103 protein-coding genes and 1 tRNA gene are annotated in these 115,343 nt (G+C 38.9%); 64 read left to right on the top strand and 40 right to left on the bottom strand.

Going from position 1 to position 115,343, the window contains the following annotated elements:
• Positions 1-232: 232 nt before the first annotated feature.
• Complete coding sequence (locus MCQ_RS03915) at positions 233-1,006, top strand: Bax inhibitor-1/YccA family protein (protein ID WP_006923664.1); 774 nt, start codon at positions 233-235, stop codon at positions 1,004-1,006.
• 135 nt (positions 1,007-1,141) lie between these two features.
• Positions 1,142-2,020: an endonuclease/exonuclease/phosphatase family protein gene (locus tag MCQ_RS03910; protein ID WP_006923663.1), complete on the top strand. Its 879-nt coding sequence runs from the start codon at positions 1,142-1,144 to the stop codon at positions 2,018-2,020.
• Here the strand turns inward: MCQ_RS03910 and polA are convergent.
• The 6 genes from polA to MCQ_RS03880 all read right to left on the bottom strand — a co-directional run bounded on the left by polA (position 2,017) and on the right by MCQ_RS03880 (position 8,865).
• Positions 2,017-4,923: a DNA polymerase I gene (gene polA, locus MCQ_RS03905; protein WP_006923662.1), complete on the bottom strand. Its 2,907-nt coding sequence runs from the start codon at positions 4,921-4,923 to the stop codon at positions 2,017-2,019. The genes MCQ_RS03910 and polA overlap by 4 nt on opposite strands.
• Positions 4,924-5,261: 338 nt before the next feature.
• The gene (gene dnaQ, locus MCQ_RS03900) at positions 5,262-5,969 is read right to left on the bottom strand and encodes a DNA polymerase III subunit epsilon (protein ID WP_006923661.1); all 708 of its coding nucleotides are present in this window, start codon (positions 5,967-5,969) and stop codon (positions 5,262-5,264) included.
• A gap of 4 nt (positions 5,970-5,973) precedes the next feature.
• On the bottom strand, positions 5,974-6,561 hold the full coding sequence (gene coaE / locus MCQ_RS03895; RefSeq protein ID WP_035007878.1) for a dephospho-CoA kinase: 588 nt from the start codon (positions 6,559-6,561) through the stop codon (positions 5,974-5,976).
• An 8-nt stretch (positions 6,562-6,569) separates the two neighbouring features.
• Positions 6,570-7,439: a shikimate dehydrogenase gene (locus MCQ_RS03890; protein WP_006923659.1), complete on the bottom strand. Its 870-nt coding sequence runs from the start codon at positions 7,437-7,439 to the stop codon at positions 6,570-6,572.
• A complete protein-coding gene (locus MCQ_RS03885) occupies positions 7,432-8,028 on the bottom strand; it encodes a Maf family nucleotide pyrophosphatase (RefSeq protein WP_006923658.1) in 597 nt (198 codons plus the stop codon). Before MCQ_RS03885 ends, MCQ_RS03890 begins: the two co-directional genes overlap by 8 nt.
• Positions 8,029-8,040: 12 nt before the next feature.
• Positions 8,041-8,865, bottom strand: a complete 825-nt coding sequence (locus MCQ_RS03880) for a pyruvate, water dikinase regulatory protein (protein ID WP_006923657.1) — start codon at positions 8,863-8,865, stop codon at positions 8,041-8,043.
• Between the two features lie 633 nt (positions 8,866-9,498).
• Between MCQ_RS03880 and rho the strand changes: the two genes are divergently transcribed.
• The 6 genes from rho to MCQ_RS03850 all read left to right on the top strand — a co-directional run bounded on the left by rho (position 9,499) and on the right by MCQ_RS03850 (position 16,464).
• Positions 9,499-10,764, top strand: a complete 1,266-nt coding sequence (gene rho, locus MCQ_RS03875) for a transcription termination factor Rho (protein ID WP_006923656.1) — start codon at positions 9,499-9,501, stop codon at positions 10,762-10,764.
• Positions 10,765-10,796: 32 nt separating this feature from the next.
• Positions 10,797-12,104, top strand: a complete 1,308-nt coding sequence (gene mnmE, locus MCQ_RS03870; RefSeq protein ID WP_006923655.1) for a tRNA uridine-5-carboxymethylaminomethyl(34) synthesis GTPase MnmE — start codon at positions 10,797-10,799, stop codon at positions 12,102-12,104.
• A gap of 105 nt (positions 12,105-12,209) precedes the next feature.
• Entirely contained in the window at positions 12,210-14,078 is a 1,869-nt protein-coding gene (mnmG, locus tag MCQ_RS03865; RefSeq protein WP_006923654.1) for a tRNA uridine-5-carboxymethylaminomethyl(34) synthesis enzyme MnmG, read from the top strand.
• Complete coding sequence (rsmG, locus tag MCQ_RS03860; RefSeq protein ID WP_006923653.1) at positions 14,078-14,725, top strand: 16S rRNA (guanine(527)-N(7))-methyltransferase RsmG; 648 nt, start codon at positions 14,078-14,080, stop codon at positions 14,723-14,725. The genes mnmG and rsmG overlap by 1 nt, the downstream gene beginning before the upstream one ends.
• Positions 14,726-14,731: 6 nt before the next feature.
• On the top strand, positions 14,732-15,529 hold the full coding sequence (locus MCQ_RS03855; RefSeq protein ID WP_006923652.1) for a ParA family protein: 798 nt from the start codon (positions 14,732-14,734) through the stop codon (positions 15,527-15,529).
• A gap of 29 nt (positions 15,530-15,558) precedes the next feature.
• A complete protein-coding gene (locus tag MCQ_RS03850; RefSeq protein WP_006923651.1) occupies positions 15,559-16,464 on the top strand; it encodes a ParB/RepB/Spo0J family partition protein in 906 nt (301 codons plus the stop codon).
• On the opposite strand, the gene MCQ_RS03845 is transcribed toward MCQ_RS03850, so the two are convergent.
• The 7 genes from MCQ_RS03845 to dapF all read right to left on the bottom strand — a co-directional run bounded on the left by MCQ_RS03845 (position 16,465) and on the right by dapF (position 22,404).
• The gene (locus MCQ_RS03845; protein ID WP_006923650.1) at positions 16,465-16,938 is read right to left on the bottom strand and encodes a hypothetical protein; all 474 of its coding nucleotides are present in this window, start codon (positions 16,936-16,938) and stop codon (positions 16,465-16,467) included.
• A gap of 86 nt (positions 16,939-17,024) precedes the next feature.
• On the bottom strand, positions 17,025-17,507 hold the full coding sequence (locus MCQ_RS03840; protein WP_006923649.1) for a hypothetical protein: 483 nt from the start codon (positions 17,505-17,507) through the stop codon (positions 17,025-17,027).
• Between the two features lie 2 nt (positions 17,508-17,509).
• Positions 17,510-18,271 (bottom strand): hydroxyacylglutathione hydrolase, encoded by a 762-nt coding sequence (gene gloB / locus MCQ_RS03835; RefSeq protein WP_006923648.1) that lies wholly within the window; start codon positions 18,269-18,271, stop codon positions 17,510-17,512.
• A gap of 66 nt (positions 18,272-18,337) precedes the next feature.
• Entirely contained in the window at positions 18,338-19,027 is a 690-nt protein-coding gene (locus MCQ_RS03830) for a septation protein A (RefSeq protein ID WP_006923647.1), read from the bottom strand.
• Positions 19,024-20,256, bottom strand: coding sequence for a signal recognition particle-docking protein FtsY (gene ftsY / locus MCQ_RS03825; RefSeq protein ID WP_006923646.1), 1,233 nt, complete (start codon positions 20,254-20,256; stop codon positions 19,024-19,026). The genes MCQ_RS03830 and ftsY overlap by 4 nt, the downstream gene beginning before the upstream one ends.
• 13 nt (positions 20,257-20,269) lie before the next feature.
• Positions 20,270-21,553 carry a tRNA (N(6)-L-threonylcarbamoyladenosine(37)-C(2))-methylthiotransferase MtaB gene (gene mtaB, locus MCQ_RS03820; RefSeq protein ID WP_006923645.1) on the bottom strand — a complete coding sequence of 428 codons (1,284 nt, stop codon included), beginning with the start codon at positions 21,551-21,553 and terminating at the stop codon, positions 20,270-20,272.
• Positions 21,553-22,404, bottom strand: coding sequence for a diaminopimelate epimerase (dapF, locus tag MCQ_RS03815; RefSeq protein WP_006923644.1), 852 nt, complete (start codon positions 22,402-22,404; stop codon positions 21,553-21,555). Before dapF ends, mtaB begins: the two co-directional genes overlap by 1 nt.
• 234 nt (positions 22,405-22,638) lie before the next feature.
• On the opposite strand from dapF, the gene MCQ_RS03810 reads away from it, so the two are divergent.
• The 8 genes from MCQ_RS03810 to lpdA all read left to right on the top strand — a co-directional run bounded on the left by MCQ_RS03810 (position 22,639) and on the right by lpdA (position 33,745).
• A complete protein-coding gene (locus MCQ_RS03810; protein WP_006923643.1) occupies positions 22,639-23,172 on the top strand; it encodes an AprI/Inh family metalloprotease inhibitor in 534 nt (177 codons plus the stop codon).
• A gap of 99 nt (positions 23,173-23,271) precedes the next feature.
• Positions 23,272-24,456: a cell division protein ZapE gene (gene zapE, locus MCQ_RS03805; protein WP_006923642.1), complete on the top strand. Its 1,185-nt coding sequence runs from the start codon at positions 23,272-23,274 to the stop codon at positions 24,454-24,456.
• 273 nt (positions 24,457-24,729) lie between these two features.
• Positions 24,730-25,692: a malate dehydrogenase gene (gene mdh, locus MCQ_RS03800; RefSeq protein WP_006923641.1), complete on the top strand. Its 963-nt coding sequence runs from the start codon at positions 24,730-24,732 to the stop codon at positions 25,690-25,692.
• Between the two features lie 100 nt (positions 25,693-25,792).
• Positions 25,793-26,989: an ADP-forming succinate--CoA ligase subunit beta gene (gene sucC / locus MCQ_RS03795; protein WP_006923640.1), complete on the top strand. Its 1,197-nt coding sequence runs from the start codon at positions 25,793-25,795 to the stop codon at positions 26,987-26,989.
• Positions 26,990-26,992: 3 nt separating this feature from the next.
• Positions 26,993-27,895 (top strand): succinate--CoA ligase subunit alpha, encoded by a 903-nt coding sequence (gene sucD, locus MCQ_RS03790; protein WP_006923639.1) that lies wholly within the window; start codon positions 26,993-26,995, stop codon positions 27,893-27,895.
• Positions 27,896-28,066: 171 nt separating this feature from the next.
• Positions 28,067-31,066: a 2-oxoglutarate dehydrogenase E1 component gene (locus tag MCQ_RS03785; RefSeq protein WP_006923638.1), complete on the top strand. Its 3,000-nt coding sequence runs from the start codon at positions 28,067-28,069 to the stop codon at positions 31,064-31,066.
• 31 nt (positions 31,067-31,097) lie between these two features.
• Entirely contained in the window at positions 31,098-32,306 is a 1,209-nt protein-coding gene (gene odhB / locus MCQ_RS03780; RefSeq protein ID WP_006923637.1) for a 2-oxoglutarate dehydrogenase complex dihydrolipoyllysine-residue succinyltransferase, read from the top strand.
• Positions 32,307-32,338: 32 nt separating this feature from the next.
• Positions 32,339-33,745, top strand: a complete 1,407-nt coding sequence (gene lpdA / locus MCQ_RS03775; RefSeq protein WP_006923636.1) for a dihydrolipoyl dehydrogenase — start codon at positions 32,339-32,341, stop codon at positions 33,743-33,745.
• Positions 33,746-33,891: 146 nt separating this feature from the next.
• On the opposite strand, the gene MCQ_RS03770 is transcribed toward lpdA, so the two are convergent.
• Together MCQ_RS03770 and nspC are read right to left on the bottom strand one after the other, a co-directional pair.
• The gene (locus MCQ_RS03770; RefSeq protein ID WP_006923635.1) at positions 33,892-35,130 is read right to left on the bottom strand and encodes a saccharopine dehydrogenase family protein; all 1,239 of its coding nucleotides are present in this window, start codon (positions 35,128-35,130) and stop codon (positions 33,892-33,894) included.
• Between the two features lie 58 nt (positions 35,131-35,188).
• Positions 35,189-36,286: a carboxynorspermidine decarboxylase gene (gene nspC, locus MCQ_RS03765; RefSeq protein WP_006923634.1), complete on the bottom strand. Its 1,098-nt coding sequence runs from the start codon at positions 36,284-36,286 to the stop codon at positions 35,189-35,191.
• Positions 36,287-36,458: 172 nt separating this feature from the next.
• On the opposite strand from nspC, the gene MCQ_RS03760 reads away from it, so the two are divergent.
• From MCQ_RS03760 to mnhG, 7 genes are all read left to right on the top strand, one after another.
• Positions 36,459-36,920 carry a BA14K family protein gene (locus tag MCQ_RS03760; protein ID WP_006923633.1) on the top strand — a complete coding sequence of 154 codons (462 nt, stop codon included), beginning with the start codon at positions 36,459-36,461 and terminating at the stop codon, positions 36,918-36,920.
• A 201-nt stretch (positions 36,921-37,121) separates the two neighbouring features.
• The gene (locus MCQ_RS03755) at positions 37,122-40,043 is read left to right on the top strand and encodes a monovalent cation/H+ antiporter subunit A (RefSeq protein WP_006923632.1); all 2,922 of its coding nucleotides are present in this window, start codon (positions 37,122-37,124) and stop codon (positions 40,041-40,043) included.
• The gene (locus tag MCQ_RS03750; protein WP_006923631.1) at positions 40,043-40,384 is read left to right on the top strand and encodes a Na+/H+ antiporter subunit C; all 342 of its coding nucleotides are present in this window, start codon (positions 40,043-40,045) and stop codon (positions 40,382-40,384) included. Before MCQ_RS03755 ends, MCQ_RS03750 begins: the two co-directional genes overlap by 1 nt.
• On the top strand, positions 40,384-42,006 hold the full coding sequence (locus MCQ_RS03745) for a monovalent cation/H+ antiporter subunit D (RefSeq protein ID WP_006923630.1): 1,623 nt from the start codon (positions 40,384-40,386) through the stop codon (positions 42,004-42,006). The genes MCQ_RS03750 and MCQ_RS03745 overlap by 1 nt, the downstream gene beginning before the upstream one ends.
• Positions 42,003-42,485, top strand: a complete 483-nt coding sequence (locus MCQ_RS03740; protein WP_006923629.1) for a Na+/H+ antiporter subunit E — start codon at positions 42,003-42,005, stop codon at positions 42,483-42,485. The genes MCQ_RS03745 and MCQ_RS03740 overlap by 4 nt, the downstream gene beginning before the upstream one ends.
• Entirely contained in the window at positions 42,485-42,766 is a 282-nt protein-coding gene (locus MCQ_RS03735; protein ID WP_006923628.1) for a K+/H+ antiporter subunit F, read from the top strand. The genes MCQ_RS03740 and MCQ_RS03735 overlap by 1 nt, the downstream gene beginning before the upstream one ends.
• Positions 42,763-43,173: a monovalent cation/H(+) antiporter subunit G gene (gene mnhG / locus MCQ_RS03730; RefSeq protein WP_006923627.1), complete on the top strand. Its 411-nt coding sequence runs from the start codon at positions 42,763-42,765 to the stop codon at positions 43,171-43,173. Before MCQ_RS03735 ends, mnhG begins: the two co-directional genes overlap by 4 nt.
• Before the next feature lie 14 nt (positions 43,174-43,187).
• Here the strand turns inward: mnhG and MCQ_RS03725 are convergent, their stop codons facing one another.
• The 5 genes from MCQ_RS03725 to MCQ_RS03710 form a co-directional block, all read right to left on the bottom strand.
• Positions 43,188-43,580: an MliC family protein gene (locus MCQ_RS03725; protein WP_006923626.1), complete on the bottom strand. Its 393-nt coding sequence runs from the start codon at positions 43,578-43,580 to the stop codon at positions 43,188-43,190.
• 17 nt (positions 43,581-43,597) lie between these two features.
• Positions 43,598-43,993: an MliC family protein gene (locus MCQ_RS03720; protein WP_006923625.1), complete on the bottom strand. Its 396-nt coding sequence runs from the start codon at positions 43,991-43,993 to the stop codon at positions 43,598-43,600.
• 113 nt (positions 43,994-44,106) lie between these two features.
• Entirely contained in the window at positions 44,107-44,238 is a 132-nt protein-coding gene (locus MCQ_RS09790) for a hypothetical protein (RefSeq protein ID WP_280176717.1), read from the bottom strand.
• A gap of 162 nt (positions 44,239-44,400) precedes the next feature.
• Positions 44,401-45,534, bottom strand: coding sequence for a 3-dehydroquinate synthase (aroB, locus tag MCQ_RS03715; RefSeq protein WP_006923623.1), 1,134 nt, complete (start codon positions 45,532-45,534; stop codon positions 44,401-44,403).
• On the bottom strand, positions 45,509-46,141 hold the full coding sequence (locus MCQ_RS03710; protein ID WP_006923622.1) for a shikimate kinase: 633 nt from the start codon (positions 46,139-46,141) through the stop codon (positions 45,509-45,511). The genes aroB and MCQ_RS03710 overlap by 26 nt, the downstream gene beginning before the upstream one ends.
• Positions 46,142-46,401: 260 nt before the next feature.
• Between MCQ_RS03710 and MCQ_RS03705 the strand changes: the two genes are divergently transcribed.
• From MCQ_RS03705 to MCQ_RS03695, 3 genes are all read left to right on the top strand, one after another.
• Positions 46,402-47,340, top strand: a complete 939-nt coding sequence (locus MCQ_RS03705) for a site-specific tyrosine recombinase XerD (RefSeq protein WP_035007874.1) — start codon at positions 46,402-46,404, stop codon at positions 47,338-47,340.
• A gap of 78 nt (positions 47,341-47,418) precedes the next feature.
• Positions 47,419-48,375 (top strand): acetyl-CoA carboxylase carboxyltransferase subunit alpha, encoded by a 957-nt coding sequence (locus MCQ_RS03700; protein ID WP_006923619.1) that lies wholly within the window; start codon positions 47,419-47,421, stop codon positions 48,373-48,375.
• A 38-nt stretch (positions 48,376-48,413) separates the two neighbouring features.
• Positions 48,414-49,163, top strand: coding sequence for a L,D-transpeptidase family protein (locus MCQ_RS03695; RefSeq protein ID WP_006923618.1), 750 nt, complete (start codon positions 48,414-48,416; stop codon positions 49,161-49,163).
• Between the two features lie 437 nt (positions 49,164-49,600).
• Here the strand turns inward: MCQ_RS03695 and MCQ_RS03690 are convergent, their stop codons facing one another.
• From MCQ_RS03690 to MCQ_RS03680, 3 genes are all read right to left on the bottom strand, one after another.
• A complete protein-coding gene (locus MCQ_RS03690) occupies positions 49,601-50,662 on the bottom strand; it encodes a CobW family GTP-binding protein (protein WP_181461105.1) in 1,062 nt (353 codons plus the stop codon).
• A gap of 2 nt (positions 50,663-50,664) precedes the next feature.
• Positions 50,665-51,774, bottom strand: coding sequence for a D-alanyl-D-alanine carboxypeptidase family protein (locus MCQ_RS03685; protein WP_006923616.1), 1,110 nt, complete (start codon positions 51,772-51,774; stop codon positions 50,665-50,667).
• Between the two features lie 478 nt (positions 51,775-52,252).
• On the bottom strand, positions 52,253-53,059 hold the full coding sequence (locus tag MCQ_RS03680) for a lysophospholipid acyltransferase family protein (protein WP_006925918.1): 807 nt from the start codon (positions 53,057-53,059) through the stop codon (positions 52,253-52,255).
• Between the two features lie 131 nt (positions 53,060-53,190).
• On the opposite strand from MCQ_RS03680, the gene thiD reads away from it, so the two are divergent.
• Positions 53,191-54,069 carry a bifunctional hydroxymethylpyrimidine kinase/phosphomethylpyrimidine kinase gene (gene thiD / locus MCQ_RS03675; protein WP_006923614.1) on the top strand — a complete coding sequence of 293 codons (879 nt, stop codon included), beginning with the start codon at positions 53,191-53,193 and terminating at the stop codon, positions 54,067-54,069.
• 413 nt (positions 54,070-54,482) lie between these two features.
• On the opposite strand, the gene MCQ_RS03670 is transcribed toward thiD, so the two are convergent.
• Positions 54,483-54,557: transfer RNA gene (locus MCQ_RS03670), tRNA-Gly, on the bottom strand.
• A 188-nt stretch (positions 54,558-54,745) separates the two neighbouring features.
• Between MCQ_RS03670 and MCQ_RS03665 the strand changes: the two genes are divergently transcribed.
• The 7 genes from MCQ_RS03665 to MCQ_RS03635 all read left to right on the top strand — a co-directional run bounded on the left by MCQ_RS03665 (position 54,746) and on the right by MCQ_RS03635 (position 62,159).
• Positions 54,746-55,714: an ABC transporter substrate-binding protein gene (locus tag MCQ_RS03665; RefSeq protein ID WP_035007872.1), complete on the top strand. Its 969-nt coding sequence runs from the start codon at positions 54,746-54,748 to the stop codon at positions 55,712-55,714.
• Positions 55,715-55,776: 62 nt separating this feature from the next.
• The gene (locus MCQ_RS03660) at positions 55,777-56,673 is read left to right on the top strand and encodes an ABC transporter permease (RefSeq protein WP_006923612.1); all 897 of its coding nucleotides are present in this window, start codon (positions 55,777-55,779) and stop codon (positions 56,671-56,673) included.
• Positions 56,666-57,460 carry an ABC transporter ATP-binding protein gene (locus tag MCQ_RS03655; RefSeq protein ID WP_006923611.1) on the top strand — a complete coding sequence of 265 codons (795 nt, stop codon included), beginning with the start codon at positions 56,666-56,668 and terminating at the stop codon, positions 57,458-57,460. The genes MCQ_RS03660 and MCQ_RS03655 overlap by 8 nt, the downstream gene beginning before the upstream one ends.
• A gap of 4 nt (positions 57,461-57,464) precedes the next feature.
• Complete coding sequence (holA, locus tag MCQ_RS03650; protein ID WP_006923610.1) at positions 57,465-58,508, top strand: DNA polymerase III subunit delta; 1,044 nt, start codon at positions 57,465-57,467, stop codon at positions 58,506-58,508.
• 690 nt (positions 58,509-59,198) lie between these two features.
• A complete protein-coding gene (locus MCQ_RS03645) occupies positions 59,199-60,131 on the top strand; it encodes a prephenate/arogenate dehydrogenase family protein (protein ID WP_006923609.1) in 933 nt (310 codons plus the stop codon).
• Positions 60,132-60,794: 663 nt separating this feature from the next.
• Positions 60,795-61,652, top strand: a complete 858-nt coding sequence (locus MCQ_RS03640; RefSeq protein WP_006923608.1) for a YihY/virulence factor BrkB family protein — start codon at positions 60,795-60,797, stop codon at positions 61,650-61,652.
• 12 nt (positions 61,653-61,664) lie between these two features.
• Positions 61,665-62,159 (top strand): YaiI/YqxD family protein, encoded by a 495-nt coding sequence (locus MCQ_RS03635; RefSeq protein WP_006923607.1) that lies wholly within the window; start codon positions 61,665-61,667, stop codon positions 62,157-62,159.
• Between the two features lies 1 nt (position 62,160).
• Here MCQ_RS03635 and MCQ_RS03630 read toward each other — a convergent pair whose 3' ends face one another.
• Entirely contained in the window at positions 62,161-62,859 is a 699-nt protein-coding gene (locus MCQ_RS03630) for a TlpA disulfide reductase family protein (RefSeq protein WP_006923606.1), read from the bottom strand.
• 32 nt (positions 62,860-62,891) lie between these two features.
• Here MCQ_RS03630 and argH point away from each other — a divergent pair, with 32 nt between their 5' ends.
• The 5 genes from argH to MCQ_RS03605 all read left to right on the top strand — a co-directional run bounded on the left by argH (position 62,892) and on the right by MCQ_RS03605 (position 69,404).
• On the top strand, positions 62,892-64,292 hold the full coding sequence (gene argH / locus MCQ_RS03625; protein WP_006923605.1) for an argininosuccinate lyase: 1,401 nt from the start codon (positions 62,892-62,894) through the stop codon (positions 64,290-64,292).
• A gap of 61 nt (positions 64,293-64,353) precedes the next feature.
• The gene (gene lptM, locus MCQ_RS03620) at positions 64,354-64,533 is read left to right on the top strand and encodes an LPS translocon maturation chaperone LptM (protein ID WP_006923604.1); all 180 of its coding nucleotides are present in this window, start codon (positions 64,354-64,356) and stop codon (positions 64,531-64,533) included.
• Between the two features lie 8 nt (positions 64,534-64,541).
• Positions 64,542-65,822, top strand: a complete 1,281-nt coding sequence (gene lysA, locus MCQ_RS03615) for a diaminopimelate decarboxylase (RefSeq protein ID WP_006923603.1) — start codon at positions 64,542-64,544, stop codon at positions 65,820-65,822.
• 126 nt (positions 65,823-65,948) lie between these two features.
• Positions 65,949-68,372 carry a TIGR02302 family protein gene (locus MCQ_RS03610; protein WP_035007945.1) on the top strand — a complete coding sequence of 808 codons (2,424 nt, stop codon included), beginning with the start codon at positions 65,949-65,951 and terminating at the stop codon, positions 68,370-68,372.
• Between the two features lie 252 nt (positions 68,373-68,624).
• Positions 68,625-69,404 carry a class I SAM-dependent methyltransferase gene (locus MCQ_RS03605; protein ID WP_006923601.1) on the top strand — a complete coding sequence of 260 codons (780 nt, stop codon included), beginning with the start codon at positions 68,625-68,627 and terminating at the stop codon, positions 69,402-69,404.
• A gap of 21 nt (positions 69,405-69,425) precedes the next feature.
• Here MCQ_RS03605 and MCQ_RS03600 read toward each other — a convergent pair whose 3' ends face one another.
• The gene (locus tag MCQ_RS03600) at positions 69,426-70,109 is read right to left on the bottom strand and encodes a response regulator transcription factor (protein WP_006923600.1); all 684 of its coding nucleotides are present in this window, start codon (positions 70,107-70,109) and stop codon (positions 69,426-69,428) included.
• 356 nt (positions 70,110-70,465) lie between these two features.
• On the opposite strand from MCQ_RS03600, the gene MCQ_RS09585 reads away from it, so the two are divergent.
• Positions 70,466-70,630, top strand: a complete 165-nt coding sequence (locus MCQ_RS09585; protein WP_006923599.1) for a hypothetical protein — start codon at positions 70,466-70,468, stop codon at positions 70,628-70,630.
• A 488-nt stretch (positions 70,631-71,118) separates the two neighbouring features.
• Here MCQ_RS09585 and MCQ_RS03590 read toward each other — a convergent pair whose 3' ends face one another.
• Together MCQ_RS03590 and tsaD are read right to left on the bottom strand one after the other, a co-directional pair.
• Positions 71,119-71,547, bottom strand: a complete 429-nt coding sequence (locus MCQ_RS03590) for an EVE domain-containing protein (protein WP_006923598.1) — start codon at positions 71,545-71,547, stop codon at positions 71,119-71,121.
• A gap of 501 nt (positions 71,548-72,048) precedes the next feature.
• Positions 72,049-73,143, bottom strand: coding sequence for a tRNA (adenosine(37)-N6)-threonylcarbamoyltransferase complex transferase subunit TsaD (gene tsaD / locus MCQ_RS03585; RefSeq protein ID WP_035007942.1), 1,095 nt, complete (start codon positions 73,141-73,143; stop codon positions 72,049-72,051).
• A 382-nt stretch (positions 73,144-73,525) separates the two neighbouring features.
• On the opposite strand from tsaD, the gene MCQ_RS03580 reads away from it, so the two are divergent.
• The 4 genes from MCQ_RS03580 (at position 73,526) to MCQ_RS03565 (ending at position 78,332) form a co-directional block, all read left to right on the top strand.
• Complete coding sequence (locus MCQ_RS03580; protein ID WP_035007938.1) at positions 73,526-74,713, top strand: COG4223 family protein; 1,188 nt, start codon at positions 73,526-73,528, stop codon at positions 74,711-74,713.
• Positions 74,714-74,724: 11 nt separating this feature from the next.
• Positions 74,725-76,272 carry a heme biosynthesis protein HemY gene (locus MCQ_RS03575; RefSeq protein ID WP_006923595.1) on the top strand — a complete coding sequence of 516 codons (1,548 nt, stop codon included), beginning with the start codon at positions 74,725-74,727 and terminating at the stop codon, positions 76,270-76,272.
• A gap of 94 nt (positions 76,273-76,366) precedes the next feature.
• Positions 76,367-77,113 carry a glutamine amidotransferase gene (locus MCQ_RS03570; protein WP_006923594.1) on the top strand — a complete coding sequence of 249 codons (747 nt, stop codon included), beginning with the start codon at positions 76,367-76,369 and terminating at the stop codon, positions 77,111-77,113.
• A 61-nt stretch (positions 77,114-77,174) separates the two neighbouring features.
• Positions 77,175-78,332, top strand: a complete 1,158-nt coding sequence (locus MCQ_RS03565) for a DUF2125 domain-containing protein (protein ID WP_006923593.1) — start codon at positions 77,175-77,177, stop codon at positions 78,330-78,332.
• Here the strand turns inward: MCQ_RS03565 and MCQ_RS03560 are convergent.
• The gene (locus MCQ_RS03560) at positions 78,329-83,038 is read right to left on the bottom strand and encodes an NAD-glutamate dehydrogenase (protein WP_006923592.1); all 4,710 of its coding nucleotides are present in this window, start codon (positions 83,036-83,038) and stop codon (positions 78,329-78,331) included. The two genes, MCQ_RS03565 and MCQ_RS03560, sit on opposite strands and share 4 nt — an antisense overlap.
• Before the next feature lie 244 nt (positions 83,039-83,282).
• Between MCQ_RS03560 and MCQ_RS03555 the strand changes: the two genes are divergently transcribed.
• From MCQ_RS03555 to rpsP, 4 genes are all read left to right on the top strand, one after another.
• A complete protein-coding gene (locus tag MCQ_RS03555; RefSeq protein WP_006923591.1) occupies positions 83,283-83,939 on the top strand; it encodes a carbonic anhydrase in 657 nt (218 codons plus the stop codon).
• Positions 83,940-84,168: 229 nt separating this feature from the next.
• Positions 84,169-85,722: a signal recognition particle protein gene (gene ffh, locus MCQ_RS03550; protein ID WP_006923590.1), complete on the top strand. Its 1,554-nt coding sequence runs from the start codon at positions 84,169-84,171 to the stop codon at positions 85,720-85,722.
• Between the two features lie 24 nt (positions 85,723-85,746).
• Positions 85,747-86,076 carry a chorismate mutase gene (locus MCQ_RS03545; protein ID WP_006923589.1) on the top strand — a complete coding sequence of 110 codons (330 nt, stop codon included), beginning with the start codon at positions 85,747-85,749 and terminating at the stop codon, positions 86,074-86,076.
• Between the two features lie 16 nt (positions 86,077-86,092).
• Positions 86,093-86,458, top strand: coding sequence for a 30S ribosomal protein S16 (gene rpsP / locus MCQ_RS03540; protein ID WP_006923588.1), 366 nt, complete (start codon positions 86,093-86,095; stop codon positions 86,456-86,458).
• A 141-nt stretch (positions 86,459-86,599) separates the two neighbouring features.
• On the opposite strand, the gene MCQ_RS03535 is transcribed toward rpsP, so the two are convergent.
• A complete protein-coding gene (locus tag MCQ_RS03535) occupies positions 86,600-86,815 on the bottom strand; it encodes a DUF1674 domain-containing protein (protein WP_006923587.1) in 216 nt (71 codons plus the stop codon).
• Between the two features lie 85 nt (positions 86,816-86,900).
• Between MCQ_RS03535 and htpX the strand changes: the two genes are divergently transcribed.
• The 5 genes from htpX to MCQ_RS08800 all read left to right on the top strand — a co-directional run bounded on the left by htpX (position 86,901) and on the right by MCQ_RS08800 (position 93,404).
• Positions 86,901-87,887, top strand: coding sequence for a zinc metalloprotease HtpX (gene htpX, locus MCQ_RS03530; RefSeq protein WP_006923585.1), 987 nt, complete (start codon positions 86,901-86,903; stop codon positions 87,885-87,887).
• A 36-nt stretch (positions 87,888-87,923) separates the two neighbouring features.
• The gene (locus MCQ_RS03525) at positions 87,924-89,291 is read left to right on the top strand and encodes an RsmB/NOP family class I SAM-dependent RNA methyltransferase (protein WP_035007869.1); all 1,368 of its coding nucleotides are present in this window, start codon (positions 87,924-87,926) and stop codon (positions 89,289-89,291) included.
• 46 nt (positions 89,292-89,337) lie between these two features.
• The gene (locus MCQ_RS03520) at positions 89,338-91,053 is read left to right on the top strand and encodes a heparinase II/III family protein (RefSeq protein ID WP_006923581.1); all 1,716 of its coding nucleotides are present in this window, start codon (positions 89,338-89,340) and stop codon (positions 91,051-91,053) included.
• A gap of 166 nt (positions 91,054-91,219) precedes the next feature.
• A complete protein-coding gene (gene purH, locus MCQ_RS03515; protein WP_006923580.1) occupies positions 91,220-92,836 on the top strand; it encodes a bifunctional phosphoribosylaminoimidazolecarboxamide formyltransferase/IMP cyclohydrolase in 1,617 nt (538 codons plus the stop codon).
• Positions 92,837-93,251: 415 nt separating this feature from the next.
• Positions 93,252-93,404: a DUF1127 domain-containing protein gene (locus tag MCQ_RS08800; protein ID WP_006923579.1), complete on the top strand. Its 153-nt coding sequence runs from the start codon at positions 93,252-93,254 to the stop codon at positions 93,402-93,404.
• Positions 93,405-93,922: 518 nt separating this feature from the next.
• On the opposite strand, the gene MCQ_RS03510 is transcribed toward MCQ_RS08800, so the two are convergent.
• Positions 93,923-94,708 carry an SURF1 family protein gene (locus tag MCQ_RS03510; RefSeq protein ID WP_006923577.1) on the bottom strand — a complete coding sequence of 262 codons (786 nt, stop codon included), beginning with the start codon at positions 94,706-94,708 and terminating at the stop codon, positions 93,923-93,925.
• A 278-nt stretch (positions 94,709-94,986) separates the two neighbouring features.
• On the opposite strand from MCQ_RS03510, the gene rpmB reads away from it, so the two are divergent.
• Together rpmB and MCQ_RS03500 are read left to right on the top strand one after the other, a co-directional pair.
• Positions 94,987-95,280: a 50S ribosomal protein L28 gene (rpmB, locus tag MCQ_RS03505; RefSeq protein WP_006923576.1), complete on the top strand. Its 294-nt coding sequence runs from the start codon at positions 94,987-94,989 to the stop codon at positions 95,278-95,280.
• A gap of 114 nt (positions 95,281-95,394) precedes the next feature.
• Complete coding sequence (locus MCQ_RS03500; protein WP_006923575.1) at positions 95,395-96,081, top strand: VUT family protein; 687 nt, start codon at positions 95,395-95,397, stop codon at positions 96,079-96,081.
• A gap of 1,011 nt (positions 96,082-97,092) precedes the next feature.
• On the opposite strand, the gene cobT is transcribed toward MCQ_RS03500, so the two are convergent.
• From cobT to MCQ_RS03485, 3 genes are all read right to left on the bottom strand, one after another.
• The gene (gene cobT, locus MCQ_RS03495) at positions 97,093-98,991 is read right to left on the bottom strand and encodes a cobaltochelatase subunit CobT (RefSeq protein ID WP_006923574.1); all 1,899 of its coding nucleotides are present in this window, start codon (positions 98,989-98,991) and stop codon (positions 97,093-97,095) included.
• A gap of 14 nt (positions 98,992-99,005) precedes the next feature.
• Entirely contained in the window at positions 99,006-99,992 is a 987-nt protein-coding gene (gene cobS, locus MCQ_RS03490) for a cobaltochelatase subunit CobS (protein ID WP_006923572.1), read from the bottom strand.
• 166 nt (positions 99,993-100,158) lie between these two features.
• A complete protein-coding gene (locus tag MCQ_RS03485) occupies positions 100,159-100,779 on the bottom strand; it encodes a J domain-containing protein (RefSeq protein ID WP_006923571.1) in 621 nt (206 codons plus the stop codon).
• A 119-nt stretch (positions 100,780-100,898) separates the two neighbouring features.
• Here MCQ_RS03485 and MCQ_RS03480 point away from each other — a divergent pair, with 119 nt between their 5' ends.
• Positions 100,899-101,177 (top strand): BolA family protein, encoded by a 279-nt coding sequence (locus tag MCQ_RS03480; protein ID WP_006923570.1) that lies wholly within the window; start codon positions 100,899-100,901, stop codon positions 101,175-101,177.
• Positions 101,178-101,186: 9 nt separating this feature from the next.
• On the opposite strand, the gene MCQ_RS03475 is transcribed toward MCQ_RS03480, so the two are convergent.
• The gene (locus tag MCQ_RS03475; RefSeq protein WP_006923569.1) at positions 101,187-102,155 is read right to left on the bottom strand and encodes a tyrosine recombinase XerC; all 969 of its coding nucleotides are present in this window, start codon (positions 102,153-102,155) and stop codon (positions 101,187-101,189) included.
• 2 nt (positions 102,156-102,157) lie between these two features.
• Positions 102,158-102,979 carry a SapC family protein gene (locus MCQ_RS03470; RefSeq protein WP_006923568.1) on the bottom strand — a complete coding sequence of 274 codons (822 nt, stop codon included), beginning with the start codon at positions 102,977-102,979 and terminating at the stop codon, positions 102,158-102,160.
• Between the two features lie 124 nt (positions 102,980-103,103).
• On the opposite strand from MCQ_RS03470, the gene rimM reads away from it, so the two are divergent.
• The 8 genes from rimM to MCQ_RS03430 all read left to right on the top strand — a co-directional run bounded on the left by rimM (position 103,104) and on the right by MCQ_RS03430 (position 110,307).
• Positions 103,104-103,673 (top strand): ribosome maturation factor RimM, encoded by a 570-nt coding sequence (rimM, locus tag MCQ_RS03465; protein WP_181461090.1) that lies wholly within the window; start codon positions 103,104-103,106, stop codon positions 103,671-103,673.
• Positions 103,674-103,696: 23 nt separating this feature from the next.
• On the top strand, positions 103,697-104,395 hold the full coding sequence (trmD, locus tag MCQ_RS03460) for a tRNA (guanosine(37)-N1)-methyltransferase TrmD (protein WP_006923565.1): 699 nt from the start codon (positions 103,697-103,699) through the stop codon (positions 104,393-104,395).
• Between the two features lie 210 nt (positions 104,396-104,605).
• On the top strand, positions 104,606-105,046 hold the full coding sequence (rplS, locus tag MCQ_RS03455) for a 50S ribosomal protein L19 (RefSeq protein WP_006923564.1): 441 nt from the start codon (positions 104,606-104,608) through the stop codon (positions 105,044-105,046).
• Between the two features lie 466 nt (positions 105,047-105,512).
• Complete coding sequence (gene sdhC, locus MCQ_RS03450; protein ID WP_006923563.1) at positions 105,513-105,914, top strand: succinate dehydrogenase, cytochrome b556 subunit; 402 nt, start codon at positions 105,513-105,515, stop codon at positions 105,912-105,914.
• Between the two features lie 17 nt (positions 105,915-105,931).
• Entirely contained in the window at positions 105,932-106,318 is a 387-nt protein-coding gene (gene sdhD, locus MCQ_RS03445; protein ID WP_006923562.1) for a succinate dehydrogenase, hydrophobic membrane anchor protein, read from the top strand.
• Positions 106,319-106,321: 3 nt separating this feature from the next.
• Positions 106,322-108,166, top strand: coding sequence for a succinate dehydrogenase flavoprotein subunit (gene sdhA / locus MCQ_RS03440; RefSeq protein ID WP_035007866.1), 1,845 nt, complete (start codon positions 106,322-106,324; stop codon positions 108,164-108,166).
• Between the two features lie 14 nt (positions 108,167-108,180).
• Positions 108,181-108,960: a succinate dehydrogenase iron-sulfur subunit gene (locus MCQ_RS03435; protein ID WP_006923560.1), complete on the top strand. Its 780-nt coding sequence runs from the start codon at positions 108,181-108,183 to the stop codon at positions 108,958-108,960.
• Positions 108,961-110,073: 1,113 nt separating this feature from the next.
• Positions 110,074-110,307, top strand: coding sequence for an EexN family lipoprotein (locus tag MCQ_RS03430; RefSeq protein ID WP_006923559.1), 234 nt, complete (start codon positions 110,074-110,076; stop codon positions 110,305-110,307).
• Between the two features lie 1,312 nt (positions 110,308-111,619).
• On the opposite strand, the gene virB11 is transcribed toward MCQ_RS03430, so the two are convergent.
• Genes virB11 through MCQ_RS03410 form a run of 4 tightly spaced genes read right to left on the bottom strand, consistent with a single transcriptional unit; the run spans position 111,620 to position 115,342 of the window.
• The gene (gene virB11, locus MCQ_RS03425) at positions 111,620-112,681 is read right to left on the bottom strand and encodes a P-type DNA transfer ATPase VirB11 (RefSeq protein ID WP_006923557.1); all 1,062 of its coding nucleotides are present in this window, start codon (positions 112,679-112,681) and stop codon (positions 111,620-111,622) included.
• Positions 112,656-113,822, bottom strand: coding sequence for a type IV secretion system protein VirB10 (gene virB10 / locus MCQ_RS03420; protein WP_006923556.1), 1,167 nt, complete (start codon positions 113,820-113,822; stop codon positions 112,656-112,658). The genes virB11 and virB10 overlap by 26 nt, the downstream gene beginning before the upstream one ends.
• Complete coding sequence (virB9, locus tag MCQ_RS03415) at positions 113,822-114,628, bottom strand: P-type conjugative transfer protein VirB9 (RefSeq protein WP_006923555.1); 807 nt, start codon at positions 114,626-114,628, stop codon at positions 113,822-113,824. The genes virB10 and virB9 overlap by 1 nt, the downstream gene beginning before the upstream one ends.
• A gap of 18 nt (positions 114,629-114,646) precedes the next feature.
• Positions 114,647-115,342: a VirB8 family type IV secretion system protein gene (locus MCQ_RS03410; RefSeq protein WP_006923554.1), complete on the bottom strand. Its 696-nt coding sequence runs from the start codon at positions 115,340-115,342 to the stop codon at positions 114,647-114,649.
• Between the last annotated feature and the right edge of the window lies 1 nt (position 115,343).

Raw genomic sequence — 115,343 nt, 5'->3', positions numbered from 1 at the left:
ATTTTGTAAAAAATTTACTAAAAAATTAGATGTTCTTGATCAAGATCACCCTTTAATTATTACCAATTTGTAAGCTTTCCTTTTAACAAAAGTCTCTTGTAATTTTCAAATAAATCTCCATAATAAGGGGAGGTATGCTGGGATTCCGCCAGTGTTGCCTGGGGTTTTTTGTGTTTGGCAATCCTTTCTAACCTCAACACCTGACGGAACATATACTAAAGGACTTTATATTATGGCTGATTTTAAAAATTTACGTTCGGCGTCTGTTTCTCGTGCGGATGCATCAATCGATCAAGGATTGCGCAGCTATATGCTGGGCGTCTATAATACAATGGCCATTGGTTTGCTTATTACAGCCGCTGCCGCTTATGCGATTGCCTCATTGGCTACGACAACGGATATGAGCCAAGCAGCCGCTCAAATCAATAGCAGTGTCTATTTAACATCATTTGGAGTGACATTTTATACGTCACCATTATCTTATATTATTATGTTTGCACCCCTTGTGGCTGTGCTCTTTCTTAGTTTTAAAATCAATACATTGAGTACAAGTGCAGCCCGTAGCCTCTTTTTCGGTTATGCGGCCCTTGTTGGACTTTCATTGTCCTCAATTATTTTGCGTTATACACCAGAAAGTGTTGTACAAACATTTGTCATTACCGCCGCAGCTTTTGGTGCTCTTTCACTTTATGGTTATACGACGAAACGTGATCTAACAGCGATGGGCTCATTCTTTTTTATCGGCTTGGTTGGTTTGATGCTTTCTATGATTGTCAATATTTTTCTTGGATCTAGCGCTTTACAATTTGCTATTTCCGTGATTGGCGTTTTTATCTTTGCTGGTTTAACAGCTTACGATACACAAAACATCAAATTAATGTATTATGAAGGAGATGGAGATGACACTCAAGGTCGTAAAATTATTATGGGTGCATTGAATCTTTATCTTGATTTCATCAATATGTTTGTCTTCTTGCTGCAATTTCTTGGCTCAAACCGTGATTGATTGCGGCAATTATTGATCGATAAAAGAACCTTGTTTCTAAAAAGAAGCAAGGTTTTTTTAATTTTTAACATAGGTGTTCATTTATGAACTCTTTAGTGCCGATGTTCAAACCATACAAAAAATTACAACCCAAAAATGATAAAAAAGCCTCATAAGCGAAAATTTCTCTGGCCAACCACATTTATCCAGCAAAAACTTCATACTCCCCTGTTAAACGCTATTCGTAATCGCTCTGGTCATCAGTTAACGATAATCAAAGATAACGATCATTATGATCTTGTCGTTGCTTCTTATAATATCCATAAATGCGTAGGTGTTGATAAAGTTTTCAATCCTACACGTATTGTGCGTGTTATTGCTGAACTACAAGCTGATATTCTTGCTCTGCAAGAAGCAGACAAACGTTTTGGTGAACGTACAGGCTTGATTGATCTTCAGCTCTTAAAAACTGAAACAGGTCTCTTTCCAATACCCCTGAACACTATGTCACCAAACAGTCATGGTTGGCATGGCAATGCCCTTTTTTTGCGCCAAGGACGTATATGTGATATTCTACAAATTACTCTTCCTGGCATTGAACCTCGTGGTGCTGTGATTGTAGAATTAGAAATGAAGAGTGGCAAAATTCGTGTTATTGCTGCGCATTTTAGCTTGTTTCGCCACTCTCGTAATAAGCAAGTAAAAACGCTTCTTGCACTCCTGCAAAAACGTTCTCTTATGCCTACACTTCTTATTGGTGATCTCAATGAATGGAGGATAGGTAAAGGATCATCTTTAAACCTTTTTTCTTCCTATTTTGATAGCACAATCGGAGCTGTACCAAGTTTTCCCTCTCGCTTCCCCTTTTTAGCTCTTGATAGAATTTTAGCTTTCCCCCATCAATTAGTAATAAACGTTGAAAATCATTTTTCACCCCTTGCGCGTATTGCTTCAGATCATTTACCAATTAAAGCGCATCTTAGCCTTGCGAATGCGATGTCCACTCTTAAAAATAAAACACGTGAGCAAAACTAATGTGCTTCATCCCAATTTTGAGCAGTCATTACCTTTACTTCAAGCGGTACAGACAAAGATAATACCGGCATTGTAGCATTTTCCATAACCTTTTTAACAAGAGCTATAGTCTTATCACTCTCGGCTTTTGGTACTTCAAAAATCAGTTCATCATGCACTTGCAGTAACATTTTTGCTGATAATTTTTCTTTTTCTAAAGCATCTTCCATATGAATCATAGCACGACGAATGATATCTGCCGCCGATCCCTGAATCGGTGCATTAATAGCAGCTCGTTCATTAAAAGCACGAACTTGCTGATTATTGGCTTTTATTTCAGGATAATGAATACGACGACCAAAAATAGTTTGTACATAACCATGTTGACGTGCAAATGCCTTAGTCGTTTCCATGTAATCTTTAATTCCTGGAAATCTTTCAAAATAAAGTTGAATATAACGACCTGCTTCCTGTCGAGAAAGACCCAATTGATTTGCTAATCCAAAGGCTGAAATACCATAAATAATACCAAAATTAATTGCCTTTGCGCGTCTGCGTATGTCTGACGGCATTTCTTTTATAGGCATACCAAACATTTGTGATGCAGTTATCGCGTGAATATCTTGACCTTGTGCAAAAGCTTCTTTTAATGCGTCAATATTAGCAATATGTGCAAGAATACGCAATTCGATTTGGCTATAATCAGCTGATAAGAGCACATGCCCTTCTGGAGCAATAAATGCTTGTCGGATTTTACGTCCTTCTGCAGTTCGCACTGGTATATTTTGTAAATTTGGCTCTGATGATGATAAACGCCCTGTCGATGTTATTGCTAAAGAATAATTCGTATGGACACGTCCTGTTTTAGGCAAAATATAAGAAGGCAAGGCATCTGCATAGGTAGATTTTAGCTTTGCAAGCTGACGCCAATCAATAATTTTACGTGGTAAAACATGACCGTCAACAGCCAATTCCTCTAATGTTTGTGCAGAAGTTGACCATTGTCCTCCCTTGGTCTTAGCTCCTCCAGACAATCCCATTTTGCCAAAAAGGATATTACCTAATTGCTTTGGTGAAGCAATATTAAATTTCTCACCAGCCAGCTGATAAATTTCTTCTTCTAAAATAAAAGCAGCTTGTGCTAATTCTCCTGAAAGACGCAATAAAATCTGCCGATCAATGAGAATCCCACGTTCTTCCATTCTTGCAAGAACTTCTATCAGCGGTCGATCAAGACGTTCATAAATTTTTGTCATTCCTTTTGCTACAAGCTGGGGTTTTAATACTTGCCACAAACGAAGTGTTATATCTGCATCCTCTGCTGCATAAAAAGTTGCCTGTTTCAAATCTACTTGTGCAAAAGAAGAAATCTTTTTTCCATTATGCGTTAAATCCTTGTAAGCAATTGGTTTATATCCAAGCCAGCGTTCAGACAAAGCGTCCATATTATGCGTTAAAGCTCCAGCATCTAAAGCATACGACAAAAGCATTGTGTCATCAAAAGAGCGCATCACAATACCCTGTTGCTTCATCACCAACCAATCATATTTCATATTTTGACCAATTTTTAAAACTGCTTGATTTTGCAATATTGGCTTTAAAAGTTTCAAAGCCTTTTTGGTCTCTATTTGTTCAGCAATACGTCCACCTCCCAAAAGATCATCTCCTCCCTCAATATGTTCAAGAGGTATATAGGCTGCTTTTCCTGGCTGTAATGCTAATGAAAAACCAACAAGCTTTGCTTGCAGTGCATCAAGAGAGGTTGTTTCAGTATCAAAAGCGAAATAACCCTGCTCTTCTGCTTTTAACAACCATTCTTGCAAAACCTCTTCATCCAAAATAGTTTTATAAGCCTCTCTTGTAATTTTTTGCCTAAGAGCCTGATCTTTACGTTTTTGTGCCAAAACCTGTGGGGAATTTTCAGAAAAACTATGTAATAGCGGTGTATCAACTTTCTGAATATCGAGAATGCGCTCATAACCAGAATCTACCCATTCAATATCTATATCGAGTGCATCAATGACTGTAGCGTCACATTCTGTTGCCTCCGCTATACGACGTGTGAGTGTCGTAAATTCCATAGCTTTCAGAAAAGCAATTAAACGTGGACCATCTTGTGGTTCCAGTACAAAACTCTCTAAATCATTCTCTATAGGGACATCCGTTTTAAGCTTAACTAATTCACGAGAAATTTTTGCTTGTTCAGCATAATTTTGAATATTTTCACGTCGTTTTGTTTGCTTAATCTCTGCTACGCGTTGCAATAAAAGATCAAGAGTACCAAATTGATCTAATAATTGCGCTGCAATTTTGGGACCAATGCCGGGAATACCTGGAACATTATCTGTTGGATCTCCAGTCAAAGCTTGCAAATCAACCATTTTTTCAGGTGCCACACCCCATTTTTCTATGACTTCAGAAACACCAATATGCTTATCTTTCATTCCATCATATAAAGATACGTGTGTGTTCACCAGTTGCATTAAATCTTTATCAGAAGAAATGATTGTGGTTTTTACTCCATTCTGAGTTGCCAATTGTGCATAGGTAGCAATTAAATCATCTGCCTCAAATCCTTCTTTTTCAATACAAGGTAAATTAAAAGCCTTTGTTGCTTGTCGTATTAAAGCAAATTGAGGAATAAGATCTTCAGGAGGTGCCTCTCTATTGGCTTTATATTGGGGATAAATTTTTTTACGAAATGTATCAGAGGAATAATCAAAAATGACAGCAAAATGCGTTGGGATAACACCAGCAGCTGTATTGCGAGCATCACAGAGTAATTTCCATAACATATTACAAAAACCGGCTACAGCTCCTACAGAAAGTCCATCCCTTTTGCGCTTTAAAGGTGGCAAAGCGTAATAAGCACGAAAAATATAGCCTGATCCATCAACCAAAAAAAGATGATCTTTTGTTTCCATGAAAACTCCATTATTTCCATTCTAGCTAAAAAATAATTTACCCTTATATTTGTTTTTCATTATTATTTTAAAAATTATTTTAAAATTTATCGAATTGCCTCTAAAAAGCCATTTTTTTTTTTCATAAAGCACTTGTTCGTTACTTTTATTTTGTACCTAAAGCTTTTCTTTGCTGTTACAGGACATAATAGCTTTCATTTTGCTCCTCCTATGATGGCTAAGGTACAACGTAGCGAAACAAGGTCGTTGTGGTGTTCCCCTCCCCACAACAACCGTATTTTTTGAATTTTTATTATTTATGTAATTTCAAATAATCTTTTCAGAGAGAAAAAAGGGAGTTATTGAGGAATTTTAAAATGATTCCACAGAGCTTTTTCACCTATTTTTTTAATAAAATCAGCATGCATACTTCTTTCCTGTGCACTTAACCTTGGAGATAGCGGATGTGAGCGAATTTTAACTGCCGAGAAAACATTCTTCTCATTTTGGACATCCTCATCAATATTCCCACTGTTATCAAAACCCAATACACCCTGTTTTCCACCAATGAGTTCAATATAAACATCAGCAAGAATCTCCGCATCAAGCAGAGCACCATGAAGAACACGATGACTATTATCAATTCCAAAACGTTTGCACAAAACATCAAGAGAATTAGGACCCATAGGAAATTTGCGTCGTGCCATAGCCAATGTATCAATTATATTATCAACACTGATAAGTGGCTTATTTACCCGTCCTAATTCTGCATTAAGAAAACCAATATCAAAACTTGCATTATGGGCAATCATTGTTGCACCATTAATAAATTCCAAAAATGCATTAGCAATATCACTAAAGCTTTTTTCATTCTTTAAGCGTTCATTGGTCAACCCATGAATTGCTACAACTTCATCAGGAATAATAACTCCCTGCGGGTTCAAATAAACATGGAATCGGCGTCCTGTAAGATAGCGATCAACCATTTCTACACAACCGATTTCGATTATGCGATCTTTCTCTTTATCCAATCCTGTTGTTTCTGTATCAAAAATAATTTCACGCATCACTTCAATTCTTTAGCAAAATTTTTATCACGTCTAAGACTTGTTGACGTGTATTTTCTAAATCTTTTCCTGTATCAATGACAAAATCAGCTCGTTCTCGTTTTTTCTTATCAGATATTTGTTTAGCATTGATAAATGCAAATTTTTCTTCGCTCATATTTGGACGAATCATTGCACGCTCTTTTTGTATTTCTAGTGGTGCAGAAACAACAACTACGCTATCCACACGATTTTCACTCTTTGTTTCAAAAAGCAGAGGAATATCAAGAACAATTAACTTTTTTCCCTTTTGGCGTGCTTTATCAATAAATTCTTCTTCTTTTTCTTGCACTAAAGGGTGAATCATTTTTTCTAATATTTGTAATTTTTCACTATCATTGATTAAAACCTTCGAAAGCTTTTGGCGATTAACTTTACCATTTTCAATAACACTAGGAAAAGTATGTTCTATGAGCGATAAAGTTGGTTCACTCCTGTAAAGTTTATGTACAGTATCATCAGCACTAAAAACGGGAATATCCGCTTGTTTAAAAAGATTAGCAACAGTTGATTTTCCCATAGCGATTGATCCGGTCAGACCTATGATTTTCATTCTCTTTCTTAACCCATATCCTTTAAAATTGCTGCCCGTAACGCTTTTGTCACCTGTGGTTTTATTCCAAACCATCGTTCAAAACCAGGAACAGCCTGATGTAAAAGCATACCAAGTCCATCAATTGTCCTTAGGCCATGTGCTTTTGCTTGTTGCAAAAAAGGTGTTATCAACGGCGTGTAAACAATATCTGTCACTAACGCTGTTGTCTTTGTTTTATGAAAATCGCAAAAAAGAGAAACACTTTTTTCCTCATCTGATTTTGTCATGCCTACAGAAGTCGTATTAACAATTAAATCAGCTTGGTAAAGTACTTCATTAGCACAATGCCAATCGTGAACTTCAACAGGTTTTCCAAAATATTCAGCTAAATCATCTGCACGTTTCTTTGTACGATTAAGCAAGAAAATACGTTCAAATCCCCGCTTTTTTAAAGCATATAAGATAGCACGTGCAGCACCCCCTGCACCAAAAACAAGAGCTGTTTCTCCAACCCAATTAGAAACCGAATCATCAAGATTAGCAGTAAAACCATAGGCATCACTATTTGTGGCACAAAGTTTTCTTCCTTCATACCATAGCGTATTAGCAGCACCAATTATTGTTGCTACTTCATCTTTATGATTAGCTAAACGAAAAGCTTCCTGCTTATAAGGTAAAGTAACATTACCTCCACAAAAACCTCTTTGTTGTATAGATGCGAAAAAATCTGCAAATTCTTCAAGAGTCACTTCCTGTGCTAGATATTCACCTTGTAAACCGTATTGTTTAAGCCAAAAATTATGAATTTTTGGTGATTTTGAATGGTGAATAGGACAACCAACAACAAAGGCACGCGGAGAAAAATTTTTTCCGGGCTTTATTGTCAAATTAACCATCGATAACTCCCAAATGACGCAATTTTACCAATAAAGGTAACAGTGGTAAACCAATAATGGTAAAAAAATCTCCGTCAATTTTTTCAAAAAGATGAATTCCTTCTCCTTCAATTTGATACACTCCCACACTGCTTAAAACATCTGTCCCTACACGCATTAAATAACGTTCAATGAATTCCGGTGAAAGAGGACGTATTGACATATGAGCACTAAAAGCTTCAACCCAAATTTCTTGGCCATTTTGAAATAAAGCCACAGCACTATGAAGAGAATGGGTTTTTCCTGATAAAGCATATAAACGTTGACGTGCTTCCTTTTTACTTGTAACTTTATGAAAAATCTGACCTTCCAAATCAAGTACTTGATCACAACCAATGACCAAAGCATCAGGAAAGCGGTCAGAGACATTTTTTGCTTTTGCACTAGCAAGAAAGCAACAGAGTTGTTTAGATGTTTTTACTTCTGCTTTTTTTTCTACTTCTCTTTCATCAAAAGAAGCCCCTTTAATGGAAAAACTTAAACCTGCTTTTTTCAACAATTGTGCACGGTAATAACTAAGGGATGCTAATATTAACGTATCTGCTGCCATAAGAGTTTTCTTTCATTTTCCTTCACGAAATCGTGATAAAAGTTCAAATATCGCTGCAGCAGTTTCTTCAATAGAGCGTCTTGTGACATCAATAATAGGCCAATTAAAACGTTCACAAATGCGTTTTGCATAAGTCAATTCTTCAGCTATACTGATCCGATCAGTATAGCTTTCAAGAGCAAAAACATCTCCCAAATCTCGATTTTGGCGAATATGTGAAATTCGTTCAGCTGAAGCGATTAAGCCAACAATCAAAGCATTTTTTGTTTCTAAAAGGGCTTCAGGTAAGTCGATCCCTGGAATAAGAGGAACATTAGCCGTTTTTATTCCACGATTTGCTAAATAGATACTGGTTGGTGTTTTAGAGGTTCTTGAAATACCTACAAGTATTACATCTGCATCTGATAAGCTATTGGGAGACTGTCCATCATCATGCTCTATTGTAAAATCCAACGCCTCAATACGGCGAAAGTAATCTGCATTGAGATCATGCTGGGCACTAGCACGTAAATTTGTGGGCATTCCAAGGTAAGATTGAAAAGCATCCAAAACAGGGTGTAGTATATCAATACAGGGAACTTCTATTTTCTCACATCTTCTCCCAAGAAGCAGTTTAATTTTTTTATCAATGATTGTGTAAAGAACAATACCCGGCTCTTGTTGTATTTCATCAAGAGCTCTTTGCAACTGCATTTCATTGCGAATCATCGGATAGATATGTTCTGTTGTCTGAATCATCGTGTATTGTGATGCTACAGCCCTTCCAACAGAGATTAATGTTTCTCCCGTTGCATCAGAAAGCATGTGTAAATGAAAGGATTTTTTTTCTCTTGTCACAAAAATTTTAACTCCTTGTTAATAAATGTGTATATATCATCATGCTTTTTTATAAAATAAAAACTTAGAGGAATTTTTCCGTTATTATGCACAAATTGAACAATTGTGATAAATAAAATCCACTTATGAGAAGAGAATGGGGATAATATCCTTAACATAATGGTATATATTATTTTTTTTTATTTTCTTTTGTGGATAAAATTGAGGATGAATGAAGCATAAACAATAATCCACACTAAACACAAGCTTGAATAAGAAAAATTCTCTCTCTCTTAAATTATTAATATAAAAAATTTGGAAAAGATAAAAATCCTTTTGAATATTAATTTATTAACGATATAAGATGTTTTCATATTTTTCTTAAAATTTATTAAGAATGATATATTGTTTAAGTTCTTTTAAATATTATTAAACAATTTGTTTTTTGAATTTTTATAAATAATTTCAATTTGCATAAGCGATTTTGAAATATGATTGTTAAATTTTATACGAAGATAAATCTTATGAAGGATACTTGCAGTTTTAAAAAGTTAAGTGTAGAATATTTAGACCTTATTAGAGTTTTCTATTCTCCAAATTTTCCATAAATTAGTTTTAAAAACAATCCCTTACCTAAAATAAAGAGCATATTTCATGCAAGAAATGAAATTACAAGAACTTAAAAGTAAAAATCCGGTTGAACTTGTCTCTTTTGCTGAAACATTAGAAGTTGAAAATGCTTCCCTAATGCGCAAGCAAGAATTAATGTTTGCTATCTTGAAAAAACTTGCTTCGCAGGACGTAGAAATTATAGGAGAAGGAGTTGTTGAAGTTTTACAAGATGGATTTGGATTTTTGCGATCTGCTGATGCTAATTATCTTCCAGGTCCTGATGATATTTATCTTTCACCTGCACAAATTCAGTCTTTTTCTTTAAAAACAGGTGATACTGTTGAAGGTCCTATACGTAGTCCAAAAGAAGGAGAACGTTATTTTGCTCTTCTTAAAATTAATACAATAAATTTTGAAGATCCTGAAAAAATTCGTTATAAAATTCATTTTGATAATTTAACACCTCTTTATTCCAATGAGCGTTTTCAAATGGAAATACAGGATCCTACAGAAAAGGATATGTCGTCACGGGTGATTGATTTGATATCTCCTCTTGGAAAAGGGCAGAGAGGATTAATTGTAGCACCTCCTCGAACAGGAAAAACGGTTTTACTTCAAAATATTGCTCATTCTATTACCACTAATCATCCTGAATGTTATCTCATTGTTCTTTTAATTGATGAACGACCAGAAGAAGTTACTGATATGCAACGTTCTGTAAAAGGAGAGGTAGTTTCTTCTACTTTTGATGAACCAGCAATACGTCATGTACAAGTTGCTGAGATGGTTATTGAAAAAGCTAAACGTCTTGTTGAATATGGACGTGATGTCGTTATTCTTCTTGATTCTATTACTCGTCTTGGACGTGCTTATAATACTGTTGTTCCTTCATCAGGTAAAGTTTTGACAGGTGGTGTGGACGCAAATGCGCTACAGCGTCCAAAACGTTTTTTTGGTGCAGCACGTAATATTGAAGAAGGTGGGTCTTTAACCATTATTGCGACAGCTTTAATTGATACGGGTAGCCGTATGGATGAGGTTATTTTCGAAGAGTTTAAAGGAACAGGAAATTCGGAAATTGTTCTTGACCGTAAAGTTGCTGATAAACGTATTTTCCCTGCTATGGATATTTTGAAGTCGGGAACACGTAAAGAAGAGCTTTTAGTAGCACGACAAGATTTACATAAGATTTTTGTTCTTCGTCGTATTTTGGCACCTATGAATGTAACAGATGCAATTGAATTTTTGATTGATAAATTAAAACAAACAAAAAACAATAGCGAATTTTTTGATTCAATGAATACATAGAAACATTAAGTTTTTAGATTAGGAATATTCCTGTGGATACAATCTTTGCTGTTTCGAGTGGATTGTTGCCTTCAGGGGTTGCAGTTATTCGACTTTCTGGTCCTCATGTCGTGCGTGTTGTGAAAGATCTTTGTGGTTTTTTACCTAAAGCGCGCTTCATGCATTATGGAAATCTTACAGCTCGTGATGGGAGCTTTCTGGATTCCGCTTTAACTGTTTTTTTTCCTGCTCCTCACAGTTTTACAGGAGAAGATTGTGCTGAATTTCATTTACATGGAGGCAAAGCGGTTGTTAACCGTTTTCTTGATGAGTTATCCACATTTGAAGGGTGTCGTATTGCAGAAGCAGGTGAATTTTCGCGTCGCGCATTTATAGAGGGAAAATTAGACCTTGTTCAAGCAGAAGCTCTTGCTGATTTAATAGAGGCAGAAACAGAAAGTCAACGACGTTTAGCGGTTATGGGTACAAGTGGGCGTTTAACAACGCTTTATCGTGATTGGCGTCATAAACTTATGAAAGCACGTGCTTTTATTGAAGCCGAACTTGATTTTTCTGATGAAGCTGACATTCCTAATTTAGTATCTGATAAAATTTGGAAAGATGTAGAAGAACTCTCTGTTTCTCTTCGCGAACATATTTCTGAAGGAGAACGTGCAAGTATTTTACGCGATGGGTTAAAAATTGTCATTGCAGGTGCCCCAAATTCTGGAAAATCAAGCATTATGAATCGTTTGGCTGGAAGGCCTGTTGCTATTGTGATGGAAGAAGCGGGAACAACACGTGATGCTTTGGAAATTAGGCTCGTTCTCAGTGGTTTACCGGTTTTTTTAACAGATACTGCTGGTTTTAGAAAAACAGAAAATAAAATCGAAAAATTGGGAATAGAAGTTGCAAAACAGCATATTATGGATGCTGATTTGGTTATTTTAGTTTATGATATGGGAAATCCCAAAGAGATCGATTTACCAGAAACAACAGCTGAAATATGGCATGTTGGTAATAAACTTGATCTTTATGAAGAAGATAAAACGCGTTGGTTTATACAATTTTCTGCATTAACAGGTTTAAATTTTGATAATTTTATTAAGGAAATAGAGTTATTTTGTTCACGTCGTGCTTCTAAAATTGGAAATCTTGTTCCAGCACGTAAAAGACAACTTCAGTTATTAAAAGAAGCTGTTAAAGAGATTGAAGTTTCTCTAAATGATAATTTTCTTGATTTAACTTTACGTGCAGAACATCTTCGTCGTGCAAGTGATTTTCTTGGAAGAATTACGGGGGACATAGATGTTGAAGATTTGCTTGATATTATTTTTTCAGAGTTTTGTATTGGTAAATAATGATTCACGTGAAACATCAATTATTTTATGGACAGATTGATAATATCATATATTTTATTTGTTTCACGTGAAACTTGAGATTGTATTCTCTATGGAATAAGACAAATGCAATTATATGATGTCATTATTGTTGGAGGTGGTCATGCTGGCTGTGAAGCTGCGTCGGCTTCAGCGCGTGTGGGAGCGCGTACAGCACTCGTTACACATAAAATATCAGCATTGGGAACAATGTCCTGTAATCCTGCTATTGGTGGACTTGGAAAAGGACATTTGGTTCGTGAAATAGATGCTTTAGATGGTCTTATGGGACGAGCAGCGGATGCTGCAGGAATTCAGTTTCGACTTCTTAATAGACGAAAAGGACCCGCAGTAAGAGGACCACGTACGCAAGCAGATCGACAACTCTATAAAAAAGCAATTCAAAAATTTCTGAAAGAACAAAACAATTTAAGTCTTATTGAAGATGAAGTACTTGATATAACTGTTAAAAATAATAGTGTTTCAGGTGTTCTTTTGAAAAAAAATGGGCATGTTTTTTCTGGTGCTGTAGTTTTAACAACAGGTACGTTTTTGCGTGGTCTTATTCATATTGGCGATAAAACATGGCCTGCTGGAAGAATGGGTGAACAATCAACTGTACAACTTGCTGAAAGCTTAAAAAAATATGGAATAAATCTTGGACGCTTGAAAACAGGAACTCCTGCACGTCTTAGTAAAAAAACAATTCATTGGGAATGTCTTCCAAAACAGAAAGCAGATGAAGATCCTGTTCCCTTTTCTCTCTTGACAGAAAAAATTGAACAACCTCAAATTGAATGTGCAATAACGCGTACAAATGCACGAACACATAAAATTATTCATGAAAATATTCATCAATCTGCTTTATATTCTGGTGCTATTGAAGGAGTAGGTCCACGGTATTGTCCTTCAATTGAAGATAAAATTGTTAAATTTGGTGAACGTGATGGACATCAGATTTTTCTGGAACCAGAAGGTTTGGATACTGATACTGTTTATCCAAATGGACTTTCAACTTCTCTTCCTGAAAATGTACAAATTTCTTTACTGAAATCAATTGAAGGATTGGAAAATGTTGAGGTTTTACAACCAGGTTATGCTATTGAATATGATTTTGTTAATCCACAACAATTAACGAAAACCTTAGAATTACGTTCTTTACCAGGATTGTTTTTAGCCGGCCAAATTAATGGTACAACAGGATATGAGGAAGCTGCAGCTCAAGGCCTTTTAGCAGGATTGAATGCTGCCCGTAAGGTTGCTGGATTAGATGAAATATTTATAAGTCGTTCTACAGCTTATATTGGCGTTATGATAGATGATTTAATTTCACGTGGGGTTTCTGAACCTTATAGAATGTTTACATCACGTGCTGAATTTCGTTTATCTTTACGCTCTGATAATGCTGATACTCGTTTAACACCTTTGGCAGAGCAGTGGGGTATTATTAGTAAAAAACGTTGGGATTGTTATCAGCAAAAACAGCGACGTCTCGATCAAGCACGATCAATATGCCAGAAACTTTTTCTAACACCTAATGAGGCGTCTGCTCATGGATTACAGGTAAATCACGATGGAATTAGACGTTCAGCTTATGATCTTCTTGCTTATCCTCATATGACTATAGAGCGTCTTTCACATTTTTGGCCACAATTACAGTCAATTGATTCTAAAACAGTTGAATCTCTAGAAATTGAAGCACAATATGCAGTTTATTTAGAAAAACAAGCACAAGATATTGCTGCTCTTCAACGAGATGAGCGTTTAGAAATTCCCCCTTCACTTAATATTCAGGCAATTTCGGGTCTTTCAAATGAATTAAAAGCAAAAATTCAAAAAATATCACCACGTTCAATTGCTGATGCACAGAAAATTGATGGTATGACTCCAGCAGCATTATCACTTATTATCACTTATATTCAACGTCAACGACGTGAAAAGGTTAAATCAGCTTGATGGATATTTCCATAGAACAAAAATATCAGGAACTCTTAAATATCATTCCTTCTGTTTCACGTGAAACGATGGAAAATTTAATACAATTTGAAACTTTTATAATTCAATGGAATACGCATATTAATTTGGTATCCTCTAAAACAATACCAATTCTATGGACACGCCACATCTTGGATTCAGCTCAAATTTATCCTTTACATAGCCACTTTTTACGCTGGTGTGATCTTGGATCAGGAGGAGGTTTTCCTGCAATTGTTATTGCTATTTTAATGAAAGAAAAAAAAATAGGCCATATTGATCTCGTTGAAAGTAATGGAAAAAAAATAGCTTTTTTAAGAACTGTTATTACTCAACTTAATCTTCCAGCTACAGTTCATCACTGTAGAATTGAAGATGTATATGAAAAAATAAAGGCACCAGATGTTATAACAGCGCGAGGATTAGCTTCATTAGATGACCTCTTACAGCTTATTTTTCCATTGTTAACAGAAAAAACAATAGCTCTTTTGCAAAAAGGTCGGGATTACGCTACAGAAATAACAAATGCCTCTGCCAATTGGCGCTTTGATCTGCTAAAACATAAAAGTAAAATTGATGAAAGTTCTGTTATTTTAGAAATTTCTCATGTTCGATCATGTAGAGGGTAAAGCAAAATGAGCGAAACACGAATTATCGCTATTGCAAACCAAAAAGGTGGAGTCGGCAAAACAACTACAGCAATTAATCTTGCAACAGCTTTAGCAGCTATTGGTGAAAACGTTCTCATTATGGATGTTGATCCACAAGGTAATGCAAGTACAGGATTGGGAATTGATCGTAATAGCCGTCCTTTATCATCTTATGATGTTTTGATTTCAGGAATTTCAGTTACAAAAGCAGCTTTGAAAACAGCTGTACCCAATCTCCATATTGTTCCTTCTACGCTTGATCTTTTAGGCGTAGAAATGGAAATTGCTTCATCACAGGATCGTATTCAGCGATTGCGTAAAGCACTCTGTGATGATCCAAAAATGATAAAAAAATTTAGTTATATTTTAATTGATTGTCCTCCATCGCTTAATCTTTTAACACTGAATGCTATGGGGGCAGCAGATTCTGTTTTAGTGCCTATGCAATGTGAATTTTTAGCACTTGAAGGTTTAAGCCAATTGCTTGAAACAGTAAAACAAGTGCGATCTGTTCTTAATCCATCTTTAGAAATTCAAGGGATTGTCCTAACGATGTACGATGGACGTAATAATCTTTCAAATCAAGTTGTTGAAGATGTGCGTTCTTTTATGGGAGATAAAGTTTATCGTACTGTTATTCCACGGAACGTGCGTGTATCTGAAGCCCCTTCTTTTGGTAAACCAGTATTACTTTATGATCTGAAGTGTGCTGGTAGCCAGGCATATTTGCGTTTAGCATCGGAAGTGATCCAACGCGAAAAACAAGCACGTGCTGCTGCTTAGAAATGTAAAAAAATTTAAAGAGCAAAATTATGAATGATGATCAATCAAAAAAAAGATTAGGGCGTGGTTTAGCAGCTTTAATTGGGGATATAAATTTAAATAATAATCTTGCACGTTCATCGACTGATGAAAAATCTACAGAGTTTAATGCAATTTCTGCACATTCTGAGCGACTTGTGCCACTTGAAACTATCTCGTGTAATCCAAATAATCCACGGCGCCATTTTACTGATGCAGAACTTGATAATTTAGCGCAATCAATTCGTCAGCATGGTATTGTTCAACCTGTCATTGTAAGACCTTTACGTGATCATCCACATCGGTTTGAATTAATCGCTGGTGAACGGCGGTGGCGTGCTGCACAGCGCGCTAATTTAAATCAATTGCCGGTCATTGTTCGTGATGTAGATGATAAGATAGCTTTGGAATTGGCAATTATTGAAAATGTTCAGCGTGCCGACCTTAATCCTATAGAAGAAGCAATGGGATATGAGATGTTACTGAATGAGCATGGATATACGCAAGCAGATTTGGCACAAGTCATTGGAAAAAGCCGGAGTCACGTTGCAAATACGCTTCGTTTGTTAAAGCTTCCACCAAAAGTACAACAGTTCTTAACCGATGGACAGCTCTCCGCTGGCCATGCACGCTGCCTTATAACCGTTGATAATCCACAGGATTTAGCCGAAAAAATTATTCGCGAAGGACTCTCTGTGCGCCAAACGGAAATACTTGCATATGAACAGGCAAATCCGAAAACGAAAAAACGAACTGCTGTTGAAAAGGATACAGAAACAAAATCTCTAGAAAAATTACTTGCAGATGTGATCGGAATGAAAGTGACTATTAGACATGGTAAAAAAGGTGGTGATTTAAAAATACGCTATTCTTCATTAGAACAATTGGATGATATTTGCCGACGTTTACAGAACTAATTAATTATCTAAAATAGCACGAATTCTATCTATATATTTTTGACCGAACTTTAAATTATCTAAAGATATAGTATTTTTTTCATTGAAGAGAATTTTTTTATCTTCAATGTCTATTATTGCAGCTAAAGTTGCTTGAAGAGCCATGACACCAATAACATAATCTTTAGGTGAAAGATTATTTTTTCTTAAAAGCTCCGTTAGTTTTGGTCTAGCAGAAATAGAGGCTATTAATCCTTCAATACTGTTATCATTTCCGGTATTGGACGTCTCTGGCTCTGGAGGTAAATCTTCAATTTCTTTTTTTAGTTGTTCTATTTTTGAGAGTAAATCTTCTGTTAAAGGATAATTTGCAACGATATTTGGATTGCTGCTAAGTGAGAGAACAAATTGATTATCTGTTCCTTCTGCCATTGTTATTTGAACATATGCTATAAAAAGAAAAAAGGGAAACAAACGCAAAATAAACTTCAACATGGATAAAATTTATCCTTTCTTCTTCGAATTTTAGCAAAGACTTCTTCATCTATAAAATTAATCAATTGTTTAAAATAATACAGATTCTATTTACAACTGCTTCTAAGAATTTTAAGTATTCTATACGTATGTTTTTTACCAAACTCCAAATTATCTGAAACTACAGTATTTTTTTCATCAAAAAAAATGCCTTCTTTTTTAAGGTTTTCAATATCTTCGTTAAGAATTATTAATGTTGCTTGAAGAGTCATGATACCAATAATATAATCTTTAGCTGTGAGATTCTTTTTTCTTAAAAGACCCATTAGTTTAGGTCTGGCAGAAATAGAAGCTATCTGTCCTTCAATACTGTCGTCATATTCAGTATTATATGGTTTTGAAGTTGATAATAAGTTTTCATCACATTTTTTTCCGATTTCTTCTATTTTTAAAAGAAAATCTTCTGTTAAAGAATAATTTGCAATGATATATGGGAAATCAAACTGATTGTCTGTTTCCTTTGCCATTATTGGTTGAGTATGTATTACGAAAAGAAAAAGGGAAAACAAACGCAAGATAAGCTTAAACATGGCTAGAAAATATCCTTTCTTCTTCGGATTTCAGCAAAGACTTCTTCATCTGTTTCTTTTTCCATTGCAAGGTTTCTTCGTAACGTATTATCATCCCAGCGGAGGAAAGGATTGATAGCTTTTTCTTCCCCTAAGGTTACAGGTAAAGTCACAGCGTCTTTTGCGCGCAATAAAAAAACATCCTCTACTCTTTTATGAAGTTTTTGATTATGTGGATCAAGTGTCAATGCGAAAAGGGCGTTAGTTTTAGTATATTCATGACCACAATAAAGAAGTGTTTCATCGGGAAGTTGACGAAGCTTTTTTAAAGAGCTAAGCATTTGTGCAGGTGTTCCCTCGAAAAGGCGTCCACAACCGAGAGAGAAAAGTGTATCTCCAGCAAAGAGTAAATTCTCTTTAGGAAGATAGTAAGATAATGCGCCTAAAGTATGACCAGGCGTTGAAAGCGCTAAAAGCGGGTGTGTTCCAAAGAAAAAACTTTCATCAGGTTGAAGTGTTTGGTCAAGATAACGAATCTTTTCTTTTTCTTTTTCTGGTCCAACAACTAACGCTTTGTAAACTTGCTTTAACTCGGCTAGCGCTTCTACGTGGTCGTGATGATGGTGAGTCACAAAAATAGTATGAAGGGTCCAATTATGGCGTTTGAGGGCCCTATGAATTGCTTTGCTTTCAGGTGCATCAATTGCGGCTGTGAGTCCACTTTTTTCATCATGAATGAGTACACCAAAATTATCTTCTCGACAGATAAATTGCTCAATTAACACGTACTTTCTCCATAAAAAGTCAGGAATAAATTTACAAAATAACCTGTCGTAATAAATGCATTATATTTAAGAATCAGACTTGTCCTCTTCTGTTAAAAAACCTTTTGAATGTTTAAGTATAGTAGGCATTTGTGTAAGCATGAATAGAATTGTTATGGGCATGACACCAAATACTTTAAAACTTGTCCAAAAATTATCACTAAAATTGCGCCAAACAACTTCATTTAAAAGGGCAAGAAAAACGAAAAATAATGCCCAACGATAGGTAAGTTTTTGCCATCCTAAATCATCGAGTTTTAAAGTAGAATCAAACACATACCGCAAGAGTGGTTTTTTAAAAAACATGCCACCAAAGAGAATAAGAGCAAATAAACAGTTAATGATCGTCGGCTTCATTTTGATAAAAGTATCGTTGTGAAGCCAAAGAGTTAAAAATCCAAAGACAAGAACGAATATCCCTGAAATAAGAGGCATTATGGGAATTTTTCGTGCGAGGATCCATGATAAACTTAAAGCAATGATGATTGCTACCATGAAAATAGCGGTTGCAGGAAAAATAGGTTTATTAAAGCTTTTAAAAAAAACAATATTTTTTATTAGCCATTCACCCTTATAATTGCTTAGAAAAAAGACGATTAATGGCCCTATTTCCAATAGAAATTTAAGAGTCGGTGAAAGGGCTGCTTTTTTATGTTTCTCAATATTCTTCGAATCGGTATTATTGGATGGATGAGGTTCAGAAAAAAGTTTATTCATGCGTGTTTTCCTGTGATGGTTTCGGCAAAATCAGAAGCAGAGAAAGGTTGAAGGTCTTCAATATTCTCTCCTATACCGATAAAATGGACAGGTAATTTGTATTTTGCTGCGATGGCAACAAGAATTCCTCCCCGTGCGGTACCATCGAGCTTTGTCATAACTAAACCGTTAACGCCAGCAATATCACGGAAAATATCTACTTGGTTAAGTGCATTTTGCCCAGTGGTTGCATCAAGCGTTTGAAGAATTGTATGGGGTGTTTGAGGGTTATGTTTTCCTAAAACACGAATAATTTTTGCCAATTCGTCCATCAGTTCAGTTTTATTTTGTAAGCGCCCAGCTGTGTCAATGATCAATACATCACTGTTTGCCTTTTTGGCTTTTTCATAAGCATCAAATGCTAAGCTAGCTGCATCTGCACCCAGTTTTGTTGAAATAACAGGTGCTCCCGTACGTTTACCCCAAATATGCAATTGCTCAATAGCTGCAGCGCGAAAGGTATCACCAGCAGCCAACATAACTTTTAGTCCCCCCGCAGTTAGTTTAGCTGCAAGTTTTCCAATAGTTGTTGTTTTTCCAGTGCCATTTACACCTACTAGCAAAATAACATGAGGTTTATGATTAAGATCAAGTTCTAGTGGAATTGCAACAGGTTCTAGCACTTTTTTGATTTCGTTAGCCACGATGATATGAATATCATCTGGAGATAGATTTTTTTCGTAACGATTGGAAGCTAAGGTGTCGGTAATTCGTGTAGCCGTTTCCACACCAAGGTCAGCTTGAATAAGAATATCTTCCAACTCTTGCAGAGTGTTTTCATCAAGTTTTCCTTTAACAAAGACGCTACTTATAGATTCATTTAAGCGTTGTGAAGAAAGGGCTAATCCTTTTTTTAGGCGCCCAAACCACGCCGTTTTTTTCTGTTCAGTAGAGAATTCAGGCAAAAGTTCTTCAATTTTTTTTTCACTGATTGTGTTTGTGACAATTATTTTGCCAGAATATGATTCAAAAGGTTGCGTTTCTCTATTTTGATTTTCAGGTGTTATACTCTGATTTTCTGTTTGCTCTTCTTTTTCAATGTTTATTGCGGAGCAATCGTTTTCTATAATTCCACTTTTGCATTTATTTTTTTCTTTCATATCGGTTTCATCATGAGGTGGAATTCTTTTCAATTTTGGCTCTTTAGGATTTTTAAATGAGAGCATTTTTTTAATAAAAGATTTCGTCATAAGAATTTCCTGCTCAGGCTGCGTTTAATTTTGGGAGAATAGCAATTAATTTATCACCATCGTGATCAACGATAAGTGCTTGAACAATTGTTCCAGCTTTGGCACCTTTAATTTTCGCAAGAGTATAATCTTCCGTTCGTCCGATTTCATCTTTTTCAACAAGTATTGTTTGCTGACTATTTTGTAAATAAGCAAGATGTTTTTGATAAGCTTCCTCACCCGCTTTACGCAACCTTTCCGCACGCATCTTAACCACCTTACGATTGATTTGTGGCATACGTGCGGCAGGGGTTCCTTCTCTTGGGCTAAAAGGAAAGACATGAAGATGTGTTAAATTACAGTCATTGATCAGAGCGAGACTATTTTCGAACATCTCTTCTGTTTCAGTAGGAAAACCAGCAATTAAATCGGCACCATAAACCATTGTAGGACGTTTGGCACGTAAATCTTGGCAAAATTGAATTGCATGCTCACGCAGATGTCGTCGTTTCATTCGCTTTAGAATCATATTATCGCCTGCTTGCAAAGATAAATGCAAATGTGGCATTATTCTTTTCTCATAGGCTAAAAGATTGATGAGTTCTTGATCTGCTTCAATAGAATCTATAGATGAAAGTCGCAACCGAGGCAAGTCAGGAACGTGATGCAAAATGGCTGAAGTTAATTTTCCTAGAGTGGCTTTTCCAGGGAGATCATGACCGTAGCTTGTGAGGTCGACACCTGTTAGAACAACTTCTTGAATGCCATTGTCTATTAGCTTTTTAATTTGTTCAACGACAGCACCCATAGGGACTGAGCGTGATGGTCCACGTCCATAAGGAATAATGCAAAATGTACAGCGATGGTCGCATCCATTTTGTATTTGTACAAAGGCACGTGTGCGCTCTTCCATCGCACTAACCATATGCGGAGCAATTTTTTGCACTTCCATGATATCATTGACACGCAATTTTTCATCATGGTTGATGCCAAAATCAGGAAGTTGACGATAAGAATGTGCATGGAGTTTTTCTTCATTTCCTAAGATAAGATCCACCTCTGTCATAAGGGCAAAGCTTTTTGTTTCTGTTTGTGCAGCACATCCTGTGACAATAATACGGGCATGTGGATTTTCACGTCTTGCTTTTCGAATAGCTTGTTTTGCTTGTCGCACAGCTTCGGCAGTAACAGCGCAGGTATTAAAGATAATAGCACCATCTTTAAGCTGATCTAGCCCCGAAGAAGCACTTTCTTTACGTATGATTTCTGTTTCGTAGCTATTGAGTCGACAACCAAATGTTACAATTTCTATAGCCATCAAAAGTGATCCTTTTTATAGTTCCCTGTTAAAGGATTTAAAAAACCACTAAATTCATATTTAATTGGACCTGTCATAATAATATGATTGTCTTCTCTATAAAAAATATTCAACGTTCCCCCTGGTAAATTTACATCAATATGACGTTGTGTAAGACCACGTCGGCAGGCAGCCACCGCACTCGCACAAGCAGCGCTGCCGCATGCTTGCGTTAATCCTGCTCCTCGCTCCCATGTTCGTAAATTTAGGCTTTTCTGTGACGTTACATAAGCGATGGAAATATTGCACTGTTCTGGAAAAAGGGGATCATGTTCAAGTTGTGGTCCATATTTTTCTAATGGAATGTTTTGAATATTACTTTCAACAAAAAAAATAGCGTGAAGATTGCCAACGGATACAAGGCAAGCATCCCTTAAGGGACCAGCGGTAAGTTCTACATGATTGGTATCCACTATTTCACGTGAAACAGGCATTTCTTTTGCATTGAAATTTGGGCGCCCCATGTCAACAGAGATGAGGTTATCAGTTTGGCGTTTACCTTCAATAATTCCAGCAGGCGCTTCCAATCGAAAGCTTTCACCAAGATTGTGATCAATGAGCCACGCGATTACGCAGCGGGTGCCATTCCCGCACGCTTTAGCCATTGAACCGTCGGCGTTCCATATTTCAATACGGAAATCAGCTTCATGTTTGGTGGGAGGATGGATAGCCATAATTTGATCAAAATGAGTTTGGGAATCTGCTGCTAAGGCACAAATTGCTTCCGGTGTGAGTGCATGTGTGCTGTTACGCATATCAGCAACAATGATTTTGTTTCCAAGACCGTCCATTTTGCTAAATGGCGTTTTCATGAAGGTTCTCTATTTCTTGTGATTAATCATAATTAGTATATGACTGAAAATCTTAAGAATTTCCAGTGTTTAATGCATATAAAACTGGCAGAAAAAATGATTATCGTTCAAAATCGACAATTTTTATTCTGTTCTTTTTAATTTATTAATTTATCTTTGTAGAATGCCGTATAACAAATGTTCACCCATTTCTTCGAGTGAGCCTATTTATTGTCATGGGAAAGAGTATAGATTATGACATTTTCAAAAAATTCAGTTTTCATTGTAATATCAATTATAACACTCTTAGCAGGTTGCTCAACATTGCGATTTGAGAATAATGATAGAGGCGGTGCATTAGAAGTTTTCTACCCACTTCAGAAAATGTCAGTATCTGAAGCAATGACTGATCTATCAACATCTGAGGTAGAAGATCCTTCAGTATATGAAAAAGGCGATTCTCGTAGTGATGAACGAATGGCTAGTCTCGAATTGCCAAGCGGTGCCATTGATTTATATCCTGCGAGCATTGCGGGAGTATGGAATCTTTCTGTAGGTGGTAAACTTTGCCGAATTGCAACACCACAAACGAAATTTGGCCAAGGATTTCGCGCTGGTCCTTTACATTGTTCGGGAATCGTTGCTCGGGTAAAGTCATGGGCTATAAAAGGAAAAAAATTATATTTCTATGATAATTCAGGGCGTATAGTTGTTGTTCTTTATTCTTCCAATGTTGACCGTTTTGAAGGGCGTACACTGGATAATCAGCCAGTTGTTTTAAGGCGTTAGATCTTTTTTAGCCATTTATGAAAAAAAGAGATATATGAACAAGTTTGTGAAAGAATCTTGAATATTTCACTGAGGGCGGTTTGAAAAAAGGTTGTGTGGATGATTTTAGTTTCAACCTGCTATAAGGAGATGGTATCCAAAGGAGAAATCAGTTTAGATTCTGCTCAATTAGCGTTAACAGAGCATTTTGATGATTTATTACAAAATATTGTGGAACTAAATGCTTCTCGGCTGTGGCCATTTTTGCGTTTTTTAAAGAGAAAAAAACAAACTTGTTCTCGTGTTTCAAAACAGCATTGTGCTGATGGTTTTTGTCAGGGGTTATATATTTATGGGGAAGTAGGACGAGGTAAAACCATGCTGATGGACTTGTTCTTTTCTTGTTTGCCGCAAGGTCGTAAAAAGCGCGCTCATTTTAATGATTTTATGGCTGATGTGCATGAGCGAATTAATATTTATCGTCAAGCATCAAAAGATGAAAAATCCCGACAAAAAAATCCCATTTTAGCAGTTGCTGAAGATCTCGCACGAGAAGCGCATGTGCTTTGTTTTGATGAATTTAGCGTAACAGATATTGCTGATGCCATGGTGTTGGGGCGTCTTATCTCTGCTTTATTTGATCAAGGGGTTCTTTTTGTTGCTACTTCAAATGTTGCTCCCGATAATCTTTATTATAACGGTTTAAACCGAGAGCTCTTTTTGCCTTTTATCCAGGTTTTGAAAGCACATGTTCGCGTTATCAATCTTGATGCAAAAACAGATTATCGTCTTGAAAAATCAAATCTACAACGGGTATATGTAACGCCATTAGGAGTGGCAGCAAATGAACGCATGAATCAAGCGTGGGCGCTAGTGCTGCAAGGACACAAAGAAACGTCTGATGAACTTTCTATAAGAGGGCGTATTGTTCACATTTCATGCTCTGGAGCGGGTTGCGCACGCTTTGATTATCAAGATTTGTGTGCAAAGCCTTTGGCTGCAACTGAGTATTTGGCTTTAGGGGAACGTTACCATACAATTTTTATCGATAATGTACCGGTGATGGATGACTCATGTCGCAATGAAACGAAACGATTTATTTTACTTATTGATATTCTCTATGAACGTCACATAAGATTATTTATGTCAGCAGCAGCAGGATTGGAGAATTTGTATAAAGGGCGTGCGCAGACAACGGAGACATTTGAGTTTCAGAGAACACAATCGCGTCTTTTTGAAATGCAAAGCCAAGATTATTTGAAAGTTTGGGCAGAACGTTTTCTTTTGAAGGAGAAAAGTTTATAATCTCTTTACCTTTACGTAAACTGTAAAAACAATAACTCTTTGAATCTAAAAGAAGTGTAATAATTCTGTTGTATTTTTTTAAAATTCACTTTATCGATACATCATGGTAATTTTCTAATAGCTGTTTCCTTGGAGGTGTTTCTATGAGGAGAGAACTTGAATCTTTCTCCTTTTGATGAGTATTGAAAATATGGCTAAGGTCAAAGAAAATATTCCAGTATACGCGGCGCTAATGGGTGTGCGCTGGGTTATCTAACGTTAGGAAGAAATAAAATGGCACGAAAGAAAATAGCTCTCGTTGGTTCGGGTATGATTGGGGGCACTTTAGCCCATATAATTGGGCTTAAAGAACTTGGTGATGTTGTCTTATTTGATATTGCAGAAGGCATGCCACAAGGTAAGGCCCTTGATATCGCCGAATCTTCATCCGTTGACGGTTTTGATATCAGTTTAAAAGGTGCCAATGCTTATGAGGCAATTGAAGGTGCCGATGTTGTTATTGTAACAGCAGGCGTTGCACGAAAGCCTGGTATGAGCCGTGATGACCTTTTAGGTATTAATTTAAAAGTGATGGAACAAGTTGGTACTGCGATAAAAAAATACGCGTCCTCAGCATTCGTTATCTGTATTACAAATCCTCTCGATGCAATGGTATGGGCATTGCAGAAATTTTCAGGTCTTCCGACACAAAAAGTGGTTGGTATGGCTGGTGTTCTTGATTCAGCACGTTTTCGCTATTTTTTATCTGAGGAATTTAAGGTCTCTGTTAAAGATGTGACAGCGTTTGTTTTAGGGGGACACGGTGATTCAATGGTGCCTCTCGTGCGTTATTCAACGGTTGGGGGTATTTCTTTGCCTGATCTTGTAAAAATGGGTTGGACGACACAGGAAAAGATAGATCAAATTATTCAGCGTACTCGTGATGGTGGTGCAGAAATTGTCAGTTTATTAAAAACAGGCTCTGCTTTTTATGCACCAGCGGCTTCTGCTGTTGCTATGGCTGAGGCCTATTTGAAGGATACTAAGCGTGTTGTTCCTGTTGCAGCCTATCTTTCAGGTGAATATGGGGTTCAGGATACATATGTTGGTGTTCCTGTTGTGCTTGGTGCTGCTGGTGTTGAGCGAGTGATTGAAATCGATCTTGATAAAGAGGAAAGAACTGCTTTTGAGCAATCAGTGAATGCGGTGCAAAAACTTTGTGATGCTTGTGTCGCTATTGCACCTAGTCTTAAATAAAGTGAGCAAGATTGTGTTCATTAAAATAGAATATTTAAAATTTTATTAAGGATTTGAGGATCAATTGTGTGATCCGTAAAAGAAAGAAAAGGACAAATGCATGAATATCCATGAATATCAGGCCAAACGTCTGCTTCATGAATATGGAGCACCAATTGCAAATGGTGTTGCTGTTTATTCTGTAGAGCAAGCTGAAAAATGGGCAAAAAAATTGCCTGGGCCACTCTATGTGGTTAAAAGTCAAATTCACGCAGGTGGTCGTGGTAAAGGGAAGTTTAAAGAGCTTGGTCCTGATTCAAAAGGTGGTGTTCGACTTGCAAAATCAGTTGAAGAAGTTGTCGCGCATGTAACAGAAATGCTTGGTAAAACTTTGGTAACCAAACAAACTGGTCCAGAGGGTAAGCAGGTTAATCGTCTTTATATTGAAGATGGCGCTGATATCGAGCGGGAGCTTTATCTTTCACTTTTGGTTGATCGTAGCGTTGGTCGGGTGGCTTTTGTTGTTTCAACAGAAGGAGGAATGGATATTGAAACGGTTGCTGAAGAGACACCAGAGAAAATATTAACTCTGCCTATTGACCCTGTGCAGGGAGTTACTTCTGCAGATTGTACAAGGCTTTGTGATGCATTGGAGTTGCACAATAACGCGCGGGAAGATGGTGAAAAACTTTTTCCAATTCTCTATAAAGCGTTTTGTGAAAAAGATATGAGTCTTCTTGAAATCAATCCACTTATTGTGATGAAAGATGGTCATTTGCGGGTTCTTGATGCGAAGGTTTCTTTTGATAATAATGCATTGTTCCGTCATCCAGACATTTTAGAATTACGTGATCTTTCAGAAGAAGATTCCAAAGAGATTGAAGCATCAAAGCATGATCTTGCTTATGTTGCTCTTGAAGGTACGATTGGTTGCATGGTAAATGGCGCAGGTCTTGCTATGGCAACAATGGATATCATTAAACTCTATGGAGCCGAGCCTGCAAATTTTCTTGATGTTGGTGGTGGTGCTTCAAAAGAGAAAGTGACGGCTGCTTTTAAAATTATCACTGCTGATCCGAATGTTAAAGGTATTTTGGTTAATATTTTTGGTGGCATTATGCGTTGCGATATCATTGCTGAAGGTGTTGTCGCTGCTGTTAGAGAAGTGGGTTTGAAGGTCCCCTTGGTTGTTCGCCTTGAAGGAACGAATGTTGAGCAAGGTAAAGAAATTATCAGAGAGAGTGGTTTGAATGTTATTTCTGCTGATGATTTAGATGATGCTGCGCAGAAAATCATTGCAGCAGTGAAGGGAGCTTAAGCCATGTCTATTCTTATTCATAAAGATACAAAAATTTTGGTTCAAGGGCTTACAGGGAAAACAGGAACCTTTCATACAGAACAGGCATTGGCTTATCATGGGACAAAAATGGTTGGTGGTATTCATCCCAAAAAAGGTGGTGAAGTGTGGGAGGGATCAAAAGGTGAATCTCTTCCTATTTTTTCTAGTGTTGCGGAAGGTAAAGAAAAGACAGGGGCTGATGCTTCTGTTATTTATGTTCCTCCTTCAGGGGCTGCAAATGCCATTATAGAAGCCATTGAAGCGGAGATCGGTCTAATTGTCTGTATTACAGAAGGTATACCGGTTATGGATATGGTTAGAGTTAAGGATAAATTAGAGCAATCGAAATCGCGCTTAATTGGTCCTAACTGTCCCGGTATTCTTACTCCCTATGAGTGTAAGATTGGTATTATGCCTGGTTCTATTTTCAGAAAAGGATCTGTAGGGGTTGTTTCACGGTCAGGAACCTTGACTTATGAAGCAGTGTTTCAAACGAGTCAGGAGGGATTGGGGCAGACAACCGCTATTGGTATTGGTGGTGATCCTGTTAAGGGTACTGAATTTGTTGATGTGTTGGAAATGTTTTTGGCTGATGATGAAACCGAGTCTATTGTCATGATCGGTGAAATTGGTGGTTCCGCTGAAGAAGAAGCAGCGCAATTTCTTAAAGATGAAGCAAAAAGAGGCCGTAAAAAGCCGATGGCTGGTTTTATTGCTGGTCGTACAGCTCCTCCGGGGCGTACAATGGGTCACGCTGGTGCCGTTATTTCTGGTGGTAAAGGTGGGGCAGAAGATAAAATCGCTGCAATGGAAGCTGCAGGCATTCGCGTCTCTCCTTCCCCATCACAGATAGGTAAAACCTTGATGACCGTTTTAAAGGGGTAAAAGAAAACTTTATCTGGATAGGGTAGTGTTCCTATTCAGGTTTAGCTGAAACATTGAGTAGTCAAAATAAAAATAAAAACTTTTTTGATTTTCCGGCTGTCATTTGCTTTCTGAATGTTTAATGGTCGAGAGAATATATAAGGAGACGGAACAAATGTTCCGGAGAAGTATATGGCAAGGCAAGACGATATAAATAGTCTTTTTGCGCAAACGTCATTTCTGTATGGTGGAAATGCGGATTATATAGATCAACTTTATGCCGAATATGAAAAGAATCCTGAGAGTGTGGATTCACAGTGGCGCGCTTTTTTTGAAACCCTTCAAGATAACAAAGAGGATGTTCTTAAAAATGCTAAAGGCGCAACTTGGCAACGTGAACACTGGCCATTAAAGGCAAATGGAGAATTGGTTTCTGCTCTCGATGGTGATTGGCCTGTTCTTGAAAAACACCTTGGTGATAAGATAAAGGAAAAAATAGCTTCTGGTACTTTGCAAGAGGGAAAAGTTTCTAGCGAACAAGATATTATTCAGGCAACACGTGATTCTGTTCATGCGCTCATGATGATTCGTGCTTTTCGAGCACGCGGGCATCTTCGTGCACGACTTGACCCTCTTCAATTAGCAGAAAAGCTGGAAGATTATAAAGAACTCTCTCCGGAAGCTTACGGTTTTACCTCTGCCGATTACGAGCGTCCAATTTTTATTGATAATGTCTTAGGCTTGGAATACGCAACTATTCCTCAGATGCTTGAAATTCTCAATCGTACCTATTGTTCAACGATTGGTGTGGAGTATATGCATATTTCTGATCCTGCTCAGAAAGCATGGCTTCAAGAGCGTATTGAAGGACCAGATAATCGAATTTCTTTCACACCGAAAAGCAAGAAAGCTATCCTTAACAAGCTTATTGAAGCGGAAGGGTTTGAACAATTTTTGGATACAAAATATAAAGGAACAAAGCGCTTTGGTATTGATGGTGGTGAAGCACTGATTCCTGCTCTTGAAGAGATTATTAGATGTAGTAGTGTTTTAGGAGTGCAGGAAGTTGTTTTAGGAATGGCTCATCGTGGTCGTTTAAATGTTCTTTCACAAGTTCTTGCTAAGCCACATCGGGCTATTTTTCATGAATTCAAAGGAGGGTCTTATAAGCCTGATGATGTGGAGGGATCCGGTGATGTAAAATATCATTTAGGAACTTCAGCTGATCTTGAATTTGATGGTAAAAAGCTTCATTTGTCACTTTTAGCCAATCCATCGCACCTTGAGATTGTTGATCCGGTTGTTATCGGGAAGGCGCGCGCTAAACAGGATCAACTTGTAGGTCCCACACGCACTGAAGTGATCTCATTAAGTGAGCGTTCAAAAGTCTTACCCCTGCTCATTCATGGTGATGCTGCTTTTGCAGGACAAGGTGTTATTCAAGAAACTTTTGGCCTTTCAGGTCTAAAAGGTTACCGTGTTGCGGGCTCACTTCATGTTATTATTAATAATCAGATTGGATTTACGACCGATCCACGCTTTTCACGCTCTTCACCTTATCCATCTGATGTGGCAAAAATGATTGATGCGCCAATTTTTCATGTGAATGGTGATGATCCTGAAGCTGTTGTTTTCGTTGCAAAAGTAGCAACAGAATTTCGCCAAATTTTCCATAAACCAGTGGTAATTGATATGTTCTGTTATCGTCGTTATGGACATAATGAAGGTGATGAGCCTTCTTTTACACAACCGCTTATGTATAAGGCTATCCGTAACCACAAAACAACTTTGCAGCTTTATGGTGACCAGCTGGTAGCAGAAGGAGTGATTTCTTCAGAAGAGATTGAGCAGCAAAAAAAACTGTGGCGTGATAAGCTTGAAGCTGAGTTTGAAGCGAGTGCTTCTTATAAACCCAATAAGGCTGATTGGCTTGATGGAAGCTGGACAGGTCTTAAAGTTGCTAGTAATGCTGATGAGCAACGTTCTGGAACCACAGGTGTTGAGCTAAAAACTTTAAAGGAAATCGGTCAGAAGCTTGTTGAAATTCCATCAGATTTTCATGTTCATAAAACTATTCAGCGTTTTTTGAACAACCGTGCTAAAATGTTTGAAATCGGTGAGGGAGTTGATTGGGCAACGGCTGAAGCTTTAGCTTTTGGTTCACTCTGTTTAGAAGGATCACCAGTTCGTCTTTCTGGTGAAGATGTTGAACGTGGAACTTTTTCGCAACGTCATTCGGTTCTTTATGATCAAGAGAATGAATCTCGTTATATCCCTTTGAATCATTTGCAGAAGGGGCAGGCACTTTATGAAGTTGTCAATTCTATGCTTTCTGAAGAAGCTGTTCTTGGTTTTGAATATGGGTATTCGCTTGCTGAACCACGTGGCTTGACGCTTTGGGAAGCGCAGTTTGGTGATTTCTCGAATGGTGCACAGGTCATTTTTGACCAATTTATTTCTTCTGCGGAGCGTAAGTGGCTTCGTATGTCAGGTCTTGTGTGCTTGTTGCCTCATGGTTTTGAGGGGCAAGGACCGGAGCATTCTTCGGCACGTATAGAGCGTTTTCTTCAACTTTGTGCGGAAGATAATATGCAGGTTGCTAATTGTACAACGCCTGCAAATTATTTCCATATTTTGCGTCGGCAAATTAAGCGTGATTTTCGTAAGCCATTAATTTTGATGACACCAAAATCGCTTTTACGCCATAAACGAGCCGTTTCTTTCCTTCATGAAATGGGACCAGAGACACGGTTTCACCGTTTATTGCTTGATGATGCTGAATGTCTCAAAAATTCTCTTATTAAATTGCAAAAAGATAACAAAATTCGCCGAATTGTTCTTTGTACAGGTAAAGTTTATTACGATCTTTATGAAGAGCGTGAAAAGAGGGGAATTGATGACGTTTATTTATTGCGCGTTGAGCAGCTTTATCCTTTTCCTGCAAAAGCTTTGGTAGATGTGTTGTCTCGCTTCTTACAGGCAGAGGTTATTTGGTGTCAAGAAGAACCCAAAAATATGGGTGCTTGGTCATTTATTGAGCCTTATTTGGAATGGGTTTTGACTCACATTAATGCCCAATATTTACGTGCACGCTATGCTGGGCGCCCTGCGAGTGCATCACCAGCTACTGGGTTGATGGTGAAACATCTTGAACAACTTTCCGCGTTTCTTGAAGACGCGTTGGGTTCTTAATTTAATTACTCTGAATGTATGGAAAAATATCATGACTACTGAAATCCGTGTTCCTACTTTGGGCGAATCAGTTACTGAGGCGACAGTTGGTAAGTGGTTTAAAAAGCTTGGTGAAGCTGTGGCTGTAGATGAACCTTTGGTTGAGTTAGAAACTGATAAGGTAACAGTTGAGGTGCCTTCGCCTGTTGGAGGGAAATTATTTGAAATCATTGCAAAGGAAGGCGATACGGTTGAGCTAAATGCTCTGTTAGGATTGGTTGAAGCTGGAGCAGCTGGTGTTTCCCAATCGTTTTCACCTTCTGCACCTGTGCAAGAGATGCCACCTGAATTGGAGCAGTCTTCTTTGACCAGTACAATGCCTCCTGCTCCTTCAGCCGCAAAATTAATGGCTGAAAATAATATTGCAAAAAGCAATATTTCAGGTTCTGGAAAACGTGGACAAATTCTCAAAGAAGATGTTCTTGGTGTTTTAGCACAAGGAACAAAAGCCTCCCCCCCTGTTGTTCCTGCATCTAGCTCTTCGACAGCTTCCGTTCAGGAAACGCGTGAGGAGCGGGTTCGTATGACAAAATTGCGTCAAACGATTGCTCGTCGTCTTAAAGATGCACAGAATACAGCGGCAATGTTAACCACATTTAATGAGGTTGATATGTCCGCGGTAATGGATTTGCGCAAGCGTTATAAGGATCTTTTCGAAAAAAAACATGGTGTTAAGCTCGGTTTTATGGGATTTTTTACCAAGGCTGTTTGCCATGCCTTAAAAGAACTTCCTGCAGTTAATGCAGAAATTGATGGAACAGATATTGTTTACAAAAACTATGTCAATGCCGGAATTGCTGTTGGAACGGATAAAGGACTTGTTGTTCCGGTGGTTCGTGATGCAGATCAGATGTCGCTTGCAGAGATTGAAAAGGAAATTGGCCGTCTCGGTCGTCTTGCTCGTGATGGAAAATTAGCGGTTTCTGATATGCTAGGTGGAACTTTTACCATTACCAATGGGGGTGTTTATGGGTCGTTAATGTCGACACCGATTTTGAATGCACCACAGTCTGGTATCTTGGGAATGCACGCAATTAAAGAACGGGCAGTGGTTGTTGGCGGGCAAATTGCGATTCGCCCTATGATGTATTTAGCGCTTTCTTATGATCACCGTATTGTCGATGGGCAAGAGGCTGTGACTTTCCTTGTACGGGTTAAGGAAAGTTTGGAAGATCCGGAACGTCTTGTTCTTGACTTGTAAAAGTACGGTTTTCACGATGAAAGGAAAAACGAATGTCTTATGATGTGGTGGTAATCGGAGCTGGTCCAGGGGGATATGTCGCAGCAATCAAAGCAGCGCAATTGGGGCTTAAAACAGCGATTATTGAAAAGCGTACAACACTAGGTGGCACATGTCTCAATGTTGGTTGTATTCCTTCTAAAGCATTATTGCATGCTTCGGAAGTGTTTGCTGAAACGCAACATGGTTTTGAAACACTTGGTATTTCTATTTCAAAATCTAAGCTTAATCTCGAGCAAATGATGGCGCATAAGAAAGCTGTTGTAACAGCGAATACGAGTGGTGTTTCTTTTTTGATGAAAAAGAATAAAGTTGATACTTTTTTTGGGACAGCTAAAATTTTAAGTGCAGGTCAAATTGAAGTTGTTGCCAGAGATGGTAACAAACAAACGATTGCAACAAAGAATATTATTATTGCCACTGGTTCGGAGAGTTCTGGCATTCCGGGTGTGAATGTTGAAATTGATGAAAAGACTATTGTATCTTCTACTGGAGCGCTTGCACTTGAAAAAGTACCAACGCACATGGTTGTAGTGGGCGCTGGTGTTATCGGTTCAGAGCTTGGTTCGGTTTGGAGCCGCTTAGGTGCTAAAGTTACCATTATTGAATATCTTAATAAAGTTTTGGGATCAATGGACGGTGAAGTTTCACGGCAATTTCAAAAATTGATGGAAAAACAGGGGATAGAATATAAGACGGGTACAAAAGTAACAGCTATTACGCAGTCTGGTTCAACAGCTCAAGTAACTTTTGAAGCTGTCAAAGGTGGTGCATCTGAAACCTTAGAGGCTGATGTTGTGCTCATTGCTACTGGACGCTCTCCATACACAGAGGGGCTTGGCTTGGGAGAGGTTGGTGTTCAGTTGGATGAGCGTGGATTTATTGCAATTGATGCGCATTGGCAGACTAATATTCCAGGAATTTATGCAATTGGTGATGTCGTTAAAGGGCCAATGTTAGCGCATAAGGCAGAAGAAGAAGGCGTTGCTGTAGCCGAAATTTTGGCGGGCCAAAAAGGACATGTTAATTTTGATGTCATTCCCAGTGTTGTTTATACACAGCCCGAAATTGCGAGTGTAGGCAAGACAGAAGAAGAACTGAAAGCTGCTGGAATTGATTATAATGTTGGAAAGTTTCCTTTCATGGCTAATGGTCGTGCACGTGCTATGCAAAAAAGTGATGGGTTTGTTAAAATTCTTGCCGATAAAACGACAGATCGGGTTTTGGGTGGACATATTCTTGGATTTGGTGCTGGTGAAATGATTCATGAAATTGCAGTTTTGATGGAATTTGGTGGTTCATCAGAAGATCTGGGCCGTTGTTGCCATGCGCATCCTACTTTATCAGAAGCAGTGCGGGAAGCCGCTTTAGCGACATTTGCTAAACCACTTCATATCTAGGGAGAGGCTTTTTAAAGGGGTTCTCTGATGCTTTTTCAAAAGGCATGGAGAGCATTGATTTTTGCTATTTGATGGTTGTATATAAAAAAAATCGCCTCTCTTAAAGGCGATTTTTTTATATCTTTTGTCACATGTAAAGAATAAATTCAAAACTGTAATTTTTTCTCTTCTTGTTGTTCTCTTATGCAGGTAGAAAGTCCCATATGATCGAGATATTTGAGGAAGGGATGCGGTGGTAATTCCTCTACGTTGACCATGGTTCTAACATCCCATTTGCCGGTGGCGATGAGAATGGCAGCAGCTGCAGCTGGTACACCGGCTGTATAGGAAATGCCTTGTGCACCGGTTTCATTAAAAGCCTGTTTGTGATCAGCTATATTATAGATAAAAATTTCTTTTTGTTTTCCATCTTTTTCACCTCTAATAAGATCTCCAATACAGGTTTTTCCTGTATAGTCGGGTGCTAAAGAAGCTGGATCTGGTAAGACAGCTTTCACGACTTTTAAAGGAACGACTTCTTGACCTTCTGCCGTTTTAATCGGTTGTTCGGATAAGAGTCCAAGATTTTTCAAAACAGTAAAAACGGTAATATAACGTTCACCAAATCCCATCCAGAAGCGAATATTTTGAACATCAAGATTTTTGGATAATGAATGAATCTCATCATGTCCAGTCATATAAGCTTTTTGTTTTCCAACAACAGGGAGATCCCATTCATGGCTGACTTCAAACATTTGATTAGAAGTCCATTTTTTATTTTGCCATGACCATACCTGTCCTGTAAATTCTCGAAAGTTAATTTCTGGATCAAAATTAGTAGCAAACCAGCGGCCATGCTTTCCAGCATTAATATCAATGATATCAATATCGGTGATCGTATCGAAATAATCGTTATGTGCTAATGCTGCATAGGCATTAACGACACCTGGGTCAAAACCTGCTCCTAAAATAGCAGTTATACCAGCTTTTTCACATTCGTGACGTCGAGGCCATTCATAATTGCCGTACCAGGGAGGCGTTTCACAAATTTTCAACGGATCTTCATGAATTGCGGTATCGATATAAGCGCATTTGGTTTGGATACAAGCTGAGAGAACAGACATATTAAGAAAAGAAGAACCAACATTGATGACAATTTCGCATTTGGTTTTTTGGATGAGTTGTACAGTTTCTGAAACATTCATTGCATTGAGTGCGTGGCTTTTGAGAGTGCCTTCTACTTTCATTGCTTTTTTGTCTTTAATTGATGTAACAATTGCTTCACATTTTTTGAGTGTCCGTGAAGCGATATGAATATCACCAAGAATATCGTTGTTTTGAGCGCATTTATGCGCAACAACTTGTGCAACACCTCCAGCACCAATAATGAGAACATTTTTCTTCATTTGGGGGTTATCTCCTTATTAATATTGCCGCATGATGGTTTTTTATATGTCATTTGAGTTATGAAAGGCTCTTTTGATAATCATTATAGCTAAATTGGCGTTGAATTGTTAAAGCTCCGCTACATTCTTTAATGACAATAGCAGGCATAGAAACGCCATTAAACCAGTTCTTTTTGACCATTGTATAGCCTGCAGCGTCTTGAAAAGATAATCTATCACCTACTTTAAGGGGTTCAGGGAATTGAAATGTTCCAAAAACATCACCAGCAAGACAAGACTTTCCGCAAACCATAATTTCATGGGGACCTTTATTAGGTTCTAATTTTGCACTTTCACGATAAATTAAAAGATCAAGCATATGGGCTTCTATTGAGCTATCGACGATAGCGAGATTTTTCTCATTATACAATGTATCAAGCACACTCACTTCTAGTGTAGTGCTTTTTGTGATGGCTGCTTCTCCTGGTTCTAGAAAAATAGTGACACCGTAGGTTTGGGAAAAGTTTTTTAAGCGTTTTGCAAGAGCTTCTAAAGGATAATTTTCAGCGGTAAAATGAATACCGCCACCAAGGCTTATCCAGTCAACCGCAGCAAAAAGTTCTGCAAATTTTTCTTCCATATGATTAAGCATTTGATTGAAAAGATTAAAATCCGCATTTTCACAATTGTTATGGATCATCAAGCCATTGATGAGAGGCAAAACTTCTTTAATAGCGCTTTGATTGGTTTCACCTAAACGGCTAAAAGGCCGGGAGGGATTTGCAAGATCAAAATTTGATGCGCTGATTCCTGGATTTAACCTTAAACCGCGTTGAATGGTTTTTGTGGTGTTGGCAAAACGTTGAAGTTGTTGGATTGAATTAAAGATGATTTTATCTGCATAGCTACAAGCCTCATCAATTTCATTGTCCGCCCAAGCAACTGAATAAGCATGGGTTTCTTTACCAAATTTTTCTCTTCCTAAACGCAATTCATATAAGGATGATGATGTCGTTCCATCCATATACTCGGACATTAAATCAAAAAGACTCCATGTAGCAAAACATTTCAAAGCCAATAAGATTTTTGCTCCCGACATTTCTCGTAAGCACGTGATGATTTCCATATTCCTTATGAGTTTAGATTTATCGATAAGATAATAGGGAGTTCTAATCATTGTCCATCCATTCTTTTTTGAAGGATCTTATTCTTGTGATCAACGTTTAGTACATGGAGTAGCAGAATGTCTCAAGTGAAAAAGAATTGTAGAAAAGAATCTGTTTTCGTTTCGTGACGCGGAGATATCATCTGTAATCCAATTTGGGTTCAGTTGTTGTGAGATTTGTATTATGCCTATGATAAAGAATTTGTATTATGCTTTGATTATCGCGTTTATCGGAAGTGTTTTTATAATAGTAACTAATCTTACTGGTTCTGCGCGAAAAAAGAGTACTGAAGTTGATGTATCTCACCAATCTTCTGTCCAAGAGGAGTTGGTCCCTTTGGTTTTCACAGGACGTAGAGAACTGAATGGTTTCAAAGGTTATCGTCATTATCGGCGTGGTTATCGCAAATACAGTGATAATTGGTGGTATCCTGAAGTAGCATTCGTTTCATTTGCACATTTAGACGCAAAACATGTACCATTAAAAATAGTATCAGATTCTTTACAGAAAAAAGAGCCATGGATGCTCAAACAACATATTGATTCTTGTCGTGCGCGTTATCGTTCTTACAATAAAAATGATAATAGTTATCAACCTTTTCATGGACCTCGTAAGCCTTGTCTTTCGCTCTTTTTTAAAGGATAAAAAATGTTAACGGTGAAAAATCTTTAAGGCACTTTATATTATGTGTTGAAAAATTTTTTTCATGCGACAGTTGTTTTGTGAAAATTTTAAATAATTTTAAGTTTTATTAAATCTTGTTATTGTAAGTGCAGAATGGGGTAATGGCAATAATCTTTTATTTTGTCATCGACAAAATGTTAAGGATAAGATGGAGCTTAAAGAATGACAACACGGGAAGCAATGTTGATATTGCTCGTTTTGCTTCCCTTTTGTGGAAGTGCTGTTATTGGCTTTTTTCGTTCGACAGCAAAAAATAACGAGGCATGGTTTGCTGGGATTGTCGCTCTTTTCTGTCTTCTTTTTATAATAATGCTTTATCCGGAAGTTCGTGGAAACCGTGTAGTGCGTTTGGGTATTTCTTGGCTTCCAGAATGGGGAGTTGATTTGATTCTACGCATAGATGGTTTGTCGTGGCTTTTTTGCTTGCTCATCACAGGAATTGGGCTGCTTGTTGTCATTTATTCACGTTATTATATGGATCCGGCGGATTCTGTACCGAGGTTCTTTTCCTTTTTTTTGGCCTTTATGGGTTCAATGACAGGAATAGTCTTATCAGGCAATCTCGTCTTTTTGGTCGTTTTCTGGGAACTCACTAGTATTTTTTCTTTTTTGTTGATCGGCTATTGGTACCATAATGCAGGTGCACGTGAGGGTGCACGTATGGCTTTAACAATCACAGGTTTTGGTGGTTTTACCCTTTTTATTGGGGTTTTATTGATTGGGTATGTTGTTGGCAGTTTTGATTTGGATAAGGTATTGCAGTCTGGAGATATGATCCGGTCAAGTTCTCTTTATAGTCCTATCCTTATTTGTATTTTATTGGGGGGATTAACAAAAAGTGCACAGTTTCCTTTTCATTTTTGGCTACCCAATGCGATGGTTGCTCCAACGCCCGTATCATCTTATTTGCATTCGGCGACAATGGTGAAAGCAGGGTTGTTTTTGCTTGTTCGTTTATGGCCAGTGCTCTCTGGAACGGAATCTTGGTTTTGGTTGGTTGGCTTTTCAGGACTCTCGACACTGCTGCTTGGCGCCTATTTTTCTATGTTTCAGCAAGACTTGAAAGGATTGCTTGCTTATTCAACTATTAGTCATCTTGGATTAGTTACCACACTTTTAAGTCTCGGTAGCTCTCTCGCATGTGTTGCGGCGATCTTTCATATGGCCAATCATGCTACTTTTAAAGCTTCTTTATTTATGGCAGCTGGCATTATTGATCATGAAACGGGGACACGTGATATGCGTAAACTCACAGGGCTTTATTGCTCTATGCCTATCACTGCAACTTTGGCTTTGGTAGCAAGTGCGGCGATGGCTGGAGTTCCTTTGCTAAATGGTTTTTTATCGAAAGAGATGTTTTTTGCTGAAGCTGTTGAAACGCATATGGAATCATGGCTTGATTGGATTGCACCTTATGTAGCAACGCTGGCTAGTCTGTTTAGTGTGACCTATTCTATACGCTTTATTCATGGTGTTTTTTTAGGACCAAAACCTGTCAATTTACCCAAAGCTCCCCATGAACCACCGCATTTTATGCGTTTACCAATGGAACTTTTGGTGTTTATTTGTTTAGCTGTTGGTATTTTTCCTAATTTAACAATAGGACCTATTTTAGATAATGCAGTCGTATCTGTTTTAGGACCAATGACAACACCTTATAGTTTGGCTGTTTGGCATGGGTTTAATACTCCATTAGTGATGAGTTTGATTGCGTTATTAGGAGGGGGATTGCTCTATGCGGTTGGGTATCGTTATTTTTTATCTTGTGATGATGGAGCGCCTTTTTTTCGTCATTTAAATGGACCGCGTATTTTTGAACGTGTTCTCGTGATTATTTCTTGGAAATGGGCACGTGCGGTGGAATCTGTTTTGTCAACGCGTCGTTTGCAGATACAGTTACACTGGATTTTTTTGGTGTGTTTTGCATTTGTTGGTCTTTTACTTTGGTGGGATGGTTTAATTTCAGCGGGGTCTTTACCGCTTTTTCCACTTGATGTTCCTTTTCTTGCTCTTTGGTTTGTTGGTGGGTTATGTGCGCTTTTAGTTGCTTGGCAAGCAAAATTTCACCGTCTTGCATCACTCATGCTGTTAGGGGGAGCTGGTTTGATGACTTGCGCAACCTTTTTATGGCTTTCTGCGCCTGATTTAGCAATAACACAATTGGTGGTTGAAGTTGTGTCAGTAGTCTTATTATTGCTTGGTTTACGGTGGTTACCTAAACGTTTGCATAATCCTGTGCCAAATGTTGTTCATTTTGGGGTGCGTTTGCGTCGTATCCGTGATTTCATCATAGCACTTATGGGAGGTGCTGGTATAGCATGGCTTTCTTTTGCGGTAATGACACGCCCTCAAGGTACGACGATTTCTGATTTTTTTCTAACTCATGCTTACTCTGGTGCTGGTGGTCGCAATGTTGTGAATGTATTGTTGGTTGATTTTCGTGGTTTTGATACCATGGGAGAAATTGTTGTTTTGGGTGTTGTTTCCCTCACTGTTTTTGCCCTTTTGCGACGGTTTCGTCCTGCTCCTGAAAGTATTGATGCGCCTTTTCAACAACGTATTCAGAAAGCATTTGATATGGCACAGCCTAATCGAAATGTAGGCGATACAGTGTTGAATTATTTAGCTGTTCCTGCTGTTATTATGGGGTGGCTCTTTCCGGTTATTATTGCTTTTGCTGTTTATTTATTTATGCGAGGGCATGATCTTCCAGGAGGCGGATTTGTTGGTGGTATCACTTTAGCAATAGGATTTATTTTGCAATATCTTGCACGGGATATTCGGTGGGTAGAAACCCATTTGAGAGTTTTGCCTTTGCGTTGGATAGGCTTTGGCTTATTGTTGTCGGTAATAACAGGGATGGGGTCTTGGTTTTTTGGATATCCTTTTTTAACATCCTTTTTTCGATATATTCATCTTCCTTTAATTGGAAAAATTCCCACAGCATCTGCTTTTTTGTTTGATTTTGGTGTGCTTTCTCTTGTTTTGGGAGCAACTGTTCTCATTTTAATTGCACTTGCACATCAGTCAATTCGGAGTTACCGAATCGGTAAGAAACCTGTTTTGGAAGAGAAGGAAAAATAATGGAAATTGTTCTTTCTTTGGGTATTGGTATTCTTGTCGGATCAGGTATTTGGCTTGTTTTGCGTCCACGTACATTTCAAGTGATTCTTGGTTTGTCTTTGATTTCCTATGGTGTTAATCTTTTCATGTTTTCAATGAGTAGACCGCGCAGTAATGCTGCGCCAATTGTTGATTCTACCACTGTTATCAATCCAGCTAATTATGTTGATCCACTCCCACAAGCTTTGGTTTTAACTGCGATTGTGATTAGTTTTGCAACGACAGCTTTATTTTTAGTTATCCTTCTGGTTTCACGCGGTTTAACAGGTTCGGATCACGTTGACGGACGTGAGGTGCAGTGATGGAAGGTGGGGTGCATCATCTCCTTATTTTGCCTATTCTTTTGCCATTAAGCACAGGAGCAATTTTGCTTTTCTATGATGAACGGCGCTCAAAACTTAAATCATTAATTAGTCTTTTTTCTGCGGGATTGTCGGTCGCTATTGCTGTTTTGTTGATTATGCGTACGCTTGAAATAGCACCGGCTTCGGATATTTATCGGCTTGGCAATTGGCCATCTTCCTTTGGGATTGTTTTAGTCCTTGATCACTTAAGCGCTATGATGCTTTTACTTTCCAGCTTATTGATCACTGCTGCGTTGGTTTTTGCGCGCGCTCATTGGTATAAAGTTGGTCCTCATTTCCAGTCATTGATGCAATTTTTTATGGTAGGGATAAATGGCGCTTTTTTGACTGGGGATTTATTCAATTTATTTGTGTTTTTTGAAGTTATGCTAACGGCTTCCTACGGACTTGCTTTACATGGCTCTGGCCAAACGCGTGTGCGTGCAGGGTTGCATTACGTAGTGGTTAATCTTGTTGCTTCATTGTTTTTCTTAGTTGGTATGGCACTCATTTACGGAATCGTTGGCACTCTTAATATGGCCGATTTAGCTATTAAAATAAAACATATAACTTCTACAGATATTATTTTGTTCGAAATAGGTGCAGCACTTGTGGGTATTGCTTTCTTACTCAAAACAGGTATGTGGCCGCTTAATTTTTGGTTGATGCCGACTTATAGTGCAGCAGTGGCGCCTGTTGGAGCTTCTTTTGCACTTTTGAGCAAGGTGGGTATTTATATTATTTTGCGTTTAACGCTGCTATGGTTTGGTCCTGAAAATGAATATTTTCACCGTTTTGGTCATACGGTTTTATTTTATGGTGGGCTTGCCACTGTGATTTTTGGTTTTATTGGGGTATTGGCGAGCCAAGTTTTGGTGCGCTTGGTAGCATACAGCGTTCTTGTATCTTCTGGCACATTGTTGACAGCGATTGGGATCGGCAATACAGCCCTCACAGCAGGTGCACTTTTTTATATTGTTTCATCAACTTTAGCACTTGGAGCTTTTTTCCTTTTGGTAGAGTTAGTTGAGCGCTGTCAAGATGTGGCTGCTAATGTTCTGGCTGTCACAATGGAGGTATATGGTGACGATGAAGAGGAGGAAGAAGATGAAGTTGGCACCTATTTTCCAGTAACCTTGGCGATTCTCGGAGCCTGTTTTGCTATATGTGCCATTTTGATTATTGGATTGCCGCCTTTTTCTGGTTTTGTTGCTAAATTTATGATGTTCATGGCAGTTTTAAACTCCAGTAGAGAGGATTTTTCTGCCTCTTTACCGAATTATCACGATTGGCTTTTTGTGGTTTTTGTCACCATGTCTGGTTTTGCAGCTTTGATTGCTATGACACGAACGGGTATTCGAACTTTTTGGGTTTCTCTTGAAAGTCGTGTTCCCCGTGTGCAAGTGATAGAATTTGCGCCTATTGCCGTTCTCCTTGCTTTGTGTTTTCTTATAACAATTTTAGCTGGTCCTGTTAGTCATTATATGTCTGAAACTGCTAAGATTTTGTACGAACCTCAGAATTATATTGGGAGTGTTTTAACGGACTTTTCTCCCCAAAATAGGGACATGAAGAAATGAATCGTTTTTGTCCTTCTCCTTTTTTCAGTGGCACAATTGTCTTTATGTGGCTTGTTTTAAACGGTTTTAGTTTAGGGCAATTGTTTTTAGGGATTATGATTGCTTTATTTTGCAGTTGGATGATGCGTCTTCTTGAGCTGGAGAAGGTTACTGTTAAAAGCTGGAGGGCGGTTTTTCGTCTAGTTTTTCGGGTATTTATAGATTCTATATCCTCAAATGTTTCGGTAGCTTGGTTTGTTTTAACAAAAAGGTCTCGAGAACAGAAGTCTGGTTTTGTTGTCGTGCCTCTTTTGCTCCACAATCGCACTGCTTTAGCTGTTTTAGCATGCATCCTCTCCGTAACTCCGGGAACTGCTTGGGTTGCCTATAATAGCAAAAAGGGTGAGCTTTTACTTCATGTCTTAAATTTAAAAAACGGATATGATTACCGACTGTTGATCAAACAGCGCTATGAGCAATTACTTTTGGAGATTTTTTAATGAGTATGGTGATTCTTTATTGGGGGCTTTTGTTTTCGCAGTTTTTTTTAAGCTTAGCGGTGATTTTCGCACTGTTTCGATTGATTCGTGGTCCACGAGCGCAGGATCGGATTGTTGGTTTGGATGCTCTTTATATAACCACTATTCTTTTGTTTCTTACATTCGATATTCGTTCAGGAACAACTATTTATTTCGTAGCGGCCCTCATTATTGGACTTTTAGGTCCTGTTTCAAGTATTGCTTTGGCAAAATTTTTAATGCGTGGGGAAATTATTGAATGAAGGATGATGTATCGTTTGTTGTTGCTATTGTTATTACTATTTTCTTAATATTAGGATCTGGACTGACGCTGATCGCAACAATAGGTTTGGTGCGTTTTTCTAGTTTTTATGAGCGTTTGCATATGCTTTCAGTATGTACGAGTTGGGGCGTTGGCAGCATTCTCATTTCTTCGTTTCTTTATTCAATGTTTGTGGATCATTGTTTTATTTTTCATGAAGTGTTACTGATGTTTTTTTTGTTTTTAACAGCACCTGTAGCTTCTATGTTGCTATCACACACAGCAGCTCATCGACATCATTCAGAAGATCAATCAGAGAAACCGCTGGCTCTTTTATTACATCAGACAGAGGAAAAATTATCCACGTCAAAAGGAACATCAAGTGATGAAAGCCAGCGCAGTTTTTGAAGTGTAATAGCCGTTTACTCTGTACTTTTTTCTTCTACACAGTGGATAGGCTTTTCTTCTTTTGGATCATTAATGAGATCGTAAAAGATGACTTCATTTTTAGTGGTCCACCAAATATACTGGCCACTCACATATTTTGCTCCAGAAGCGGAAATCACATTAGAACCAATAATACGCTTACCATTCCATTTAAAATCAACGAGCGCAATATTACCGGCGTTATGATAGGTTGCTTCAACATGCACTTTGCTTTTTCCCATATCGCATTGATAGGAAATAGTCTCTGTTGTTGGTTCTGGATCATCTGGTACTTCAATGACTAAAGAATTTGCTGATGCATTGATTGAACCGAAGAGGAATACACTTAAAGCAATGAAAAATCGTATAATAAGAGGAGTTTTTTTCATAATATTTCCTGAGTTATTTAGAATAATAGTAATGATTCATCCTTACAGAGGATAGGTTTTTTTTCTTCTGGATCATTAGCAAGGTCATAAAGTGTGACTTCTTTGTTAGTTTCCCACCAGATATATTGGGCTCCTGCGTATTTTGCTCCCGTGGCAGCAATAACATTGGCAGCAATGACACGATCACCTTTCCATTTGAAATCAACCAACGAAATATTGTCAGCATTAAGATAGACTGCTTCAACGCGCTCTTTACTTGTTCCAGTATCACACTGATAGGCAATGGTCTGTGTTGTTGGCTCTGGATTATCTGGTACCTCAATGATTAAAGAACCAGCTAAAGTATTGTTTGAGCTGAAGAGTGATAAACTTAAAGCGGCGAAAAATCCTAAAATGTGTAAAGTTTTTTTCATAATGCTTTCCTATATTGCGCACAAAGAATAATTTGACTGACACGATGGTGTCTACGGCAGGATTCGAACCTGCGGCCCCAGGATTCATACCACTTCGATTTTCACCGCCAGCTTTATAAGCTGTTTGTGGTCTGGACTGTCTCTTCACCTTGAAACTTACGCTTTTTAGGTGCTGCCCGTTCAGTCTCTACACCTTTCTCTCGTTTGAGAGAGACTTGGCTCGGGATTGGCATATGGTCTCCCATGAAGCTTTCCCCGAATTTGAGCAGATCCACTTTGAGGATTTCTCCTTAAGGCGCCCAATTTCTTTAGGAATCCTGTGCTCTATCCTACTGAGCTACGCAGACATCATCATATTTACTTCTTTAATAGAAGTAAAAAAACGAATCAATTATATTCAATATGAATTAACGAATTTTCGCTAATTTTTGTTTCAGAAAAGTCAAAACTATGTCTGATGGAACATTTTTTGCAATAAATGATTGCCCAAGTCCGCGTGTTAAGATGAAGGTCAAATTGTTTTGCGAAACTTTTTTATCTTGGGTAATGAGAGTCATGAGTGCTTCAGCATCTGGTAGCTTACCTGGGATATCTTTTAGCTGTGTAGGCAATCCCATTGCTTTGAGGTGTGCTTCAACGCGTTGTGTAAGTGTGGGGCTTGTTAAATTCAGTTGAGTAGAGAATTGGTGAGCTAGAATCATCCCAATTGCTACAGCTTCACCGTGGATTAAACGGTTGGGGTCATAGGCGGTTGCTGTTTCAAGCATGTGTCCAAATGTATGACCAAGGTTTAAGAGTGCACGTTCTCCGGTTTCGTATTCATCGCGTGCTACAATGTCGGCTTTAAATTGGCATGAGCGAACAATAGCTTCTGTTCTTATTGGGCCATTAGAAAAAACTTTTTGCCCGTTTTTTTCAAGCCACTCAAAAAAGTCAGGTTGGTTAATAAGGCCGTATTTGACCATTTCTGCGTAGCCAGCGCGAAATTCACGCAATGTTAGGGTATCAAGAAGGCTCGTATCAGCAATAACACATTGTGGTTGATGAAAAGCACCAATAAGATTTTTACCATATTGGCTGTTGATTCCAGTTTTTCCACCAACAGAAGAATCAATTTGTGCAAGAAGTGTTGTGGGCATCTGAATGAACTTCATTCCACGGCGTATAATACTTGCGGCAAATCCTCCTAGATCACCAATAACACCACCTCCAAAAGCAAGAACGCAATCGCCTCTTTCTAGACGTGCAGAAAGAATTTTATCAATTACAATTTGCAGGGTTGAAAATGATTTGGATTGCTCCCCTGCTTCTACAATAATTGGAACAGTATGGATTTTATTTTTTGTTAATTGTGCTTGCAATATATCCAAATGGAGAGAAGCAACATTTGTATCTGTAATAAGTGCTACGCGTGTTTGATGAAGATCTTTTTGGTTAAGAGAATGTTTAATCTGTAAAGCAGCTTGCGCAATCAGACCGGGACCAATGATGATATCGTAACAGTATTTGTCCAGTTTAACAGTGACGGTCTTGGCTTGCATGCTGGTTGTTCCTATTGTTAATTTCTGTATAGAAGTAGTGTTGTACAGATCGTATGACATGTTGCGCTACGGTATGACAGCTTTCTTTATGACTGTTAATTGTTAAGTTTGCATTTGCATAGATAGGATAGCGTTGTTCCATGAGTTTTTGCATGGTTTCCTTAGGGTTTGCTGTTTGAAGGAGAGGGCGAGTTGGGTGCTTTGAGACACGTTTCATGAGGATATCAAGATCTACTTTGAGCCATATGGATATACCGTTTTTATGAATGGCTTGTCGGATGTCTTCGTTTATGTAGGCACCACCACCTGTTGCTAAAACAAGGGGTTTTTTTTTCAGGAGGTTTAGAATAACACGCCGTTCAAGGGCACGGAATTCTGGTTCACCATAAACTTTAAAAAGTTCAGTAATTTTCATTTGCGCAGCTTTTTCAATTTCTTGATCGGAATCATAGAAGGGCAAATGGAGCATGGTGGCAACGCGTTTTCCGATCACTGATTTGCCTGCACCCATAAGGCCAATAAGTACAAGTGCTCGTTTATCAAGAGACGATAAGAGTTGATGCTTTATTTGTGTTATTGGGATATGTTTAGGTCGATTATTTTTCATGACCTTATTTCGGCATTTATATGCTTTAAAGTCAATTCCTGTTAATCTTTGTAAGGCATAATACGGGATAGAATATTTTAGGGTAGGTTATTGTCGTATGCCAACATTGACCAGATTTTTAATGATTCTTTTCATTTTGCTTACTGTTCTTTTTATTATAATGGGTGCCCTTGTGGTTTTGGTTGAACCAGTAACTGTGGACATGTACATTGATATTCCCTCGGATTCATGGGACCTTTCTACGGAAGCGAATCCATGAAATGAAAAGTGGTGCTGTGATAGATCATTTTCTTGAGATGATGAGTGCTGAACGAGGGGCTTCTCCTCATACGCTTGCAGCTTATCAGCGTGATTTACAGTGGGCACAGGACGAATTGTCTTCACGTTCTGTTTCGCTTTTTTCAGCACAAAGAGAAGATTTAATAGGTCTTTTATCATTTATGCATACTCTTGGTTTTGCAGCATCTTCGCAAGCACGTCGTTTATCAACTTTGCGTCAATTTTATCAATTTCTTTATGCAGAGGGGGTGAGAGCAGATGATCCCTCTCATGATATTGATACACCTCATCAGGGGCGTCCTTTGCCTCAAATTATAAGTGAGGATGCAGTGATAAAATTGCTTGATTTGGCGGAAATTGAAGTAAAACAAGCAGATTATGGATCCAAAGGTCATTTCCGCGCATTGCGTCTTCAGGTATTGATTGAAATGCTTTATGCAACAGGGCTACGTATCAGTGAGTTGGTAAGTCTTCCGGTGCAGGCTATCCGACAGAAGGAGTACAGTATTTTAGTTCGTGGTAAGGGCAAAAAAGAACGAATGGTTCTCTTGTCAAAAAAAGCGTGCCAAGTTCTTTCGCAGTGGTTAGATTTGCGTAATCAAGGAAAAGATGTCGCAAGCCTTTATCTTTTTCCTGCGCATTCAGAGACAGGATATATTGCTCGTCAAGTTGTTGCACGGGAGCTAAAAAGTCTTGCTAGAAGAGCAGGGATAAAAAGTAATAGTTTTTCTCCCCATGTGTTGCGCCATGCTTTTGCTAGTCATCTTTTGCAAAATGGTGCCGATTTGCGTGCAGTTCAACATTTGTTAGGTCACTCTGATATTGCGACTACTCAGATTTACACACATGTGTTGGAAGCAGGACTTTATCGTTTAGTTAGTGAGCATCATCCACTTGCCGATGAGCAGAAGACTAGTTAAAGAAAAAATGATGTTTTTGAAAAATACTTTATAAAGCGAATTATAAGTGTATAACTTACACTAAATAAGTTGGGTGCAATGTATAATTATCTTGATTTTGAAAAACCAGTTGCTGATCTCGATGGCAAAATTCTCGAATTAAAAAAGATTTCTGAGGAAGAAGGCAGTCTTGATATGAGCGATGAGATTGCGCGCCTTGAAGCGCGTTCTCAAACAGCGTTGCGCGATATTTATAAGAAATTATCGCCGTGGCAAAAAACACAAGTGGCTCGCCATCCTGATCGTCCCCATTTTATGGATTATTCTGCACGGCTATTGAGTGATGTCACACCTTTAGCAGGAGATCGCAAGTTTGCTGAAGATGAGGCTATTCAAGCGGGATTCGCACGCTTTAAAGGTGAAGCAGTTGCCTATATAGGTCAGGAGAAAGGTCACGATACGCAAACACGTTTACGCTATAATTTTGGTTCTGCACGTCCGGAAGGGTATCGCAAAGCTGTACGTATCATGGAAATGGCTGACCGCTTTGGTTTGCCGCTCCTAACTTTTGTCGATACAGCAGGCGCTTACCCCGGTGTGAGTGCTGAAGAACGCGGTCAAGCGGAAGCAATTGCCCAGTCAACAGCAGCAACTTTGCGCTTAAAAGTTCCTGTTGTTTCAGTTGTTATTGGAGAAGGCGGTTCAGGAGGGGCGATAGCAATTGCTGCAGCTAACAAAGTTTATATGTTGGAGCACGCAATTTACTCTGTTATTTCACCGGAAGGAGCAGCTTCTATTTTATGGCGTGATCCAGCTCGCGCTAAAGATGCTGCAATGAATATGCGTATTACTGCGCAAGATCTCTATCAGTTAAAGATTATTGATGGCATTATTCCGGAGCCTTTGGGAGGGGCACATCGAGGTAAAGAAGCTGTGATTGATGCAACAGGCAATATTATCTCTACTGCTTTGGAGGCTATGGTTGGCAAAGATGGTGAAACTATTAAACAGGAACGTTGGGAAAAATATCTTCAAATCGGTCGGTCTCTAACATAAGTCATTTGTGGTGAGGGGATGGATTGGAGTTTTATTCGATGACATTCAACAGATTCCTTAGAGCATGTGTTTTGTTTGCAATGGGAATATTGACGGCATGTGAGGGAAGATTGCCAGCTTCTATTCGTGCTAAAGTTGAGCAACCTTTGCCGCAAGAAATCCAAAATAGAATGGTTATGCATAACATAGATCCCTATGCGCCGATTATGATGCGATTTTTTAAGGAAGAAAATGTTGCCGAAATTTGGAAGCAATCCCGCTCAGGGCCTTTTGTGTTGGTCGCTCGCTATGGTATTTGCAAATGGTCTGGCCAGCTTGGACCTAAATATAAGGAAGGCGATCTTCAGACACCGGAAGGTTTTTATACTATTAGCGCAAATCAAATGAATCCTTATTCGAAATATTATCTTTCCTTTAATATAGGATTTCCCAACCTTTATGATCAGGCACATGGTCGCACAGGGCGTCACCTTATGGTGCATGGTTCTTGCTTTTCTGCTGGTTGTTATTCCATGAGTGATAGGAATATGGCACAGATTTATGCTTTTGCACGGGATGCTTTTAGAGGTGGACAGAGAGAATTTCAGTTGCAGGCTTTTCCTTTCCGTATGACCGACGCTAATATGGCGCGTCATAGCACTGATCCTCATTATCAATTTTGGGTTATGCTTAAAAAAGGTTATGATTTTTTTGAAGAAGATCGTATGCCACCAACGGTTGATGTTTATGAAAAACGTTACGTTTTCAATCGCGGTCTTGATAAGAAATCTAGTGCTTTAACACCTTGAGTATCATCTTATTTTAAAATGGAGTTCTCCTTACTTCTTTCAGAATGCTTTATTCTTTATATCTTTAATGTGTAAAATATTGTCTTTCAGTACAATGATAGAAGATGCATTCACGCATATTAAAAATATGATGTCATCTTTGTCTGATTTTAGTTTTTTGCATCAACTAAGTGAAGAAGTGTATAGTTCGAGAGGAATATTCTAGGCAAGGTTTGTCCAATGAACCTGTCAAGTGAATCACGTAAGTGATTGGAGATGCAATCTATTCAAAGAAAGCTAGCTTGATGACAGATCGATGAGGGGTAATCTTTGTTCTATAGGTTAAGGAAGAGATTAAATGATGTGCTAATGTTTATAGCACAATGTAATAGAAACTGTTTGAAAAGAGATGGTATTGTTCATTAAAGATTTATATTCATTTAAGATTGGAAGAAAAGTTAAAATTTTATTCCTGGAATGCTTAAAGGGTTTTCCAGTATCGCGGTTTTGTCTGCAGTATCTATTGCTGGTTTGTTTAAAAAAGCATTGAAGAGTTTTTGTATCGCTTCTTTTTCAACACCATCGGCAATGATGACAAAACGGGTTTGTGTGATTCCTTTTGGCCATGCTGATAATCTTATTGGTGGATGGAAAAATCCCTGTACACCATGCAACACAAGTGGGCGCTGTGGGTCATCATGTAATGCGATAATTGCTTTGATACGTAGTAATTTTGCACCATATAGATCTTTTAGAAGATCTAAAAAAGCGTCGATAGAGGCGTAATCAATGGGCTCTTCACAGTCTAGGGAAAAAGCACGAATAGGCCATTGGTGAACATGATCGTCGCAAGTAGTGGTGCACCGTTGTTTCACTTGTGTATTTTCTGTTTTTTCATTCCAGAATGTTTTACTTATTAACGCACTTGAACAGCAATTTTCAGAATGGACATCGATGATTTGCGCTGTAGGATTAATCGCTCTAAGTGTGTTCAGGAGCGTATTTGAAAGTGTTTTTGGGTCAGTAAGGTCTGTTTTTGTGAGGATAATTTTGTCAGCAAGTGCTAATTGTTTTTGTATTTCAGGATAGCGTTCGATTATGGAAGGCGTGCTTAATGTATCAAATGTTGCAAGCACAGTGTCGATTGACAATGCTTGAATTAAGAGTGGATGGCTTAAAAGAGCTTGTAAAATAGGAACTGGATCAGCCAACCCTGTTGTTTCAATGATAATGCGATTAAGTTGTTTTAGATTTCCTGTATGAACGCGATCAATCAGATCAGTCAATGTATCGATCAGGTCACTGCGCAAATTGCAGCATAAGCAACCATTTGCGAGTTCGATAATACCTTCTGTCGTTTTTTCAACCAGAAGATGGTCAATACTTACTTCACCGAATTCATTGATGATAACGGCGCACTCAGCCAAACAAGGATCTCGCAATATACGATTGAGCAAAGTCGTTTTGCCAGAGCCTAAAAAGCCGGTTATAAGAGTAAGAGGAATGCGTGCTATTTCCATATTCATGAGCGATTATGGTTTGCTGCTTTTGTTATAGGGTGGTTTGCTTGTTTTTTATGCGGAATGTGGAATTTTTTTAGCGGTGCTCCTTTAGATTTACGCGTTGGTGGTTTAGAAATCAGGCGTACTGGTAACGGAAGAGAGGGGGTAGGTGAAGCAGTGATCAAAGGTGAAGTAAGAATCACATTTCCTTGATCATCATAAGAATTCGCTTGTATTTTTGTGGCTTCAGCTGTGCATGTTTGTTGTTTCATGTCGGTTGCTTGTGCCATTTTTGTTCCATAAGGTTCTAGTGTTGCCAATGTTAATTGCGGCGATCCTTGGTGAAAAAAGCCTGCTTCAAGAAGTTGTGCAGCTTTTTCTTCTCTTTCACTCACATTATTAGATCCTAAAATGACAGCGATAATCGTGCGGTTATTGCGGGTTGCTGAGGCAACAAGATTGAAGCCAGAGGCACAAATAAAACCTGTTTTCATGCCATCTATTCCATTAAAGCGACCAATGAGATTGTTTGAATTGGGTTGGATTTTTCGTTTGTTACCAAAATCAATCGCTGGAATAGAAAAATAATGAGCATATTGAGGAAATTCTCGACGAATCTGAACCGCTAAAAGAGCGATATCGCGTGCTGTGGAGTAATTGTGTGAGTCTGGTAATCCACTTGCATTCGCGAAATGCGTGCCAAACATACCTAAACGTTGAGCTTCAGCATTCATTTGTTGCACAAAAGCCTCTTGGGAACCAGCAACCGCTTCACTCATGGCAATGGCCAAATCATTGGTGGATTTAACCATGGTAATACTTAAGGCTGTATCAAGTGTGAGGACAGAACCTGCTTTATAGCCTGAACGATGCGCAGGAGCTTTTGCTGCATATTCGCTGATGGTGATGTGTTTTTTGGGTGAAATTTCCCCTGTGCTCATGGCTCGGAAAATGATATAAGCAGTCATTAATTTTGTTAAGGAGGCTGGATACCAACGCTCAAAAGCTTGGTTGTGCTCTAGAATACGTCCAGTTGCAACATCAACAGAAAGAAAAGGTTGAGCCAAAGCGAAGGTGCTCGTCAAACTCAAAACGAAAGAAAAAAACAATTTATGGAAGAGTCGTCGCATTTGAGTGAAGTCCAATACCTTCCTATCAGTGATTTAGAAATGTTTTAATGTAGCACACAATGCTTTTGAGTCCATAACAGAGAGGAGAGATGGTTAATATCATAGCAGTTTTTCTTTAGAGATAAAAACCGTTCATTATCTATCTTGAATTTAGTTTTACACTTTTAAATTGCTAAGTAACTCACATTTCTGTTTGTAGTGTGTTTTAATAGGATCATGCTTTTCATGAAAAATAGTGCGCTATTGTGTTGCTATTCACGGTTGTGTTTAAAGAGCCATCCCTCGCCTTGGAGTTCTTAATGCCATCTTTCATGTTGCACTCGCTCTTACAATAAGAAGGTTCATAAAGGCATATCCTCTTGTGAGGTGCAAGAAAAGAATTTTTTGATTCAGAATCAGAGGATTTAAAATGAGAAAATATCCTTGTATTTTTTATTCTCCACTCCATTAGGGAAGAGTGATGAATTCTCTTGATAAATCAAATTACTACTTCATGATGACTTAGCTTTTGAAGCTTTTTAACAGCACAAGGTGGCATAGGAGGAGGGCTAGGATCTTGTGCTGCTAATAAAAGCAACTCATCACAGGCTTTTTCTGTTTTTTGGACGAGTTGGTTTAGAAAATCACGTTTGCTTAAACCGGCATCTATGGGGGGAAGAATGCGAACACGGATTGTTCCAGGATAACGGCGAAAATTGTTGCGTGGCCAATATAAACCGGCATTGTGCGCAATGGGCACAACTTGGAGTCCAAGTTCATTGTAGAGAGCAACAATTCCAGATTTATAATCTGGTTCTTGACCAGGCTGTCGGCGCGTCCCTTCAGGAAAAATCAGAATTTGTCGCCCTTGTTTTGTTTTTTCTTTTGCTTTTTGTATGATGGTTTTTAAGGCTTTAATGGGCGTTGTTCGGTTAATTGGGATAATTTGCGTTTTTGCCATATACCAACCAAAAAATGGAATCCATGTCAGTTCACGTTTTAGGATGAGAGCGGGATCATCAAAATAGGGGACAAGGCTAAAGGTTTCCCACGCAGATTGATGTTTTGGAGCGATGATATAGGCTCCGTTTGGAAGATTTTCTAATCCTTCAATTTCGTAGTTTGTGCCTGCAATGTATTTTTGCAAAAAGAGTGTGACGCGCGCCCATGTTTTAGGCACAATCCACGCTTTTTTGCGTGGCATTAAAAAATAAAAGGGTGCATAAAGAATCATTTGCACTAAGGTTGTTGTATAAAAGGTGAATGTAAAAAGAAGAGAACGAAGGATGAGCACTAACTTTTCCATTTTATATCTGCAAGAAGACTGTGTATATAACTATTTTACGTGAGAAAATATCTCTCTTTTAGGTTTTTTCAAACATCTATTTTTTGCAGGAACTTATTTTGCGATACTTAAAAACATAAGGAAAGGGGCTGATGAAAGTACAGGTTGGCCAAAACGCTCTTTTTATTCCGCGAATTTTATCTATTGCGGGAACTGATCCTTCCGGTGGTGCTGGAATGCAAGCCGATTTAAAAGCTTTTTCAGCAATGAGAACCTATGGCATGAGTGTGGTTACAGCTGTGGTTGCACAAAACACACAAGGTGTGCGTGCTTTTCATGCATTGGATGCATCTTTTGTTGCCGATCAAATTGATTCGGTTTTTGAAGATGTTCATGTTGATGCAGTTAAAATTGGTATGGTAGCAAATGCGCAGATTGCTCAGATTATTGCAGAGCGCTTAGCTTACCATAAAGCTCATTTTATTGTTTTTGATCCAGTTATGGTAGCAAAAAGTGGCGATGTCCTTTTACAACCTGATGCGATTGAAATTATTCGTGATGTTCTTGTTCCGATGTCAACTTTGATTACGCCCAATTTACCTGAGGCAGAACTGTTGTTGGGATGTGAAGTGCAATGGTCGTTAAACGCTATGTACCAATATGGTCCGCAACTTTTGACACTTGGTTGTGGTGCGGTTTTATTAAAAGGTGGGCATTTAAATACCCTTGCTCATACAGATGAGGCCAATTATGACCACTCTAGCCCAGATCTTTATTGTGATTCTGAAGGGATTGTAGCGCTGGAAGCTTTACGTCTTATAACCACCAACGATCATGGTACAGGCTGTACTATTGCTGCTGCAATTGCAGCACTTTTACCGACAGAGCCTTTAGTTTGTGCGGTAAAAAGAGCAAAGAACTATCTTAATAATACTTTAGCGGCTTCAAGTGTTTTGCAAGTAGGAAAAGGACGCGGTCCTGTTCATCATTTTTGTGAATTGTGGAGTGAAAGACAAAGGAGCAATCTTTAAAAAAGCGATAGTTTTAGAAGCAATTACACATTATAATTGAACAGTCAGTTTTGTACTAAGTGGGAAAAGGTAGGAATACGTGGTAGTTTGTTGTTTTTGTGTATAATTTTTACCATTAAATGCGCGTTTTGTCAAAATAGATTTTGACACCTAAAATTGCGAAAAAGAGTGGAAATCAGAAAAAATGCGTTTCAAAGGTAAAAATGAGAGAAGGCTTTGAAAGGTCTTTGAAAATGCTTTGAAGATTTTCAAAAAGTCTGTGAAAGCCTAAAAAACCAGCTTTGAAGATCCTTTGAGAACCTCTTAAAAAACTTTTGAAAAAAAACAAATTGGTACAAAATCTGCTATCAAATTATACAAAACCTAATGGCAAGCTACACAAGCTACATTAAACAAGATCGGTATACAAACCATGGAGCGGGCGATGGGATTCGAACCCACGACCCCAACCTTGGCAAGGTTGTGCTCTACCCCTGAGCTACACCCGCTCATAATTCACTAAACGTTGTCTGTATGGCGTAGCCTTATCCGAATTGCAACAAAAAAATAACATTTCAACGTGAATTATTTTTCAAGATTAAAAAAATGTAAATAAAGATTGATTTTGAGAGTTCTCTTCAATAGATTATTCTACGCGATTGTTGCAAATCTAGGTGGAGCGGTAATGTTTAGAGTGATGGGGTTTAGAGTCATAGGTTTGTGTTTTGTTATTATAGCTATTTTTACGATGAATAGCTTTGCAAAAACAACAGAGAAAGTTAAGGTGGCAATTACACAGATTATGTTGCATCCTGCTGCCGATCAAGTTCGCAAAGGGGTAGAGGATGCCCTTGCAGAAAATGGCTATAAAGAGGGTGAAAATTTCGAACTCACTTTTTTATCAGCGCAGGGCAATATTTCTACAGCAACGCAGATTGCACGTAAATTTGTTGGTGATAAGCCTGATGTAATTGTTGCAATTAGTACGCCTTCAGCACAGACAGTGCTTGCGGCAACCAAAACAATTCCTATTGTTTTTGCTGCAATTTCTGATCCTATTGGAGCAAAAATAGTTTCTTCACTCACCAAACCTGGTGGCAATGTGACAGGAACTTCTGATCGTATAGATATTGCGCAAAGTCTTAAACTTTTGCAGGAAGTAAAACCAGATTTGAAAAAACTTGGTTACCTTTATAATGCCTCTGAAGCTAATTCTGTTTCAACACTTAAAGTGTTAAAAGATGTAGCAAATGAGGTTGGAATTGAAGTCGTTCCTTCATCAGCGCCCAAACCTTCTGATGTTCAGGCGGCAACACGGGCTTTAATTGGTAAGGTGGATATCATTTTTATTCCCGCTGATAATACAGTTCTTTCTGTTTTAGAGGGAGCAGCAAAAGTTACACAGGAAGCGAATATTCCTTTATTTACTGTTGATTCTAATTCTATGGGAAGAGGTCCTTTTATGACGCAGGGCGTAAATTTCTATGATATAGGAGTTGATGCTGGGAAATTGGTTGTGCGTATTTTAAAAGGTGAAAAACCTGGTGATATTGATGTTGTGCAGGCGGCTAATAATGACATCCGTATTGATATGAAAGCAGCCCAAAAAGCTGGTATTGTTATTCCGCAGGCGGTTATTGAACGCGCGACAAAAATTATTCAATAGGCTTCTCTTAACATATGTTGAGACGATAAAAATACTTAAGTTTTCATGGGGGTGGTCTTTGGATGAATATATTTGCGTTTTCTGGTGCTGTAGAGTTGGGTCTTATTTATGCGTTTGTCGCAATTGGGGTTTATCTCTCGTTTCGCGTTTTAGATTTTCCTGATTTAACTGTCGACGGCTCCTTTCTTCTTGGGTCATGTGTCTGTGGCATTTTGATTCTTTTAGGTTTCAATGCATGGATGGCTATGGCATGCGCTTTTTGTGCAGGTATGGTAGCTGGTTTATTAACAGCTTTGCTGAATTTGCGTTTTGGTATTTTAAATCTTTTGGCTTCAATTTTAACAATGTCAGCGCTTTATACAGTTAATCTTCGTATTATGGGGATTATGGGTGGGTCTAATGTCAATTTAGCGCTTGCTGATACTGCTTTAACTCCCTTTTATGACATGTTTGGCTTGCTTGATATTTTTGTACGTCCTCTTTTTGTTGGTTCTGTATTACTGGTTGTGGCATTTTTGATTTGGCGCTTTTTGGAAAGTGAGATGGGTCTTGCTATGCGAGCCATGGGAGCCAATCCGCGTATGGCTACAGCGCAAGGGGTTCATACGTCGGCGTTAATTTATTTTGGCATGGGTCTTTCAAATGCGTGCGTTGCACTTGGAGGTTCCCTTTATATTCAAACCGCGATTGCTACTGATATTACCGGTGGAGCTGGTACGATTGTTTTCGGTTTAGCTGCCGTTATTATTGGTGAAACATTATTTCGTACGCGCAATATTTTTTGGATTATTGTGAGCTGTATTGTCGGATCTGTTCTTTATCGTGTAGCAGTGCAGTTTGCATTTGAGGCACATGGGATTGGTATTGATACGTCGACGGATCTTCAGTTGATCACTGCGCTTTTAGTCGTTTCAACCCTTGCTGTATCACGCTATTGGGGGAGGGGTAAACATGATTGAATTCTCTCATGTTGGGGTTACTTTTAAACCACAAACCCCTTTGGAAAAACAGGCTTTAATTGACATCAATCTCAAGATTGAGAGGAGCAGTTTTGTTACTATTATTGGGTCAAATGGTGCTGGTAAATCAACTTTGCTTAGTGTTTTAGCGGGCGCAATTCTTCCCACGACAGGAAAAGTAGTGATCAATGGGCACAATGTTTCCAGGCAGTCGATAAGTGAGCGAGCTGGAAAGGTTGCTTGTGTTTTTCAAGATTCATTGGTGGGAAGTTGTGGTTCTTTAACAATTGAAGAAAATTTGGCTCTTGCAGCTCTTCGGGGAAGACGTCGTAGTTTGCGCGCAGCTTTAAATCATGAAAAACGGCAGTTTTTCCGAAATGAAATTGCTAAATTAGGTATTGGTCTTGAGGCATATATTCATAATCCTATGGACAGTTTGTCAGGTGGACAGCGTCAAGCAGTTTGTCTTGTTATGGCCACTTTAGCACATGCGGATGTTTTATTGCTTGATGAACATACTTCAGCATTAGATCCAGGAATGGCTGATTTTGTGATGCAATTGACAGAAAAAATTGTTGAAGAGAAAAAATTAACAACTATTATGGTGACGCATTCGATGCGTCAAGCTCTTGATCATGGAGATCGCACACTGATGTTACATGGGGGGAAAGTGATTTTAGATGTGCGTCAAGAAGAACGTAAAGGATTGGATGTCAGTGATCTTATAGGCATGTTCCAAAAGGTTCGTGGTGAAGTTCTTGATGATGATGAACTCTTAATGGATTAATACTTTGGCTCAGAAAAAAGCGCATGAAGTTGATCAATTTCTAACGCGCTTTTCGCGTGTCTTTCCTATTGTTCTCATTTACGGACCTGATCGTGGTCTTGTTTGTGAGCGTGTACAGCGTTTTATTAAAATTACCCAGGTAGCCATAGAAGATCCTTTTTCCACTGTTCGTTTGGATGCTGGCGAGATTGATAAAGATCCTGCTCGATTGTTAGATGAGGCACGCACTTTATCGCTTTTTGGTGGTGATCGTTTGATATGGGTGTCTAATGGCGCTAATCAAAAAAACTTCCTTGCAGCTTTGAAGCTTTTAATCAAAGAACCACCGGAAAAAAGTTTTATTCTCATTGAGGCAGGCGATCTCAAAAAAGGGACAGGGCTGCGTAATGTTATTGAGCCGGCAGCGATAGCAATGGCTTTGCCCTGTTTTGCGGATGATATCCGTGCTCTTGATGTATTAATTGATGAAGTCCTAGGTCATTTTAACATGACCCTTTCTTTGGATGCACGCAAGTGGTTGCTCCATCATTTAGGAGGGGATCATCTTGTTTCGCGTGGTGAATTGGAAAAGCTCTGTCTTTATGCCTTTGAGAAAACACATATTGCTCTTGAAGATGTGAAAGCTGTGGTAAGTGATGTCAGTGCACTTTCTCAAGATGAAGTGATAGATGCTGTTTTATTGGGAGATGTGCGAAGTTTTGAAACGTATTTTAGCCGACATGCAAGTATACAAAGTACACTTTTTTTTATTTTGAATACTGCGCAAAGGCATTTTCAGCAATTACAACTTTTACGTTATCAAGTAGATGTTGAAGGTAAAAGCGCTTTTACAGCGATTTCTCAAGCACAGCCTCCCATTTTTTTTCAGCGGAAAAAAACTGTTGAACGTGCCTTGAGCTATTGGGGGGGAGAGCAAATTTCTTATGCAATGGAGCGAATCCAACGTGCTGTTTTAGATAGTCGTAAAAATCCGCATTTGGGTGAAGCTATCATTCGTCAAACCTTGTTGGGGCTAGCAATTGTTGCACGACGCCAAATGGCTGCGTAAAATATTGAAATGCATTAGGAAATTTTATTTACAGACTTTGAAAGCTTTATGAAATACACTTTTTATGTCTGATAAGATTGTATTTGTACACTTGGTAAAAGGACAACATCATTTTTATCAATTAACCTATCTAAAACCTATTTAATAAGAAGAATTTTAAAGGTGTTTATTGTTATTGATCCTTCTTTGTTGAGAGCGCACGTTTGCCTCATGTTGTTTTGATTGATGGTGCTGGGGGGAAATCTTTTAGAATTACGGCATTTTTTGCATGCGTTTTTTAGCTGAATTTTTAACATTCGAAAAAGTTGTATTAATTGTTGCTGTGTTAGCGGTTTACGCGATGTAACCTAAGCGCTCTGCGAAGTATTGCCATCTGCTTACAGTGTAGCGAGTTTTTTGGAATAAAACTTGTGATATTTTGTACAGAGCGGTTGTTTTTATTGATCAAAAACTTATAAAAAAGGATTTTATCCTGTGCAGTTTTGAATGCTTATTAGGCAATGAATTGACAAATTTTAGAGCTTGGTGTTACGTTTTTTCTTACCAATTTTCTGGGGCATTATTTCAAATAAAAATGATCTGTTAGTGGTTTGCGTAGATGATTAGTGAGTGGCGCATGATTTAATAAATTTATTTTCTTGTGTTAATTTTGTTTTTTTGCCGTTTTCAAAGAGTTTTTAAAGGTGAAAGATGTTTCGTATTCAGTTTGAAAAAATAGCACTCATTGGAATCGGTTTGATAGGATCTTCTTTAGCAAGAGTCATTAAAAAGAAAAATATCGCAGCTCAAATTTCTATTGCAACGCGTCGTCCAGAAACTCTAAAAAGGGCGCGCGAATTGCAGCTTGGGGATTTTTATACAACGGATAATGCAAAAGCTGTTAAGGGAGCAGATTTGGTTATTCTTTCTGTTCCCGTTGGGGCAAGTGCTGAAGTAGCAAAAACCATTCGGGATCATTTAAAACCTGGCGCAATTGTGAGTGATGTTGGTTCTACAAAAGCATTGGTTATTGCGCAAACAGCACCTTTATTGCCAAAAACGGTTCATTTTATTCCCGGTCATCCAATTGCTGGAACGGAATATTCAGGACCGGAAGCCGGTTTTGCTGATTTGTTTATGAATCGCTGGTGTATTTTAACGCCTTCTGCTGAGACTGATACTACGGCTATAGCGCAATTGACGGCATTTTGGGAAGCTTGTGGTGCGCGTGTCGAAAAGATGGATCCTAAACATCACGATCTTGTTTTGGCTATTGTTTCGCATTTGCCGCATTTGATTGCTTATAATACTGTTGGGACGGCTAGTGATTTAGAAAAGGTAACGAATTCAGAAGTTATTGCATATTCTGCTTCAGGTTTTCGTGATTTTACCCGTTTGGCATCTTCTGATCCTGTTATGTGGCGCGATATTTGTTTGCATAATAAGGATGCTATTTTAGAAATGTTGAGCCGTTTTAGTGAAGGGCTTTCTTCTTTGGAACGAGCAATTCGTTTGGGTGATGGTGAGACACTGTTTAATTTTTTTACGCGTACGCGTGCTATACGCCGCAATATTATTGATGCTGGGCAGGAAATTGATGCTCCTGATTTTGGGCGTCATAGTGTTTCTAGAGAGTCCACGTAAAACTGAAGAGTTTTTGTTGAATTTTGTTGGTCTTTTCTAGAAAACTATAAGAAGTTTTTTCTTTATTCGTTTTAAGTCATGGATTAGAATAAAAAAGAGTGGTGGTGCCCCGATGCAGCTTCACGACTTCAAAAAAGGTTTTATGTGTGCAAGATTATAATGCTTGGCTCTCTATATGGCGTATAATGTATAAAAGAGATCGTTGATTTATAAGAGAAATAAAAAAGTTAAGTCGTTGCCAAGCGTTTATATAATGCACCGTTGTTTTTATTTTCTTTAAGCGCTGTTTATGGATAATCACATGTGGTGTGTTTATGCTTGAGTTGCTCTCCAGCTGTGGTTGGTATGTTAAGGAAATCAAAAAAATCATGTGTCGTATATCCAAGTTTGCAATAAAGATCACGTGTCTTTTGGTATGCTTTATGCAGATCCATGCATTTTTTTATCAATAATATCGAGAGTTGGCGTATGTACAAATCTCCATTGTTTTTAGCTTTTAATGAGAAAATTTTTTGATTCGTTCTTTTTTTGTTTTGGTATAGAGTTGGGCTTGACCGAATTGGTTATTGCCCTTTATATTAAAAAATGTTTTTTTTACAGTTTTGATAATTTTTGTAGAGTTTGAATAGACTAAGGAAGAGTGTTACCAGAAAGTATTGAGATTTGTTAAGAAATATCTTTTGGTATAGCTATCATATTCTTGTTGACGCAATAAGCCATTACTGGCGTGATAACGGGAGTGCTTTTGCGAGCCATGTCGCGCTTTCAGGGCTTTTAGCATTTTTTCCTTTTTTTATTTTTGGAACTTCTCTTGCCAGTTTTCTTGGTGCGTTTACGTATACGCCGAAAAAAATCAAAGCACTTTTGCAGTTATTGCCAGATGTTATTGCAGAGCCTTTATCTCAGGAAATTATCAATGTTTTAACTGTTCAACGCGGGGGATTGTTAACGGTTTCTGTTATTGGAGCAGCTTATTTTGCTTCTAATGGAATAGAGGCTTTGCGCACGGCCTTAAATAAAGCGTATCGTGTGGTTGATCGGCGTAGTTTGTTATTTTGCCGTTTCCAAAGTTTGTTTTTTGTGATTGTTGGAGCCATTGGTCTTGTTGTAATCAGCTTTTTGTTAATTTTAGCACCTTTGCTTATCAAAATCATGCAAAAACATTCTTTTTTCATGACCGAATATATTGGTGTAATTCGTCTATGGCGTTACATAATTGCAGCTGTTGTTCTCTTTGTAAGTCTTTTGATTGTTCATAAATGGCTACCAGCAGGACGACGCAAATTTATAGATATTTTACCAGGAATTGTAGTGACAATGTTTGTATGGTTTATGGCTTCCATTGCTTTTGCACAATATTTAACAATGTTTGATTATATTTCTACTTATGCAGGGTTAGCATCTATAATGGTTGCCATAATTTTTCTTTACGTGTTAAGTGCAATCTTTATTTTGGGGGGCGAAATAAACGCGGCGATAATGTTTTATCGGTGCCACCATTTGCAATATTCAGATGAATGAAAGAACTTGTTGTTGCGTGAAAACCAAGAGACGAATACACGAATAAAACCTGCCATCACTTTGTTGATTGATGCGGATGCTTGTCCTGTAAAACCTGAAATTTATCGTGTTATGAACCGTTACCAGCTCAAAACATTTTTTGTGGCTAATCGTTTTTTGGTTCTTCCAGATGAAGTGCTTCTTGAAAAAGTGATTGTCTCTGAAGAGCCTGATAGTGCAGATAATTGGATTGTAGAGCATGTGCATGAGGCTAGTATTGTTATCACAAGTGATATTCTTTTAGCGGCACGTGTTGTGAGGGCTGGAGGTATTTGTCTTTCGCCGACAGGGCGCATTTTTGATATAAATTCAATTGGTCAAGCTTTGGCAATACGCAATTTGACGGAAGATTTACGGGGACAGGGCAGTATAACAGGTGGCCCCCGTCCTTTTTGTCACAAAGATCGGTCTGCTTTTTTATCAGCGTTGGATCTCGTTATACAACGTTTAAAAAGGCGCGGTTATTAGGTTATTGTGCTTCTTTTATGACAGCTTTTATAAGCGCTTTAGCATCATTATTGGCCCATGGAGCTGCACCATTGAAGGAAGCAATGAGATACCCTTCTTTATCAATGAGAAATGTGATAGGCAATCCTAAGGCAAGTCCCTGTTTTTTAACTCTGTTGAAAATATCCATTGTTTCATCGCGATAGTAAAGCAAATTATCCGCATGAACATTTTGTAAAAATTGCTGAATTTTTTCAGGAGAAGCAGCTTTATCAATGTTAATAGCCATGACATCGAAATTTTCTCCTTCAAATTCACGTTTTAATTGTGCCAATTCTGGCATTTCCGCGCGGCATGGTGTGCACCAAATAGCCCACAGATTGATCAGCATTGGTTTTCCGGTAAATTCGCTGAGTTTACGGTCTTTCCCTTGACTATCTTTAAAAGTAAGTTGGTTCATATCATAAGAAGATTCAGCAAATCGCATGTGCGCAAAAAAGCCTTTTGCGGATTTTTTTATTGCCATAATTTTTTCTGTTTGTGTTTTGTCGGTGTTTATTTCTTGTGCTTTTGCTGTTGAAATAAAATTGAAAAGGAAAAACTCTCTTTTGTTATCGTGGTTTATTGTTGCGTATAAACTCAAGGCAATGATAAAAGATGCAAGAAGGAATTGCATTTTTTTATTTTTCTTTTTTAGGTTTTTAAAAAATTGAGGAAACATAATTTTGTCCTTTTAATGGGTGTTTTCAAAGTATGATAGATGAGAAATTAAAGAACCAAATGTGGGGTGGTCGGTTCGCGGCAGGGCCTGCTGCAATTATGGAAGAAATTAACGCCTCAATTGATTTTGATCAAAAACTTTATCGACAAGATATTGAAGGTTCTCTTTCTCATGCGGCTATGTTAGCGCAAACGAAGATCATTTCACAATCAGATTATGAAAAAATTGTTTGTGGTTTAAAGCTTATTCGCCAAGAAATTGAAGATGGTAAATTTATTTTTTCCCGGAAGCTTGAAGATATTCATATGAATATTGAAGCGCGGCTGAGCGAATTGATTGGTCCTGTAGCTGGGCGTTTGCACACAGCCCGTTCACGCAATGATCAAGTTGCTGTTGATTTTCGCTTGTGGGTGCGTGAAGCAACGCAGAAAATAGCGCAAGCTTTAAAAGAATTGATAGAGCAATTGCTTATTCGAGCAGAACAAAATGTTGAGACCTTTATGCCAGGCTTTACGCATTTACAATCAGCACAACCCGTAACATTTGGCCATTATATGATGGCTTATGTTGAAATGTTTGGTCGGGATTTATCTCGGATGCGTGATGCTGTTGAGCGAATGAATGAGTCACCTTTAGGCGCTGGAGCTTTAGCAGGCACAGGCTTTCCGATTGATCGTTTTATGACAGCAGAAACGCTAGGTTTTCGTGAGCCGACACGCAATTCGATTGATAGTGTTTCGGATCGTGATTTTGCGTTAGAATTTTTAAGCGCTGGTGCTCTTTGTGCAATGCATCTTTCGCGATTAGCAGAAGAAATTGTCCTTTGGTCAAGTGCACAATTTGATTTTATTCGTTTATCGGATGCGTTTTCAACTGGTTCATCCATTATGCCACAAAAGAGAAATCCTGATGCTGCCGAACTTGTGCGTGCAAAAGTAGGACGTCTGAATGGTGCATTGATGGGGTTGTTAACGGTGATGAAAGGATTACCCCTTGCTTATTCGAAGGATATGCAAGAAGATAAGGAATATGTTTTTGATGGGGCTTTGAGTTTAGAATTATCCCTAGCCGCAATGACAGGGATTATTGGTGATTTGCAAGTCAACAAAGAAGCCATGAAACAAGCTGCTGATTCTGGTTATGCAACCGCAACAGATTTTGCCGATTGGCTTGTGCGTGAATTAGGGCTTCCTTTTCGTGAAGCACATCATATTACTGGCCGCGCTGTGGCATTAGCAGAAAAAAAACAATGTAATCTAAATGAGTTATCATTAATTGAGCTTCAAACAATATGTCCAGATATTAATGCAGCACTTTTTGATGTTTTGACGGTTGAAAAATCGGTTGAAAGCCGCAAAAGTTTTGGTGGTACTGCGCCTTCAGAAGTGCTTTATCAAATTGCCTATTGGAAAAGGCGCCTTGTAACTGCCTGAATGATTTTGTTTTAAACGCAGAAAATAAAAAAAGAGATATCAGTAGGGAGGAAAAGGGCATATGAAGATTATTTTAAGGAGTTTAACAATTGTCCTTTTGGGGAATGTTCTCCTCTTTGGCTGTGGGCGTAAAGGGGCATTAGAATTACCTTCTTCAACAGGAGTGGATTCTTCACAAGGGGCATTTGTTCCTCAAAGTACAGCAAATGAATCTTTTGTCCTTGATAGGTTGATACAATAGAGGTTTTTATGCGTTTTTTTTCTTATCATCAGGATGTGCTCCAAGCTGAAGGTCTTTCGCTTTTGGAACTTTCGCGTGATGTTGGAACGCCTTTTTATTGTTATTCAGCTGGCGCAATCGTTGCACATTTTAAAGACTATCAGGATGCATTTCGAGATATGCCGAGTTTAATTGCTTATGCGGTTAAAGCAAATTCCAATCAAGCGGTTTTGCAAATTTTAGCGAATAATGGAGCGGGGGCTGATGTGGTTTCAGAAGGGGAATTACGGCGTGTACTTGCTGTTGGTATTCCTGCACAGCGTATTGTGTATTCTGGTGTAGGTAAAACAGTGAGAGAGATAGATTTTGCCCTTGCACAGGATATTTATTGTTTTAACGTTGAATCAGAGCCCGAACTTGAACAATTATCTGCACGGGCTGTTGCACTCACGAAAACAGCACGTATTTCTTTGCGAATTAATCCAGATGTCGATGCGAAGACTCACAAGAAAATTACAACGGGTAAGTCTGAGAATAAATTTGGTATTCCGCTGTCTTTGGCGTGGGATACCTATAAAAAAGCAGCCCAATTACCCGGTCTTTGTGTGTGTGGTGTTGATCTCCATATTGGCAGTCAAATTTGTGATTTAAAGCCGTTTGAAGATGCATTTATTATTGCTGCAGATTTTGTGCGTCAATTATGGAATGATGGTCATGTAATAACCCATATTGATATTGGGGGCGGGCTTGGTATTCCTTATGGTTATGAGCAGCATCTAGTACCCTCCCCTTTTGATTATGCAGCACTGGTAAAGAAATATATTGCGCCTTTAGGAATCAATATTGTCCTAGAGCCTGGGCGTAGTATTGTTGGTGAAGCCGGTGTATTGGTGACATCGGTTGTGTATTTAAAAAAAGGGGAAGGACGGAACTTTGTTATTGTTGATGCGGCGATGAATGATTTTATGCGTCCGACGCTTTATGATGCGTGGCAAAATGTGATGCCAGTGAAAAAAACGCCTATAGATGCTCCACTGATCAATGCAGATATTGTTGGTCCTGTTTGTGAAACCGGTGATTATTTAGGCTTAGAACGTTCTTTGCCGGTGTTGAAAGCCGGTGATGTTTTGGCCATAACAGGAGCAGGGGCTTATGGCGCGGTGATGGCAAGTACTTATAATAGCCGGCTTTTGGTGCCAGAAGTTCTCGTTCAGGATATGCGTTATGCTGTTATTCGTCCACGCCTTGATTATGCGCAATTGATAGGCTGCGATCATATTCCAAATTGGATTGAGCCCAGATTAGATTGAGCATTTTTAAATATTTTTGGTCTTATTTTTATTAAACTTTGATGAAACAATTTATTTTCTGGAAATTGTCTTGTATGCGTTTTATGATTTCAATTTACCGCTGTAAAAGGGGACAAATATTTGTCTATAAGAAATGAAAACATCAAAAGTTTTGTAAGAATGAAGCTTTTGTATGTGCGCATTTTGATGTGGTGTATCCTCTCATTTGAGCGGATATGGTTACGGTTGTTGCCATTTTTCCTAGTTCTCAGTCTCTTTTGTTCGCTTGGTTGGTTTGGCATTTTTAGTATTCTGAGTTATTGGCCACATTTACTCTTACTTGGGTTGATGCTTTTTTCTGCCGTGGCAAGTTTGTTTTCTCTTATTGGCTTTCGGTTTCCGACTGTTAGGGAAGTTAATCGCCGTATTGAACAAGAAAATGGCCTCAAAAATCAGCCTTTAGGTGTTCAAATAGATCGTGTATGTCCTGAAAATGATGAAGATTTTAGTGCGATTGTTTGGCGCGAACACCAACGCCGCATGGCGGAACAATTGTACTCTTTAAAAACAGGATTTGCCTATCCTAATAGTGCGGCTTATGATCCTTTGGCTTTGAGGGCTTTATGTGTTCTTCTTTGTGTGTGTGCCTTTAGTTTTTCTTTTGGCTCTTTGGGGGGACGTTTGGCAGATGCGTTTGATTTTCGTCCTTTAGTTGATGAAACATCAATGCGAATTGATGCTTGGGTAACACCACCTGCTTATACGGGTGTTGCACCTCTTTATTTAACACAAGGTGAGACAACACGGCTTACAGTTCCTGAAGGAAGTGACCTAGTTGTACGTGTTGTTGATGGTGCTGGTGTTACAGTTAAAGCGTTCTCTGAAGAAGATGGGCAGGAGATTTTGTTTTCCAAAAAAAGCGATAAAATGGTTTTTAATGAACCAATTGTTCATTTTGAAACACGCTTGGAGCATTCAATAAGTTTGTCTGTATCATTGCGTCATAAACAACAGCAGTGGTATTTGCAAGTGATTAAGGATCAGCATCCGACAATTGGTTGGTTGGAAAAACCAGGGCGAATTTTGACTGGTTCATTAGAGTTAAAGTATGAGATGGATGATGATTATGGAGTTACAAAAGCCTTTGTTGAAATAGAGCCTCTTTTTGATCAATATAAAAATACCGTTTCTCTTTATGAAGCACCTGAAATAAAACTTCTTTTGCCACGTGGTGGCAAAGGTAAGATGCGAATGGTACAGGATGTCTCAAGTCATCCATGGACTGGTTCGGAAGTCAAAATTACTTTGGTGGCAGAAGATGGAGCTGGGCAGCAAGGTCGCAGCAAAACTTTTATCATGATATTACCACAGCGTATTTTTTCGAATCCCATTGCTCGTGCTGTGAGTGAATTGCGTCGTTTATTGGCTCTTAATTCTTTAGCGCGAGAGCGGGTACTCGATATGCTTTCCGCTTTGCTTGTTCGTCCAGAAGATGGTCTTCAAAATGTAACACATTTCCTTGCCCTACAGAGCGCATGGACGAGGCTTTCTATGGCAGAAACAGAGGGTGATTTGCGCGATGTGGTCAATTATTTATGGCAGATTGCTTTGGGTATTGAGGGCAATCAGTTTGAATCTGTTCAGAAGAATTTAAAACAGGCACAAGCCGCTTTGCGTGATGCACTGCGCTATGGTGCCCCAGCTACAGAAATTGAACGGCTTATGGCGGATTTACGCCAAACTATGGATGATTATATTCATACTTTGGCTGAAAAAGCACAAGACAATAATAGCAGTTCTAGTCATCCTAATCTTTCAGAAGATACATTACAGGAAAAACTGAATTCAATTGAAGAAATGGCCAAAATGGGCTCCTCTTTAGCAGCTGAGCATTTATTGGCTGAAGTTGAACAGATTCTCGACCATTTGCAAGTGCAAAAAAGCAATCAAGGTGGCGGACAAAGCGAGGGCCAATTCGCGCAAATGAAAGAAAAAATGGATCAGCTTGGAGATCTGATGCGTCGTCAGCAAGAAATTCTCAATGAAACACATCAGTTAGAAATGGAACAACGACGTGGAGAAAATGTGCTGGAAAAGCAAAGCAGATCTTTAAAAAAACGTCAGGCTGAGTTACAGTCTGAATTATTAAAGTTAGAAAAAGAATTGTCAGCACAGGGACTGGAACAGAGTGGCGCATTGAAAAGGGCAGAAGAGAAAATGAATTCTGCAAAAACTGCGCTTGATCAGGGAAATCATCAAACATCCATAGAAAATCAGTCAGATGCTTTAGAAGCCTTAAGGCAGGGTGCACAAAATGTTTTAGAAAAAATGCGTGAAGTCCTCAAAAAAGCAGGAGACAATCAAAATGCTGTTTCTGGTCATGAAGAAGATCCATTAGGTCGTCCGCTTTCTTCAAAGTCTGATCAAGGGCAAGAAGGTACGATTATACCACAAGTAAGTGATCAAATGCGCGCGCGGCAGATTTTGGAAGAAATTCGCAAGCGCCTTGGTAAAGAGCATATCCAAGAAGCAGAAAAAAACTATCTTGAAAGGTTGCTTCATTTTAATTAGTCATCTGGTTTTTTTCTTAGTCAAAAACAGTGCACTTGAAGTCTTTATAGGGTGTAAGTTATCAAAGATAAAATACGATTAAATGGGTTAGTGAAGTGATCATAGAAACGTTCTATGCTGCTTTTAGAGCCATTTAAGTTTAAAATATGAAATATTAAAGTTTTCGCCATTGCGGAGAAAAGGCAAAGGTCCATATAAGTGGATTATATGAAAGCCTGTGATGTTTAAATTTTTTCTACACGGTATATTGAATTGGATATAGTCACGCTTAGAGATTTTTATGCTTCTACTCTTGGTATGCGTGTGCAGCAGACGGTTTGTGATCAATTAAATTTGTGTTGGCCTGATCTTGCTGGTAAACGGGTCATGGGTTTTGGTTATGCACTTCCTTATCTTTCTGCATTGCGTTCACGTGCAAAACAATGTTTCGCTTTTATGCCTGCTAGTCAAGGTGTTTCACCTTGGCCTTGTGCTGATAAGGTTGCTACAGCACTTGTTTTTGAAGAGGATTTGCCACTCCCTGATGCTTCGATTGATTGTATTTTATTGGTACATGCACTTGAATATACAGAAAATGCATTCGAAACACTGAATGAAATATGGCGTGTTTTGGCTCCTAATGGTCACTTAATCATTATTGTTCCTAATCGCTCCGGCTTTTGGGCGCGCAATGGTTGCACACCCTTTGGTTATGGTGAACCTTATAGTCGGCAACAAATTGCTCGTTTATTCGAAAAAACAAATTTTATTTCTGGACCAGTACAAGAAATTGTACATTATATGCCTTCCTCAGGTTATTCTTCGCGTTTTTTTTCTTTTGTTTATGAACCATTTGCGCGCTATCTTTTACCTTATTTTGGTGGGCTCTTAATTTGTCAGGCTCAGAAACGTGTTTATCAAGGTTTGCTTGTGCAGCGTCGTCAGTCGCGACGTGTTTTTATGCCTGCGTTATCACCACAAGCACGTGAAAGTTCTCTCTTGTCTTCTTTTTGCTTGCAGAGAAGAAAATTAATGGCATCAAAATGTTTTTGAAGTAGTAACTGTGGCCAAAACTTAAAGATTAAGACGATATCCGTTGTGATCGGTAATGAGAATTTTTGCGTTAGAAGGATCTTTTTCAATTTTTTGTCGTAAACGATAGATGTGGGTTTCTAACGTGTGGGTGACAATATTTCCATTGTATCCCCAAATTTGTTCTAACAGTGTTTCACGGTTTACAATTTGGTTGCTCGTGCAATAGAGATATTTAAGAATTGCTGCTTCTTTTTCTGTGAGGCGAATTTGGTTGTTATGTTGATCAATGAGGAGTTTTTGTCTAGGTTTGAAGGCATAGGGACCAATGTAAAAAACTGCATCTTCATTTTGTTCGTATTGGCGCAATTGGGCGCGGATTCGCGCTAACAATACAGCAAAGCGAAAGGGTTTTGTGACATAATCATTGGCGCCTACTTCAAGATCTAAAATGGTATCGCAATTAGTATCATAATTTGTGATCATGATAATGGGAGCACGAAATCCTTGGGAGCGTAATTTTTTAACAGCTTTAAGTCCATTAAGATCAGGGAGTTCAATAGCCAAAATGGCTAGATCAACATTTTTTTCTTGGGCTATTGTGATTCCTACTTCAGCTGTTTTCGCTTGGAAAACTTTAAATTCTTTATGAATTTGCAATTGTTCTTTCAAAATAGCGCGTAAATCATCATCATTTTCAACGATTAAAAGGGTATATTTGTTCATTTTTTTTCCTTATAGGGTACGTTAATGCCCCAACTGACAGAGAGTAGTTTCATGAAAAATGAGATCTCATGCAAGAAGAATTGAAAAAGAAATCTTGTAAAAAAAACTTTTGTTTCTTTTATGGTTTTTCATTGATAAGCAGGTGATTGTACGCAGTTTTTTGTATTCTAAGACGGTCCGATATTTCTGCTTGTAAGCACGAAAATAATGGTGTTATGTTTCATTCCTTTTTGCTTTTTCACTGCATTTGAGTGTAGGATGATAGTCGGCGTGATGTGCGTAGAGATGCCAATTATCATTATTTGGTATGTCTTTTTTATTTTTTTGTAAAAGTGCTGAAGAAATAGAGCGTGAAGATGACTTTTAGAGATTGTTTTGTTTTGGATTTGAAGAGTACAGAATGGAAAATGGCAGAAGAGAGTGCTCTTTTTATGCATGTAGCGCAAGAAAATTATATTCCAACAGAAGGATGTATTGTACTCGTCCGCTGTGATATGAAACGTCTCTTGTACCCCATATAAGCCGACGAACAAACAATATTGTTTTAAGTTGAAAGTATTTCTCTCTTCACTTTTTTCTTTTATTTTTGTTATAGTTTTCAAAATTATTTTAAAGCAATGTTTTTTGAATAGTAGAGATTACATAGGGTCTCATGTTTTTATTTTTCGCTTTCTTTTCAGGTGGGACCATGCTTTTTTATAAAGAATAACAGCGTATTTTTGTGCTTTTTTCATATATTTGCTTTAAGAAGAATCTCTACCTTGCACACAATTTTCATCTCTCAGATGCTGTTCATAAATAGTATCAATTAAAAGCTACTGAGCATCACTATTCTTACTCTTATGAAGGAACAGACCGCAGCAATGCTATCATTGTATTCCCCACTTATGTTGCTTTTTTTCTTGTAGTTAAACGGTTTTTGGTTTTGAGTAAGAGGGATGAAACAAGAAAATACTTACTGTATTCTGTACCCTAATTCAATATCGAAATAATAAATTATTATTATAAATCAAATTTTTAAGATCTTAAGGTTGCCCATCAAGCAAATTTCTTTCCATTCATCTTTTGTCACAGGTTGCACTGATAAGCGACTAGCATTGACCAGTACCATATTTTTTAGTTTTGGATTCGCTTTGATCTGTTTTAATGAAATAGGGGTTGGCATATCACAGACAGCTCGGATATCCACACATTCCCAGCGTGGATCAGAGGTTGTAGAATCAGGATGCGCTTCAGCACAGACCTCTACAATACCTACGATTTCTAATCCTTTATTTGAATGATAAAAAAAGCCTTTATCACCACATTTCATTGCTCGCATATTATTACGGGCTTGATAGTTGCGTACACCATCCCATTGTTCACCGGCAGCACCTTTTTGCTTCTGCATGTCCCATGACCATTTATGGGGTTCAGATTTAAAAAGCCAATAAGCCATGAGATCTCCTTTTCATAGGCAGTGTTGCATTTCATAAATCATACACATCTTTTTAAGCATTTGTGTAGCGTCATCAACAATGATTTTGGATTTAAAATAAGCTAAAGAATATTGATAATCGATCTATTTATTCTTTTTTGAAATAGTCAAATTGTGGTGGAGGAGTGATCTATAGTTTGTAGGTATTTTTATATGTTGTGTGAAGGTGTTTTGATTTAAGTTCATTGTTAGCAGAAAAAATATACAAGTATGTGAAAAGGCAAGCTTAAAGTAAATTGGTAAGTATGCAAAATTTGATCATTCTTTCGACAGTGGTTTGAAAAGTCTAGCGAATATAGTATCCCAGTCAGTATAGTATCATTGAGTTGGAAAAATGTGGCGAGAAAATTGGTTTCTGATAAGTGAAGGATTTACAATAGTAATGGTGAAAGATGAGATATTAGATGATGGTGATTCATATTGTGTTTCTTGGTGGATAATATAAGCGCTAATCTATTGTTCTTATGCTTTTGTTCCACGGCGTCCTGTTCCGATTAAAGGAACGGCTTTTTCATCCAGTGGCCAGCGTGAACGAGGTGCAATGCCAAGGGAACTTGTTTCGCCCCGTGCGAACCGTTTAGCTCCAGCAAAAGCAATCATTGCAGCATTATCAGTACACAAAGAAAGAGGGGGAGCGATAAATTCAAAACCGTGTTGATGGGCAAGTTCTTGCAACGTAGATCGAATAGCTTGGTTAGCAGCTACTCCGCCTGCGACAACTAAAGCAGGAGGGCGAAGTCCTTGATAATGAGAGAGAGGATACTGGTAAGTAAAGTGTTGTAGAGCCAAATGAATCCGGTCATACACTGTATCGGTGACGGCTGCTTGAAAACTCGCTGCAATATCAGCAACATCACCTTCTGTGAGAGGGGCCATCGCTGTTGCAGCTTGTCGAACGGCAGTTTTGAGACCGGAAAAGGAAAAATCCAACCGTTTTTCACCTTTTAAAGGTCGTGGAAGAGGAATACGATTTTTATCACCTAATAAAGCTGCTTTTTCAAGAGCTGGGCCGCCAGGATAAGGAAGGCCTAAGAGTTTTGCTGTTTTATCAAAAGCTTCCCCCAATGCATCATCAATGGTGGTTCCTAAACGCTGGTAATTACCCACTTCGTGGACAAGGATTATTTGTGTGTGGCCGCCTGAAACCAACAGTAATAAATAGGGAAAATTGACATTATGCGTTAGCACGGCTGTTAAGGCATGACCTTCCAGATGATTGACGGCAATAAAAGGTTTTCCAGTGGCAAGAGACAGTGCTTTTGCCGTCATAACGCCTACTAAAAGTCCTCCTATCAAACCTGGTCCACTTGTGGCTGCAATGGCATCAATGTCTTTTAATTTTGTATTAGCTTCTCTAAGTGCTTTCAAAATTAAATCATCGAGAATTTCAACATGAGCACGAGCAGCAATTTCAGGAACAACACCACCGTAAGGTGCATGATTATCAATTTGGCTCCAAACAATATTGGAAAGAATTTGACTGTTGCCTTCATTTTTATGTTCAATGACAGCAGCAGCAGTTTCATCACAACTTGTTTCTATTCCTAACAGGCGCATTTCAAACAAAACCTTATGTTTAAATTTTTTTTCATGTGTGGGTAGCACGGACAAGCAAAGAAGCAAAGAACTTCCCTTAAAATTGATCTTTATATGAGAAAAATAAATTTAGTTTTTTCTTTGCTATAATTGCTTTGTTGACTAAAAATTAAGGTATGTTTTTCAGTATAAAATATGATGTGTTTCTAAAAAGTTGTTTATCAAAGTATATATATTGTAAGCGCCTCTAAAGGGGATAAATTGTTGAGAATTTTGACGAAGAAATACTCTTGATAAAAAGCGTAAAAAACAAGGTATGTTGTTTGAGAAATGCTTAATTTTTAAAGCTTTTTTCATTTTGTTATTTTATCGTTGAAAAAGAAGTATGAAAAAAGTGGCTAAGATGGCAGATTCTTCAAAACCTAAAGTTAAATCGCATTATATCGGTATGCGCCGTAAAAAACCGGTGATTGAACATGAAGTTGTAAGCCATGATGCAGAGCAAAAAACACAAGACTCTATAAAATCAAATGCAGTAAAAAAACAGCGCGAGCCAAGTACACAGTGTAAACATATGTCTGAGATACCTTGGCTTTTTTTGCCAATTTCAGGAATTGTTGGTGGTCTTATCGCTTTGGGGCTTGCGATAGCGGTACAATGGGCGGGTTTTCTGCCTTCTTCTTTGAAGGGTGACTATGCTGGTGGAGAAAAAGCTTTACAGATTGCGGAAACGGCAAAAAGTCAAAGTGAAGAGACAATGCGGCAATTGGAGCGTGTGCTTCAAGAAATTGATGCATTGAAAGTAGAGTTTTCAGCTTTTTCATCACAAAAGTTTGGCATCTTTCCAGGTGATGAAACTTCACAAGAAGAAAGCAGAAAAGCCTTTGCGGCTTTAGAAGAAAAAGTAAGTGGTCTTGAAGAGTATGTGTTAAATTTAGTGAGCATATCAAAAGATATGAAAATGACTTTGTCCGTTGGACAGAGTAATGCAAATGATCTTACTGCTTTAAAGCAACAGTTAGAGATCATGCAAAAAGAGATTGATGCTAAAAATGATAAAAAAGAAAAAATAAATACTGCATTGTTTATTGCAGTCAGTTCGCTAAAAAATGCTGTAGAACGTGGCGGATCTTATGTCAATGAATTGAAAATGTTACAGCAATTATCGCCTTCAATTGAGGGATTTGATCTGTTACAAAAAACAGCCAATACAGGTATTCGAAGTTCTGCACAACTTTCGGTTGATTTCTCTCATGTTGCCGATGCTATTGTTGCTACACAAAATAATGTTGCGTCAGATGCTGGTTTTTTTGAACAGATTTGTGCATGGATAAAAGGTCTGGTTATTTCACGGCCGATTGGAAATGTTGAAGGTATGACGCTAGGGGCAATTGCGGCTCGGATGGAAGTTGCCATTCAAATGGGTGATTATGAAAAGGCTCTGAGTGAGTGGCAAACATTGCCCCAAACTGCAAAAGACGTTTCTGTAAACTTTGTTTATCAACTTGAAAGACATATTGCTATTCATCATCTTCTCCAAAAGTTGTTGCTCTCTGTGCAACAAGGGTCTTTTAACGCAAAAAAGATGTAAATAGGCTCAAGATGATACGTGTTTTGATTTATACTTTTGTTGTATGTGTGCTTGGTTTAGCTTTTGGGTGGGTTGCTAATCACAATGATGTTTTTGTCATGACGTTTTTGCGCTTTCGGTTTTCTGTTTCATTGTTGACGCTCTTAAGCGCGCTCATTTTATTTTTTGGAATTTTAGTGCTTCTGTGGTGGTTTTTATCTGTACTTTTTTCCATCCCTGGGGCTCTCTCCAATTATTTTTATAAACGCCATCAAAAGCACGGTTACGAAGCTCTTTCAAAAGGCTTTCTTGCAGTTTTTGCTGGTGATGGTGTTGCAGCGCAAAAAATGGCGGCACGTGTTGTAAAATATCTTGCGGGTAATCGTGAGCCATTGGTCAAGCTTTTACAAGCTCAAACTTTGTCTTTGCAAAATAATTCTGTTCGCGCCATTGGTCTTTATGAGGAAATGAGAAAGGAAACACCGACAAAATTGGCTGGGCTTTATGGTTTGTTTCGTGAAGCTATGAAAACAAATGCTTATGAAGTAGCACAGCAATATGCAGAAGAAGCGTTAGCTTTATCACCAGCGCTTTTGTGGGCAAATCAAGCAGTGCTTGATCAGTTGTGTGCTCGTGGGCAATGGGACAAAGCACTTGATGTTTTTGAGCGAGCACAAAAAGCTTTACCCCACACTGTTCGTTCAACTACAGAGCGTCATCATATACAAGCTTTGCTTTTAAGTGGACAGGCAGCTCATCTGTTTAATACGCATCCTTTCGATGCGCGTACAGCTATTTTGAAAGCGCATAAATTAGTGCCTGATTTTGTGCCTATAACAGTGATTACTGCTGATATTCTTTATAAACTAAATGAAACGCGCAAAGCTGATAAAATGATTATTGCCGCTTGGAAGAAAAATCCTCATCCTGATTTGGGAGCACTTTATCTTGAAAGAGAAAAGGGAGCCGTTGGGCGCTTAAAAAAAGCGAAAACACTTGCTTCCTATAATAAAGAAACATTTGAATCGGCGTTCCTCATTGCTAAAGCTGCCCTAGATGCTGGTGAAAGGGCATTAGCAAGAGAACAGGCACAAAAAGCGCTTCGATATCATCCGCGCGAAAGTGTTTATTTGTTGTTGGCAGATATTGAAGAAGCAGAAGGAAATAATCAGGGGGCTGTGCGGCAATGGCTTTCTTTAGCGTTGCGTGCTGAACGTGATCCGGTATGGATGTGTGATGGTCGCATTTTTTCTTCTTGGTCCTTGGTTTCTCCAATAAGTGGACGTTTGGGATGCTTCGAATGGAAAGCACCTCCCTGCCAGCCTCCTCTCACATTAGAGCTTGATAGTATTGAGCTGCAAAAAGAAGATAGAAAAGGTACCGTGGAAAAAACACCTTTTGTTGAAGATCAGTTGCTTGAAAAGGCATCATCTTTAGAAGATAACTTTTTGCATCATTTCAAGATAAAGGAAAAAGATAAAGAGGTATCCCGCCAAACGCATTTAAATGTTGATGATCCAGGGATTAAAATAGAAGAAGATGATGAATCTTTGTCAAAAAACAAATTTCGGTTATTTTAAAAAGAAGAACTATAGTGAATATTGTTTATCAAAATTATTCTTTTGTGTTTAAAAAATTAAACTTAACTTGATTGCAGAGAGTGATTGGTTAAAAATGCTTTTAATACAAAGGTGTCGGGGTAAAAAGCAAAAAAACAGCAAACCAAGAATAGCAGTCGTTGTTCATCGTCAATCGACATATACTGGTCGTTTGGGGAAATTTTTGCAACAGAGTGGTTTTGTTCTTGATATTTATCGTCCTATTTTTGGGCAGAAACTTCCCAATACATTAAAGTATTATGCCGGTGTTGTCATTTTAGGGGGATCGATGAGTGTGAATGACAGCGAAGCATATATTGGTGAAGAAATTGATTGGATTTCTTTGTCATTGAAAGAGAATAAGCCTTTTTTGGGCATTTGTCTTGGAGCACAAATGTTAGCGCGAAATCTAGGGGGGCGTGTTGGTACAAGAAGCGATGGAACTGTTGAAGTTGGTTGGTATCCATTGGAAGCAACCCCGCAGGGCAAGGAATTGATGAATTGGCCAGAAATGGTCTACCATTTTCATGATGAAGGGATTTATGATTTACCTAAAGAGGCAGTGCTTTTAGCAACGGGGCATGCATACCCTACACAAGCTTTCCGTTATGGAGACAATGCATGGGGTTTGCAATTTCATGCTGAATTCACGCGTGCTATGATGCGACGTTTGGTGATTCGTTCGGCACATAAATTAACCGAAAAAGGAGCTCAGCCGGCTTCTGCACATTTAAAAGGTCGCTTAATCTATGATCAGGCTTTAAGCCAGTGGTTTGAAAATGCATTGCGACAGATTTTCTGTGTATCCTCTACACTCGCATAAGTGTTAAAAAACTGTTTATATTGATTTTCATTGTTAGATAAGGAAAATTTTAATTTTGTTTATGTTCTCTCAATTGACATCATTCCGGAAAAAACTTTCTTTGAACCAGCTGCTTTGTGGTTTTTTCTGTGTTATTTTGATACTCGTTTATAGCGCGTTCTGGTTTTTTTTTTCACGTAAAATAGAAAATCGTGTTTCCGATATACTTGTAAGTGCATCTTCTCGTAGTATAACAGCTGTGTGCGAGCATCTACGCAAGAATGGTTATCCGTTACGTATCGGTGTTGTTTGTGATAAATTTCAGTTTGTCTGGCCTTTACATGGGTTTTCTTTATCAACTGGACGTTTGACGGCAGGTGCACCGATTTATGCACCGCAATGGGTCGAGTTAAACGTTCATTCTCCTGCTTCAATTGCTTTAGCGGGAAAAGCTCCCATAATATCACACTGGCGCAATTTAGTGATTGAAGCAGAGCCTTATTGGAGAACGGGTAAGACATTTAAGTTTATGGCTGAAGGGCTTGAGATTTCTAGGGTTGTGTCGTCTTTTGAAAATCAGAAACTTCAGGGAGCATTGAAATCACAGACGGTAGATAAAAAGACACTGCAAGAAAGTGCTGAAGATCATGCATCTTTGAACGATGCTGATGATACGATTGTGCATCCATTAGACCAAAAAAATACAGCTCTAAAAATAACAGCAGAATTTGTGCGACTTGATCTTAAAAACGAAAAGAATAATTTATCAGGGCATGTTACTTTCGATAGTTTTGATTCTTCTTCGTTTTTTGCACCTTACTTTGTTGATTTTCCAAAAATTGATGGCAATTTAAAATGGAATCTCAATGATGTATCCAATCTGTTTGATGCAAATGGTGGAAGCGGTTGGAAGCAGCGTTTGTATGGGAAAAGTGGAATTTTAAAACGCGGTGAATTTATTTTTCATACGGGTGGTGTGGTGCATGTAAGTGGACCTTTTTCTTTTGACGATAAAGGATATTTGTCAGCAAAATTTGAACTTGCTTTTCCTGAACATGCAGAATTTCTTACTACTGCACAGCGCTTGTTTCCCGCGCAAACCAACAATCTTCAAGCTTTATTTTTTATTTTGGGTGCTATGCCTAAAAATGCAGAGGGCCACCCCATTATACCCTTGCAAATTACCCATGGGTGGGCAAAACTGGGGTTTCTAAAACTTGGCCGTCTTGCACCACTTTAAGTTTGAAAGGCGGTGTTCTGAAGTTGAGCAATTAACCCTGCTGTAAAAGTAAACCGAGAAATGTTGAGATCGTTTTCAATAAGGGCACCAATGCGGTTTGTTACATTGTGAATGTATTCTTCTTCTTTTTGGCTCCAAGCTAAGAACGGATCCTTTTTTTCTTCATAGTTTTTCAGGATTTTCATAACGATTTGCCGTAAGCTTTCGGCAATATTTTCTTTTGCTTGGCTTATAGCCATACTATCATAATAATCAAGTACAGGAATTGTTCGGCTTGCTTCATTAATACGGTTTATACGAATGACTTGAGCAAGTGAGAAATAGATTTCTGCGGTTTTAATAAGGTCGCTGTTGCTTTGTTGTGCAATCAAAGCAATATCACAAATTATTGGAGCAGTCTCCAAGAGAGCTAATTGTTGTGCTAGAGTTTTTGGTGCACCCTCTTCACTATAATGTATTTTTTTTTCCTTAATTTTTTGATGAATGTCATTGTCGTTGGAGTATATAAGCTGTTTTTCAATAACAGACCGCGCTTGCTTAATTGTTTTTACAATTTCTTCTAGTGGAACAGAGAGATCCATATTGCGCAAACCCCAATTGGTTGTCTCAAAAAGCATTGAGGTAATTGCGGCGTAGAATTTGTTTTGGACACAACCAGGTATTTTATTATCAAGGTTATCAATCTGGTCAAATAATTGAGGAATTTCAAAGCCATCGCGGAGGGTAATAAAAACGCGAATGATATTTTCAGTTTTTTGTTCTGTTGCATCTTTTAGGCGATTAACAAAAGTAGGTCCACCGCGATTTACGATATCGTTGGCAATGAGGGTTGCAATAATATCGCGACGCAATTGGTGGTTAATGATTTCTTTCTCAAAATTTTTCTGGATTTGGGTCGGAAAATAATTCAGCAAGATCGTGTTGAAATAACACTCATCAACGATGGAACTGTGAGCAATTTCTTCCTTTAGAGTTAATTTAGCATAAGCCAAAATAACAGCGAGTTCTGGACGCATAAGGCCTTGACCTTGGGCTATTCTTTGGCGCAAAATTTGTTCATCAGGAAGAATTTCAACTCTACGGTCGAGAAGCTTCTTTTGTTCCAGATCATGCATAAAGCGTATTTGATAAGGCAAATCAATAACACTTCGGTTTTCAGCTAAGGAAAGAGCAAGAGGTTGTAAATAATTGTTGCGCAGGACTAACTGCTCAACTTGTGGAGTCATTTTTTTCAAGAGTTCATTGCGTTCTTCACGAGTAAGCGTTTTTGCACGAAGTGCTGATGCAAGAACAATTTTGATATTGACTTCAACATCAGAACAATTAACACCTGCAGAGTTATCAATGGCGTCTGTATTGCATCGTCCACCATTTAAGACATATTCAATTCGACCACATTGTGTAACGCCAAGATTTGCCCCTTCACCAATAACTTTTGCACGTACTTGTTCACCGGTAATGCGTATTGCATCATTGGCGCGATCACCTACTTGGGCATCGGTTTCTGTGGTTGCACGGATATAAGTGCCAATGCCACCAAACCATAAAAGATCAACAGGTGCTTTGAGAAGAGCAGAGATAATTTCAAAAGGCGTTCCTGTTTGTTTTTCAAAGCCAATAGCTTGTGCAGCTTCAGGTGAGAGCGTAATGGTTTTCATTGTGCGTGAGAAAATGCCACCACCCTTTGATAATTTTGTTTGGTCGTAATCTTGCCAGCTTGAGCGAGGGAGTTGAAAGAGTCGCATGCGCTCTGCATAGCTTTCAACTATATTGGGATCTGGGTCGATAAAGATATCACGGTGATCAAAGGCGGCGATAAGTTTTGTTTGTTTAGAAAGGAGCATGCCGTTCCCAAAAACATCACCGGACATGTCGCCAACACCAACACAGGTGAAAGGAATTGTTTGGATATCGTGATTAAAAGATTCTCGAAAATGTCTTTTGACTGCTTCCCATGCACCTTTTGCGGTAATGCCAATGGCTTTATGATCATAGCCTGCCGATCCTCCAGAAGCAAAAGCATCATCGAGCCAAAAGTGATTTGCTTGGCTGAGTGCATTGGCTGTATCAGAAAAGGTTGCTGTGCCTTTGTCAGCAGCGACAACAAAATAAGGGTCATCACCATCATGGCAGATGACATTATCGGGAGGACTTATTTTGTCATTGATCAGATTATCGGTAATGGAAAGCAAAGCTGTGATAAAGTCAATATAAGCTTGTCGCGCGGCTTCTGTTATGGTGGCACGGTCGTTGGTTTGAGGTAAGCAATGAGGATAAAATCCCCCTTTTGCACCGACAGGGACGATAACTGCGTTTTTAACCTGTTGGGCTTTAACTAAGCTAAGCACTTCAGTGCGATAATCTAATGCACGGTCAGACCAACGAATGCCACCTCGAGCAATAGGGCCAAAGCGCAAATGAACCCCTTCAACTTCTGGACCATAAACAAAAATTTCTCGATAGGGACGTGGTTCAGGTAAACCTTCAATTTGGCGTGGATCTAATTTGGTTGCTAAAATACGCCGCGGACTACCATTTGCAAGAGAAGTAAAGGCATTGGTTCGTAAACTCGCATCGATTAGATTTCGATAACGGCGTAAAATGAGATCATCATCTAAACCTGATACTTTCTGTAATTTTTCTTCAATGCGCTGTTGAATGACCTGTTGTTTTTTTTCCCGATCTTTTTCTGTATGGCTTTGATGAAATTTTAAATGAAACAAAGCATAAAGATCTTGGGTAATATCAGGATAGGCGTTTAAAGTCTGGGCAAGGCGCTCTTGTGAATACGGAATTCCAGTTTGTTGGAGATAGCGTCCATAATGCCGAAAAATAACAATTTCACGCCAGTCGAATTGAGCTGTTTGGGTTAAAGCATTAAAGGCATCATTATCAGCATTTTTGGCCCAAATGGCTTCGAATGTCTCAGCATGGTTTTGACCGTTTTTATCGAAATCAATGCATAGTTGAAAAGCACTTTCCAATTGCATATCATGAAGATATACGGAGTGTCCGTTGCCATCTGGTAATTTAAGTGTCTGTTCAGCAATGACCCGAAAACCCATATTTTCAAGAAGGGGCACGCGTTTGGAAAGGGCAAGCGCTTCATAGCGGTGAAAGAGCCTAAGGGAAATACTTCGTTTTTCTTTGTCGTGTGCGTGATAAAAAGTAACGAAAAGAGGTTTTTTATCATTAAGACTTAGAATATGACCTGCATCTTCAATTGCATCTTCAGCCGAGAATAAGTCACGATAGCTGTTGGGAAATTCGCTGGCTAAACGCATTTGTTGGTCTGTTGCTTTGCGACTCAGGGCTATACTTTGAACACTGTCTTCCCAGCTGCGTGCTATGGCACGAACATTTTGTTCAAGTACTGTACGTTCAACAACAGGGGCGCTTTCGCTCCCTTTGCGATGGACGATATAATGAACACGGATGAGTGTGCTTTCTAAGAAGAGAGGATAAGATTCAAAAAAATCACCCTTGTAGAGTTCAACAAAGTATTCACCAATTTTTTCACGAATACTGCTGCTATATTGGTCACGGGGCACATAGACAAGTATAGAAACAAAGCGCCCAAAAGAATCAATATGGGCGAGTATTCGTAGACGTGGGCGTTCGTCTAATTGCAGGATAAGTTTGGCATTTTCTGTTAATGTATCAATGTCAGAGCGAAACATTTCATCTCTTGGATATGTTTCTAAAACACTGATGAGCGCTTTTCCAGAATAGTCAGCCCGATCATATCCAAGGCGTTGAATAATGGTTTTTGCTTTTTCTTTTAAGAAAGGGATTTGCGAGATAGAGCGCGTATAAGCTGAGGAAGTAAATAACCCTACAATGCGTAATTCTCCACACAATTTGCCTTCTTTATCAAAGATTTTAAGACCAATATAATCGAGCCAAACAGGACGGTGAATTTTTGAACGGCTGTTGGCTTTCGTCACAATAAGTAGGTTATCACTTTCCATAAAGGATAAAATTTCTTGGGGAGGTTCTTCCACACGTGCATCGCCAATAATACGAATAGAGGCATCGGTGAGAATACCCAGTTCAATGTCGCTGGCTGTAAAGGCTTTTGTGGGTTCTTGGTCTTTGATGAAGTTATAAGTGCGCATGCCAAGGAAGATGAAATTATGGTCCATCAACCAGTTAAGAAATTCAATAGCTTTTTCGCCTTCTTGTTTGTAGTGCGCGGGAAGATTTGTTTTATAGGCGTGGATATGCTTTTCAACTTCTTTAAGCATAGGTTTCCAGTCTTGCACAGCTGCATTCACTTGTTCAAGAACTAAGGTGATTTCATCTTGGAGTTTTTGTATCTGTTGTTCGTTTAACGACTCGATATGAATTTGCATGAGGCTGATGCGTTGTCCGGAGGCACAGTCAAGGACGGGGTGTGCAATCAAATAAATGTGATTTTTGTGCTGATTAAATATATTCAAAATAGAATCAAGGAGAAAGGGTTTGTTATCGTTGACAAGCGTGACAACAGTTATAGGTTTGTTTTTGCGGGTCAAATTTTGTTCAAAGCAGATAGTACTTTTCCCTGCTTTATGGAGGTCGAAGGCTTTAACAGCGGTGGTTGCAGCTTTTTGGAGTTCTTTATTTTCATAACAGGCGATATCTTCTTTATCGGTGTGAGCGAAAAGGATTTGTTCTATTTTATCTTGATTGCTTTTTATCTTTGATGCTTTTTGTTGTATCACAATAATTTTCCCTTTTTTGCTCTTAAGTAGTCTCTTTTTTATAAGAATAGACCGTTACACCATTCTCTGCACTGTAGCATCTTCTTTTTGCAGGGAATAGTTATTTATATTGGAGATAATGAAACTATTTCTTCCATTTTATAGTAATAATTTAAAAATTTTTATGTCGATGAAAGGACATTTTTAGTATCGTTGTATGTTAGGAGTTTATTTTTGAAGTAGATAAAGTGAAAGTATATATAGAATGAAGTGTTTACCAGAAAAACTGTTAAGCGGTTACCAGTCCTTTATAAAAAATCATTTTTTATACAAAACAGCACATTATCAGCAATTGGCCGATGAAGGGCAAAAACCTGAGGTTTTGATAATCGCTTGTTGTGATTCACGTGCGATACCAGAAATGATTTTTAATGCTAAACCAGGCGAAATTTTTGTGTTGCGCAATGTGGCAAATTTAGTTCCTCCTTTTTCTCCTGACAGACAATATCATGCTACATCAGCAGCTCTTGAATATGCGGTACAATTGCTTGAGGTTAAGCATATTGTTGTTTTGGGTCATGCACATTGTGGGGGGGTGAGTACTGCTCTTAAGGAGACGTGCAAGTCTTTAATTTCAGATGATTTTATTGGTCAATGGATGAGCCTTTTGGTACCAGCAGCGAAAACAGTAGTTGATAATAAAGCATTAACCGTACAAGAACAACAAACCACATTAGAGCAACTTTCTATTTGTCATTCGCTGAAAAATTTAGAGTCATTTCCGTGGATAAAGGCGCGTAAAGATCAGGGTATTCTGTCGTTGCACGGGGTTTGGTTTGATATCTCAAGTGGTGAATTATGGAGTATGAAACAGGAAACAGGACATTTTATGCGTGTTGAGATCAGGAATTTTGCGGTGTAACGTTTGCTGTCTTTTTGCTTCTTATGAAAGGTCTTGTATGATAAATCTTGACAAAGGCGGGGTTTTATTGTTTGAAAGAACAAGCTTTCAGTGACAAAATTAACTTGGAGCCACCGACTGAGACCCCAGTTTAAGGGTATTAAAGAGATCTCAGAGGTCAACATCCGACGGCGCGATGCGTTCTCGGATGCCACTTTGGTTTGTTTGTTATGTAGCAATGAGGTAGATGATGTTTGAATCCTTACAAGAGCGGCTTGGTTCCATTCTGTCTAATTTGACAGGGCGCGGCGCTTTATCGGATCAGGATGTAGCGGCAGCATTGCGCGAAATTCGTCGCGCTTTGTTGGAGGCCGATGTTGCACTTGATGTCGCTCGTTCTTTTACTGATAGGGTTCGAGAAAAAGCTGTTGGGGCGTCAATTGTTAAATCTGTTAAACCTGGACAGATGGTTGTTAAGATTGTTCATGACGAATTGGTTCATGTGCTTGGAAATGAAGGTGCTCTGAGTGATTTAAACGCACCAGCACCTGTCGTTATCATGATGATTGGCTTACAAGGGTCTGGAAAAACAACGACAACAGCAAAGCTGGCAAAACGTTTAACTGACAAGCACAATAAAAAGGTTCTCATGGCGTCATTAGATACACGCCGTCCTGCTGCACAGGAACAATTGCGCCAATTAGGAGAACAAGCACAACTTGCAAGTTTACCCATTATTGCCGGTCAGTCTCCCGTCGATATTGCAATACGTGCGGTACAAGCAGCCAAATTAGGTGGTTATGATGTACTCCTTCTTGATACGGCGGGCCGCAATCATATCGATGAAGCCTTAATGCTCGAATTGGCTGAAATTAAGGCTTCTTCTCTTCCTCATGAAATTATGTTGGTTGCCGATAGTCTTACCGGTCAAGATGCTGTTCATCTTGCCCGTTCTTTTGATGAACGTGTAGGGATTACAGGAATTATTTTAACACGTATGGATAGTGATGGCCGCGGTGGTGCCGCTCTTTCAATGCGCGCTGTTACGGGAAAGCCAATTAAGGCAATCGGGACCGGTGAAAAAATAGATGCTTTAGAAGAATTTCATCCCAGTCGTATTGCCGATCGTATTCTCGGAATGGGTGATATTGTTTCTTTGGTGGAAAAAGCTGCTGAAACAATGGATCATGAGAAGGCTGCGGCTTTTGCAAAAAAGATGCAAGCTGGAAAATTTGATCTTGATGATCTTGCAGAACAATTGCAGAAAATGAAAAAACTTGGCGGTATGGGCGGCATTATGGGAATGCTACCGGGTTTTAGTAAGGTAAAAGATCAAATTGCTGCCGCGGGTCTTGATGACCGTTTGTTTAATCGTCAATTGGCTATTATTTCGTCAATGACGCCTTTTGAACGTGCTAATCCTGAAGTTTTGAAACACAGCCGTAAGCAACGGATTGCTAAAGGTTCTGGTACGAGTGCTGCTGATATTAATAAGCTTTTGAAAATGCATCGCCAAATGGCTGATATGGTGAAAGCTATAGGTGGTAAGGGCAAAGGCGGTTTGATGGGAAAAATGTTGGGAGGACTTGGTGCCAAAATGGGGTTTGGTGGAGATTCTGGAACAATGCCTGATTTGTCAGGGTTTGATCCAAAGCAACTCTCGACACTACAAAAACAAATTGAAAGTAGTAGTGGAGGGAAAGTGCTACCTGGTCTTCCGAGTCATGGCTCTGCATTTCCTGGTCTTTCTAATGGTACTGCCGATAGTGGAGGAAAATTTCCTCAGCGGTTTCCCAAAAAATAAGATGCCAGGAGGGAAGGAAGCGTAATGCAGGAAAAAATATTGGACGAATTAGCGTGTTTACGAGCGTCCATTGATAACTTTGATGCAACATTGATTCATATTTTAGCAGAGCGGTTTCGTTGTACGAAAGCAGTTGGACAGTTAAAAGTACGTTATGATTTGCCTATAGTGGATCCTTTGCGTGAGCAACATCAGGTAGCGCGTTTGCGGCAATTAGCTATAGATAGTCATCTTGATCCCGATTTTGCTGAAAGATTTTTAAAATTTATCATTAAAGAAGTTGTACAGCATCATGAAGTTATTGCTGAAGAGAAAAAAACAAAACAAGTAAATTTAAACGAAAGCCAGAGCTGACTATAGGAGATAAAATATGGCATTGAAAATTCGTTTGTCCCGTGGAGGTTCAAAAAAACGCCCTTACTATCATATCGTTGTTGCGGATGTCCGTAGTCCGCGTGATGGGCGCTTTCTTGAGCGTGTTGGTGCATGGGATCCAATGTTGCCTAAAGATGGACCACGTGTAAAACTTAATGAAGAACGTATCCAATATTGGCTTGGGCAAGGTGCTCAACCAACAGATCGCGTTTTGCGGTTTTTGGATGCTGCTGGCTTAAAAAAGCGTCCAGTTCGCAATAATCCACATAAAGGTGAACCTGGTAAAAAAGCGCAAGAACGCATAGCCGCAGCAAAACAAGCTGCTGAAGAAGCGGCTGCTGCAGTATCAGAAGAGGCGTGATTATTCTCAAAAATAATCGAGAATACTTTAAAGCTTTTATAGAAAGCTTTTATAGAAAATGACGATTGTTATTCGTTTTGTCTATAAAAGTGGTTCCTCTTTAGAGAGTGGTTGATCTTTAAAAGAATCAATATGAGACTCCTAGAAGTCAATGGCGCGGCCTTTAATTTCCCAATCTCCGTAGCGTGAAGGGTCTTTGCCGCCGCGTCCTCCGTTCTCTAAGGGTTTGTCTTCGTTTTTTTCATGTTTACGCCTTTCTTCCGCTTCATCTAAAGCCCGTTGTGCTTGGGGGGAAAGAGGCTGTTGTTTAACAGTGGTTGCATTTTGTTTACTTATTTTTTGGTCTTTTTTGTCCATTTTATACCTTAGCTCCATTGAAGAACTAGAAAGAAAACCCCATCATATAGAAATGATTGAGTTTTATCATGGAGTTTTTTGAGTAATGAACATAATGCGTACGGCCATGCTTTTGGCTTTTATGACCGCTCTTTTTATGGGAGTTGGTTTTCTGGTTGGGGGGGGCAATGGCATGATCATTGCACTTTTGATAGCGAGTGGTTTAAACTTTTTTTCCTATTGGAATTCGGATAAAATTGTTTTACGCATGTATGGTGCGCGTGAAGTTGATCAGCGTTCGTCACCCGTTTATTATAAGATTGTAAGTGATTTAGCTCGAAAAGCTTCTCTTCCTCAACCGAAAGTTTATGTTATTGAGAGTGCGCAGCCAAATGCTTTTGCTACCGGACGTAATCCTCAAAATGCAGCCGTTGCTGCTAGTACCGGATTGTTAGAGCAGTTGAGTGCAGAGGAAATTGCAGGGGTTATGGCGCATGAGCTAGCGCATATTGAGCATCGTGATACATTAACAATGACTCTGACTGCAACAATTGCTGGAGCGATTTCGATGCTTGGTAATTTTGCTTTTTTTATGGGGGGGCAGCGTAATTCTTCAGAACATTCTCATGGCGCTGGAGCGATTGGGAGTATTATTGCTTTGTTTGTTGCGCCTTTTGCAGCGATGCTGGTGCAAATGGCTATTAGCCGTACGCGTGAGTATGCCGCTGATCGGCGGGGTGCTGAAATATGTGGTAATCCCTTATGGTTGGCTTCAGCGTTGCATAAAATTGCGGGTGGTGGACGTACTGTCTATAATGAAGAGGCAGAGCATAATCCGGCGACAGCACATATGTTTATTATCAATCCTTTGAGTGGTGAAGGGGCTGATAGCCTTTTTTCTACGCATCCAGCGACAGCAAATCGCATTGCTGCTCTCCAACGGCAAGCAGAAGAGATGAATGGATCAATAGTCAAAAATATGGGATGGAATAAGCAAGGCGGTTTAGATTTGCATGGAAAGGATGCTTTTCAACGAGTAACAAAACGTCCTTCTTGGCTTCGTTATAAAGATTCAAAAAAATCTCGCTCATAAAGCTCTTTAGGGCGCAAAAGGTATAAAGGTATTGTTTTGAAACGCATGAAAGCGGGGCGTGTGTCCGAAAAGAATGTTCCTGGATTAACTGTGCGACAGGTGTGTGTTCGTCTTTTAGGGGCGGTGCTTGATAAGCGCGCGTCTCTATCTGGTTTGACGGATAATGAGCATGGGCACCCACAGTATTTAGGGCTTTTGCATCGGGATCGTTTATTGTGCCGGGCTATTTTGGGAGCGGCATTACGTCATCGGGGGCAGATTACAGCTGCTTTATCGCACTTTTTGTCACGGCCTTTACCTCCACAAGCGTTCTCACTTCAGCATCTTCTCCATATCAGTGCGGCACAAATTCTTTATCTTGATATCCCAGATCATGCTGCGATTGATTTAGCTGTGCGTGTGGCTAAAATTGACCCTCGTATTCGCCGTTTTTCAGGGGTTGTGAATGCTCTTTTACGCAATCTTGCACGTGAGGTGGATGTGTTACGCCAGCAAGCCCCTGTTATTGAAGGGGTTCCAGCGTGGTTTGGACAGCTGTTAGTATCAACTTATGGAGCAGAAAAGGCTGATCAGATTTTAGCAATGCAAAGCATTGAACCACCTCTCGATTTAACTGTGAAATCTGATAGTATTGGATGGGCTAAGCGGCTTGGAGGTGTTGTTTTACCTAATAATTCCGTTCGGCTGAGCAGTTTGGATTGTGCTGTTTCTGATTTACCTGGGTATAAGGAAGGGGCTTGGTGGGTTCAAGATTTTGCAGCGGCGTTGCCTGTATGTTTGCTCGGAAATGTTCGTGGCAAACAGGTTGCTGATCTCTGTGCGAGCCCCGGGGGGAAAACGGCGCAACTCGCTTTGCAAGGGGCTGATGTGACAGCTGTTGAACTGTCTGCTAATCGATTAAAACGTTTAAAGGAAAATATGGAGCGGCTTCATTTTTCAGTCCGCACTTGGCAAGGGGATGTGAAAAATTTTCATCCCGATCAGCTTTTTGATGCTGTACTTCTTGATGCTCCTTGTTCTTCTACAGGAACGATACGTCGTCATCCGGATATTTTATGGACGAAATCGATGGATGATGTCATTAAACTTGCTGCATTGCAATATGATTTACTTTTGGCGGCAATTACTTTGGTGAAGAAGGGTGGGCGTATTGTTTTTTCTAATTGTTCATTGGCAAGAGAGGAAGGCGAAGATCTTGTTGATAAAATTTTATCAATACGCCATGACATTGTTTTAGAGCCTATTTGTAAAGAGGAGATGGGTGCACTGGCACATTTGCTCTCTTTTGCAGGGACTTTGCGTACAACACCTGCTGATTTTTGTCATGAAAATTTTTATGCTGAGAGAAAAGTGTTGTTAGGAATGGATGGTTTTTTTGCAGCGCGTTTTCGAAAAGTGGCTTAATTAACGTTTCATTTACTAAAATGGTCGAAGTTGTGCTTGATTGAGCATGTACGGAGATGAGATTGTGGCGATTGCGATAAAAGGTCCCCAAATAAAGGCGTCAACATTTATATATATAGCGCATCAATTTATGCGACGTTTATGGATAGGACCACTGTTTCGTTGGCGGTTTTCTGGATTTCGTCCTCATAAAATTTTAGCACATCCCATTGATTTGCACTTAGCTGATCCGTTGATGGCTCATGAATTTTATCACGGCCGTTTTTCTTTTGCTGGCCATATTGTACATTCTGGTGCTGTTTCACCTTTTTCATTAGTTCCACCAACGCCGGAATGGGAAGCAGCCCTTCATGATTTTCATTGGTTGCGACATATGACGGCAGCAGACAGTAATTTGGCAGCAGCGCATGCCCGCGCTCTTTTAGAAGATTGGCTTGATCTGTGTGGTAAGAAAGTAAAAGGATTGCCTTGGAGTGGGCCGGTTGTGGCACGGCGGTTGATTTCTTGGATTTGTCATTCGAAAATGTTATTACAAGGGGCAAGTGAGCGGTTTGAAAAGCGTTTTTTGCGTGCGCTTGGTTTCCAATTTCGTTATTTGCGCATAACGATTGGCACCATGGAAAACAACGATCAGCGTTTGCAAGCAGCAGCGGCTTTGACATTTGCATCTCTCGCTTTACCTGTGTCTGCGGCAATGAAGAAAAAGGTGCAAACCATTCTTAAAGAGGAGCTTGCACGTCAGATTTTGGTTGATGGCGGCCATATTTCGCGTAGTCCTATCATTTTGCTTAATTTATTGTCAGATTTATTATCGTTGCGTCATCTTTTTATGCATAGCAATGAAAAAGCACCACGTATTCTCATTGATTCTGTTGAACGCATGTTGCCTGCTTTGCGGTTTTTTATTCATGAAGATCAAACATTAGCGCATTTTAATGGAGTTGGACCTCTTGTTCCTGAACGTTTGTCGGCACTTTTAGATCTTGATGAAACGGAGGGGCATCCTTTTAGTTACGCACGTTATTCAGGGTTTCAACGTTTACAGGCTTATCAAACAACAGTACTCGCAGATACAGGATCATTTCCACAACGCTCTGCTGCAGAGCATGCTTGTTCAGGGTGTTTGTCTTTTGAAATGTCTTCACGAGGGAATCGTTTTATTATCAATACGGGTGTTAATCCTTATGGCAGTGAGGAGTATCGACATTTCGGACGTATAACCGCAGCACATTCAACAGCAACAGTTAATGATTGTTCGGTGGGAGTTTTTCGGAAAAAAAAGAAAAGCGGGACTTCCTTTTTACTTGAGGGACCAACGGATGTAAAAGTGCGGCGTATAGAGGATTCAGAAAAAATTGGTTTTATTGCTAGCCATAATGGTTATGTACAGTCTTTTAATCTTGTTCACGAACGTGGTCTTCTTTTAGCAACAAATGGTGCAATGATTGAAGGATTTGATCGTTTTTTTATGCCGCACAAAGGTCAGTCAAAGAGACATAAGGCAGGACAAAATGAACAGAATAATGTTGCCGTTCGGTTTCATCTTCATCCGCAAGTTGAGGTCAATTTTGATGGCAATTGTGTATGTTTAGCTGTAGGAGGTGGTCAAGAGTGGTATTTTATATCACCTGATGCTGATATTTGTCTTGAAGATTCAATTGATTTTGCTGGATTAACAGGTCCGCAACGCACACAACAGATTGTTTTATATTTTCGTCCTGCATTTCAAGAAAAAGTTCGCTGGCGTTTTACGCGTCATTAATTGGAGCAATGACGGCTTTTTCATAATACCGATAAATATAGAATTATTCTTTGTGCGTTAAAAAAGATATTCTATCCTTTCAGTGTATTTTGATAAAGGCGTATGCTATAAATGCAAAAGCTCGTTTTTCTTGAATTTTAACCATTTTATTTTTAGGTTTCCTGTTATGGGTGTTGTTGCAAAAAATTTTCCCATACCCGATCTTCATCGGGTTCGTCGTGCTCTTCTGTCCGTGTCTGATAAAACCGGTTTGGTTGCGTTTGCACAAGCGCTTCATGCTTACGGTGTTGAATTGATTTCGACAGGTGGAACAGCCAAAACTTTAAAAGCTGCTGGTTTAGTAGTAAAAGATGTTGCTGAAGTTACTGGATTTCCGGAAATAATGGATGGGCGTGTTAAAACACTCCACCCTTTGATTCATGGTGCTCTCTTGGGGGTAAGACAGGACCCTAGCCATAAGGATGCTATGGAGAAGCATGGTATCGATGGAATAGATCTTCTGGTTGTAAATCTTTATCCTTTTGAAGAAACTTCCCGATCTGGGGCTGATGGACCAATAATTCTTGAAAATATTGATATCGGTGGACCAGCAATGATTCGCGCTGCAGCAAAGAATCATGCTTATACTGGTGTTATAACAGCAGTGCGTGATTATGATTCGGTTTTAGCTGAATTAAAGCAGCATGATGGCTGTTTGAGCTTGTTTATGCGACGTCAATTAGCAATGCGTGCTTATGCGCATACTGCTGCTTATGATGCGGCGATAGCAGCGTGGTTTGCACAGGATTTAAAAGTTGAAACGCCATCTTGGCAGAGTTTTTCTGGACATCTTGAAAGTGTCATGCGCTATGGAGAAAATCCGCATCAAAAAGCGGCATTTTACCGTAATAGTGAGAAACGTTTTGGTGTTTCAACAGCAAAACTTTTGCAAGGTAAAGCACTCTCTTATAATAATATGAATGATACAGATGCCGCATTTGAACTTGTGGCAGAATTTGATCCCCAGAGAACCGCTGCTGTTGCTCTTATTAAGCATGCTAATCCTTGTGGCGTTGCAGAAGGGCAGACTTTAAAAGAGGCGTATTTAAAGGCTCTTTTGTGCGATAATGTATCAGCATTTGGTGGGATTATTGCTTTAAATCGACCCCTTGATGAAGAATGCGCTGAAGAAATTATAAAAATTTTCACGGAAGTGATTATTGCTCCTGATGCAACAATGGGTGCACGGGAAATCATTGCAACGAAAAAAAATCTTCGTTTGTTGATAACAGGTGGTTTACCTAATCCCCGTTGTGGAGGGCTTATTGCCAAAACACTTGCGGGCGGAATTTTAGTGCAGTCGCGTGATAGTGTGGTTGTTGATGATCTTAATCTGCAAGTGGTGACAAAGCGGGCACCAAGTCAAGATGAAATGCGTGATCTTCAATTTGCTTTTCGAGTAGCAAAACACGTCAAATCAAATGCTATTGTTTATGCAAAAAATAGTGCAACAGTTGGGATTGGTGCAGGTCAAATGAGCCGCATTGATTCAGCTAAAATCGCTGCGCGTAAAGCTGAAGAAAGTGCACAAAGAGCAGGTTTAACAGAATCTCCTGCGAAAGGGTCTGTGGTTGCATCGGATGCATTTTTTCCTTTTGCAGATGGTTTATTAGCAGCTGCTGAAGCAGGTGCGACAGCGGTTATTCAACCAGGAGGATCCATGCGTGATGCGGAAGTCATTGCCGCAGCTGATGCTCATGGTTTGGCTATGGTTTTTACAGGTGTACGGCATTTTCGCCATTAACGGTTTTATTCTTGGTGGTTGCTCTTAAGTTGATTTCATTGCTCCTGTTTGTGGGAGAGTATCATGTAAGCTAGCACCACCTGTCATACTGTTTGCTACCTGTTCATGTAGCAGCTCCTTTTGCGTTTAGACAGTTTCTTGTCCATTCGTTGATTCTGCTTGTTATGTGCAAGCGAATGGTTTTTTGATTCAATATAAGTGAGTTTGAAATGAGAGAATCTTTCTATGCTTAGTTCATATTTAATTAAGGAAAACAATGAATTATCATTATATATCGAAATCTTGTGTTTTTTAAACAAGATGCGTTTCTTGTGTTGCAGATGCATGCCTGTTATGCAGTTATAGCACAACTCTTTTTTGTGATTTGCTCTACTTTGTATACCAACGGGTGTAACATAAGGTTTGAGTAAAAGATATGAATATTCTGCGTTCTTATAGTAATTGGCGTCGTTATCGCCGGACAGTTAATGCATTAAGACATCTTTCAACTTATGAACTCAATGATCTTGGCATTAATCGTGGTGATATTGATTCGATTGCGCGGCAATGTTCGCGTAGATCACGTTGATTTTTTGATGCATGTTTAATAGCATGTTGTAGTGTGGTTTATCGTTTGATATGCGATCGCGGGCGGCTTCGTGCAGAGTGTTAAGTCCATTAAAAGATTGGCGATATATCTCTTTTGCGGGGCTTCTTGTTGCTATGAAGTAACAACGCGGTGTTCTGCTTTGTGTATTTGCGAGCATTCAATGTTTTTGTGACTGCTCTTGCATTGAGTTGATTCATAGATTTTTTTTATTTTTCTTAAACGTTTTTTATTCATGCCCTATCTCTTGCTTGTGGTGTACAAGCAAGTACTTTTTGATTCATCATAAACAGGTTTAAAGTGAGAGAATCTTACGATATTCGGACGTTTCATTTAACATCCAAAGTGATAAATTATCATTATAAATCATTATGTTGTAGTTTTTGAAAGTAAATGCCAAGTGTGTCATGTTGTTTAGCATGATAGCTTGATATATTTTGTTATAAGGTAAGTGTTTTTTGAAGCAAATGCTTAGGATCTTTTTAACAGAGCGTGTTTTTTCAGCTTTTTTGTCGTAGCAGAAAAAGAGAGGCACCTAAGATGCCGGCAGCCAAGATAAACCAGGTGATAGCATAGACAAGATGATTGTTTCGAAAGTGTACAACAGTGAGACCAGCAATGGGGAAATTTGCCTGTGTTGCTGTTTTTTTCCCGGCATCAATGAAATAAGGAGCAACAGTTGAAAGACCAAGCTTTTGTGCCATAGCGGGGAGTTCGCGTGTATACCATAGATCATTATCAGGATTATTTTTACGTGGGAAAAAACCATTTTTTTCGCTCATGCGTAATAAACCTATGATTGTGGTTTGCTCTGTGTTTGTAGAAGAATCTTGAGGAAGTGTGTCATTCATGTGTGTTTGCGTGGGGTTTTGAAAGTTATGGCGTGCGTCCATGGGGATAAAACCACGATTTATAAAGGTCAGTGTATTATCGGCTGTTTGTAAAGGGGTCAAAACCCAATAGCCGGTGGTATCTTGAGCGACAGCTGTGACCAAAATATTTTTATTAGTCAGGAACTTTCCCGTGATGATAACAGGTCGATATTCATCTTTCTCAAAAGTAATGTGCCCCCATTGATTTTTTGGGGGGGCTTTGATGGGAGGCAAATGAATACGTTGATGAGCACTGGTTATAAGATTGGTTTTCCAGTTTAATCGTTGTATTTGCCACACACCTAGTGCACTGAAGAGAAGAAAAAAACATACACATAAAATGCCGAACAAAAGAGAAGAAAAACTTATGTGTTTGTGTTGAAGCTCTGTCATGGAGTGATCTGTTGTGCTCATGATTAACGCTTCCTTTTAGTACGGCTAGACGTTCTTGTAGCATGGTTAAGCGTTAAAAAAAACATTTTATACGTCTTCTTTATCGAAAAAGATTAAGAGAATGAGCAACAAGGGGCGTAAAAGACTTTATAAAAGACTTGACCTTTTGCTATCAACACCCTATTAAAAACACAAATTCCTAATAATGCTTCTTCAAGGCAGTGTTGTGCATTTTTTGTACTCATTCTGTTTTGTTGGATTTAGGGTTTGAGAGTTTCTTAGAGTTAAAGGTGAAGTTTATGTCTCGTGCCTGCGAATTGACAGGAAAAACGGTTCAGTATGGCAATAATGTTAGTCATGCAAACAATAAGACCCGCCGTCGTTTTTTACCAAATCTTTGCAATGTGACATTGATTTCGGAAGTGTTACAGCAAAGTTACCGTTTGCGTGTTTCGGCTAGTGCTCTGCGTTCTGTTGAACACCGCGGTGGTCTTGATGGATTTTTAGTTAAAGCCGATGATAAAGAATTATCGCAACGTGCGCGTTTATTAAAACGTCAAATTGTTAAGAAAAAGGCTGAACAAGCGGCCTAGCTGTGTTAGTTTGCCATGAAGCTGGATTGTTTGCTCCCGTTTAGGGGGCGTTGTTTTTTGCTTCTTACTGTTTGATTGTTGCATTTGGTTGGTTCCATACCCCAGGTTAAAAAAATGTCTTCAGTACGCGGTTCCTTATCAGCACAGCAAAAGAGAAAATATATTATTTTTTCTAGCGTTGTGATGTGTCTTACTGTAACCATCTCTAATATTTTGGTTCAATATCCTGTTTATTGGTTTGATTTGAATGAGATTTTGACCTATGGTGCTTTTACGTATCCAATCGCTTTTCTGATTAATGATTTGACAAATCGTTTTTATGGCCCAGCTGCGGCGCGACGTGTTGTTTATGCTGGTTTTTTTGCTGGTTTTTTTATTTCTTGGATATTGGCTACGCCACGGCTTGCGATTGCTTCTAGTTCAGCATTCTTATTTGGACAACTTCTTGATATTGTTGTTTTTACTCCTTTGCGGCGTAAAGCATGGTGGAAAGCGCCTTTAGCAGCAGCGTTGGTTGGCTCAGCTTTGGATACAATTTTGTTTTTTGCTCTTGCTTTTTCTAGCTCTTTTGCCTTTATCGATCAGATGACAGATTATGCGAATAGTTCACTCATGGAGAGCACCGTTTTTTTCGGATTGGAGGTTCCAGTTTGGCTTTCGCTTGCCTTTGGCGATTTTGCGGTAAAAATCGTTATGAGTCTGTTTATGCTGATTCCTTATGGAACAATTCTTAGCAATGTGAATCTCCCTATTTACTCAAGTAGTTCAAAGGGTAATTCATCTTTTCTTGGTAATAAATGACAATATTTATTTTCTTCTATTCCCATTTTCAGTGCACCACACTCTTTAAGCCAAAGAATGATTGAAGTATAGACTAGCAATTTCGTAAAAGAAGAAGCTTTTTATCTAATTGTCAGAGAATACGTCTCAAATGGTGGGATTTATTGAAGAAGCCTTCGATAAAATAGCGTTCTTTTTAAAGGTGCTCATCATTGTATTGCTGTGTTTATTGTTTGAGTAGAAAACAACGACAGAGATGCAGTTTTGCTTCTTAAAACCTTCTCGTTATGTATTTGAATATAACCTTTACAACATAGTTTGTGTATTTTTATCCTCTGCGACAAGTGGAGGTGCTTCTGTCATATCGCTTTGATTCCTTAGAGTAGAATAAAACGTAAAGATCGCCCCTGAGAGATTTACTACGGTATGACCTTTTCGTGGTAAATTTTCTTGTTCTTAATACTTTTCTTTCATGCTGACCTTATCCTATAAGCTTAGCATAGTGATGAGCTGGGACAAAGTTAGCATCAATTCTCATAAGCATAATTATATATAGTTCTTTGATAAGCTGTTCCAAAATCAAATATGAGATCCTTTTCTGATACTAGGATTCATAAGATTTAGGGATGCTAGGTTACTTGCCTGAGGTAAATGGAGGTTCTTGTGCTTATTGCGCTTCCACTTTAAAACACCACGAACCCCTTTAACAAAATGGCGGGAATGGTTTTGAATTCTCATACATATTCTAGAAAATTATTCTCAATAGAAGGATAAGTCTTTTGCTAATCCTTTGCATTTGATATAATATTTGCCTAGTAAACACCTGCTTTTTATAAATGCAGGTTCTCACAATTCACCTTTAATTTCAAATTACCGATTACAGGGCTTAGCTAACATAGCGAAGATTTTACATTGAGCTCTCCAGTGAGAGAAGCCATTTTAGAAACATGATCGCTATAGATATTTTCATATATACACATGTTTTAAATGTTTAAATTTAATTTCAAACTGCTGATTTAGGAGTTTTTTTTCTTAAAATCTTTTGTAAAAAAGGGGCTTGTTATCAGTGAAGAGCGCTGCTAATTGTTTTGTTATCGCGTCGGCTAGTTCTTCAGCATTCATAATTGTTACAGCGCGTTGATAATAGCGTGTGACATCATGACCAATTCCAATAGCAATCAGTTCTATAGGTGAATGTGTTTGGATTTCTTGAATTACTGCGCGTAAATGCTTTTCAAGATAATTGCTGGAATTAACAGATAGTGTTGAATCGTCAACAGGTGCTCCATCAGAAATGACCATGAGGATGCGACGCTGTTCGCGCCGTGATAAAAGGCGTTGATGTGCCCAAATAAGTGCTTCACCATCGATATTTTCTTTGAGCAATCCCTCCTGCATCATCAAACCTAAATTACGCCTTGCTCGACGCCATGGTGTATCGGCACTTTTATAGATGATATGACACAAATCATTAAGGCGTCCAGGATTATTGGGTTTATGTTGGTTAAGCCACTTTTCGCGGGATTTTCCTCCTTTCCAAGCTTTTGTGGTAAAGCCCAAAATTTCAACTTTGACTCCGCAGCGTTCAAGAGTTTGCGCTAAAATATCCGCACAACTTGCCGCAACAGTAATTGGCCGTCCTCGCATTGATCCTGAATTATCAATGAGTAATGAGACAATCGTATCCCGAAATTGGGTATTGCTTTCCATTTTGAAAGAGAGAGGTTGCATTGGATCAATAATAAGGCGTGGAAGTTTTGCTGTATCGAGATATCCTTCCTCAAGATCAAAATGCCAACTGCGATTTTGTTGTGCCATTAGGCGGCGTTGTAGGCGGTTTGCTAAGCGCCCAACAATGCTTTGGAGATGATTAATTTGCTTATCAAGGTAATGGCGCAGCTGGTCCAATTCGCTTTCAGGACAAAAATCGGTTGCTTCCAAAACTTCGTCAAATTGACGGGTGAAAACTTTATAATTGCCAAGTTTTTCCATCTGTTCCGAAAGGGCCAGAAGGCGTTTGGGTTTGCTCGGTTTTTCTTGCCAAGAATTCTCTTGCTCTTCTTCGACTGTATCATCGTCGCTTGATTTTTTTGCTTGTGTTTTTCCTTGGTCTTGCGCATCACTTTCTTGTTCAGTTGTTGTTTGTTCTTCGCTTTGGCTGGGTTTTTCGTTTTCGCTCTCTTCTTCTGATTGGTTTTGAGGTTCACTCCCGTTTGTCAACTTTTTGTTGTCTACACTGTCAAAGTCTTCTTCTAGCTGTACTGCCATTTTGAGTGCAACAAGCATTTGACGAACGATCCGTGCGAAAGTGTTTTGGTTATGAATATGATGTATCAGTGCGTTCAATTCTGCAGCGACTTTTTCTTCAATTGTGTGACGCCATAATTCTAAGACAGGTCCAGCTTCTTTTGGAGGAGGGCGTCCTGTTATTTTTTCGCGTAATAAAAGTGCAATTGCTTCTTGAATGGGCGCTTCATTTTGGGTGCTAATACTTTCATAATGAGCTCTTTGATATTTATCGGCCAGCATACTATCGAGATTTTTTGCAATTCCCTCCATGGCTAAAGTGCCGATTGCTTCAACACGTGTTTGTTCGAGAGCATCAAAAATGGCGCGTGCTTCTGATTCTATCGGGGCGAATCGTGTATGGATGGCGTTATCATGCCATGCTTTGCGCAAAGCCATGGAATCACCTAGTCCACGGGTAACAGTTATGTCTTTATTTGTTGAGTGTTTTGGTAATTCTGGTAAGCGTGCATAATTTTCGCTGAAGGATGGTCTGTTGTGACTAAAGGCAACTTCAAGGTTATGAGATCCCGCAATTGCGCGGATACAGGTAGAAAGTGCTTTTTTAAAGGCTTCAGCATCAAGGGTGCTGTTGGAAGTATCGTTTTTTAGACTTTGATTATTGTCGCCAATCTCTGCGGTCATGATTGACGTATCCCTTAAGGCAAGACACCATGGATAAGTGATTCGGGAAGCTCTTGTCCAAAGGCACGTTGATAGAATTCTGCGACAGTGGCACGTTCGAGTTCATCACATTTATTGAGAAAGGTTAATCGAAAGGCAAATCCAATATCTTGAAAAATTGTAATATTTTCTGCCCAATGAATAACAGTGCGTGGGCTCATGACCGTTGAAAGATCACCATTAATGAAAGCTTGGCGTATCATATCAGCAACATGTACCATTTTTGAAATTGTCTTTTTTCCTTCGGTTGTTTGAAAAGATTGTACTTTTGAACAAACGATAGCAACTTCTTTATCATGAGGTAAATAATTTAATGTCGTCACAATAGACCAACGGTCCATTTGAGCCTGATTGATTTGTTGTGTACCATGATAAAGTCCTGTCGTATCACCAAGACCAACGGTATTTGCAGTTGCAAAAAGACGGAATGCTGGATGAGGCGCAATGACACGGCTTTGATCAAGTAAGCTTAATCGTCCAGAGGATTCAAGAACGCGTTGGATAACAAACATAACATCGGGTCGACCCGCATCATATTCATCAAAAACAAGAGCAATATTGTTTTGATAGGCCCATGGTAAAATGCCTTCTTTAAATTCAGTGATTTGTAGCCCATCTTTCAAAATAATAGCGTCTTTTCCTACGAGATCGATACGGCTGACGTGACTATCGAGATTAATTCGAATACAAGGCCAGTTAAGACGTGCAGCAATTTGTTCAATATGTGTCGATTTCCCCGTTCCATGATAGCCGGAGATCATGACACGGCGGTTAAATGCAAAGCCTGCTAGAATCGCCAAAGTTGTTTGTTGATCAAAAAGATAATTGAGATCTAAATCAGGAACATGAGGGCTTTTTGTACTAAAAGCAGGCACTTTTATATCCGTATCAATATTGAACAGATCACGGGCGCAGACTGTTATATCGGGTACATTTTCGACTGTAAGCTTCGTTTTTGTCATTTTTTTTTGGAAAGAAAGTCGCTGTTTATTTTTATTCGTTAGGAAACGATACAGGAGTTAGAGCACTTATGCAATGCTCTATAAAAAAGGTTCTTTACTCTCTATAACATCTTGCGAAAAAAAGATGATTTGGATTAGAAAAAGTTTGTATGAATCTGCACTTCTTTTAGCACAAACCAGATTTTTTTAATAAATTATAGGCGTGCAAGACATCGCGAAAGCGCTCTTCTGAAGAACGGTTACCACCATTGGTGTCAGGATGGTGTTTTTTGACCAATTCTTTGTATTTCGTTTTGATATCTTCAGCTGAAGCATTTGCTTGTAAGCCTAATGTATCAAAAGCTTTAGCTTCTAAGGGTTTCAATTTCCGTGAGGAAGTATTGGCTGAATGACGTTGGGTAAATAGAGTGAATGGATCACGCATACGGTTTTGATAAGCAGCTGTTCCAGAGCGAATTTTCGCGTAGTTGGCCGCTGTCTTTTTCGATACACCATTGCTAAGATCAGTAGGCCATGTTGGGCGATGCCCTGTGAGAGCATCCTTTTGGAACTTTGCAATATCTTTATCGCTAAGGCCAGAGAAGTAATTAAAATTTTTATTATAAGCACGCACATGTTCAATACAAAAGTAAAGATATTGCCCTTCGTGATTTCGGCCTGCCGGTGCTTTATGAGTGCCTGCTTTTTCACAGCCTTCCCATTGACACTTTTGTGCTTGTGACTCAGCCTGTTGTTTTTTATTGGAGCTGATTCGAATTGAGTCGAATAATTTAGATGTTATTGCCATACCTTTGATTTATGCAAAATCAATCGGTTTGACAAGAATTGACTTTTGAAAAATTTGTTTTCACACTCATTTGATAGTGAAAAAAACGTGTTTTATTGTTCTTTTTGTGAAGGAATAAAATGTCTACCACAATTCAAACAACGATCAAGATGAAGCTTCAGGAGGCTTTTCATCCGCAAAAGCTCGAGGTGATTAATGAGAGCCATCTTCATGCGGGGCATCGTCATGATGAGCATGCTTTTGATGGTAAAGGGGAAACGCATTTCCGAGTGAAAATTTTGTCTTCTTCTTTTTCAGGGATGACGCGTGTAGAAATACATCGGGCGATTTATAAAGTTTTACATAAAGAGTTAGCAACATGTGTGCATGCTTTGGCGCTTGAGATTGAAGCTGTTTAATGCAGTTTTTTAGGCACGAGGATGCGCTTTTTGATAAATTTTCAACAAGCGGTCTGTATCCACCTGGGTATAGGCTTGTGTGGTGGATAGACAAGCATGGCCGAGAAGTTCTTGAATAGTGCGCAGATCTCCTCCACGTGACAAAAGATGAGTCGCAAAAGAATGGCGCAATGTATGGGGTGTAGCAGTTTCTGGTAACCCAAGGCTCGCGCGTAAATTGCGAACAGCCCGTTGAATAATGGCTGGCTGTAAAGGACCACCTCGAGCACCGCGAAACATCGGTTGCTTGTCCACTAAAGGATATGGACAGCATTTGAGATAATTTTGTACGGTTTGGTAGACGACTTTAATGAGGGGGACAAGGCGTGTTTTTCCACCTTTTCCAATGATGAATAAACTTGTTTTTTCAGGATCAGAGAATTGTTCTGGTGTGAGGCTTAAAGCTTCTGATATTCGCATTCCACAGCCATAAAGGAGCATTAAAACAGCAGCGTTGCGAGCAGTTATCCATGGTTCATTTTCTTGTTGATTTTCTTGTTTGACTAAGTGAAGTGCTGATTTTATTGCTAGAGGTCTTGGCAGCGATTTTGGGTGTTTTGGGGTTCGGACAAGTTTAGCAGCAGGGATACTGACAATTCCTTCGCGGGATAAGTAGCTGAAAAAAGAGCGTAAAGCTGCCATATTCCGGCTTAGAGAGCGGGCACTTATATTGTGTGCACGACGATGAGCCAGATAAGCACGTAAATCAGTGACGCGCAAATTGGCGAGATCAATAAAGGTTGGCTCTTGTCCAAGATGTTGACAAAGAAAAGACAAAAATTGCCGTGTATCACGCTCATAGGCTTGTGCTGTGTGTGCAGCCATACGTCGCATTTGTACAAGATATTCCAACCAGCTTTTCCTTGCGGCTAAAACAGCGTGGTCCGCTGGAATCAGAGGTATATTTTTGTCTTTTCTTTCTTTACCTTTTATAGGCATTTCTAGTTGAGGGTCTCTTTATTTTTTGGTTTTTCATTATTAGAGTGCTCATTCTCTTTTTGAGGCTGCTCTTCAAGATTGGTAATGTGCTTTTCACCTTTTAGAGAGAGTATTTTTAAAAGATTATTCGTTGACATGAGATGCGCAAAAATCAATCCTAAAAAGCCATTTTTGTGGAGTTTGGCAAGCTGATTGGCGGATAACTTATTCAATTTTTCTTCATCAACAACCCAGAAATGTTCTAATTGCGCTGAAAGACCTTTGTCATTTTTTACATTGATTGATTTTTGGCTCAAAAGGTCCATCTCCACAAGAGCGTCAATAAATTCAGCGGTTTTTTCCATGGCGATTTTAAAACTTTCAAGAAAGTGAATACGCTCTTCCATGAAAGGAGAAATCGAACCATCCGAATTAAAAAGTTCTGTGCCCGCAACCTCATTAAACATACCTGATTGCTGATCAAAGCAAACAGAAAGCTCTTTTTCATCTTTAAATTGTGCAAGAACAAAAGGATAACGACGGACAAAAGCTGGAACATAGGTATCTTTTTTCCAACTTTTATCAGATGCGATGTAATCATTTTCGTCGTTAGAAAGACCTACGAGAGCAGCGGATGTATAGTGCTTTTTCTTTTGTTCATCTTCAGCGCACATAAACAAAATCGGATAATGTAGAGCTGCTTGAAAATATTCACTGCTTGCTAAAGGAACCCAGTGGGTATCTTTAGCAAAGGACATATCACTTGGAGGAGCAAATTTTAAATTTTTATGGGTAACTTTATTAATTGGGGTAATATCTTTGTAAAAAAGCATAACATTTGCCATAAGACTTCTCCTTAATTATTAATTTTTGTTACCAAGAAAGGTCTTTTTGGAAGATTTTGATATGGCAACAAGGTTTAATAGAAAGCAAATTGAGGGATTCGTTTTTAGAAGACGATATTTTTACATGAGATATAATTATAATAGAGAAAAGCTTAAAAATAAAGTCTATCTTGCCATTATTGGTCATCCTCATGGCATAAAGGGCGATGTTTTGGTTAAGGTCTTGAGTGCTAAGCCACAGCATTTAAAGACTTATGGCATCCTTTATGATGACATGGGACGTTCTTATGAAATTGTAACGCTTCGCATGCAAAAAAGTAACGCAATTGTGCATTTTAAAGGGGTTGAAGATCGCAATGCTGCTGAGGCTTTAAAGGGGATTCGCCTTTATGTTGCCCGTGAGCAATTGGTTGATGATTTGATGGAAGATGAATTTTATCAAGTCGATCTCATTGGGCTTCGTGTGCAGGATTGTGTCGGTCAAATCCTAGGGGAGGTAATTGGTTTTTTTAATTTCGGAGCTGGTGATTTGCTTGAAATGCGTTTGGGTACGGGAAAAACTGTGCTTATTCCATTTAGCAAGGCTGCGGTGCCGGAAATTTGCATTGCTTCTGGTTTTCTTATTGTTGATCCGGTAGCAGCTGGTTTGCTTAGCGATGAGGAGAAATATAAGATAGAAAACCACTTGGGTTAAAACGAGGATGAAAGAATGAAAAAATGAAATTTCAAGCGCGTGTTTTAACACTTTATCCTGAAATGTTTCCTGGTTTTTTGGGTTATTCTTTAGCAGGGCACGCTTTAAAGCGAGGGATATGGTCTCTGGATACAGTGCAGATTCGAGATTTTGCTTTGGATAAACACCATAGCGTTGATGATACACCGGCTGGTGGTGGTGCTGGTATGGTGATGCGGGCAGATATCTTAGCGGCTGCGCTTGACAGTTGTCCAAATGATTCGCCAAGGTTGTTGATGAGTCCGCGTGGGCGGTTGTTTAATCAAGCTTATGCACGTTCTTTGGCGCGTAGTTGTGGAGTGACATTGATTTGTGGGCGCTTTGAAGGCGTCGATGAACGGATAATAGAAGCGCGGAAATTGGAGGAAGTATCCATTGGTGATTATATTCTTTCAGGTGGAGAAACGGCGGCACTGGTTCTCTTGGATACTATTATACGCCTTCTCCCTGGAGTGATGGGCAATGAAATTTCTGGAAAGTGTGAAAGTTTTGAGAATGGTTTGCTTGAGCACCCTCAGTATACGCGCCCTGCTGTTTTTGAAGGGTATGCTATTCCCCCTGTGTTGATGTCAGGTCATCACAAAGCTATCGCTGATTGGCGTCAACAGCAAGCTGAATTGCTAACACGTCAACGTCGTCCTGATCTTTATGCTCTTTATGATAAAAATCGTCAGAAAACTTGATTCATGTTATAAGGTGGTGTATTGCATGGCTCTCTTTTTAGAAATTTCTCCTGTGAAAGGGTTTTCTGTAGTTCCAAAATTAAGGAATGGTGTATTCGCTCCTGTGTAAAGCATAGCCTGAAGAACTTCTTTTTTGTATGTCAAAAAGCTTTTTTCGGCAAGAGTTGAGCGCTCTGACTGTTCAATCAAAGAACATGAAGGATGAAAGAAATGAATATTATCGCGCAGCTTGAAGCTGAACAATGTGCAAAAATTGAAGCAAAACGCCAACTGCCAGAATTTCAAGCAGGGGATACCGTACGTGTGATGGTGCGCGTAACCGAAGGTACGCGGACGCGTGTTCAGGCTTACGAAGGAGTTTGTATCGCACGCTCAGGTGGTGGTCTGAATGAGACCTTTACAGTGCGCAAAATTTCTTATGGGGAAGGTGTTGAACGTGTGTTTCCGGTTTATTCTCCCTTGATTGAAGGTGTTGAACTTGTGCGCCGAGGTAAGGTTCGTCGTGCGAAGCTCTATTATCTTCGTGGTTTGAGAGGTAAAGCTGCCCGTATCGCTGAGAAAAGAGATCATCGGAAAAAAGGTGCGAAAGTTATTGAAGAAATACAAGCAGCGAATGTTGCAGTGGAAGCTACAAAGCAAAATGCCCAATAAATACTACTATACCTAGAGTTTATGAGAGAACGGCTTTTATATTGCTTTTTGTGCTCTGTGTGATTCGTATTTGTAGCTACAAGAAGTGGCTTTATCTGTTCGTACAAATATACGCTTTTTGTTTTTTTACAATAGTTAAAGTGCAATATATTGTAGCAACATGTTATTGTATTTGGAAGCAGGAATGAGCGTGGCTTGAAAAAAAATACGTATTTATATTTGGAAATGGTGTTTGACCTTTGACGTGAAGATGAAATTGTAATAAATTAAGGCAAGTTTTATGACTTGTGTCTGTAAAACAATCGGTTTTTTTATGCGCGACCTTTAATCCGTTATTTGAGACAACCGACCTATAGCTATTGACCTTTTAAAGGCTCAACAAGTGGAAATGATAGTGCAGTTGATGGTTTTGTGCCAGTCTTTTCGCTTATAGCGTGGTTGTAGTGAAAGTCAGATCGGATATTTTATGATAGAGACAGCTAGAACAAAAGAGCGCCCTCGTTCCCCCCATTTGAGTATTTATCGTTGGTCCATTACTATGGCGATGTCAATTGCACATCGTATCACTGGGGTGGGGCTCTATTTTGGAATGATATTCCTCGCTATTTGGTTAGTTTCGATTGCTTGTGGAGCTGAAGCATTTAGAATCGTTAATGCGATTTATGGTTCTTTGCCTGGGCTTTGTATTTTATTTCTCTATACGCTTGCTGGAATTCATCACATGGTTGGCAGTATTCGTCACATTGTTTGGGACATGAATCCTTGCCTTTTGGATAAAAAAAAGGCAACTTTAACAGCTTGGGCGACAGTTTTTATTTCTCTGATTGTCACTCTTACGATTTGGATTATTGGATACAGTATTGTCTAGTTGGGGTGCAGAGAGGTATGAAAAAAGATTTTCGAACAGAACTTGGGAAAGTGCGTGGACTTGGCAGTGCGCATGAGGGAACAGAGCATTTTTGGTTAGAGCGTTTGACAAGTTTTCTTAATCTACCGCTTTGGATTTTTTTTATTATTCTTATTCTCTCACTTGTTGGAAAGGATTATGGCGTCGTGCGTGCACGGCTTTCGCATCCTGTTGTGACTGTTTTAATGGGATTATTAACTTTTTCAGCTCTTTATCATATGAAACTTGAAATGCAGGTTGTGATTGAAGATTATATTCGACGTGAAGGTGTGCGAATATTATTTTTAGTGTTGAATATTTCATTTTGTTTTGTGATAGGCAGTGTAATCATTTTTGCTCTTTTAAAAATTGCATTCGGGATTTAAAAAATTATGAGCACAGGATCATCTCTGGGCGCTAGAGCAGGCAATGCCCCTTATCGCTATGTAGATCATAAATTTGATGTTGTTGTTGTTGGCGCAGGCGGTGCAGGGTTGCGTGCAACACTTGGTATGGCTGAGCAAGGACTAAAAACAGCTTGTATTACAAAGGTTTTTCCAACGAGGTCGCATACGGTTGCAGCTCAGGGCGGTATTGCAGCATCGCTTTCTAATATGGGGCCTGACAATTGGCAATGGCATTTGTACGATACGGTAAAAGGTTCTGATTGGTTGGGTGATACTGATGCAATGGAATATTTGGTGCGTAACGCGCCTGCTGCTGTTTATGAGCTAGAACATTACGGAGTTCCCTTTTCACGTACGCAAGAAGGTAAAATTTATCAACGACCTTTTGGTGGGCATACAACAGAGTTTGGAGAAGGACCACCAGTTCAACGCACTTGCGCGGCTGCAGATCGTACTGGACATGCAATTTTGCATACGCTTTATGGACAGAGTTTAAAGCATAATGCACAGTTTTTTATTGAATATTTTGCTCTTGATTTAATCATGACAGATGGAGTGTGTACTGGCGTTGTTGCATGGAATCTTGATGATGGCACAATCCACCGTTTTTCTGCAAAAATGGTTGTTCTAGCAACCGGTGGATATGGACGTGCTTATTTTTCAGCGACATCGGCTCATACGTGTACCGGTGATGGGGGTGGGATGATCGCGCGTGCTGGATTGCCGCTCCAAGATATGGAATTTGTACAATTTCATCCTACAGGTATTTATGGTTCTGGTTGCTTAATTACAGAAGGAGCACGTGGTGAAGGCGGTTATTTGGTCAATTCTGAGGGTGAACGTTTTATGGAACGTTATGCTCCTTCCTTTAAAGATTTGGCTTCACGTGATCTCGTTTCGCGTTGTATAACGATTGAAATTCGTGAAGGACGTGGCGTTGGACCTAAAAAGGACCATATCCATTTGGTTCTCAACCATATTGATCCTGCTATATTACATGAGCGTTTGCCAGGGATTTCTGAATCAGCACGGATTTTTGCAGGTGTTGATGTGACAAAGGAACCTATACCGATTCTGCCAACAGTTCATTATAACATGGGCGGTATTCCTACCAATTACTACGGGGAAGTTCTCAATCCAACGACTGATTCGCCTGATCGTGTTCAACCAGGTTTGATGGCAGTGGGAGAGGCTGGATGTGCCTCTGTTCATGGTGCTAACCGCTTGGGTTCAAATTCATTAATTGATCTTGTTGTGTTTGGGCGTGCAGCTGCAATTCGTGCAAGTGAAGTGATTGATCGCGATGCTGAGATTCCACCTCTTAATGAGACAGCCGTTGATGAGATTATGGAACGGTTTGATCGTTTACGCTTTGCTCAGGGAGCAATACCAACAGCCGTATTGCGTGAAAAAATGCAACGCACTATGCAGGAAGATGCTGCTGTGTTCCGTACAGCGGAGTCTTTGCAACAAGGGTGTCAACGGATAAGTCAAATCTGGGGTGAATTGTCTGATCTCAAAGTAACAGATCGTTCATTGATATGGAATTCCGATTTAGTTGAAACATTAGAGCTTGAGAATTTGATGGCCAATGCAATTACAACTGTTTATTCGGCAGAAGCGCGTTTAGAAAGTCGCGGGGCCCATGCTCGTGAAGATTATCCAGAGCGTGATGATAAAAATTGGCGTCATCATACGCTCTCAAATTTATCAAAAGGTGGTAAAGTGACGTTGTCATATAGGCCCGTTCATGTTGATCCGTTAACATCTGAAGCAGATGGTGGTATCGACTTGAAGCGTATTGCTCCTAAAAAACGTGTTTATTAAGGGGAGGAGAAATTATGGTACAAATTAAGCTTCCCAAAAATTCTCAAGTTAAAGCTGGAAAAGTTTGGCCTAAACCTGAAGGGGCTACAAAACTTGCGGAATTTCATGTTTACCGTTGGTCCCCTGATGATGAAGAGAATCCTCATCTTGATACCTATTATGTAGATCGTTCAGCTTGTGGTCCAATGATTCTTGATGGACTTTTGTTTATTAAGAATCATATTGATCCAACTTTAACTCTTCGTCGATCCTGTCGTGAAGGTATCTGTGGTTCGTGTGCGATGAATATTGATGGGAAAAATACGCTCGCTTGTACCAAAGGTATGGATGATGTAAAGCATCCAATAAAAGTGTATCCTCTTCCTTCTATGCCGGTTGTCAAAGATTTGGTTCCTGATTTGAAGCGCTTTTATGCGCAACATCGTGTGATTGAACCTTGGTTGCAAACCGTCTCGCCGGAGCCAGCGAAGGAATGGTTGCAAAGTTACACCGATCGCCAAAAAATTGATGGTCTTTATGAGTGTATTTTGTGTGCATGTTGTCAGACATCATGTCCCAGCTATTGGTGGAATGGCGATCGTTATTTAGGCCCTGCTATTTTGCTCCAAGCTTATCGCTGGATTGCTGATTCTCGTGATGAAATGTGCGGTGAGCGCCTTGATAATTTAGAAGATCCTTTTCGGCTTTATCGATGCCATACGATTATGAATTGTACGCAAACTTGTCCAAAGGGTTTAAATCCAGCTAAGGCAATTGCTGAGATTAAGAAGCTCATGGTTGAACGCCGCCTTTAAAAATTTACCGGTTAACGAGAATAAAGTAAGGGCGATAAATTACAACTCTGCACTTTTTATGCTCTTTGTGGCTTTATATGGATATTAGTCTATAACAACTGATTGACTCTTTATAAGGATAAAATACAGTTGTCACTGCATAAAAGATGAAAAATCATTTTGGATAAAGAAATATCTGATTGAGGAAATGCATCTTGAATATGGATAAGGATTTTCAGTGGTATGGCATTCTTAGACACATTCAACTGTTATAGAAATTATGCCTCATCTTGATGAGAGTTTCATGGACGTCGATTTTATCTTCCCTCATCCATGAAAAGTAGGAATTTTTGTTGTGTTGAGATTACAGTGTTTGGTTATTTTGTCTCTATCATCTACCTTTTGAAGCTTAATCGATTCGTTTGAGCAAAAAAATGCTTGGTAAACTTATTTTCCGAAATAAAAAATATAATTTTAAAGTGGCTTAGAAAAATTCGTACACAAAGAGATTTTGAAACCAAAGTTGTCTGATCAAACTTGAGTTAATCCTATTCTTTTCTTCAAAGGGGAGAAAATTGCTTTCATGAAAGAATATCAAAGGAAGCTATTTTCTGTTAAGCTGGATATTCATCCGATGAATAGCAAACAGATCTTGAAGATTTTACGAAGAAATCCCTATGGAAATTCTTGTGTTCTTTATTGTTTTCTGTATGTTTTGATTAGTGAAGGGTGAGAAAAATAAATAGAGAATAGCTATAACATTAAAGGAGGCAATCAATGACCAAAATACAAATAGGCAAAAAGAGATTCGTCCTTTTTCTTTTATAACTTCATGGTTCAATGAGAGTGATACTAAGTTTTATTCGATTAACAATGGTTCCTATTTCAGTGTCGCTTTCAGCCTCTGTATGCACAAAAGAAGCCGTACACCTTATAATCTCATTGTTTGTATTTAGTTTTGGCTCTTTCCTTCTTATTGTGTATTACGACAAACTCGTACGGCGTTTATCGTGAATTCCTTCCATTATAAAAGCAAAAAAATGACGATAATGAAGCTGTATCCTGATACGGCGTAAAAATTAAAATCCCATCTTGGGGGGATATTAACAAATACGATATTGAAAGAGGGGTAAAGTGAAAAAATTTATTTTATTATGCACCGCGGTGTTATTCGTAGCTGGTTGTGAAAAAATATATAGCGTAGAAGAACTTAAGAAGGATGAGAAATTGAGAGAAGAATGGGGGAAGAAATGTTTCTTTGGGAACGCTGTTCAGTCATCTAAAAATTGTCAAAATATACTACAAGCAGATACTGAAATGTTTTTCTCGCAAAAACCTGTTCATAAAGATCCAGGACATGCATTCTAACTAATGCATTGTTAGATAATAAAGTGTGATATATAAATTCTCAAAGAAAGAGGCTACTGTTCTCAAAAAAACAAATAGTAGCTTCTTTTTAATTTTTATCAAAAAAATCTTCATCATTTATTTTTTCATTTGATGTTCGAGAAGCTGATTCAAATGCTACATTCAGTAATGTATAGAATGATTTTTCAAGAGACAATTCACCATGGTTTTCTTTTATAATCATATTACATAGATATTCTCCAAGTGATTGGATGGTTTTTCTGGGCTTTCTTTTATAATTTATTCTGTCATGACTGAAAGTCATATTTATAGCTTAAGGGTATTCAGATTTTTTTAACATTCCTTTTTGTTTAATTACAAGTAAAGTTAGTATTGTATTATGTATATACATAGCACTTTATTAGAAAAAAGATGGTTTAGATGTAATTAAAAATTCGAATGGCTTTTTTAAGTTTAACAAATGGCGCTTTTAAAAGCACTTCAATAAGAGTTATAATCTTTTACACGATCAAAAATATGGTCGTGATCGGTATAAATTCTGTTATTTCAGTATAAGATCGCAATAATTTTGTGTTTTGTTTCTTCTTTGATGTCTAATACTATAGCCCTGAAGTTCATGATAATGAGCGACTAAAAAGCTTAGGTCAATATCACAGGCCGTTTTAATAATGTCATCGAAGTTAATAAGGGTAACATTTATAATTTCCAAAATTCTGCATTACGATAAAGCCTTTATTCAAAAAGCGGCGAAAAATAGTCTATTCAAGTGAACAACTTTACATACAATTATCTATATCAATTTGATGATTGCTTTTGAATACGATTAATATTCCGCCATTTATCAAATGATACTTGCTGGGAAAGTATTTAAAAAGACGTTCTAAGCCATTGCCTTGATGATGATTGTTTAGAGTTGTTAAGTAGCCTTAATTTCATAAAGGGGAATGAGGTGTGAGGTGCAAGCTTCTTCTTCTAAGAATGTTTATTCTATAGTCATTTTTCACTTTCGGTATAAATCGGTAAAATACATACTTTTTTCAAATACGTGCTACAAGAATTTATTGAAGGTGATGGAATACAAAAACAAAGGGAGTTTTATGCACGACTCAGTTTTTCTATGGGATTTTGTATCATTTTTCTTTTATTTTTATATTACAAGAACACTAACAATATAGCAAAGAAGTATAGCTGGGATAGGGAGTGTGTTTTTTAAAAGGTTGGATTAAAGAAAACAGCCGTGACAAATTTTCACGGCTGTTATTGAATGCGCGATATATATCGAGATTACCGGCACTTAAGAGAAGAGCCTCACTTAACCCATTTTCGATTTAGAAAAAATCGGATCGTAAAAAACTTCAGAAAGCTTTCGATCTTTGATAAAAAACACTGCATCAACTGTGGTGTAGAGTACAATCTTTATCATTTCTATATCAAGTTGGCGGCCAACTTCTGATCTTTTGATTAATGTGGCACATCGTTCGAATGTTTGCAAAGCATTGTTGGCATGTGTTGTGGTAACTGATCCAGGATGGCCAGTGTTTAACGAATTGAGATATTCCCACGCTTCATTGCCACGCAATTCAGCGAGAAAAATGCGGTCAGGCGATTGGCGCATACACGCATCTAAACATTCATCAGCTGAAACACGGCCCACGTCATCACCATACAGCATATGTACATGGTTAGGATGATTTGGTAAAAAAAGCTCATGAACGTCTTCAATCGTAATAATACGCTCTTCTACAGGTACCTTTTCGATTAAAGAACGGGCAAATGTCGTTTTACCTGATCCTGTTTTGCCTGCAATAATGATGTTGCGTTTATAAAGTACGCATTTTTTTAAAAATTCAAGAATTTTTCTGTCACGCTTGAATTGCAGAAGTTCAATTTCAAATGGCTCTAATCGTGTGAAATCCTGTTTCGATAGGAAGTTATTCGCTTCTTTCTCTGAAGGCTTATTGAAACTAACATCGATAAAATCATGAAACGCACCTTCTTCATTGAGCTCTTCTAGTGTCTTAACCGTGAGAGAATGCTTACGAATCATAAAGGATATGCCGCCATCGATGACAGCTGGTGTTTGTATAATTGTACCGCGCTGCCCTCCGGGTAACAATACATAATTAATACTTTTAGGAGCCATACCATTATAAACGATAATGGCTGTGATAAGTGTCTGCAAAAAAGAGCTTGTTAACTCTGGTGCACTATGCATCTGCCAACCCTCAAAACTTTTTGTCCACACTTCACAGGGACGACAGATCGATAACTCAGTGATTTTTGGATCTTTTAAGAAATGATCAAGCGGCTGCAAAAGTTGTGCAACTGCTTGATCTTTCTGTATTTGATTAACGTGTAACGAGGCTATAGACATTGCTGAAATCCAGATCTCGAGCAACGAAAATATTCACTCGCTCGCCTTGGTTTTTATAAAGTGTTGGTGTAATGTTAATAGAGTTTTGAAGGACTTCGGTAACTACCGATTCAGCACCATGCGTATTTTGAGATTGTGAGTTTTCCTTATTTTCCTTATTTCCTTGACCTATTTTGCCTTTCACCCATTCTCCCAAATCACCAATTATGCTCACCATAATTGCGCCACCGAATCGTTGCCAAAAATGACTATCTATCCAACCACCGATACCGGCTTCACCAAGGGGACCAGTGCCAGGTGAGTCAAGGTTGACGATAACACCTGAAGGTGTTTCAATACGCAACCATTGCACGAAAACGCGTGTTTGTCCTTGTTGTATGCCACTTTGGTAGAAACCAACGACTTTAGAACCACGATCCAGCAAAACAACGCGACCGCTTGTAGAATAGACATCACGTGTTAAATGACATGTTGTCATTCCTGGTTGTGATGTGATGATCTTTGTTTCCAATGTGCAATCTATCTGTGTCCCCTGCGTAATCAATAAATCACGGTTACGGAGTTGAACAGCATGGGATTGACCTAATCGTACAGGCTGTAGCTGATCGAATAATGCACCACTATTTCCACTGTCAGATACATTATTTTTTGAATGCTCTGTAGAGTCACTACTTTCACCGTTGTTAAGACCTGAACTAAACATACGCTGGCGCGCCAATTCTTCAGTGTCCTTGATCAAGTGTGGAGGAATGGCCGTTTGAAGAAGATGAGCTAAAGCTGGTGGAATATCCTGTGTTTTTTCTTCTGTCTGTGTTGGTTTTTCTAATTCTTCTACAACTTTTGGTTCTTCTACGATGATTCGAGGAGTATAGCTCGGTATGATTTGTTTTACTGTCTGCTGTGGCTTTTCTTCTTCAACATCTACGGCATTACGCATTTTTAAAGCCTTCCAAGACAGAGCAATTGGAATCGTTACTATGACAATGAGTCCTACTATTAATAATGTACGTGCACCGGGAACCGTTGGACGGCGTTCTGAACCTAATTCGGAGCTACCATAGGCATTTTCAATATGTTTTTGATCGGTATAGTTGAATTGTACATCTGTGTTGATTTCATCTCCTTTCTTATTGCTGAACATCATTTACCTCCTTTATTGATGCGATGAACCACCGAGGATATTGTTTTGGTTGTGTTTGGTATACCACTGGGGTCATAAGCTTCGTTGAAAATAGCCAAAGCACGCTTGCCGAGGCGTATGATCCACTTAGGGTTGACTTTATGAACAGCGACAATATCATTGGAATTGCCTACAACAGTACGTGGTATCAAGCTTTCGTTGCCTTCGGCATCAACCACGTAAATTGATGGCATATCCATGTTGGCAGGAAATTTGAAATAGGTAATACGTCCATTATCCCAAGCATTTATAGGAGCTATATCTTGATTGCCACTCATGGTGTAGTTCAAGTTATAACCGTTCATAGCTTGGTGAAAACCACGTTCAATAGCAAGGTGTTGCTTTTTTTCATCTAAATTTTGGGCATTTGTATCGGGATAATGGAAAGCTAACTCGTAGGTAGACCCTGCACGGTCATTGCGAAACTGTAGTCGGAACTTGTAGCTACGCTTATCGGTAACAACGATGAGATTTGTATTGGCAAGTTCTGCTTTAGGTTTAATAAAAATATGACGTCCTTTATGGGCAAAGGCATAAGCCTCAGAATCACCAAAGGCATGGGTGATATAATGTTCACCTTCTTCAAGGATGATATGTGTTGCTACACCAAGAACGGTTTCAATCTGAACCACATCAGCTTCATTATATGTCACATAGCGAATGCGATGATCATATTGTGAATTGGATGGGGTTTTAAGCGCCTGCACAGGCATCGTATAAAGTGAGGAAAACGATGACAGTAAGGCAACGAACACAAGTTTTTTCATAATAAATCAATCCCTCAATTATTCAAAAAGTATTTCTTGGTCAGCACGGTAGCTTGTGACTTGAAAACCAAGGGGGTTAAGCAATCGATCAGATGATTTCATTGGGGCCCCAACATAAGTGTAGCCAATTGTAGCAATTTGGTGTTGTTTTGGCCCAACCGTGCCATTGCTGTCATATTGTTGCGTCGTAAAACGCACGGTCGCTTGACCATGTCCATTTGGTTGAATTGAGCGCACTTTAACTGTAATGCGTGCTTTGTTGGAAAGTACTTTATCACGTGCATGTTCACCCTCATAGATCTTATAAAATTCCTGTTGAACAGTCGGGGCGCTTAAAAGCGCTGCAGTATCGTAGTTCAGCTGAATGGTGTCGTAGTCATAGGCTTCGCGGTTAAGGACATATTGATTAAGCCAGTATCTGTCCACAACTTCGCCATAACTGGTTTCGTGCTCACGCATCACAGAGATAACATCGACTGCGCCAGTTGTGTTATCAACGCGTAATACCAAGGGAGTGGGAGCAGGTTGGGAAAAGCCAACAATCCCGCACATCATGCCAAATAATCCAAAAATACCAACAACGCCAGCTACGCGCCACGCTGTTTTGCGCGATTTGATAAATTCATTGATGAGCTCACGTTCTAGGCCTCTGCTTTCTTCGTAATAAGTGTTAAGCTGTTCTGCTTTTACTGGTTTAGCTTGTTTTTTTCTCATA

It is taken from the genome of Candidatus Bartonella washoeensis Sb944nv (assembly GCF_000278135.1).
GTDB classification, from domain to species: Bacteria; Pseudomonadota; Alphaproteobacteria; order Rhizobiales; family Rhizobiaceae; genus Bartonella; species Bartonella washoeensis.
The sequence above is the reverse complement of the archived record's forward strand: the minus strand, read 5'-3'. Positions and strand labels throughout refer to the sequence as shown.

What these genes read in the sequence shown, in the direction of transcription:
- MCQ_RS03565 (WP_006923593.1), top strand. Translation starts at nt 77,175, where the DNA reads ATGTTCTCTCAATTGACATCATTCCGGAAAAAACTTTCTTTGAACCAG.
- rsmG (WP_006923653.1), top strand. Translation starts at nt 14,078, where the DNA reads ATGGATATTTCCATAGAACAAAAATATCAGGAACTCTTAAATATCATT.
- MCQ_RS03410 (WP_006923554.1), bottom strand. Translation starts at nt 115,342, where the DNA reads ATGAGAAAAAAACAAGCTAAACCAGTAAAAGCAGAACAGCTTAACACT.
- MCQ_RS03520 (WP_006923581.1), top strand. Translation starts at nt 89,338, where the DNA reads ATGTACGGAGATGAGATTGTGGCGATTGCGATAAAAGGTCCCCAAATA.
- mdh (WP_006923641.1), top strand. Translation starts at nt 24,730, where the DNA reads ATGGCACGAAAGAAAATAGCTCTCGTTGGTTCGGGTATGATTGGGGGC.
- MCQ_RS08800 (WP_006923579.1), top strand. Translation starts at nt 93,252, where the DNA reads ATGAATATTCTGCGTTCTTATAGTAATTGGCGTCGTTATCGCCGGACA.
- MCQ_RS03600 (WP_006923600.1), bottom strand. Translation starts at nt 70,109, where the DNA reads ATGAACAAATATACCCTTTTAATCGTTGAAAATGATGATGATTTACGC.
- thiD (WP_006923614.1), top strand. Translation starts at nt 53,191, where the DNA reads ATGAAAGTACAGGTTGGCCAAAACGCTCTTTTTATTCCGCGAATTTTA.
- MCQ_RS03830 (WP_006923647.1), bottom strand. Translation starts at nt 19,027, where the DNA reads ATGAATAAACTTTTTTCTGAACCTCATCCATCCAATAATACCGATTCG.
- MCQ_RS03710 (WP_006923622.1), bottom strand. Translation starts at nt 46,141, where the DNA reads ATGAAAAATAATCGACCTAAACATATCCCAATAACACAAATAAAGCAT.
- MCQ_RS03480 (WP_006923570.1), top strand. Translation starts at nt 100,899, where the DNA reads ATGTCTACCACAATTCAAACAACGATCAAGATGAAGCTTCAGGAGGCT.
- MCQ_RS03680 (WP_006925918.1), bottom strand. Translation starts at nt 53,059, where the DNA reads ATGGAAAAGTTAGTGCTCATCCTTCGTTCTCTTCTTTTTACATTCACC.
- MCQ_RS03890 (WP_006923659.1), bottom strand. Translation starts at nt 7,439, where the DNA reads ATGGTTAATTTGACAATAAAGCCCGGAAAAAATTTTTCTCCGCGTGCC.
- MCQ_RS09585 (WP_006923599.1), top strand. Translation starts at nt 70,466, where the DNA reads ATGACTTTTAGAGATTGTTTTGTTTTGGATTTGAAGAGTACAGAATGG.
- cobS (WP_006923572.1), bottom strand. Translation starts at nt 99,992, where the DNA reads ATGACAAAAACGAAGCTTACAGTCGAAAATGTACCCGATATAACAGTC.
- rho (WP_006923656.1), top strand. Translation starts at nt 9,499, where the DNA reads ATGCAAGAAATGAAATTACAAGAACTTAAAAGTAAAAATCCGGTTGAA.
- MCQ_RS03645 (WP_006923609.1), top strand. Translation starts at nt 59,199, where the DNA reads ATGTTTCGTATTCAGTTTGAAAAAATAGCACTCATTGGAATCGGTTTG.
- MCQ_RS03580 (WP_035007938.1), top strand. Translation starts at nt 73,526, where the DNA reads ATGGCAGATTCTTCAAAACCTAAAGTTAAATCGCATTATATCGGTATG.
- MCQ_RS03700 (WP_006923619.1), top strand. Translation starts at nt 47,419, where the DNA reads ATGTATAATTATCTTGATTTTGAAAAACCAGTTGCTGATCTCGATGGC.
- rplS (WP_006923564.1), top strand. Translation starts at nt 104,606, where the DNA reads ATGAATATTATCGCGCAGCTTGAAGCTGAACAATGTGCAAAAATTGAA.
- MCQ_RS03470 (WP_006923568.1), bottom strand. Translation starts at nt 102,979, where the DNA reads ATGGCAAATGTTATGCTTTTTTACAAAGATATTACCCCAATTAATAAA.
- MCQ_RS03885 (WP_006923658.1), bottom strand. Translation starts at nt 8,028, where the DNA reads ATGGCAGCAGATACGTTAATATTAGCATCCCTTAGTTATTACCGTGCA.
- MCQ_RS03760 (WP_006923633.1), top strand. Translation starts at nt 36,459, where the DNA reads ATGCCTATGATAAAGAATTTGTATTATGCTTTGATTATCGCGTTTATC.
- MCQ_RS03855 (WP_006923652.1), top strand. Translation starts at nt 14,732, where the DNA reads ATGAGCGAAACACGAATTATCGCTATTGCAAACCAAAAAGGTGGAGTC.
- MCQ_RS03500 (WP_006923575.1), top strand. Translation starts at nt 95,395, where the DNA reads ATGTCTTCAGTACGCGGTTCCTTATCAGCACAGCAAAAGAGAAAATAT.
- virB9 (WP_006923555.1), bottom strand. Translation starts at nt 114,628, where the DNA reads ATGAAAAAACTTGTGTTCGTTGCCTTACTGTCATCGTTTTCCTCACTT.
- ftsY (WP_006923646.1), bottom strand. Translation starts at nt 20,256, where the DNA reads ATGACGAAATCTTTTATTAAAAAAATGCTCTCATTTAAAAATCCTAAA.
- lpdA (WP_006923636.1), top strand. Translation starts at nt 32,339, where the DNA reads ATGTCTTATGATGTGGTGGTAATCGGAGCTGGTCCAGGGGGATATGTC.
- dapF (WP_006923644.1), bottom strand. Translation starts at nt 22,404, where the DNA reads ATGAAAACGCCATTTAGCAAAATGGACGGTCTTGGAAACAAAATCATT.
- MCQ_RS03630 (WP_006923606.1), bottom strand. Translation starts at nt 62,859, where the DNA reads ATGTTTCCTCAATTTTTTAAAAACCTAAAAAAGAAAAATAAAAAAATG.
- virB10 (WP_006923556.1), bottom strand. Translation starts at nt 113,822, where the DNA reads ATGTTCAGCAATAAGAAAGGAGATGAAATCAACACAGATGTACAATTC.
- MCQ_RS03665 (WP_035007872.1), top strand. Translation starts at nt 54,746, where the DNA reads ATGGGGTTTAGAGTCATAGGTTTGTGTTTTGTTATTATAGCTATTTTT.
- MCQ_RS03695 (WP_006923618.1), top strand. Translation starts at nt 48,414, where the DNA reads ATGACATTCAACAGATTCCTTAGAGCATGTGTTTTGTTTGCAATGGGA.
- virB11 (WP_006923557.1), bottom strand. Translation starts at nt 112,681, where the DNA reads ATGTCTATAGCCTCGTTACACGTTAATCAAATACAGAAAGATCAAGCA.
- nspC (WP_006923634.1), bottom strand. Translation starts at nt 36,286, where the DNA reads ATGATTAGAACTCCCTATTATCTTATCGATAAATCTAAACTCATAAGG.
- MCQ_RS03740 (WP_006923629.1), top strand. Translation starts at nt 42,003, where the DNA reads ATGAATCGTTTTTGTCCTTCTCCTTTTTTCAGTGGCACAATTGTCTTT.
- MCQ_RS03770 (WP_006923635.1), bottom strand. Translation starts at nt 35,130, where the DNA reads ATGAAGAAAAATGTTCTCATTATTGGTGCTGGAGGTGTTGCACAAGTT.
- aroB (WP_006923623.1), bottom strand. Translation starts at nt 45,534, where the DNA reads ATGCAAGCCAAGACCGTCACTGTTAAACTGGACAAATACTGTTACGAT.
- MCQ_RS03690 (WP_181461105.1), bottom strand. Translation starts at nt 50,662, where the DNA reads ATGGAAATAGCACGCATTCCTCTTACTCTTATAACCGGCTTTTTAGGC.
- odhB (WP_006923637.1), top strand. Translation starts at nt 31,098, where the DNA reads ATGACTACTGAAATCCGTGTTCCTACTTTGGGCGAATCAGTTACTGAG.
- MCQ_RS03910 (WP_006923663.1), top strand. Translation starts at nt 1,142, where the DNA reads ATGATAAAAAAGCCTCATAAGCGAAAATTTCTCTGGCCAACCACATTT.
- MCQ_RS03745 (WP_006923630.1), top strand. Translation starts at nt 40,384, where the DNA reads ATGGAAGGTGGGGTGCATCATCTCCTTATTTTGCCTATTCTTTTGCCA.
- MCQ_RS03915 (WP_006923664.1), top strand. Translation starts at nt 233, where the DNA reads ATGGCTGATTTTAAAAATTTACGTTCGGCGTCTGTTTCTCGTGCGGAT.
- MCQ_RS03545 (WP_006923589.1), top strand. Translation starts at nt 85,747, where the DNA reads ATGCAGGAAAAAATATTGGACGAATTAGCGTGTTTACGAGCGTCCATT.
- MCQ_RS03750 (WP_006923631.1), top strand. Translation starts at nt 40,043, where the DNA reads ATGGAAATTGTTCTTTCTTTGGGTATTGGTATTCTTGTCGGATCAGGT.
- zapE (WP_006923642.1), top strand. Translation starts at nt 23,272, where the DNA reads ATGATTTTAGTTTCAACCTGCTATAAGGAGATGGTATCCAAAGGAGAA.
- trmD (WP_006923565.1), top strand. Translation starts at nt 103,697, where the DNA reads ATGAAATTTCAAGCGCGTGTTTTAACACTTTATCCTGAAATGTTTCCT.
- lptM (WP_006923604.1), top strand. Translation starts at nt 64,354, where the DNA reads ATGAAGATTATTTTAAGGAGTTTAACAATTGTCCTTTTGGGGAATGTT.
- polA (WP_006923662.1), bottom strand. Translation starts at nt 4,923, where the DNA reads ATGGAAACAAAAGATCATCTTTTTTTGGTTGATGGATCAGGCTATATT.
- mnhG (WP_006923627.1), top strand. Translation starts at nt 42,763, where the DNA reads ATGAAGGATGATGTATCGTTTGTTGTTGCTATTGTTATTACTATTTTC.
- sucC (WP_006923640.1), top strand. Translation starts at nt 25,793, where the DNA reads ATGAATATCCATGAATATCAGGCCAAACGTCTGCTTCATGAATATGGA.
- MCQ_RS03435 (WP_006923560.1), top strand. Translation starts at nt 108,181, where the DNA reads ATGGTACAAATTAAGCTTCCCAAAAATTCTCAAGTTAAAGCTGGAAAA.
- MCQ_RS03655 (WP_006923611.1), top strand. Translation starts at nt 56,666, where the DNA reads ATGATTGAATTCTCTCATGTTGGGGTTACTTTTAAACCACAAACCCCT.
- MCQ_RS03535 (WP_006923587.1), bottom strand. Translation starts at nt 86,815, where the DNA reads ATGGACAAAAAAGACCAAAAAATAAGTAAACAAAATGCAACCACTGTT.
- MCQ_RS09790 (WP_280176717.1), bottom strand. Translation starts at nt 44,238, where the DNA reads ATGGGAGACCATATGCCAATCCCGAGCCAAGTCTCTCTCAAACGAGAG.
- MCQ_RS03485 (WP_006923571.1), bottom strand. Translation starts at nt 100,779, where the DNA reads ATGGCAATAACATCTAAATTATTCGACTCAATTCGAATCAGCTCCAAT.
- MCQ_RS03850 (WP_006923651.1), top strand. Translation starts at nt 15,559, where the DNA reads ATGAATGATGATCAATCAAAAAAAAGATTAGGGCGTGGTTTAGCAGCT.
- MCQ_RS03810 (WP_006923643.1), top strand. Translation starts at nt 22,639, where the DNA reads ATGACATTTTCAAAAAATTCAGTTTTCATTGTAATATCAATTATAACA.
- MCQ_RS03475 (WP_006923569.1), bottom strand. Translation starts at nt 102,155, where the DNA reads ATGCCTATAAAAGGTAAAGAAAGAAAAGACAAAAATATACCTCTGATT.
- purH (WP_006923580.1), top strand. Translation starts at nt 91,220, where the DNA reads ATGGGTGTTGTTGCAAAAAATTTTCCCATACCCGATCTTCATCGGGTT.
- lysA (WP_006923603.1), top strand. Translation starts at nt 64,542, where the DNA reads ATGCGTTTTTTTTCTTATCATCAGGATGTGCTCCAAGCTGAAGGTCTT.
- argH (WP_006923605.1), top strand. Translation starts at nt 62,892, where the DNA reads ATGATAGATGAGAAATTAAAGAACCAAATGTGGGGTGGTCGGTTCGCG.
- MCQ_RS03590 (WP_006923598.1), bottom strand. Translation starts at nt 71,547, where the DNA reads ATGGCTTATTGGCTTTTTAAATCTGAACCCCATAAATGGTCATGGGAC.
- MCQ_RS03840 (WP_006923649.1), bottom strand. Translation starts at nt 17,507, where the DNA reads ATGTTTAAGCTTATCTTGCGTTTGTTTTCCCTTTTTCTTTTCGTAATA.
- sdhD (WP_006923562.1), top strand. Translation starts at nt 105,932, where the DNA reads ATGAAAAAAGATTTTCGAACAGAACTTGGGAAAGTGCGTGGACTTGGC.
- sucD (WP_006923639.1), top strand. Translation starts at nt 26,993, where the DNA reads ATGTCTATTCTTATTCATAAAGATACAAAAATTTTGGTTCAAGGGCTT.
- MCQ_RS03845 (WP_006923650.1), bottom strand. Translation starts at nt 16,938, where the DNA reads ATGTTGAAGTTTATTTTGCGTTTGTTTCCCTTTTTTCTTTTTATAGCA.
- rimM (WP_181461090.1), top strand. Translation starts at nt 103,104, where the DNA reads ATGAGATATAATTATAATAGAGAAAAGCTTAAAAATAAAGTCTATCTT.
- dnaQ (WP_006923661.1), bottom strand. Translation starts at nt 5,969, where the DNA reads ATGCGTGAAATTATTTTTGATACAGAAACAACAGGATTGGATAAAGAG.
- MCQ_RS03735 (WP_006923628.1), top strand. Translation starts at nt 42,485, where the DNA reads ATGAGTATGGTGATTCTTTATTGGGGGCTTTTGTTTTCGCAGTTTTTT.
- ffh (WP_006923590.1), top strand. Translation starts at nt 84,169, where the DNA reads ATGTTTGAATCCTTACAAGAGCGGCTTGGTTCCATTCTGTCTAATTTG.
- tsaD (WP_035007942.1), bottom strand. Translation starts at nt 73,143, where the DNA reads ATGCGCCTGTTAGGAATAGAAACAAGTTGTGATGAAACTGCTGCTGCT.
- MCQ_RS03510 (WP_006923577.1), bottom strand. Translation starts at nt 94,708, where the DNA reads ATGAGCACAACAGATCACTCCATGACAGAGCTTCAACACAAACACATA.
- rpsP (WP_006923588.1), top strand. Translation starts at nt 86,093, where the DNA reads ATGGCATTGAAAATTCGTTTGTCCCGTGGAGGTTCAAAAAAACGCCCT.
- MCQ_RS03555 (WP_006923591.1), top strand. Translation starts at nt 83,283, where the DNA reads ATGAAGTGTTTACCAGAAAAACTGTTAAGCGGTTACCAGTCCTTTATA.
- MCQ_RS03570 (WP_006923594.1), top strand. Translation starts at nt 76,367, where the DNA reads ATGCTTTTAATACAAAGGTGTCGGGGTAAAAAGCAAAAAAACAGCAAA.
- mnmG (WP_006923654.1), top strand. Translation starts at nt 12,210, where the DNA reads ATGCAATTATATGATGTCATTATTGTTGGAGGTGGTCATGCTGGCTGT.
- mtaB (WP_006923645.1), bottom strand. Translation starts at nt 21,553, where the DNA reads ATGGCTATAGAAATTGTAACATTTGGTTGTCGACTCAATAGCTACGAA.
- MCQ_RS03575 (WP_006923595.1), top strand. Translation starts at nt 74,725, where the DNA reads ATGATACGTGTTTTGATTTATACTTTTGTTGTATGTGTGCTTGGTTTA.
- cobT (WP_006923574.1), bottom strand. Translation starts at nt 98,991, where the DNA reads ATGACCGCAGAGATTGGCGACAATAATCAAAGTCTAAAAAACGATACT.
- htpX (WP_006923585.1), top strand. Translation starts at nt 86,901, where the DNA reads ATGAACATAATGCGTACGGCCATGCTTTTGGCTTTTATGACCGCTCTT.
- MCQ_RS03720 (WP_006923625.1), bottom strand. Translation starts at nt 43,993, where the DNA reads ATGAAAAAAACTTTACACATTTTAGGATTTTTCGCCGCTTTAAGTTTA.
- MCQ_RS03705 (WP_035007874.1), top strand. Translation starts at nt 46,402, where the DNA reads ATGAAAAGTGGTGCTGTGATAGATCATTTTCTTGAGATGATGAGTGCT.
- coaE (WP_035007878.1), bottom strand. Translation starts at nt 6,561, where the DNA reads ATGAAAATCATAGGTCTGACCGGATCAATCGCTATGGGAAAATCAACT.
- sdhC (WP_006923563.1), top strand. Translation starts at nt 105,513, where the DNA reads ATGATAGAGACAGCTAGAACAAAAGAGCGCCCTCGTTCCCCCCATTTG.
- MCQ_RS03755 (WP_006923632.1), top strand. Translation starts at nt 37,122, where the DNA reads ATGACAACACGGGAAGCAATGTTGATATTGCTCGTTTTGCTTCCCTTT.
- MCQ_RS03785 (WP_006923638.1), top strand. Translation starts at nt 28,067, where the DNA reads ATGGCAAGGCAAGACGATATAAATAGTCTTTTTGCGCAAACGTCATTT.
- MCQ_RS03685 (WP_006923616.1), bottom strand. Translation starts at nt 51,774, where the DNA reads ATGCGACGACTCTTCCATAAATTGTTTTTTTCTTTCGTTTTGAGTTTG.
- MCQ_RS03660 (WP_006923612.1), top strand. Translation starts at nt 55,777, where the DNA reads ATGAATATATTTGCGTTTTCTGGTGCTGTAGAGTTGGGTCTTATTTAT.
- MCQ_RS03725 (WP_006923626.1), bottom strand. Translation starts at nt 43,580, where the DNA reads ATGAAAAAAACTCCTCTTATTATACGATTTTTCATTGCTTTAAGTGTA.
- rpmB (WP_006923576.1), top strand. Translation starts at nt 94,987, where the DNA reads ATGTCTCGTGCCTGCGAATTGACAGGAAAAACGGTTCAGTATGGCAAT.